The organism is Microbacterium sp. NRRL B-14842, from assembly GCF_050470785.1.
Genome location: NZ_JBFLUM010000001.1, coordinates 613418 through 724047, shown reverse-complemented (window position 1 = coordinate 724047; position 110630 = coordinate 613418). Strand labels below are relative to the sequence as shown.

118 protein-coding genes and 2 tRNA genes (2 of these 120 running past the window's edge) are annotated in these 110630 nt (G+C 70.7%); 53 read left to right on the top strand and 67 right to left on the bottom strand.

Translation table 11 applies throughout. The annotated features are described in order from the left end of the window. Both hrpA and AB1285_RS03695 read left to right on the top strand, forming a co-directional pair. Nucleotides 1-1238, top strand: the end of a protein-coding gene (hrpA, locus tag AB1285_RS03700) for an ATP-dependent RNA helicase HrpA (protein ID WP_370428439.1). Its footprint begins 2809 nt before the window's first position; 1238 of the gene's 4047 nt are visible here — the last part of the coding sequence; its start codon lies beyond the left edge, outside the window; its stop codon occupies nt 1236-1238. Between the two features lie 23 nt (nt 1239-1261). Continuing rightward, complete coding sequence (locus tag AB1285_RS03695; RefSeq protein WP_370428438.1) at nt 1262-2206, top strand: quinone oxidoreductase family protein; 945 nt, start codon at nt 1262-1264, stop codon at nt 2204-2206. Between the two features lie 79 nt (nt 2207-2285). On the opposite strand, the gene AB1285_RS03690 is transcribed toward AB1285_RS03695, so the two are convergent. Beyond that, entirely contained in the window at nt 2286-2789 is a 504-nt protein-coding gene (locus AB1285_RS03690) for a hypothetical protein (protein WP_363447090.1), read from the bottom strand. 12 nt (nt 2790-2801) lie between these two features. On the opposite strand from AB1285_RS03690, the gene AB1285_RS03685 reads away from it, so the two are divergent. Beyond that, the gene (locus AB1285_RS03685) at nt 2802-2906 is read left to right on the top strand and encodes a zinc-binding dehydrogenase (RefSeq protein WP_280565730.1); all 105 of its coding nucleotides are present in this window, start codon (nt 2802-2804) and stop codon (nt 2904-2906) included. 57 nt (nt 2907-2963) lie between these two features. On the opposite strand, the gene AB1285_RS03680 is transcribed toward AB1285_RS03685, so the two are convergent. The 9 genes from AB1285_RS03680 to AB1285_RS03640 all read right to left on the bottom strand — a co-directional run bounded on the left by AB1285_RS03680 (nt 2964) and on the right by AB1285_RS03640 (nt 12559). Next, nucleotides 2964-3530, bottom strand: a complete 567-nt coding sequence (locus tag AB1285_RS03680; RefSeq protein WP_370428437.1) for a hypothetical protein — start codon at nt 3528-3530, stop codon at nt 2964-2966. 40 nt (nt 3531-3570) lie between these two features. After that, nucleotides 3571-4179 carry an alkylhydroperoxidase domain protein gene (locus tag AB1285_RS03675; RefSeq protein ID WP_370428436.1) on the bottom strand — a complete coding sequence of 203 codons (609 nt, stop codon included), beginning with the start codon at nt 4177-4179 and terminating at the stop codon, nt 3571-3573. After that, nucleotides 4176-4823, bottom strand: a complete 648-nt coding sequence (locus AB1285_RS03670) for a CMD domain protein (protein WP_370428435.1) — start codon at nt 4821-4823, stop codon at nt 4176-4178. The genes AB1285_RS03675 and AB1285_RS03670 overlap by 4 nt, the downstream gene beginning before the upstream one ends. Beyond that, nucleotides 4820-5890 carry a putative FMN-dependent luciferase-like monooxygenase gene (locus tag AB1285_RS03665; RefSeq protein ID WP_370428434.1) on the bottom strand — a complete coding sequence of 357 codons (1071 nt, stop codon included), beginning with the start codon at nt 5888-5890 and terminating at the stop codon, nt 4820-4822. Before AB1285_RS03665 ends, AB1285_RS03670 begins: the two co-directional genes overlap by 4 nt. Beyond that, nucleotides 5887-7515 carry a dipeptide ABC transporter ATP-binding protein gene (locus tag AB1285_RS03660; protein ID WP_370428433.1) on the bottom strand — a complete coding sequence of 543 codons (1629 nt, stop codon included), beginning with the start codon at nt 7513-7515 and terminating at the stop codon, nt 5887-5889. The genes AB1285_RS03665 and AB1285_RS03660 overlap by 4 nt, the downstream gene beginning before the upstream one ends. Further along, a complete protein-coding gene (locus AB1285_RS03655; RefSeq protein WP_370428432.1) occupies nt 7512-8405 on the bottom strand; it encodes an ABC transporter permease in 894 nt (297 codons plus the stop codon). The genes AB1285_RS03660 and AB1285_RS03655 overlap by 4 nt, the downstream gene beginning before the upstream one ends. Continuing rightward, on the bottom strand, nt 8402-9382 hold the full coding sequence (locus AB1285_RS03650) for an ABC transporter permease (RefSeq protein ID WP_370428431.1): 981 nt from the start codon (nt 9380-9382) through the stop codon (nt 8402-8404). Before AB1285_RS03650 ends, AB1285_RS03655 begins: the two co-directional genes overlap by 4 nt. A gap of 16 nt (nt 9383-9398) precedes the next feature. Then, a complete protein-coding gene (locus AB1285_RS03645) occupies nt 9399-11033 on the bottom strand; it encodes a TIGR04028 family ABC transporter substrate-binding protein (RefSeq protein WP_370428430.1) in 1635 nt (544 codons plus the stop codon). 131 nt (nt 11034-11164) lie between these two features. After that, on the bottom strand, nt 11165-12559 hold the full coding sequence (locus AB1285_RS03640; protein ID WP_370428429.1) for an NtaA/DmoA family FMN-dependent monooxygenase: 1395 nt from the start codon (nt 12557-12559) through the stop codon (nt 11165-11167). A gap of 103 nt (nt 12560-12662) precedes the next feature. On the opposite strand from AB1285_RS03640, the gene AB1285_RS03635 reads away from it, so the two are divergent. Both AB1285_RS03635 and AB1285_RS03630 read left to right on the top strand, forming a co-directional pair. Further along, entirely contained in the window at nt 12663-13658 is a 996-nt protein-coding gene (locus tag AB1285_RS03635) for a Gfo/Idh/MocA family protein (RefSeq protein ID WP_370428428.1), read from the top strand. Continuing rightward, on the top strand, nt 13651-14631 hold the full coding sequence (locus tag AB1285_RS03630; protein WP_292793529.1) for an NYN domain-containing protein: 981 nt from the start codon (nt 13651-13653) through the stop codon (nt 14629-14631). The genes AB1285_RS03635 and AB1285_RS03630 overlap by 8 nt, the downstream gene beginning before the upstream one ends. Nucleotides 14632-14656: 25 nt before the next feature. Here AB1285_RS03630 and AB1285_RS03625 read toward each other — a convergent pair whose 3' ends face one another. The 7 genes from AB1285_RS03625 to AB1285_RS03595 form a co-directional block, all read right to left on the bottom strand. Then, on the bottom strand, nt 14657-15664 hold the full coding sequence (locus AB1285_RS03625) for a sugar phosphate isomerase/epimerase family protein (protein ID WP_370428427.1): 1008 nt from the start codon (nt 15662-15664) through the stop codon (nt 14657-14659). A gap of 40 nt (nt 15665-15704) precedes the next feature. Beyond that, entirely contained in the window at nt 15705-16556 is an 852-nt protein-coding gene (locus AB1285_RS03620) for a sugar phosphate isomerase/epimerase family protein (protein WP_259951467.1), read from the bottom strand. 78 nt (nt 16557-16634) lie between these two features. Next, the gene (locus AB1285_RS03615; protein WP_370428426.1) at nt 16635-17831 is read right to left on the bottom strand and encodes a substrate-binding domain-containing protein; all 1197 of its coding nucleotides are present in this window, start codon (nt 17829-17831) and stop codon (nt 16635-16637) included. 14 nt (nt 17832-17845) lie between these two features. After that, entirely contained in the window at nt 17846-18895 is a 1050-nt protein-coding gene (locus AB1285_RS03610; protein WP_232089058.1) for an ABC transporter permease, read from the bottom strand. Continuing rightward, nucleotides 18892-20028 (bottom strand): ABC transporter permease, encoded by a 1137-nt coding sequence (locus AB1285_RS03605; RefSeq protein ID WP_370428425.1) that lies wholly within the window; start codon nt 20026-20028, stop codon nt 18892-18894. The genes AB1285_RS03610 and AB1285_RS03605 overlap by 4 nt, the downstream gene beginning before the upstream one ends. Further along, nucleotides 20025-21545 (bottom strand): sugar ABC transporter ATP-binding protein, encoded by a 1521-nt coding sequence (locus tag AB1285_RS03600; RefSeq protein ID WP_370428424.1) that lies wholly within the window; start codon nt 21543-21545, stop codon nt 20025-20027. The genes AB1285_RS03605 and AB1285_RS03600 overlap by 4 nt, the downstream gene beginning before the upstream one ends. Beyond that, nucleotides 21542-22651, bottom strand: coding sequence for a Gfo/Idh/MocA family protein (locus tag AB1285_RS03595; protein ID WP_187662026.1), 1110 nt, complete (start codon nt 22649-22651; stop codon nt 21542-21544). The genes AB1285_RS03600 and AB1285_RS03595 overlap by 4 nt, the downstream gene beginning before the upstream one ends. A 115-nt stretch (nt 22652-22766) precedes the next feature. On the opposite strand from AB1285_RS03595, the gene AB1285_RS03590 reads away from it, so the two are divergent. Continuing rightward, nucleotides 22767-23984, top strand: coding sequence for an ROK family transcriptional regulator (locus AB1285_RS03590; RefSeq protein WP_366237610.1), 1218 nt, complete (start codon nt 22767-22769; stop codon nt 23982-23984). On the opposite strand, the gene AB1285_RS03585 is transcribed toward AB1285_RS03590, so the two are convergent. Then, nucleotides 23936-25072, bottom strand: coding sequence for a Gfo/Idh/MocA family protein (locus AB1285_RS03585; RefSeq protein ID WP_187662027.1), 1137 nt, complete (start codon nt 25070-25072; stop codon nt 23936-23938). The two genes, AB1285_RS03590 and AB1285_RS03585, sit on opposite strands and share 49 nt — an antisense overlap. Beyond that, nucleotides 25072-25878, bottom strand: a complete 807-nt coding sequence (locus tag AB1285_RS03580) for a sugar phosphate isomerase/epimerase family protein (RefSeq protein ID WP_370428423.1) — start codon at nt 25876-25878, stop codon at nt 25072-25074. The genes AB1285_RS03585 and AB1285_RS03580 overlap by 1 nt, the downstream gene beginning before the upstream one ends. A 104-nt stretch (nt 25879-25982) precedes the next feature. On the opposite strand from AB1285_RS03580, the gene AB1285_RS03575 reads away from it, so the two are divergent. From AB1285_RS03575 to AB1285_RS03565, 3 genes are read left to right on the top strand one after another with little or no spacing between them, the layout of a single operon-like run. Further along, nucleotides 25983-26624: a TetR/AcrR family transcriptional regulator gene (locus AB1285_RS03575; protein WP_370428422.1), complete on the top strand. Its 642-nt coding sequence runs from the start codon at nt 25983-25985 to the stop codon at nt 26622-26624. Between the two features lie 9 nt (nt 26625-26633). After that, nucleotides 26634-27266: a DUF4166 domain-containing protein gene (locus AB1285_RS03570; protein WP_259951455.1), complete on the top strand. Its 633-nt coding sequence runs from the start codon at nt 26634-26636 to the stop codon at nt 27264-27266. After that, nucleotides 27263-28249: an epimerase gene (locus AB1285_RS03565; RefSeq protein ID WP_370428421.1), complete on the top strand. Its 987-nt coding sequence runs from the start codon at nt 27263-27265 to the stop codon at nt 28247-28249. Before AB1285_RS03570 ends, AB1285_RS03565 begins: the two co-directional genes overlap by 4 nt. Before the next feature lie 20 nt (nt 28250-28269). On the opposite strand, the gene AB1285_RS03560 is transcribed toward AB1285_RS03565, so the two are convergent. From AB1285_RS03560 to AB1285_RS03535, 6 genes are read right to left on the bottom strand one after another with little or no spacing between them, the layout of a single operon-like run. Beyond that, on the bottom strand, nt 28270-29073 hold the full coding sequence (locus tag AB1285_RS03560; RefSeq protein ID WP_259951453.1) for a MerR family transcriptional regulator: 804 nt from the start codon (nt 29071-29073) through the stop codon (nt 28270-28272). After that, nucleotides 29063-29605 carry a VOC family protein gene (locus tag AB1285_RS03555; RefSeq protein WP_259951452.1) on the bottom strand — a complete coding sequence of 181 codons (543 nt, stop codon included), beginning with the start codon at nt 29603-29605 and terminating at the stop codon, nt 29063-29065. Before AB1285_RS03555 ends, AB1285_RS03560 begins: the two co-directional genes overlap by 11 nt. 33 nt (nt 29606-29638) lie before the next feature. Further along, nucleotides 29639-30583 carry a DUF1214 domain-containing protein gene (locus AB1285_RS03550; protein WP_259951451.1) on the bottom strand — a complete coding sequence of 315 codons (945 nt, stop codon included), beginning with the start codon at nt 30581-30583 and terminating at the stop codon, nt 29639-29641. A 33-nt stretch (nt 30584-30616) separates the two neighbouring features. Continuing rightward, nucleotides 30617-31003 (bottom strand): PLDc N-terminal domain-containing protein, encoded by a 387-nt coding sequence (locus AB1285_RS03545; RefSeq protein WP_259951450.1) that lies wholly within the window; start codon nt 31001-31003, stop codon nt 30617-30619. A gap of 39 nt (nt 31004-31042) precedes the next feature. After that, complete coding sequence (locus tag AB1285_RS03540; RefSeq protein ID WP_187662036.1) at nt 31043-31972, bottom strand: aldo/keto reductase; 930 nt, start codon at nt 31970-31972, stop codon at nt 31043-31045. 53 nt (nt 31973-32025) lie between these two features. Next, nucleotides 32026-32244: a helix-turn-helix domain-containing protein gene (locus tag AB1285_RS03535; protein ID WP_232089060.1), complete on the bottom strand. Its 219-nt coding sequence runs from the start codon at nt 32242-32244 to the stop codon at nt 32026-32028. A 94-nt stretch (nt 32245-32338) separates the two neighbouring features. Here AB1285_RS03535 and AB1285_RS03530 point away from each other — a divergent pair, with 94 nt between their 5' ends. Genes AB1285_RS03530 through AB1285_RS03520 form a run of 3 tightly spaced genes read left to right on the top strand, consistent with a single transcriptional unit; the run spans nt 32339 to nt 33768 of the window. Next, a complete protein-coding gene (locus AB1285_RS03530; RefSeq protein ID WP_232089061.1) occupies nt 32339-32710 on the top strand; it encodes a helix-turn-helix domain-containing protein in 372 nt (123 codons plus the stop codon). A 24-nt stretch (nt 32711-32734) separates the two neighbouring features. Further along, nucleotides 32735-33127 (top strand): ImmA/IrrE family metallo-endopeptidase, encoded by a 393-nt coding sequence (locus tag AB1285_RS03525; RefSeq protein WP_187662038.1) that lies wholly within the window; start codon nt 32735-32737, stop codon nt 33125-33127. Between the two features lie 38 nt (nt 33128-33165). After that, nucleotides 33166-33768 carry a GNAT family N-acetyltransferase gene (locus AB1285_RS03520; RefSeq protein ID WP_187662039.1) on the top strand — a complete coding sequence of 201 codons (603 nt, stop codon included), beginning with the start codon at nt 33166-33168 and terminating at the stop codon, nt 33766-33768. A 24-nt stretch (nt 33769-33792) separates the two neighbouring features. Here AB1285_RS03520 and AB1285_RS03515 read toward each other — a convergent pair whose 3' ends face one another. After that, entirely contained in the window at nt 33793-33999 is a 207-nt protein-coding gene (locus AB1285_RS03515) for a hypothetical protein (RefSeq protein WP_025105563.1), read from the bottom strand. An 88-nt stretch (nt 34000-34087) separates the two neighbouring features. Here AB1285_RS03515 and AB1285_RS03510 point away from each other — a divergent pair, with 88 nt between their 5' ends. Further along, entirely contained in the window at nt 34088-34699 is a 612-nt protein-coding gene (locus AB1285_RS03510) for a flavodoxin family protein (RefSeq protein WP_259951445.1), read from the top strand. A 9-nt stretch (nt 34700-34708) separates the two neighbouring features. Here the strand turns inward: AB1285_RS03510 and AB1285_RS03505 are convergent, their stop codons facing one another. The 4 genes from AB1285_RS03505 to galU form a co-directional block, all read right to left on the bottom strand. Then, a complete protein-coding gene (locus tag AB1285_RS03505; protein WP_187662041.1) occupies nt 34709-35020 on the bottom strand; it encodes a hypothetical protein in 312 nt (103 codons plus the stop codon). A 94-nt stretch (nt 35021-35114) separates the two neighbouring features. Next, complete coding sequence (locus AB1285_RS03500) at nt 35115-35969, bottom strand: hypothetical protein (protein WP_370428420.1); 855 nt, start codon at nt 35967-35969, stop codon at nt 35115-35117. An 81-nt stretch (nt 35970-36050) separates the two neighbouring features. Next, a complete protein-coding gene (locus AB1285_RS03495) occupies nt 36051-36662 on the bottom strand; it encodes a GNAT family N-acetyltransferase (RefSeq protein WP_187664199.1) in 612 nt (203 codons plus the stop codon). Between the two features lie 45 nt (nt 36663-36707). Continuing rightward, on the bottom strand, nt 36708-37595 hold the full coding sequence (gene galU, locus AB1285_RS03490; protein ID WP_187662043.1) for a UTP--glucose-1-phosphate uridylyltransferase GalU: 888 nt from the start codon (nt 37593-37595) through the stop codon (nt 36708-36710). 40 nt (nt 37596-37635) lie between these two features. Between galU and AB1285_RS03485 the strand changes: the two genes are divergently transcribed. Genes AB1285_RS03485 through mscL form a run of 3 tightly spaced genes read left to right on the top strand, consistent with a single transcriptional unit; the run spans nt 37636 to nt 38976 of the window. Then, complete coding sequence (locus tag AB1285_RS03485; protein WP_187662044.1) at nt 37636-38232, top strand: 5-formyltetrahydrofolate cyclo-ligase; 597 nt, start codon at nt 37636-37638, stop codon at nt 38230-38232. Between the two features lie 15 nt (nt 38233-38247). Next, nucleotides 38248-38520: an FmdB family zinc ribbon protein gene (locus tag AB1285_RS03480; RefSeq protein ID WP_025105556.1), complete on the top strand. Its 273-nt coding sequence runs from the start codon at nt 38248-38250 to the stop codon at nt 38518-38520. A 24-nt stretch (nt 38521-38544) separates the two neighbouring features. Continuing rightward, a complete protein-coding gene (mscL, locus tag AB1285_RS03475) occupies nt 38545-38976 on the top strand; it encodes a large conductance mechanosensitive channel protein MscL (RefSeq protein ID WP_370428419.1) in 432 nt (143 codons plus the stop codon). 70 nt (nt 38977-39046) lie between these two features. Here the strand turns inward: mscL and AB1285_RS03470 are convergent, their stop codons facing one another. Both AB1285_RS03470 and AB1285_RS03465 read right to left on the bottom strand, forming a co-directional pair. Further along, nucleotides 39047-39244: a hypothetical protein gene (locus AB1285_RS03470; RefSeq protein WP_187662047.1), complete on the bottom strand. Its 198-nt coding sequence runs from the start codon at nt 39242-39244 to the stop codon at nt 39047-39049. Then, nucleotides 39237-42917: an AAA family ATPase gene (locus AB1285_RS03465; RefSeq protein WP_370428418.1), complete on the bottom strand. Its 3681-nt coding sequence runs from the start codon at nt 42915-42917 to the stop codon at nt 39237-39239. Before AB1285_RS03465 ends, AB1285_RS03470 begins: the two co-directional genes overlap by 8 nt. Before the next feature lie 227 nt (nt 42918-43144). Between AB1285_RS03465 and AB1285_RS03460 the strand changes: the two genes are divergently transcribed. Then, nucleotides 43145-43657 (top strand): methylated-DNA--[protein]-cysteine S-methyltransferase, encoded by a 513-nt coding sequence (locus AB1285_RS03460; protein ID WP_187662048.1) that lies wholly within the window; start codon nt 43145-43147, stop codon nt 43655-43657. Between the two features lie 67 nt (nt 43658-43724). On the opposite strand, the gene AB1285_RS03455 is transcribed toward AB1285_RS03460, so the two are convergent. Together AB1285_RS03455 and AB1285_RS03450 are read right to left on the bottom strand one after the other, a co-directional pair. Further along, on the bottom strand, nt 43725-45362 hold the full coding sequence (locus AB1285_RS03455; protein WP_187662049.1) for a solute symporter family protein: 1638 nt from the start codon (nt 45360-45362) through the stop codon (nt 43725-43727). After that, complete coding sequence (locus AB1285_RS03450; RefSeq protein ID WP_060921784.1) at nt 45359-45706, bottom strand: DUF485 domain-containing protein; 348 nt, start codon at nt 45704-45706, stop codon at nt 45359-45361. The genes AB1285_RS03455 and AB1285_RS03450 overlap by 4 nt, the downstream gene beginning before the upstream one ends. Nucleotides 45707-45815: 109 nt before the next feature. On the opposite strand from AB1285_RS03450, the gene AB1285_RS03445 reads away from it, so the two are divergent. Together AB1285_RS03445 and AB1285_RS03440 are read left to right on the top strand one after the other, a co-directional pair. Next, nucleotides 45816-46676 carry a LuxR C-terminal-related transcriptional regulator gene (locus AB1285_RS03445; protein WP_187662050.1) on the top strand — a complete coding sequence of 287 codons (861 nt, stop codon included), beginning with the start codon at nt 45816-45818 and terminating at the stop codon, nt 46674-46676. Nucleotides 46677-46765: 89 nt separating this feature from the next. After that, the gene (locus AB1285_RS03440; protein WP_187662051.1) at nt 46766-47128 is read left to right on the top strand and encodes a histone-like nucleoid-structuring protein Lsr2; all 363 of its coding nucleotides are present in this window, start codon (nt 46766-46768) and stop codon (nt 47126-47128) included. A gap of 17 nt (nt 47129-47145) precedes the next feature. Here the strand turns inward: AB1285_RS03440 and AB1285_RS03435 are convergent, their stop codons facing one another. Beyond that, nucleotides 47146-47778: a MarR family winged helix-turn-helix transcriptional regulator gene (locus tag AB1285_RS03435; protein ID WP_370428417.1), complete on the bottom strand. Its 633-nt coding sequence runs from the start codon at nt 47776-47778 to the stop codon at nt 47146-47148. A 75-nt stretch (nt 47779-47853) separates the two neighbouring features. On the opposite strand from AB1285_RS03435, the gene idi reads away from it, so the two are divergent. The 8 genes from idi to AB1285_RS03395 are packed head-to-tail and all read left to right on the top strand — an operon-like array spanning nt 47854 to nt 55745. After that, on the top strand, nt 47854-48375 hold the full coding sequence (idi, locus tag AB1285_RS03430; protein WP_187662053.1) for an isopentenyl-diphosphate Delta-isomerase: 522 nt from the start codon (nt 47854-47856) through the stop codon (nt 48373-48375). Between the two features lie 12 nt (nt 48376-48387). Beyond that, nucleotides 48388-49461: a polyprenyl synthetase family protein gene (locus AB1285_RS03425; RefSeq protein ID WP_370428416.1), complete on the top strand. Its 1074-nt coding sequence runs from the start codon at nt 48388-48390 to the stop codon at nt 49459-49461. Beyond that, entirely contained in the window at nt 49458-50366 is a 909-nt protein-coding gene (locus AB1285_RS03420) for a phytoene/squalene synthase family protein (protein WP_370428415.1), read from the top strand. The genes AB1285_RS03425 and AB1285_RS03420 overlap by 4 nt, the downstream gene beginning before the upstream one ends. Further along, on the top strand, nt 50363-51955 hold the full coding sequence (gene crtI / locus AB1285_RS03415; protein ID WP_370428414.1) for a phytoene desaturase family protein: 1593 nt from the start codon (nt 50363-50365) through the stop codon (nt 51953-51955). Before AB1285_RS03420 ends, crtI begins: the two co-directional genes overlap by 4 nt. Continuing rightward, on the top strand, nt 51955-52299 hold the full coding sequence (locus AB1285_RS03410) for a lycopene cyclase domain-containing protein (protein WP_259951522.1): 345 nt from the start codon (nt 51955-51957) through the stop codon (nt 52297-52299). The genes crtI and AB1285_RS03410 overlap by 1 nt, the downstream gene beginning before the upstream one ends. Beyond that, complete coding sequence (locus AB1285_RS03405; RefSeq protein ID WP_187662057.1) at nt 52296-52634, top strand: lycopene cyclase domain-containing protein; 339 nt, start codon at nt 52296-52298, stop codon at nt 52632-52634. Before AB1285_RS03410 ends, AB1285_RS03405 begins: the two co-directional genes overlap by 4 nt. Next, a complete protein-coding gene (locus AB1285_RS03400; protein WP_268776763.1) occupies nt 52631-53521 on the top strand; it encodes a prenyltransferase in 891 nt (296 codons plus the stop codon). The genes AB1285_RS03405 and AB1285_RS03400 overlap by 4 nt, the downstream gene beginning before the upstream one ends. Before the next feature lie 37 nt (nt 53522-53558). Beyond that, nucleotides 53559-55745 carry an MMPL family transporter gene (locus tag AB1285_RS03395; protein WP_280565675.1) on the top strand — a complete coding sequence of 729 codons (2187 nt, stop codon included), beginning with the start codon at nt 53559-53561 and terminating at the stop codon, nt 55743-55745. Nucleotides 55746-55763: 18 nt separating this feature from the next. On the opposite strand, the gene AB1285_RS03390 is transcribed toward AB1285_RS03395, so the two are convergent. The 4 genes from AB1285_RS03390 to AB1285_RS03375 all read right to left on the bottom strand — a co-directional run bounded on the left by AB1285_RS03390 (nt 55764) and on the right by AB1285_RS03375 (nt 58467). After that, nucleotides 55764-55837, bottom strand: a tRNA-Arg gene (locus AB1285_RS03390). Nucleotides 55838-55884: 47 nt separating this feature from the next. Then, nucleotides 55885-56382: an HNH endonuclease gene (locus AB1285_RS03385; protein WP_060921795.1), complete on the bottom strand. Its 498-nt coding sequence runs from the start codon at nt 56380-56382 to the stop codon at nt 55885-55887. Nucleotides 56383-56689: 307 nt separating this feature from the next. Next, on the bottom strand, nt 56690-57421 hold the full coding sequence (locus AB1285_RS03380) for a M23 family metallopeptidase (RefSeq protein ID WP_370428413.1): 732 nt from the start codon (nt 57419-57421) through the stop codon (nt 56690-56692). Nucleotides 57422-57765: 344 nt separating this feature from the next. Beyond that, nucleotides 57766-58467, bottom strand: a complete 702-nt coding sequence (locus tag AB1285_RS03375; RefSeq protein WP_025105536.1) for a metal-dependent transcriptional regulator — start codon at nt 58465-58467, stop codon at nt 57766-57768. Between the two features lie 100 nt (nt 58468-58567). On the opposite strand from AB1285_RS03375, the gene serC reads away from it, so the two are divergent. Next, nucleotides 58568-59680 (top strand): phosphoserine transaminase, encoded by a 1113-nt coding sequence (gene serC, locus AB1285_RS03370; RefSeq protein WP_370428412.1) that lies wholly within the window; start codon nt 58568-58570, stop codon nt 59678-59680. Between the two features lie 9 nt (nt 59681-59689). Here serC and AB1285_RS03365 read toward each other — a convergent pair whose 3' ends face one another. Together AB1285_RS03365 and AB1285_RS03360 are read right to left on the bottom strand one after the other, a co-directional pair. Continuing rightward, nucleotides 59690-60301 carry a DUF3027 domain-containing protein gene (locus tag AB1285_RS03365; protein ID WP_280565672.1) on the bottom strand — a complete coding sequence of 204 codons (612 nt, stop codon included), beginning with the start codon at nt 60299-60301 and terminating at the stop codon, nt 59690-59692. Then, the gene (locus tag AB1285_RS03360) at nt 60285-60665 is read right to left on the bottom strand and encodes a cold-shock protein (protein ID WP_025105533.1); all 381 of its coding nucleotides are present in this window, start codon (nt 60663-60665) and stop codon (nt 60285-60287) included. Before AB1285_RS03360 ends, AB1285_RS03365 begins: the two co-directional genes overlap by 17 nt. Nucleotides 60666-60779: 114 nt before the next feature. Here AB1285_RS03360 and AB1285_RS03355 point away from each other — a divergent pair, with 114 nt between their 5' ends. From AB1285_RS03355 to AB1285_RS03345, 3 genes are read left to right on the top strand one after another with little or no spacing between them, the layout of a single operon-like run. Beyond that, on the top strand, nt 60780-61055 hold the full coding sequence (locus AB1285_RS03355) for a multidrug ABC transporter ATPase (protein WP_187662063.1): 276 nt from the start codon (nt 60780-60782) through the stop codon (nt 61053-61055). 10 nt (nt 61056-61065) lie between these two features. Continuing rightward, nucleotides 61066-62769 (top strand): helicase-associated domain-containing protein, encoded by a 1704-nt coding sequence (locus tag AB1285_RS03350; protein WP_370428411.1) that lies wholly within the window; start codon nt 61066-61068, stop codon nt 62767-62769. Between the two features lie 36 nt (nt 62770-62805). Further along, on the top strand, nt 62806-64446 hold the full coding sequence (locus AB1285_RS03345) for a DNA repair helicase XPB (RefSeq protein ID WP_259951427.1): 1641 nt from the start codon (nt 62806-62808) through the stop codon (nt 64444-64446). 15 nt (nt 64447-64461) lie between these two features. Here AB1285_RS03345 and AB1285_RS03340 read toward each other — a convergent pair whose 3' ends face one another. Continuing rightward, entirely contained in the window at nt 64462-65469 is a 1008-nt protein-coding gene (locus AB1285_RS03340; RefSeq protein WP_370428410.1) for a CPBP family intramembrane glutamic endopeptidase, read from the bottom strand. Nucleotides 65470-65587: 118 nt separating this feature from the next. On the opposite strand from AB1285_RS03340, the gene AB1285_RS03335 reads away from it, so the two are divergent. The 3 genes from AB1285_RS03335 (at nt 65588) to AB1285_RS03325 (ending at nt 68441) form a co-directional block, all read left to right on the top strand. After that, on the top strand, nt 65588-66280 hold the full coding sequence (locus AB1285_RS03335; RefSeq protein WP_025105529.1) for a response regulator transcription factor: 693 nt from the start codon (nt 65588-65590) through the stop codon (nt 66278-66280). Nucleotides 66281-66341: 61 nt separating this feature from the next. Beyond that, nucleotides 66342-68030, top strand: coding sequence for a sensor histidine kinase (locus AB1285_RS03330; RefSeq protein WP_187662067.1), 1689 nt, complete (start codon nt 66342-66344; stop codon nt 68028-68030). Nucleotides 68031-68153: 123 nt separating this feature from the next. Then, nucleotides 68154-68441 (top strand): WXG100 family type VII secretion target, encoded by a 288-nt coding sequence (locus AB1285_RS03325; protein WP_187662068.1) that lies wholly within the window; start codon nt 68154-68156, stop codon nt 68439-68441. 77 nt (nt 68442-68518) lie between these two features. On the opposite strand, the gene groL is transcribed toward AB1285_RS03325, so the two are convergent. The 4 genes from groL to AB1285_RS03305 all read right to left on the bottom strand — a co-directional run bounded on the left by groL (nt 68519) and on the right by AB1285_RS03305 (nt 72162). Next, nucleotides 68519-70138, bottom strand: a complete 1620-nt coding sequence (gene groL, locus AB1285_RS03320) for a chaperonin GroEL (protein ID WP_025105526.1) — start codon at nt 70136-70138, stop codon at nt 68519-68521. A gap of 124 nt (nt 70139-70262) precedes the next feature. Continuing rightward, complete coding sequence (locus AB1285_RS03315) at nt 70263-70829, bottom strand: LytR C-terminal domain-containing protein (protein WP_311198669.1); 567 nt, start codon at nt 70827-70829, stop codon at nt 70263-70265. Nucleotides 70830-70899: 70 nt separating this feature from the next. Next, nucleotides 70900-71160: a DUF3263 domain-containing protein gene (locus AB1285_RS03310; protein WP_187662069.1), complete on the bottom strand. Its 261-nt coding sequence runs from the start codon at nt 71158-71160 to the stop codon at nt 70900-70902. A 9-nt stretch (nt 71161-71169) separates the two neighbouring features. Continuing rightward, nucleotides 71170-72162 (bottom strand): DUF2332 family protein, encoded by a 993-nt coding sequence (locus AB1285_RS03305; protein ID WP_370428409.1) that lies wholly within the window; start codon nt 72160-72162, stop codon nt 71170-71172. 71 nt (nt 72163-72233) lie between these two features. Between AB1285_RS03305 and msrB the strand changes: the two genes are divergently transcribed. Together msrB and AB1285_RS03295 are read left to right on the top strand one after the other, a co-directional pair. After that, complete coding sequence (gene msrB / locus AB1285_RS03300; protein WP_101848572.1) at nt 72234-72638, top strand: peptide-methionine (R)-S-oxide reductase MsrB; 405 nt, start codon at nt 72234-72236, stop codon at nt 72636-72638. Continuing rightward, nucleotides 72635-73318: a nitroreductase family protein gene (locus tag AB1285_RS03295; protein WP_370428408.1), complete on the top strand. Its 684-nt coding sequence runs from the start codon at nt 72635-72637 to the stop codon at nt 73316-73318. The genes msrB and AB1285_RS03295 overlap by 4 nt, the downstream gene beginning before the upstream one ends. On the opposite strand, the gene AB1285_RS03290 is transcribed toward AB1285_RS03295, so the two are convergent. Beyond that, a complete protein-coding gene (locus AB1285_RS03290; RefSeq protein ID WP_370428510.1) occupies nt 73315-74229 on the bottom strand; it encodes a DMT family transporter in 915 nt (304 codons plus the stop codon). The two genes, AB1285_RS03295 and AB1285_RS03290, sit on opposite strands and share 4 nt — an antisense overlap. Before the next feature lie 164 nt (nt 74230-74393). Here AB1285_RS03290 and AB1285_RS03285 point away from each other — a divergent pair, with 164 nt between their 5' ends. From AB1285_RS03285 to AB1285_RS03270, 4 genes are read left to right on the top strand one after another with little or no spacing between them, the layout of a single operon-like run. Beyond that, on the top strand, nt 74394-75305 hold the full coding sequence (locus tag AB1285_RS03285) for an ABC transporter ATP-binding protein (RefSeq protein ID WP_187662071.1): 912 nt from the start codon (nt 74394-74396) through the stop codon (nt 75303-75305). Continuing rightward, nucleotides 75302-76126 (top strand): ABC transporter permease, encoded by an 825-nt coding sequence (locus tag AB1285_RS03280; protein ID WP_370428407.1) that lies wholly within the window; start codon nt 75302-75304, stop codon nt 76124-76126. Before AB1285_RS03285 ends, AB1285_RS03280 begins: the two co-directional genes overlap by 4 nt. A gap of 8 nt (nt 76127-76134) precedes the next feature. Then, nucleotides 76135-77403 carry a sensor histidine kinase gene (locus AB1285_RS03275; protein WP_370428406.1) on the top strand — a complete coding sequence of 423 codons (1269 nt, stop codon included), beginning with the start codon at nt 76135-76137 and terminating at the stop codon, nt 77401-77403. Beyond that, on the top strand, nt 77400-78074 hold the full coding sequence (locus AB1285_RS03270) for a response regulator (protein WP_370428405.1): 675 nt from the start codon (nt 77400-77402) through the stop codon (nt 78072-78074). Before AB1285_RS03275 ends, AB1285_RS03270 begins: the two co-directional genes overlap by 4 nt. A gap of 7 nt (nt 78075-78081) precedes the next feature. Here the strand turns inward: AB1285_RS03270 and AB1285_RS03265 are convergent, their stop codons facing one another. The 5 genes from AB1285_RS03265 to AB1285_RS03245 all read right to left on the bottom strand — a co-directional run bounded on the left by AB1285_RS03265 (nt 78082) and on the right by AB1285_RS03245 (nt 83286). Then, on the bottom strand, nt 78082-79035 hold the full coding sequence (locus AB1285_RS03265; protein WP_370428404.1) for an aldo/keto reductase: 954 nt from the start codon (nt 79033-79035) through the stop codon (nt 78082-78084). 1106 nt (nt 79036-80141) lie between these two features. Further along, nucleotides 80142-80381 carry a hypothetical protein gene (locus AB1285_RS03260; protein WP_370428403.1) on the bottom strand — a complete coding sequence of 80 codons (240 nt, stop codon included), beginning with the start codon at nt 80379-80381 and terminating at the stop codon, nt 80142-80144. A gap of 626 nt (nt 80382-81007) precedes the next feature. Next, on the bottom strand, nt 81008-81604 hold the full coding sequence (locus AB1285_RS03255) for a hypothetical protein (protein ID WP_370428402.1): 597 nt from the start codon (nt 81602-81604) through the stop codon (nt 81008-81010). 616 nt (nt 81605-82220) lie between these two features. Beyond that, a tRNA-Thr gene (locus AB1285_RS03250) sits at nt 82221-82293 on the bottom strand. A gap of 42 nt (nt 82294-82335) precedes the next feature. Further along, nucleotides 82336-83286: a thioredoxin domain-containing protein gene (locus tag AB1285_RS03245; RefSeq protein ID WP_370428401.1), complete on the bottom strand. Its 951-nt coding sequence runs from the start codon at nt 83284-83286 to the stop codon at nt 82336-82338. 228 nt (nt 83287-83514) lie between these two features. Here AB1285_RS03245 and AB1285_RS03240 point away from each other — a divergent pair, with 228 nt between their 5' ends. Both AB1285_RS03240 and AB1285_RS03235 read left to right on the top strand, forming a co-directional pair. Further along, the gene (locus tag AB1285_RS03240) at nt 83515-84618 is read left to right on the top strand and encodes an ABC transporter ATP-binding protein (protein ID WP_187662078.1); all 1104 of its coding nucleotides are present in this window, start codon (nt 83515-83517) and stop codon (nt 84616-84618) included. 79 nt (nt 84619-84697) lie between these two features. Continuing rightward, nucleotides 84698-85999, top strand: coding sequence for a DUF4032 domain-containing protein (locus tag AB1285_RS03235; protein ID WP_259951412.1), 1302 nt, complete (start codon nt 84698-84700; stop codon nt 85997-85999). 26 nt (nt 86000-86025) lie between these two features. Here AB1285_RS03235 and AB1285_RS03230 read toward each other — a convergent pair whose 3' ends face one another. From AB1285_RS03230 to AB1285_RS03210, 5 genes are all read right to left on the bottom strand, one after another. Further along, nucleotides 86026-86667 carry an NAD(P)-dependent oxidoreductase gene (locus tag AB1285_RS03230; protein WP_259951411.1) on the bottom strand — a complete coding sequence of 214 codons (642 nt, stop codon included), beginning with the start codon at nt 86665-86667 and terminating at the stop codon, nt 86026-86028. A gap of 15 nt (nt 86668-86682) precedes the next feature. Next, nucleotides 86683-87687: a 23S rRNA (guanosine(2251)-2'-O)-methyltransferase RlmB gene (gene rlmB / locus AB1285_RS03225; protein ID WP_187662081.1), complete on the bottom strand. Its 1005-nt coding sequence runs from the start codon at nt 87685-87687 to the stop codon at nt 86683-86685. Continuing rightward, the gene (gene cysS, locus AB1285_RS03220; RefSeq protein WP_259951410.1) at nt 87680-89086 is read right to left on the bottom strand and encodes a cysteine--tRNA ligase; all 1407 of its coding nucleotides are present in this window, start codon (nt 89084-89086) and stop codon (nt 87680-87682) included. Before cysS ends, rlmB begins: the two co-directional genes overlap by 8 nt. Before the next feature lie 9 nt (nt 89087-89095). Beyond that, nucleotides 89096-90343 carry a 2-C-methyl-D-erythritol 4-phosphate cytidylyltransferase gene (gene ispD / locus AB1285_RS03215; protein WP_259951409.1) on the bottom strand — a complete coding sequence of 416 codons (1248 nt, stop codon included), beginning with the start codon at nt 90341-90343 and terminating at the stop codon, nt 89096-89098. A 68-nt stretch (nt 90344-90411) separates the two neighbouring features. After that, entirely contained in the window at nt 90412-90894 is a 483-nt protein-coding gene (locus AB1285_RS03210; protein WP_045255828.1) for a CarD family transcriptional regulator, read from the bottom strand. 134 nt (nt 90895-91028) lie between these two features. Here AB1285_RS03210 and AB1285_RS03205 point away from each other — a divergent pair, with 134 nt between their 5' ends. Next, nucleotides 91029-91499, top strand: a complete 471-nt coding sequence (locus AB1285_RS03205) for a DNA modification methylase (protein WP_187662084.1) — start codon at nt 91029-91031, stop codon at nt 91497-91499. A 58-nt stretch (nt 91500-91557) separates the two neighbouring features. Here the strand turns inward: AB1285_RS03205 and AB1285_RS03200 are convergent, their stop codons facing one another. After that, nucleotides 91558-92241, bottom strand: a complete 684-nt coding sequence (locus AB1285_RS03200; RefSeq protein WP_071328841.1) for a response regulator transcription factor — start codon at nt 92239-92241, stop codon at nt 91558-91560. Further along, nucleotides 92238-93461, bottom strand: a complete 1224-nt coding sequence (locus AB1285_RS03195) for a sensor histidine kinase (protein WP_268776745.1) — start codon at nt 93459-93461, stop codon at nt 92238-92240. The genes AB1285_RS03200 and AB1285_RS03195 overlap by 4 nt, the downstream gene beginning before the upstream one ends. 215 nt (nt 93462-93676) lie before the next feature. Here AB1285_RS03195 and phoU point away from each other — a divergent pair, with 215 nt between their 5' ends. Then, nucleotides 93677-94375 (top strand): phosphate signaling complex protein PhoU, encoded by a 699-nt coding sequence (gene phoU / locus AB1285_RS03190; protein ID WP_187662086.1) that lies wholly within the window; start codon nt 93677-93679, stop codon nt 94373-94375. 81 nt (nt 94376-94456) lie between these two features. On the opposite strand, the gene AB1285_RS03185 is transcribed toward phoU, so the two are convergent. After that, the gene (locus AB1285_RS03185) at nt 94457-95206 is read right to left on the bottom strand and encodes a phosphoglyceromutase (protein ID WP_101848551.1); all 750 of its coding nucleotides are present in this window, start codon (nt 95204-95206) and stop codon (nt 94457-94459) included. 60 nt (nt 95207-95266) lie between these two features. Between AB1285_RS03185 and AB1285_RS03180 the strand changes: the two genes are divergently transcribed. Continuing rightward, a complete protein-coding gene (locus tag AB1285_RS03180) occupies nt 95267-96088 on the top strand; it encodes a class I SAM-dependent methyltransferase (RefSeq protein WP_187662087.1) in 822 nt (273 codons plus the stop codon). Nucleotides 96089-96103: 15 nt separating this feature from the next. Here the strand turns inward: AB1285_RS03180 and AB1285_RS03175 are convergent, their stop codons facing one another. The 3 genes from AB1285_RS03175 to AB1285_RS03165 form a co-directional block, all read right to left on the bottom strand. Next, entirely contained in the window at nt 96104-97219 is a 1116-nt protein-coding gene (locus AB1285_RS03175) for a YgfZ/GcvT domain-containing protein (RefSeq protein ID WP_370428400.1), read from the bottom strand. Nucleotides 97220-97231: 12 nt separating this feature from the next. Next, a complete protein-coding gene (locus AB1285_RS03170) occupies nt 97232-97834 on the bottom strand; it encodes an FABP family protein (RefSeq protein ID WP_187662089.1) in 603 nt (200 codons plus the stop codon). A 150-nt stretch (nt 97835-97984) separates the two neighbouring features. Next, a complete protein-coding gene (locus tag AB1285_RS03165) occupies nt 97985-98275 on the bottom strand; it encodes a hypothetical protein (protein WP_187662090.1) in 291 nt (96 codons plus the stop codon). Nucleotides 98276-98349: 74 nt separating this feature from the next. Here AB1285_RS03165 and AB1285_RS03160 point away from each other — a divergent pair, with 74 nt between their 5' ends. The 8 genes from AB1285_RS03160 to AB1285_RS03125 all read left to right on the top strand — a co-directional run bounded on the left by AB1285_RS03160 (nt 98350) and on the right by AB1285_RS03125 (nt 107681). After that, nucleotides 98350-99033 (top strand): winged helix-turn-helix transcriptional regulator, encoded by a 684-nt coding sequence (locus AB1285_RS03160; protein WP_060923071.1) that lies wholly within the window; start codon nt 98350-98352, stop codon nt 99031-99033. 45 nt (nt 99034-99078) lie between these two features. Continuing rightward, nucleotides 99079-101247, top strand: coding sequence for an RNA degradosome polyphosphate kinase (locus AB1285_RS03155; RefSeq protein WP_187662091.1), 2169 nt, complete (start codon nt 99079-99081; stop codon nt 101245-101247). After that, nucleotides 101244-102230, top strand: coding sequence for an NUDIX hydrolase (locus AB1285_RS03150; protein WP_366237590.1), 987 nt, complete (start codon nt 101244-101246; stop codon nt 102228-102230). The genes AB1285_RS03155 and AB1285_RS03150 overlap by 4 nt, the downstream gene beginning before the upstream one ends. Nucleotides 102231-102467: 237 nt before the next feature. Next, a complete protein-coding gene (locus AB1285_RS03145; RefSeq protein ID WP_187662093.1) occupies nt 102468-103571 on the top strand; it encodes a phosphate ABC transporter substrate-binding protein PstS in 1104 nt (367 codons plus the stop codon). A 106-nt stretch (nt 103572-103677) separates the two neighbouring features. Next, entirely contained in the window at nt 103678-104661 is a 984-nt protein-coding gene (gene pstC / locus AB1285_RS03140; protein WP_187662094.1) for a phosphate ABC transporter permease subunit PstC, read from the top strand. A 1-nt stretch (nt 104662) separates the two neighbouring features. Continuing rightward, nucleotides 104663-105760, top strand: coding sequence for a phosphate ABC transporter permease PstA (pstA, locus tag AB1285_RS03135; RefSeq protein WP_292794903.1), 1098 nt, complete (start codon nt 104663-104665; stop codon nt 105758-105760). Between the two features lie 29 nt (nt 105761-105789). Then, nucleotides 105790-106569 carry a phosphate ABC transporter ATP-binding protein PstB gene (gene pstB / locus AB1285_RS03130; RefSeq protein WP_025104291.1) on the top strand — a complete coding sequence of 260 codons (780 nt, stop codon included), beginning with the start codon at nt 105790-105792 and terminating at the stop codon, nt 106567-106569. A gap of 299 nt (nt 106570-106868) precedes the next feature. After that, entirely contained in the window at nt 106869-107681 is an 813-nt protein-coding gene (locus AB1285_RS03125; protein ID WP_268776740.1) for a hypothetical protein, read from the top strand. A gap of 132 nt (nt 107682-107813) precedes the next feature. Here the strand turns inward: AB1285_RS03125 and AB1285_RS03120 are convergent, their stop codons facing one another. The 4 genes from AB1285_RS03120 to sigK all read right to left on the bottom strand — a co-directional run. Further along, nucleotides 107814-108698: an aminodeoxychorismate lyase gene (locus AB1285_RS03120; protein ID WP_292794905.1), complete on the bottom strand. Its 885-nt coding sequence runs from the start codon at nt 108696-108698 to the stop codon at nt 107814-107816. A 171-nt stretch (nt 108699-108869) separates the two neighbouring features. Next, a complete protein-coding gene (locus AB1285_RS03115; RefSeq protein WP_060923078.1) occupies nt 108870-109499 on the bottom strand; it encodes a hypothetical protein in 630 nt (209 codons plus the stop codon). Between the two features lie 29 nt (nt 109500-109528). After that, nucleotides 109529-110302, bottom strand: coding sequence for an anti-sigma factor (locus AB1285_RS03110; RefSeq protein WP_187662097.1), 774 nt, complete (start codon nt 110300-110302; stop codon nt 109529-109531). Next, nucleotides 110299-110630, bottom strand: partial view of an ECF RNA polymerase sigma factor SigK gene (gene sigK, locus AB1285_RS03105; protein WP_187662098.1) — the 3' portion only. 271 nt of this gene lie beyond the right edge of the window; 332 of the gene's 603 nt are visible here — the last part of the coding sequence; the start codon falls outside the window, past its right edge; it ends in the stop codon at nt 110299-110301. The genes AB1285_RS03110 and sigK overlap by 4 nt, the downstream gene beginning before the upstream one ends.

The window sequence follows — 110630 nt, the reverse complement described above, 5'->3', positions numbered from 1 at the left end:
CCGCCGACTGGGCGGAGAAGTTCGGGGCGGCGCTGGCCGACGAGGGTCCGGAGGTGCACGGCGGCCTCCCCCCGCGCACCCTCAAGGAAGCGCTCGCGCGGCTCGTGCAGCCGCTCGCGAACCAGGTGGTGACGGCCGCGGACTTCGATGACGAGCGGGTGCCGGCGCACCTGCGCATGAACTTCCGCGCCGTGGACGAGCGGGGACGGGTGGTCGGGTCAGGGCGTGATCTCCGGGCGCTGCAGGCCGAGCTCTCCGACCGCGCGCGCAGCAGCGTCGCCCGCTCCATCGCCCGCCCCGGGCGTGCGGAGGCACCGGGGCCGCGCGGGGCGGAGCGCGTGGCCGCGGCTCCGGTCGAGCAGACCGGGCTGACGGCGTGGACGTTCGGCGACCTCCCGGCGGTCATCGACACCAAGGTCGCGGGCGGCGTCGTCCGCGGGTATCCGGCGATCGTCGATGCCGGCAAGAGCGTGTCGGTGCGGGTCGAGGCGACTCCGGACGCCGCGGCCGCCGCCACGCGCGACGGCGTGCTCCGTCTCGTCCTGCTCGCGGTGCCCTCGCCGTCCTCGTACGTGCAGCAGCACCTCACCAGCCAGGAGAAGCTCGCCCTCGCCGCCTCGCCCTATCCGTCGGCGGCCGCGCTCATCGAGGACTGCCGAGCCGCCGTCGCCCGTCGCGTGATCGACGCGTCGACCGGCGCCGACGGCCAGGACCGTGGCGTCGTGCGCACCGAGGCCGAGTTCGCCCGGGTCCGCGACGCCGTGTCCGCCGTGCTCGTCGACGAGCTCTTCGCCTGCGTCTCCCTCGTCGCCCGCATCCTCACGAAGGCGCGGGAGGTGGAGCGCGGCATCAAGTCCCAGAACTCGCTGGCGCTGCTCGGCCCGCTGAACGACATCCGCACCCAGCTCTCCGGACTGCTGCACCCCGGCTTCGTCGCGGCCGCGGGTGTCGACCGGCTCGCCCACTTCCCCCGGTACCTCGACGGCATGATCGACCGGTTGAAGACCTTGGCGAACGAGCCGGGCAAGGACCGCGCACGGATGACGGAGTTCGAGCGGATGGCGGTGCTGTTCGCGGACGCCGGCGGCACGATCCCCCTCGCGCCCGACGCTCCCCCCGCGATCGTCGAGGTGCGCTGGCTGCTGGAGGAGTACCGGGTCAGCGTCTTCGCTCAGCGTCTCGGCACCGCGCAGCCGGTGTCGCCGCAGCGGATCACCAAGGCGCTCGCGGGGAAGTGACCCCCGCCGGGTAGCCTGAGGGCATGGCCCGCGCGATCGTCTACACCGAGTTCGGATCCCCCGCTGTCCTCCACCTGATGGAGGTGCCTGACCCCGTGCCCGTCCGCGGCGAGGCGCTGGTGCGCATCGAGGCGGCCGGTGCCAACCCCATCGACGCGAAGCTCCGTGGCGGCAAGCGCCCGTCTGCGCCGATCACCGAACCGCGTCCGGTCGGATTCGACGGTGCCGGGGTGATCGAGGTGCTGGGCGAGGGCGTCGACGGGTTCGAGGTCGGCGACCGCGTCGCGATCCGCGACACGCTCGGGACCTACGCCTCCGCCATCGCGGTCGAGGTCGACAAGCTCGTGAAGCTCCCGGACGCCGTCACCGCGGCCGAGGGTGCGGCGATCGGCATCCCGGCCGGCACCGCCTACCAGTCCCTCCGCTCGCTCGCCGTGACGGCCGACGACGTGCTCCTCGTGCACGCAGGATCCGGCTCGGTCGGCCAGGCCGCCGTGCAGTTCGCGGTCGCCTGGGGCGCGACGGTGATCGCCACCGCGAGCCCCGCCCGGCACGACCAGCTCCGCGAGCTCGGCGCGATCCCCGTGGCCTACGGCGACGGCCTGCTCGACCGCGTCCGCGCGGCGGCCCCCTCCCCCTTGACCGTCGTCCTGGACTGTGCGGGCACCGACGAGGCCATCGAGACCTCCCTCGCCCTGGTCGCGGACCGCGACCGCATCGCGACCATCGTCCGCGGTCCCGACGCCGCCGACTTCGGCATCCGGGCGTTCTCCGGCGGGTCCCCCGAGCCGCTCACGCCGCAGGAGCTGGAGTGGCGCGCCGAGGCGCTGCAGAAGACCGTGGACCTCCTGGCCGCGGGCGACTTCACCATCGAGCTCGGCCCGGAGCTGCCCCTCGCCGAGGCGGCACGGGCCCATGAACTCATGGAGACCGGCGCCGCCTCGGGGAAGATCATCCTCGTCCCCTGACCCCAACCCTGACAGCGTCGGGCGTCACCCCGCACGCGGCGTTCGGCGGGTTCTGCCGCGGCCAGGAGACACTGATCGGTCAGGCGGCTTTCGGCTTCCGGCGCGGTGGGAGGCGAAGATGCATGGTCGCGAACGCCAGCACAGCAAGGGATGGCGCGAAGAGTCGCGCGTCCGGTGCATAGCCGTCACTCACAGGCCATCCACTCTGGGCATAGCGAACCGGTCCTGCATCGCCGACGACGTAGGACAGAAGCATGCCGCCCGCAGCGATTCCGAACAAGGCGAAGAACCACCCCGCGTATCGAACCCACCACCGACGTGCCCTCGGCACGATACGCAGAGGCAGCCCGATCAGGAACGCCAGGATCGTAAGCGGAGTGGAGAGGACCGCGAATCCGACGATCTGCAAGCCCTCTGTGTACCCGGCCGCGGTGGTCGACCAGATCGCTATCGCGACATACGTGGTCAAGCCGGTGAGGAAGACTTGCGCCGCCAACAGGAGCCAATGCCGTTCGGTCTCGGCCGCGGCCACCTGGCGTGGTGAACCAGGCACCCCGGCGTCGAGCTGGTTCTGAGACGTCACATTCGGATCGTAGTGCTTCTGCTCGGAGCACCGGAGCTGCCCCTCGCCGAGGCGGCGCGGGCCCATGAGCTCATGGAGACCGGCGCCGCCTCGGGGAAGATCATCCTCGTTCCCTGAGGGATCAGGGTGGCACCGGAGCGGGGTTGCGGCCACGACGGGCTCCGACCCGATCGCCTAGCCTCCGGGGCAGTCGCACTCACTGCCGCTGTAGCACTGGCACACCGAGTCAGGGTAGTCGGCCTTGGTGGCGGTGATTCTGACATCGAGTTCTTCGAGCGGGACGACGTCCTCGATGCCGTCCAGTTCCGGGATGTCCGGGCAGTCCGCGGGGCCTGTCTCCACGATCTCTTCGCCTCGCGGAAAGGTCAGGGTGAAGCACACCGCCCCCTGGCGCTGCTCGTACCACCAGCCACCGCCCGTTTGCGCGTCACCGAGTGCGAGGAGTGTCAGGGTGGTGCTGTCGTCCCTCTTGTCGAGGTCGAGGAGCTTGAGCGGGTTGCCGTCGAGCTCGTCGGTTCCGTCTCGGAGGTCGGAGGCGAGGGAGAGTTCGGCGATGGTCACTTCCGGGTCCGTGACGATCTTGCCGCGGTGCTCCCACATGCTGTCCTGCGCGTCTTCGATGGAATCCGCGAGGCTCACCCGCACGAGGTTCTCGATGCTCGGCGCGCACCCGACGAACATGGCGGCCGCAGCGACGAAGCCAACGACAGGGAGGCTTCGGCGCCGCAGACGGCTTGTCATGATGCGACGGTAGCGCATCCGGCGACGACCTCCCTGTCGGTCAGGCGGGCGCGACGGGGCGGCCGAGCGAGAGCATCAGCCGGTTCGCCCAATTGAAGAAGGCCGCGCCGTGCACGACGTCCGCGATCTCCAGGTCGTCCAGTCCGGCCGCACGGAGGCGCGCGATGTGCGCGGGACCGAACGCGCGAGGCGTGTCGGTCAGCGCGACCGCTGCCGCGACGATCGCGTTCCAGCGCTCCCCGAGATCCGCGTCCACGCCCTCGGCGAGCAGCGCGTCGACGTCCTCCGGCCGCTTGCTGTGGTGCGCCGCGAACCGGGAGTGCACGGAGGCGCAGAACACGCAGCCGTTGCGGCGCGAGGCGGCGGTGGCCGCCAGCTCCCGTTCCGCCCGTGGGAGGCCCTCCGCGGCGTTGTAGAAGATGTCCTTGTCGACGAGGGTGCGCGCGCGCAGCACCTCGGGGTCGCGGGCGAGCAGCCGGAAGTACTCGTTCTTCGCCCGGGCGGCGTCGACGAGGCCGTCGAGGTGCCGCGGGGTCAGATCCTCCTCCGCCAGGGGCGCGAGGTGGGGTGTCCAGCCGACCTCGGCGCGCGTGAAGGCGTGCGGATAGGGGGCGGCGTCGTGGCGGAGCACGGTGTCGGCGGCGGTCATGCGGCCTCCTCCTCGGTGTCGGTGTCGGTGGCGGTCGCGGTCGCTGTGTCGGCGGCGGTGAGTCCGGCCTCCTGAAGCACGCGGAGGCCGGTGACGACCCACTGCTGGAAGGCGAGGAAGGACACGAGCTGCGACAGCGTCACGATGCCGTCCGTCGACCAGCCGGCGTCGTGCAGGCGGCCGAGGTCGGCACCGGATGCCTCGCGGGGACGGAACACCAGCAGGTGCGTGTGCGCGAGAGCGGTCGCGAGACGCTCCCCCACGGCAGCCGATGCCGCTTCATCCGGGAGGTAGCGAGTGCCGTCGGTACTCTCGGCCTCCAGCCCGCGCTCGGTGTAGGCGCCGAATGGTCCCGTGGTCGCGGCGGCTCCGGCCTCCCGGGCGACGATCGCGGCGCGCTCCGGGTCGATCTCGCGGGCCCTCCGGGCGTAGAACGCCGCCGTGGGGTCGTCGGCACCGGCGAGCGCGGTCGCGAACGCCGCGATGAGCGCGCGCTCTGCGAGAGACACATGCTCCGCGGATACCGGGTGGAAGAGCGCGTCGAAGCTCGCCTGGAGCTGCTCCCTGGTCACGGGACGGCGACGACGCAGCGCATCCAGCTCCCGCGTCACCCCCGTCAGCTGGTCGACGATGTCGGCGGTCATGCGTTCTCCTTCACGGTGGGGGTGTTCTCGGGCGTGTGGGTGGTCTCGGGATCCGGCGGCGTGAGCGCGTAGCCGAGGGCCGGGGCGACCTCCGTCGCGAACAGCTCGATCGAGCGCAGAACGTGGGCGTGCGGCGCGTCGACCGAGTGCACCTGGAACGCCACCTCGGTCGCGCGGTGCAGCGTGGTGTCGGCGGCGAGCGAGGCGGCGACCTCCTCCGGGGTGCCGAGGTGCGTGTCGAGAGCGGCGATGAGGTCGTCGATGCCGTCGCCGGGGATCGTCTGGCCCTGCCGCCGGAAGCCCTCGGCCGCCCGCCGTAGACCGACCTCGGCGAACCGGAGCGCCTCGGCGCGGTCGTCCGCCACGAACACGGTGCGGGAGGCGGTGATCCGCGGCGTCGCGCCGGCGGGGAGCGCGTCGAGGTAGGCGTCGATGATCGGGTCCTGCAGGGCGGACAGCGGGGCGTGCAGACGTTCGCCGGGGCGGGGCTGCGTGCGGGACAGCAGCAGTCCATGACCGTGGACGCCTGCTCGATGACCGCCGGGTGCCGAGAACGTCGCCTGCCAGATCCGCGCGGCCAGCGACCCCGCGTCCGGATACAGCGTGTTCCCCGCACCGACGTCGCGGCCCTGGAGAGCGTCGAGCAGCACGCCCAGCTTGCGGTCGTAGGTGGGCCCCTTGTCGCGCACGTCCTCCCCGAAGGGCGTGAAGGACGACGGGGTGCCGCCGCTGCCGAGCCCGAGGTCGATCCGCCCGTCCGCGAGCAGGTCGGCCACCACGGCGTCCTCGGCCACCCGGACCGGGTCTTCGAGGGGAAGGGTGATGATCCCGGTGCCGAGCCGGATCCCCGAGGTGCGTGCCGCCGCGTGCGCGAGGAAGACGAGCGGCGAGGGCAGCCCGCCTTCCGCCGCCCGGAAATGATGCTGTGCCACCCAGGCCCTCCCCACGCCGTGCCGTTCGGCGTGCTGGATCTGCGCCAGGGCGAGGCGGTAGCGGTCGTTCGGAGACGCATCGTCCAGGAGCCGGGTGAAGAATGCGACGGTGGGGCGAGGGGTGGGGGCGCTCATGCGAGGATCTCCGTTCGGCCGGGGACCGCGGCCAGCAGCTCCCGGGTGTTCTCGTGCTGCGGGTCGTGGAACAGCTCCTCGGTCGGCCCCTCCTCCACGACGCGCCCGCGGTGCATCACGGAGACGGTGTGGCTGATGCGGCGCACCACCGCGAGGTCGTGCGAGATGAAGAGGTAGGTGAGTCCGAGCTCGGCCTGGAGCGCGGAGAGCAGTTCGAGGATGCGCGCCTGCACCGTCACGTCGAGCGCCGACACCGCCTCGTCGAGCACGAGGATCTCGGGGTCGACGGCGAGCGCCCGAGCGATCGCGACCCGCTGCCGCTGCCCGCCGGAGAGCTCGCTCGGCGTGCGACGGGCCGCATCCGCCGGCAGCGCCACGCGCTCGAGCAGGGCGACCGCACGATCCCGACGCTCCGACCGGCCGCCGATGCGGAAGTTGTGCAGCGGCTCGGCCACGATGTCGGCGATCTGCTGCCGTGGATCCAGGGAGGCGAAGGGGTTCTGGTACACGAGCTGGATCCGTCGGCGCAGCGCACGCAGTCGCGCCCCCTCGACGGCCGTCGCGTCCTCCCCCGCGAGCTCCACGGTCCCGGCGTCCGGACGGAGGAAGCGCGTGACCAGGCGCGCTGTCGTGGACTTGCCCGATCCGGACTCGCCGACCAGCGCATGGGTCGTCCCGCGCCGCACCCGGAAGGAGACGTCGTCGACCGCCCGGAAGCGCTCACGACCCGCGACCCGGAACTCCTTGACGAGGCCAGCAGCCACGATCTCGTAGGGCTTCTCGGCGGCCACTGCCGCGGCGTCCCGGAGGAACGGCGGCGCGTCCGGACGCCGGAAGCCGGTCGTGAAGGCGGGCGCGTCGGCGAGCAGCTGCCTCGTGTACGGGTCTTCCGGCTCCGCGAGCACCTGCGCACTCGGCCCCTGCTCCACGATCCGGCCGTCCTTCAGCACCGCGATCCGCGCCGCCCGGTCCGCGGCGACGCCGACGTCGTGCGTCACGAGGAGGATGCTCGTGCCGTCCTCGCGCTGCAGCTCGTCCAGCAGATCCAGCACCCGGCGCTGCACCGTGGCGTCGAGGGCGCTGGTGGGCTCGTCCGCGATGAGCAGCCGAGGGCGGAGGGCGATCGCGGCCGCGATGAGCACCCGCTGCCGCATCCCGCCGGAGAGCTCGTGCGGATACTGTCGCGCGCGCAGATCGGGGTCGTCCAGCCCGACGCGGTCGAGCAGCTCGAGCACGCGGGCGTTCCGGGAACGACGGTCGCGATGCCCGTGCAGACGCAGCACCTCGGCGACCTGCACGCCGACGGGGCGCACCGGGTCGAGCGAGGTCGTCGGATCCTGCGGGACCAGCCCGATCTCCGAGCCGCGGATGCCGCGGAACGCCCGATCCGACCATCCGGAGATGTCGAGGTCCCCGAGCCGGACGCGCCCGCCCTCGACCCGTCCGCCCTCCGGCAGCAGGCCGAGGAGGGCGTGCGCCGTGGTGGATTTGCCGGAGCCCGACTCGCCGACGAGGGCGAGGGTCTCCCCCTCCGCGATGGCGAAGGAGAGGCCGTGCACGACCTCGCGGGCGGCGTACGAGACCCGCAGGTCCGTCGCGGTGAGGACGGGGGTGGGCGCGGTCATCGGGCGCTCCTTCCGAGCCGGTGGCTGATGCGATTGGCGCTGAGCACGACGGCGACCACCACGAGGCCGGGGAGCGCCGTGAGCCACCAGGCGGTCGCGATGTAGTTGCGCCCCTCGGCGATCAGCAGGCCCCACTCGGGGGTGGGCGGCGGCGCGCCGTAGCCGAGGAAGCCGAGGGTGGAGATGGCGAGGATGGCCGTGCCGAACTGCAGCGCGGCGAGCGCGATGATCGGGGTGAGGGCGTTCGGGAGCACATGCCGGCGCAGCACGGCGACGAAGGTGCCGCCGCTGCCGTACGCCGCCTCGACGTACTCGGTGCGGCGCACCCGCGCCACCTCGGCGCGCATGAGCCGGGCGAAGGCGGCGACGCTGCCGAGTCCCACGGCGATCGCCGCGTTCACCGTTCCGAAGCCGAGCAGGATGATGACGGAGAGCGACAGCAGCAGCCCGGGGATGGCCAGGAGCACGTCGACGATCCGCATCAGCACGTCGTCCACGACACCGCCGGTCGCGCCGGCGACGGCTCCGAGGAGCGTGCCGAGCGCGAGGCCTACCGTCACGGCGATGAGCGCACCCGACAGGGAGTGCACCGCGCCATGCACGACCCGGCCGAAGAGGTCGCGGCCGAGGGCGTCGGTCCCGAACCAGTGCGCGGCGCTCGGCGGCAGGAGCTTGTCGGCGGGCACGCCGGTCAGCGGATCGCCCGGCGCGAAGACCCCCGGGATCACCGCCCACAGCACCGCCACGGCGACGACCGCGAACGCGAGGTACAGCCCCCAGGCGCGCGAACGCCGTCGCGGACGGGATGCGGAGACGGGCGCCGGGGCGGACGGCGCGGGCGGGGCACCCGACGTCTCGACCGACGTCTCCGCGATCATGGGAGCGGTCATACGGGCACCTTCTGGGCAGTGGGACGGACGGGGCGCGACCGGGCGGCGCGGGCCGCCCGCCGCTGCCGCGGGTCGATCAGGGGCGTGGCGAGGTCGACGGCGAAGCTGATCACCACGAACCCCAGGGCCGACAGGAGCACCACTCCCTGCAGCACCGGGATGTCCTGGTTCGCGACGGCCTGCTCCGTGAGGCGTCCGATGCCGGTGCGGCCGAAGACGGTCTCGGTGACCACCGCTCCTCCGACGAGCTCTCCGAACAGCACCCCCGCGATGGTGAGGGTCGGGACGGCGGCGTTGCGCGCGACCGACCGCGCGAGCACCCACGCCGGCGGCGCGCCCTTCGCCCGCACCACGGTCACGAACGGCTGCGCCTGCACGCGGTCGATGGATCGGACCAGGACCTGGGCGAGGGGCGCCGAGATCGGCACGGCGAGCGTGAGGACGGGGAGGATCAGGCCGCTGATCGGATCGGCCCCCACGATCGGCACCCATCCGAGCCCGAACGAGAACACCTGGATGAGCAGGATCCCGAGCCAGAACACAGGGACCGCCACGAACAGTCCCGGCACCTGCCGCAGACCGTCCCGCAGCCAGGCGAAGGGCGCGAGCGAGGAGAGCACCGCGATCAGCACCGCGAGCAGGACGGCGACCAGGAGCCCGAGCGCCGCGAGCAGCAGCGTGGCGGGCAGTGCTTCAGCGAGCATCGTCCGGACCGGGGTGCCGTACTGGGTCGAGTAGCCGAAGTCGCCGGCGAGGAAGCCGAGCCCCGCGTGCAGATACTGCTCCCCCCACGGCACGTCGGCGCCGTAGGTCGCGCGGATGTCGTCGAGCTGCTCCGGCGAGAGCCCCAGGCTCGGGTCGGAGAACTTGATGAGGATGGCGTCTCCCGGCAGCAGCTGCAGCAGGAAGAACGTGGCCGTGAAGGCCGCGATCAGCACGATCGCGGCCTGCCCGGCCCGTCGGAGGACGAAGGTCATGGGGTCACCGTGGTCCTCAGTGCTCCGCGAGCCACACGCCGGAGAACGTGGGGCGGCCAACCGACTCGAACGCGACGCCGTGCACGTACGTCGCCGCGCCGTAGACCTGCGGCTCCTCGAAGAGCGGGATCACGTACGCCTGCTCCGCGATGTAGTCCTGCACGGCCTGGGAGGCGGCCACCCGCTTCTCGGCATCCGGCTCGGAGGCGACGGCGAGGAGCAGCTCGTCGAGCGTCGCATCCTGCGAGATCAGCACGTCGCGGTTCTTCGTGAAGTACTGGCTCTTGATCACGTCGAGATCCGCACGGCCGACCATCGAGTGGTAGAACCCCGTCTTCAGGGGATCACGCGTGTCCTCCGCGTAGCTGCCCGCGTCGCCGGGCTTGACGGTGAGCTCGACGCCGACCGCCGCGAGTTGCTGCGCCACGAGCTCCAGGGTCTGCTTCGACAGCGGCTGCGGCTTGGCCTCGTAGACCGTGATGGACAACCGCTCGCCGTCCTTCTCGCGAATGCCGTCGGCGCCGGGCTTCCAGCCCGCCTCGTCGAGCAGCGCCTCCGCCTTCTCCGGGTCGTGGGCGTAGTGCGCGGACTCGTCCTTGTATCCCGCTGCCTGGGAGGACAGCACCGACGTGGCCACCGGGTAGTTCTCGGTGAACAGGGTGTCGACGACCTCCTGCGCGTCGACCGCGGCGATGATCGCCTGACGCACGCGGATGTCGGACAGCAGCGGGTTCTCCGGGCGGAGGGCGATCGAGTTGTTCACGCCGCGGGTCTGCGGCGCGTACAGCGTGAAGCCGGCCCCCTCCACGCGGTCCTCGTCGAACGCCTGGACGTAGCGGACGTAGTCGGCTTGGCCCGCGAGCAGCGACCCGATGCGGACGGAGTCCTCGGGGGTCACCAGCACGTGCACGGCGTCGAGGTAGGGACGACCGTCGTTCTCGGCGCTGCCCGGGCCCCAGGCGTAGTCGTCGCGGGCGGTGAGGGTGTACTCGGTGCCGAGCTTCTCGTCGGTGACGGTGAAGGGACCGGAGCCGATGATCTCCTCCGCGTTGCCGGCGCCGAAATCCTCGATCGTGCCGTCCAGCGTCTCCGGGGACAGCAGCCCCGAGTTGATGGTCGACGTCGCCTGCAGGAAGCCGGGCGACGGCGCGCTGAAGCGGAACGTCACGGTGTCCTCGTCCACCACCTCGCTGCCGGCGTAGTTGTTGATGGCCTCGGAGACGGTGAGCCCGCGTTCGGCGTCGCCCAGCCCGTAGGTGTCGAAGTTCTTCGCGACGGCGGCGGCGTCCACGGGCGTGCCGTCCGAGAACGTCACGTCCGGGTTGAGATCGAAGGTGTACTCCGTGGCGTCGTCGTTCACAGTCCACTCCGCGGCGATCCACGGCTCGATCTCGAGCGTCTCCGGATTCTGCCAGGTGAGCCGGGCGGCGATGTTGTTGACGATGCCGCCGTTCGGGTAGAAGCCGGCCTGCGGCGGGTACAGGTTCGTGTAGGCCTGGTGCTCGAGGTAGGTCAGGGTGCCGCCGGAGAGCGGGTCCCCCGCGTCGGCCGGAGTGTTCCCCGGGGCGGGCGAGGTGGCGCAGGCGGCGAGGCTGCCGGCCAGGACGAGCGGGACCGCGACGGCGGCGGTGCGGATGAGGCGGCGGTTCATGCGGGGGACTCCTCGGATTCGGAAGACGGGGTCTCGGGTGCGGAGGGGGTGCAGGTGGTGTTCACGGTAGGAAGCGGCAGGGCACGGGGGCGAGGCGGCGGACTCCGGGTGTCGCGAGACGACACCCGTGGTCACGCGCCGACACGCGACGTCACACGGAGGCGGTCGCGCAGCGTCTCACGCCGGTCGTCCTGGCCGGCCTCCTCCGCCGCGCGGAGCAGGCCACGGCGGCGGAGCTCGGGGGCCGCGAGGCGGGTGAAGGCCTCGAACTGCGCGGGTTGGAATGCCGAGAGGACGTTGAAGCCGTCGGCGGCGCCCACGTCGCGCCAGCTCTCGAAGTGGTCGGCGATCGTGCCGGCATCGCCGACCACGAAGGCCGCGGGGACGGCGTGCGCGGCGACGAGATGCCGCCAGGTCACTGCCGCCTCCGCCCCGACCGCGAGCCGGGCGATCCGCGCGAGTCGCTCGACGAGCGCGGCACCCCGCTCCCCCAGCCGGAGCGCCTCGGCGGCCGTCACCGGGGCGTCGAAGGCGGCGGCACGCAGCGGGTCGTCGGCGGCCACCTCCAGTGCGTCGGCGAGGGAATCCACCGTGCGGTTCGGCGGGAACGCGACGCGATCGGGCTGCACCCCCTCAGCGAGCGGCACGAGCTCCAGCAGCCGCCGGACGATCCGGTGCGCCCCGGCGTCCGAGTCCGCGACGACGGGCAGCACCGGGGCGATGACCTTCAGCTCCTCCGCCGGGCGCCCCGCGTCCGCGGCGATGTCCTTCAGCAGCCGCCGCGTGGTCACGGCATCGGCGAGTGTGGGCGCGGCGATGAGCGCGAGATCGGCGGCGGTCGCGGCGAGCGCCCGCGACCGCGGCAAGGTCCCCGCGTGCACGATCGGGATGCGCCCCTGCGGCGGACGCGCGACGTTGAGCGGACCGGCGACCCGCACATGTGCGCCCGTGACCTCGGCCGCGCGCAGCCCCTCGGGGTCGATGAGCACGCCGCGCTCGGCGTCCGCGATCCAGGCGTCCTCGTCCCACGAGTCCCAGAGCCGGCGCAGAGCGACGACGAACTCCTCGGCCCGGTCGTAGCGGGTCTCGGTGTCGGCGTGGGCGTCACGGCCGTGGTTGCCCGCGGCACGCGGCTCGGCGCCGGTGACGAGGTTGATCCCGGCCCGGCCGTGGGTGAGGACGTCGAGGGAGGCCAGCGCCCGCGCCGTGGCGTACGGATCGGCATAGGTGGTGTTGACCGTCGCGATGAGACCGATCCGCGAGGTCACCCCGGCGAGGAACAGCACCGCGCTCAGCGGGTCGATGCGGGCGAGCAGGTAGGGGTCGCGGAACTCCAGGTCGGGTCCGGTCGCCAGCCAGTCGCCGAAGAAGAGGTAGTCCAGACCTGCGTCCTCCCCCTCCCGCGCGATGCGGCGCAGGATGTCCGCGTCCTCCGCGGGGTCGCGGTGGGCTCCGGGATACCGCCAGCCGGAGGGGTAGGCGCCGAGGGTGCGCACCATGGCGCCGATCACGAGGGGTTCCGTCATGCCGACACGGTAGGACCGCCGCCTCCACCCCGGCCACCGGGAGGAAGCCGGAGGTCACCGGATGTCACAGACGGTCACACGCGCCACCCTCTACGCTGAGAGGATGACTGGACTTCGTTGGGGAATCCTCGCGACCGGCGGCATCGCCGGCGCCTTCGCATCCGATCTGCGCACGGCCGGCCTCGACCTCGTCGCCGTGGGCTCACGCTCGCAGGAGTCGGCCGATGCCTTCGCCGCGCGCTTCGACATCGCGCACGCGCATCCGTCATACGAGGCGCTGGTCTCCGATCCCGACGTCGACATCATCTACGTCTCCACCCCGCACCCGATGCACCACGAGAACGCCCGGCTCGCCCTGGAGCACGGGAAGCACGTCCTCGTCGAGAAGGCGTTCACGCTCGAGCACGCCCAGGCCGCGGACCTCCAGCGGCTCGCCGCCGAGCGCGGGCTGCTCGTCATGGAGGCGATGTGGACCCGGTACCTGCCGCACATGGTCCGCATCCGCGAGCTCCTCGCCGACGGCGCCCTGGGTGAGATCCGCACCGTGAGCGCCGACCACACGCAGCAGCTGCCCACCGACCCCGCCCACCGCCTCAACGCCCTCGAACTGGGCGGCGGGGCGCTGCTCGACCTGGGGATCTACCCGATCTCCTTCGTCTGGGATGTCCTCGGCGCACCGACCACCGTCCGCGCGGTGGGGCGTCTGGTCGAGACCGGAGCCGATTCCGAGGTCGCCACCGTCATGGTCCACGAGAGCGGGGCGATCTCCACGACGCTCTCCTCCTCGCGCGGCGCCGGCCCCAACGCCGCGAGCATCGTCGGCACCGAGGCCCGCATCGACATCGACCGGGTCTGGTACGCCCCCACCTCGTTCCGTCTCGTGCTGCCGGACGGGACGGTGCAGGAGGAGTACGTCTCGTCCGTCGAGGGTCGCGGCATGCAGTACCAGGCGTTCGCGGCCGAGCGCCTCGTCCGCGACGGTCTCCTCGAGGGCGACGTCCTCCCCATCGCGGAGAGCGTCGCCATCATGGGCGCCCTGGACGAGATCCGCGCGCAGATCGGCGTGCGCTACCCCGGCGAGGAGGACGACCGTGGCTGAGACGACCGACGCCCGCGTGGCGGTGTACCTGGACTTCGACAACATCGTCATCTCCTGGTACGACCGGGTCCACGGCCGGAACTCCTACGGCAAGGACCGCCAGCGCATCACGGAGCACCCGAACGACCCCGAGGTCGCCGAGCGGCTGAGCCGGGCGATGATCGAGGTCGGCGCCATCATCGACTACGCGGCGTCCTTCGGCACCCTCGTGCTGACCAGGGCGTACGCGGACTGGTCGTCGCCGGTCAACGCCGAGTACCGGTCGCAGCTCGTGGCCCGCGCGGTGGATCTCGTCCAGCTCTTCCCCGCCGCGGCGTACGCCAAGAACGGCGCGGACATCCGGTTGGCGGTCGATGCGGTCGAGGACATGTTCCGTCTTCCGGACCTGACCCATGTGGTCATCGTGGCCGGCGACAGCGACTACGTGCCGCTCGCCCAGCGCTGCAAGCGCCTCGGCCGGTACGTGATCGGGGTGGGCGTGGCCGGGTCGACGGCGAAGTCGCTCGCCGCGGCCTGCGACGAGTTCGAGTCGTACGACTCGCTTCCGGGCGTGGCGCGTCCGGCGAAGGCAGCACAGCCCGCGGTCGCTCCGGTGGTCGAGGCCCCGGCGGAGCCGTCCGCCCCGGCCGCCGCGGACGCGGGTACCCCGAAGCCCAAGACCGCGTCGAAGTCCCGCACGAAGGCCAAGGCCAAGGCCGCTGCCGAGGAGCCCAAGGTCGAGGAGAAGATCGACGACCAGGGCGAGGCCACGCGGCTCCTGGAGCGCGCCCTGCGCCTCGGCCACGACAAGGCGGATGCCGACGAGTGGTTGCACAGTTCCGCGGTCAAGACGCACATGCGCCGCATGGACCCGTCGTTCAGCGAGAAGGCCCTCGGCTACCGGTCCTTCTCCGACTTCCTCAAGTCGCGCGACGACATCGCCGAGCTCGAGGAGACCGGGCACGAGCGCCTGGTCCGCCTGCGGGAGCCCTGAGCACGGCCGGTCGCCTGCCGTCCCGTCACTGGTGGCGGAACGCGGCGTCGAAGGCGGCCGCGGGCTGCGGCCACAGCAGGGAGCGCACGAAACCGAGCGCCTCGGGGGCGCCGTGCAGGCGGTCCATGCCGGCGTCCTCCCACTCGATCGAGATCGGGCCGTCGTACCCGATCGCATCGAGCGCGCGGAACGCGTCCTCCCAGGGCACGTCGCCGTGGCCGGTGGAGACGAAGTCCCAGCCGCGCCGAGGGTCGCCCCACGGCAGATGCGAGCCGAGCACCCCGGCACGGCCGTTCCTCGGTCGCAGGCGGGTGTCCTTGCAGTCGACATGGTAGATCCGGTCGGCGAAGTCGACGATGAAGCCGACGGGATCGATGTTCTGCCACATCATGTGCGAGGGGTCCCAGTTGAAGCCGAACGCGTCGCGGTGGTCGATCGCGTCGAGGGCGCGGACGCTCGACCAGTAGTCGTACGCGATCTCCCCGGGATGCACCTCGTGGGCGAAGCGCACGCCCTCGCCGTCGAACACGTCGAGGATCGGATTCCATCGCTCGGCGAAGTCCTGGAACCCCTGGGCGATCACCGTCTCCGGCACCGGCGGGAACATCGCGACATAAGGCCAGATCGACGACCCGGTGAAGCCGACGACGGTGTCGACGCCGAGCTTCCTGGCCACCCTGGCCGCACGCGTCATGTCCTCCGCCGCCCGCTGCCGCACACCCTCGGCCGCGCCGTCGCCCCAGACGTACGGGCGCAGGATGCCCTGGTGCCGGAAGTCGATCGGGTCGTCGCACACCGCCTGCCCGGCGAGGTGGTTGGAGATCGCGAACACCCGCAGTCCGTGCCGGTCGAGGATCTCGCGGCGGGAGGCGACGTAGGCATCGTCCTCATCGGCCCGGCGGAGGTCGAGGTGGTCGCCGGACGCGGCGATCTCCAGCCCGTCGTAGCCCCACTGCGCGGCGAGGCGGGCCACCTCCTCGAACGGCAGGTCGGCCCACTGGCCGGTGAACAGGGTGACCGGGTGACTGCTCATGGATACTCCTTCGTATCGCGGGTGCTCGTATCGCGGGGGTTCAGGCGCCGAGGGCGCGCAGGTGGGCGATGCTGCGGGCGGCGAGATCGTCCTGGCTGGCCGCGAGCGGTCGCCACACCGAGGCCGCGACCGCGATCGTCGCGTTCTCGCCCGTGAAGCTCTCCAGCCCCAGCACGCCGCGGTAGCCGGCGTCGTCGAGCGCGCGGAGCATCTCCGGCCAGTCGGTGTGGTCGTCGCCCACGGCACCGCGGTCGCTGCCGCACACCTGCACGTGCGCGATGGCGGCGCCCGCCGCCCGGACCGCGTCGGCGGGACGCTTCTCCTCGATGTTGAGGTGGTAGGTGTCGAGGGCCAGCCCCACCCCGGCACCGAGCAGCGGCGCCAGCGCATCAAGGCTCTGCGCCACGGTGTTCAGCACGCTGGTCTCGTAGCGGTTGAGCGGCTCGACGGCCAGCGTCACGCCGATCGCGGCGGCCTCGCGAGCGAGGGGGGCGAGGTTGTCCCGGAGCTCGCCGACGACCTCCGCCCGCTCCGTCTCGTCCATGCGCCAGGTGACGCCGGTCGGGGCGTAGAACGGCCCGGCGACGACCGCGGCCCCGAGGACGGCCGCGGCGTCCAGGCAGGCGCGGAGGTAGTCCTGCGTGGCGGCGACGTCTCCGGCGCGCGCGAGCAGCGAGCGCCCGGGTCCCATCGCCCCGACCACGACCGCGCCCATGCCGAGGCCGTCCAGCACGGCCCGGGCCCGGAGCGGGTCCCAGTCACCGAAGCTCTCCAGCGGCAGCTCCAGGGCGTCGTAGCCCATCCGGGCGGCCGTGCGGGCGAGCGGCTCCAGGGTGTCGTCCGTCAGCGGAGACGTCCAGACCCAGGTGTTGACGGCGATCGTGCGGGGCATCGTTGTCCTTCTGATCGTGCGGGTGCTCCCACCCTCCCACTCGCCTCAGGCGGAGCGGAAGGGCGGGAGCACACGGGGTCACGGGATCTGGCGCTCCTGCCAGACCGTCGGGTAGCCGGGAAGGTCCTCTCCGCCGAACTTGGCGTAGTGGCCGTCGGGCATGCCGTCGTTCGCCGTGAGGTAGTCGTCCAGCTCGGCCTCGGTGATCGGCTTCTGCGGGAGCACCCACTCCTTCGGCACCTCTTCGCCCGCGAAGATCATCTGCGCCGCGAGCAGAGGGGTGCGCCACTGGAAGTTCGAGTACACCGGGGCGAGGCCGGTGAGGCCCGTGTCCTTCCACTTGCGCAGGAAGCTCATCTCGTCCTCGCCGGTCATCACCGGGTAGTCGGCCCCGGCATCCTCGAAGGCCTCGATGGCGGCGACGGCGCCGTCACCGGCGTCCATCCAGATGCCCTGCACGTCGCCCTTGGCGAGCTCGTCGCTGATGATGCTCTTGATCTCGGCGGGGTCCGCTCCGGTGAAGTGGTCCACGGCCTCGATCCCGGCCTCCTCGAACAGCTTCTCGGCTCCGGCCCAGCGGTGCTCCAGCACGTCGACACCGGGGAGGATCCGGAGAGCCACGACCTTGTCGCCCTCCTCGAGGTTGTCGATGAGGAACTCCGCGGTGTCGATGCCCCAGGCGAATCCGCCGATCGGGTGGATGAACGTGACAGGGCAGTCGGTGTTCACGCCGCGGTCGAACACGACCACCGGCTTGCCCGTCTCGCACGCCCGCTCGACCGCGGGGGTCATCGCCGCCGTGCTGTTCGGGGAGATGAGGAAGACGTCGCACTCGCCTTCGGAGATGAAGTAGTCGATGTCGGCGATCTGGGTGTCGTCGGAGTCCTGCGCGTCGCGGGTCTCCATCTCGCTGATCGCGCCCGACTCCTGCAGCACCTTTAGCTGCTCGTTCATCGTGATCCAGCCCGTCTGCCGCCACGGGTTCGAGATCGAGGCGTTCGCGAAGCAGGCCTTCTTGGCGCCGGTGCTGGCGAACTCCGACGTGTCGACCATCTCGGCGTTGATGTGCTGCAGGTAGGGCTGGTCGGCGGGGCCCTGGGGGTCGACGCCGCGCTCCTCGTCCTGCTTGTCGAAGAGCTCCTGGTCGAACCACTCGGTGGTCTCGGCCGACTCCTCGGGGTTCTCCGACTCCGCCGGCGCCACGGACGGGTCGGTCGTGCACCCGGCGAGCGCGATGAGGCCGAAGAGGGCCACCCCTGCGGTGGCGATCTTCATCGATCGTCGCATTGCTAATCTCCTCTGGTTGTAGGGCTTGATGCGGTGCTGCGGTTCTCGGCGTTCTCAGTCCCCGCGGTATGGACGTCCGTCGGCTGGGGACCGCGCCGGCGGCGGGCTCGGAAGGCGACACCCGCATAGGCGACGGCCGCGATGATGATGACGCCCTGCACGGCGTCACGGAGGGTGGAGGGGACGCCCGCGATGTTCAGGAGCAGGAACAGCGCCTCCAGCGCGAACGCTCCGGCCACGGCGCCGACGATCCAGCCTCGACCTCCGCCCAGCACGACCCCGCCGAGCACCACCGCAGTGATCGCGGTGAACTCGTAGCCCCGGCCGACGGACGGGTGCACCCCCGCGTACCCGACCAGCAGGACGGCGGAGAGGGTGGCCGAGAGGGAGGACAACACGAACGCGCGTGTCGTGACCCAGGCCCGGCGGGCACCGGCGTAGTCCACGGCGCGGGCGTTGTCGCCGATCGCGATGAGGGTCTTGCCCAGCGGGCGCTTGGTGATGACGATGCCGAGGGCGAGCCACGCGGCGAGCAGCAGCACGGCCCAGGGCAGGAACTCCAGCACGGGGAGGTCGCGGATCCCTCCGCGGCCGATCTCGCGGAAGCTGTCGGCCGGGTTGCCCGTGGCCGCGCCGCCCGTCCACCACATCACGCCGCCGAGCAGGGCGAGCATCATGCCCAGCGTCACGATGAACGACGGCACCTTGAGCAGCGTCGTGAGGACGCCGTTGACGAGCCCGACGACGATACCGAACACCACCATGAGCAGCAGCACCGGGAGGGTGCGCGCGTCGTCCTGGCCGACGAGGTTGCCGGCGATGATGACCTGCGCCGTGATGAGCGACCCCTGGGAGAGATCGAACTCCCCGGCGATGATCACGAAGTACTGCCCGATCGCGACGATCGCGATGGGCGCGACGCGCTGCAGGTATCGCATGAACTGGCCGGGCTCGGCGAAGCTCGGGTTGAGCACGGCGACCGCGACGAGCAGGATCACGAGCAGCAGGAAGACCGCCCCGCGGGGGCTGACGAGCGTGCGCAGCGCGTTCATGAGCGTCCTCCTTCCCGCACGGAGGCGGTATCCCCTGCGCTGTCGACGGCGGCGACCTCGATGGTCGGATCGGCGAGTTCGGCGGCCGCCACCGCCATGTCCCCTTCGGCCGCCTTCGCGGCGTCGTCTCCCCCGGTGCGCGTGCCGCCGGCCCCGAAGCGCGGCCGGCGGCGCACGACGGCCCGCCGACTGTAGACGGCGACGGCGGCGACGATGACGATGCCGCGCACCACATCCTTGAGGAAGGGGTTCACCTGCAGCACGCTCATCACGTTGTCGACGACGGCGAGGATGGCGACGCCGCCGATGGTGCCCCAGATCGAGCCGCGCCCGCCGAGGAGCAGCGTGCCGCCCAGCACGACCGCGGCGATGGAGAGCAGTGCGTAGCCGCCCTGCTGACCGACCGTCGGGCTGCCCACGCCGAGACGGCTGGCGAGCAGGAGTCCGGCGAGCCCCGCGAACACGGAGCACAGCACGTGCGCCCAGATCAGCGGCAGGCGGGTGCGCACGCCGCTGAGCCGCGCGGTCTCGGGGTCCCCGCCGACGGCGTAGAGATGGGCGCCGGTGCGGGTGCGGTTCAGCAGCACCCAGACCAGCACGGCGAGCGCGATCATGATGAGCGTGGACACCGGGATCGGTCCGACGCCGGTCGCGCCGATGAGCTGGAACGCCCACGGGACCTCGCCCGCCGAGCCTTCGAAGTTCGTGTTGAGGATGCCCTGGAGGATCAGCCCGACGCCGAGCGTCGCGATGAAGCCGTTGACCTTGAGCACCGTCACGATGAGCCCGTTCACGAGCCCGATCCCCGCGCACACGAGGAGCGTCACGATCACCGCGAGCGGGATGTTGCCGGCGTTCCCGGCCATCATCGTCGCCGCGAGCAGGCTCGACAGGCTGATGACGTAGGTGACCGACAGGTCGAGCGAGGCGCCGAGCACCACGAGCGTCTGCCCGATGGCCACGAGGCCGAGCACGCTCATCCCGGTCAGGATGTCGCGGATGTTCCCCGGGCTGAGGAAGTTGCGACCGACCGTGGCGACGAGGATCGCGCCGACGACGAGGGCCAGCAGCAGGATGCCCAGCACGATGACGGTCGAATCGATGCGGAGACGGGCTCCGGTGCGGCGGCTCATCGCGCGCCCCCGTTCGTCGAAGGACCGCGGTCGGCGCCGGTGGCCGCCGCGAGGATCTCGTGCTCGGCCGCACCGGCCGGCAGCTCGGCGACGAGCTCGCCGTCGTGCATGACGAGGATGCGGTCGCTCATGCCGATGACCTCCGGCAGCTCGCTCGAGACCATGAGCACGGCCTTCCCCTGCGCCGCCAGCTCGCGCATGAGCTGGTAGACGGCGTACTTGGCCCCCACGTCGATGCCCCGTGTCGGCTCGTCGAAGAGCACGATCTGCGGCTGGGTGAGCAGCCACTTGGCCAGCACCACCTTCTGCTGGTTGCCGCCGGACAGGAAGCGCACCTCCTGGTCGAGACCGCGCGAGGACACCTCCAGCGTGCGGAGCACTCCCGGCACCTCCCGGCGCGACGCCGCGGTGCGTCCGGCGAACACGTTCCGCACCACGAGCAGGGCGTTGTCGAGGATCGACTGCCCCAGCGCGAGCCCCTGGGCCTTGCGGTCCTCCGAGACCAGGGCGAGTCCGGCGCGCACGGCCGCACGCGGCCCGGTGATCCGCACCGGCTCGCCGTCGATCCGCACGGCGCCGCGGGTGAAGGCCTGGATGCCGAACACCCCCTCCACGAGCTCCGTGCGTCCGGAGCCCTGGAGCCCGGCCACCCCGACGATCTCCCCGGCACGGAGCGTCAGCGACACCGAGTCCACATAGGCGTTCCCGCAGCCGTCCAGTTCGAGCCGGGGCGCGCCGACCACGGTGCCGGCGACCGGGTCGGGGAAGTAGGACTGGATCGACCGGCCCACCATCCGGCGCACGAGCTCGTCGGTGGTCAGGGCCGCGGTCTCGTCCGTGGAGACGAGGGCGCCGTCCTTGAGGATCGTGATCCTGTCGCAGAGGTCGAAGATCTCCTTCAACCGGTGGGAGACGTAGATGACGGCGACACCACGGGAGGTGAGCCGGCGGATGATCGCGTACAGCAGCTCCACCTCGCGGTCGCTGAGCGCCGCGGTCGGTTCGTCCATCGAGATCACCTGCGCATCGAACGACAGCGCCTTCACGATCTCGACGATCTGCTGCTCGGCCACCGTCAGCGAGCCCACCCGGGCCTGCGGGTCGATGAAGGAGACTCCGAGGTCGCTGAGCAGCTCCGCGGTGCGCTCGTTCATCGCCCGCACGTCGATGAGTCCCGCGCGCCGTGGCTCCCGGCCGAGGTAGACGTTCTGCGCGACCGTGCGCTCCGGGAGCAGGGTGAACTCCTGGAACACCGTGACGATGCCGGCGTCCATCGCCTGCCGGGGGTGCGCGTGGCGCACCTCCGCGCCGCGGTAGGCGATCGTCCCCTCGTCGGCCGGCTGCACGCCGGCAATGATCTTCATGAGGGTGGACTTGCCTGCACCGTTCTCGCCGACGAGGCCGTGCACCTCCCCCGGTCGCACGTCGAAGTCGATGCCCTTCAGCACCTCCACGCCGAAGAACGCCTTGCGGATCCCGGCCACCTGCAGCACCGGCTGCGTCGTCGTCGCGGTCATGCCGGCACCTCCGTCCAGCGGCCCTCGTGGGCGGCGGAATCGAGCACGGCCTCGGTCAGCACCGCCGCACGGTGGCCGTCGGCGAACGTCGGCAGACCGTCGGGCACGTCGCCCGCGATCGCGGCATAGACGTCCGCGACGAAGCCGTTGAAGGCGTCCTGGTATCCCATGGCGTGCCCGGCGGGGACGCGCTGCAGCCGGGCGGACTCCGGGTCGGCCGTGGCGGGGTCGCGCAGCAGCAGCCGCGACTCCTCCCGCATGCCGACCCAGAGCTCCTCCGGCCGTTCCTGCTCGAACCGCAGACTCTGCCGCGTCCCGTGCAGCTCCAGGGTGAGGGCGTTCTTGCGGCCCGCCGCCATCTGCGAGATGAGCAGCGTGCCGAGTGCCCCCGCCGAGGTCTCGACGAGCACGGCGACGATGTCCTCCGTGTCGACGGCTTGCCCCGCCCGCTCGGCGAACACCCGGCGGGTGCGGGCGCTGAGGGTCCGGATCCGATCGCCCGTGACGAACTCGAGGAGGTCGCACAGATGCGAGCCGATGTCGGCGAAGGCGCGGGAGGCGCCGCCGGACGAGGAGCGCACCCGCCAGTCGTCGTCGGTGGGCCGCAGCATCCAGTCCTGCAGGTACGAGCAGTCCAGCGTGAGCAGCTCGCCGGCCTCCCCGCGGGCGATGCGCGCCCTGGCCTCGCGCACCATGGGGTGGTAGCGGTACACGAAGGGGACGGCGGCGACGAGTCCGGTCTCGGCGGCGACCTCGGCGAGGGTGGCGGCGTCGGCGGCGCTCGTGGCGAGCGGCTTCTCGCACACGACGTGCTTGCCCGCTCGCAGCGCGCGCAGGGCGAGGTCGGCGTGCGTGGCGTTGGGGGTGCAGATGTGGACGACGTCGATGTCGTCGGCGTCGAGCAGGGCCTCCGCGTCCTGCTCGGCGCGGGCGGCGCCGAGCAGGTGCGCGGCATCCCTGGCGCCTTGGGCGGACCGGGTGGCGACGGCGCGCAGTGCCCCGCCTGCGTCTCGGGCGGCCGTGCGGTGCACGCGGGCCATGAAGCCTCCGCCGAGGATCCCGGTCCGGATCGTCCCGAGACCGGTGTCAGTGACATCCGTTGTCATGCCGGTGAGTCTGACACAGCGATGAGGACTTTTGCTAGTCCTTCGTCAAAAGTTGTGTGTAACGAATTCGAAGTCGCACCACGGAGCGGAGGAAGTGCTGTGCTTTACTGACGCCATGGTTGACGTGCTGAGACCGCTTGCGACGCCCTCCCCCGGGACCGGCGAGATCTTCCAGATCCTCCGCGACGGGCACGCCCGCACCAAGGCGGAGCTCGCCGCCCTCACCGGACTGGCCCGCTCCACCGTCGCCTCCCGGGTCGATGCTCTGCTGGCCGCCGACCTCCTGCGCCCCGCCGGTGAAGCGGTGTCGACCGGAGGTCGTCCTCCCGCCCGCGTGGCGTTCAACCCGCGCGCCGGGCTCGTCCTGGCCGTCGACCTCGGAGCCACCCACGCGACCGTCGCCGTGGCCGACCTCGCCGGCGTGATCCTGGACGCACGCACGCGCGCGATCGACATCGGCGATGGGCCGGAGGCCCTGCTGGACGCGATCCTCGCGGAGGGCAGCGCCCTGCTCGAGGCGACCGCCGGCGGCCTCCCCCTCGTGGGCGTGGGCATCGGCGTCCCCGGCCCCGTCGAGCACTCCACGGGGCGTCCGACCAATCCGCCGATCATGCCGGGCTGGGACCGGTTCGACGTCCCGGGCTACGTGCAGCGCACGTTCGACGTGCCGGTCCTCGTCGACAACGACGTGAACATCCTCGCCCTCGGCGAGCAGGCCACGAGCTGGCCCCGGGTGGACGACCTCGTGTTCGTGAAGGTGTCGACGGGAATCGGCGCAGGGATCATCGCCGGCGGGCAGCTCCAGCGCGGTGCCCAGGGGTCGGCGGGCGACATGGGCCACGTCCAGGTGCCGATGAGCGCGGGCTCGGCGCGGCAGCCGGGCGATGAACGGGATCTCGAAGCCCTCGCGAGCGGGTCGGCCCTCGCCGTCGCGCTGCGCGCCGAGGGGCATGACGTGCACACTGCCTCCGACGTCGTCGGCCTCGTCCGCGCCGGCAATGCGGCAGCCATCGAGGCCACCCGTCAGGCCGGCCGCGACGTCGGCGAGGTGCTCGCGACGGTCGTGAACCTGCTGAACCCGTCGATCATCGTGCTCGGCGGCAGCATCGCCCGCGCCGGCGAGCATCTGCTCGCCGGGGTCCGCGAGGTCGTCTACCGCCGCTCGATCCCGCTCGCCACCCAGCACCTCGCGATCGTGCAGTCGCAGGCAGGTGACCGCGCGGCGGTGCTGGGGGCGGCGATCATGGTCGCCCGCGAGGTGCTCTCCCCCGCGAACGTCGACCGCTACGTCGCCGCGAAGGGATCGAAGTCGGCGGGCAGCGCGCCCACCTGATCCAGCGTGCTCGCGACCTCCACGAAGGTGCGCCGCGCCGCAGCCTCCTCGATCGAGAGCAGGGTGTCGAGCACGTGGTACCCGAACTCGCCGGTGGCGACGTGCGGTCGGCCCTCGGCGATCGCGCGCGCCATGTCGAGCAGCCCGAGCCCGCGCCCCGCGAGCACGCCTTCCGGCACGACGTCGATGACCTCCTGCACCACCGGCTCCGGCGGCACGAAGTGTCGGGACAGCGGCCGGGTGATCGTGATCGGCCCGCCGAACGTGTTCGGGTCGGGGATGACCAGGGTGCCCTCGGTCCCCGTGATCTCCACGATCCCCTGCCGCACCAGCGGCGAGTCCGTGCTGTAGAGGCTCTGCGCCTGTCCGCCACCCTCGAAGTCCATCAGGACGCTGAGCGTGGACGGGATCTCGACCGGGAACTCCTCCCCGGCGCGATCGCCGACCTGTACCCGGCGGGTCGGCGATCCCTGCAGCCCGAGGGCGGCGACCGCGGCGACCGGCCCGAAGACGTGCACGAGGGTCGAGACGTAGTACGGCCCCATGTCGAGGAGCGGCCCCGCCCCCTTCGCGTAGAGGAACGCGGGGTTCGGGTGGAAGATCTCCGGCCCCTGCCACTGGAAGGTCGTCTGGCCGAACAGCGGGCGGCCGATGTCGCCGCGGGCGATGGCACGCTTCGCGGTCTGCACGCCGGGACCGAGGACGGTGTCCGGCGCGACGCCGACGCGGAGTCCGGCCGCCGCGGCCGCCTCCAGCAGGCCTCGCGCCTCCTCGCGGTCCACGCCGAGCGGCTTCTCCGTCCACACGTGCTTCCCCGCGGCGACGATCGCCTCCGAGACGGCGACGTGCGCGGCGGGGATCGTGAGGTTCACGACGATGTCGATGTCGGGATCATCGAGCACCACCTCGACGCCCCCGGCTCGCGGCACCCCGTACGCCGCGGCCTGCGCGCGTGCACGCTCCTCGACGAGGTCGCCGATCGCCCGCACCTCCACGTCCGGGAAGCGCGTGAGGTTCTGCAGATACTGGTCGCTGATGTTGCCCGCGCCGATGAGGCCGACGCCGACGACGTCGCCGCCGCGCACCATCAGCGCGCCGCCTCGGCGTCGAGGAAGACCCGGCTGCGCTCGATGGCGTCGAACAGATCGCCGTCGTAGTGGTCGAACTCGACGATGGCGAGTTCGAGCGCCGGCGCGGCGGCGATGGCCTCCCGGAGCGGCACCGCCCCGGCGCCCGCGGGCACCTGATCCGCGGGCGGGTAGGCGTCCAGCAGCGCGGGGTCGAGGGTGCCGTCCTTCGCGTGCACGGCGATCACGCGCTCGCCGAGACGCTCCACGAGGGTCACCGGGTCGACACCGCCGCGGGCCACCCAGTACAGGTCGACCTCCAGCACGACGCGCTCATCGAGGTGCTCCGCGAGGACCTCCAGCCCGGTCACCCCGTCGAACTCCGCCTCCAGCTCATGCGCGTGGTTGTGGTAGCCGACCCGGACGCCGGCCTCGGCGCCGATCTCCGCCGCCTCGTTGAGCAGCCGGGCGGTCTCGACGATCTGATCGACCTGTTCCCAGCGCGCAGGTTCGGTGTACGGATCGATCACCGTGTCCATGCCGAGCGTCTTCGCGGCCGCGAAGACCTCCGCGGGTGAAGGCACGGGGGCCGTCGTGCCGGAACCGTCCGGGCGCACGAAGGTCGGCGTGGCGAGGAAGGCATGCCCGGAGGGGGCCGTCAGTCCAGCGGCCGACACCGCGGCCGCCATCGCCTCCGCCCGGCGGACGAAGTCGTAGGGCTCGACCGCGCTGAATCCGCGCGCCGCGACGGCGGCGAGCGTGCCCTCGAGGTCGGCCTCCAACTGCTCGCGGATCGTGAACAGCTGGAGAGAGGTCTGGATCGTCATCGGTCGTGCTCCTCGGTCGTCGGTGACAGGCGGGCATCGCGCCCCGGAGGCACGCTAGCACCGAATACCTCCACATGGAAGTTTTCTGTCGCTAGACTCGGGCCATGCCCCCCGCACCCTCCGAGGACTCCGAACGCCCGCGCCCGCGCGGCGCCTACGCCAAGGGCGTCGCGCGGCGCCAGGAGATCCTGGACCGCGCGATCGAGGTGTTCGCGGCCCGGGGCGCCGACCGCACGAGCCTGCGGGCGATCGCGAAGGCGGTGGGGGTGACGCATGCCGCCCTCACCCACTACTTCGGGTCGCTGGAGGAGCTGCTCGTCGCGGTCTACGTCGAGAGCAACGCGCCGGAACGGAAGACCGACCCGGAACCCACGAACCCCGTCGAGGGCATGATCCGGTCGGCCAGGGCCAACCGCGAGGTGCCCGGTCTGGTGCAGCTCTACTCCACGCTCGTCGCCAGCGCTCTCGAGGAGGGCCACCCCGCCGCCCGCAGGTTCGCGACCGAGCGCTTCGCCCGCCTGCGGGCCGACATCGCCGAGACGGTCCGGGAGCAGCAGAAGGACGGAAGCATCCGTACGGACGTCGATCCGCTCGCGGTCGCCGCCCTCGTCGTCGCCGCCTCGGACGGCCTGCAGACGCAGTGGCTCCTGGACGACACCGCTCCGCAGCATGAGGCCCTCGCCCTCCTCGACCGCTTGCTCCGCCCGACCGACGACGCGGGCCGCGAGGGGTCCTCCGCGGGCTAGGCTCGAAGCGTGACGCCCGTGCCGCAGTCCCCGTACGCGAGGGCTCTCGGCGCGCGTCTCACCGAGCTGCACCCCCGGCTGCGGGCCTACTTCCAGGCGGTCCCCGACGGGATGGTCGGCGTCGGCGAAGGGACGTTCCAGCGCGTCGGCACGCCCCGCCGGGCCCTCTGGCCCCTGCTCCGCCGCCTCGAACGGCGCGGGGTGATCGCCGCCCGGTGGGAGCGCGACGTGCCGTTCCGCATCGAGAACCGCACCATCGCCTCCCGGGCGATCGCCGAGCGCACCTTCCGATTCGCGGGCGGGCCGTGGGTGATGCGCGATGCCGTGGCCCCGACCAGGCACGGCCGCATCGTCGACGAGCTCGGCGAGCCCGGCCTGGTCGTGGCCTGCTTCGACGTGGAGCCCCGTGCCGGCGCCCTGCACCTGACGAGTCGCGCGGTGGGCATCCGCGTCGGGCGCTTCCGGCTCCGCATCCCGCGGGTCGTGGCCCCTGTCGTCCGGCTCGTCGAGCGCTGGGACGAGGAGGCCGAGCGGCAGCGCGTGCGGCTGACCGTGGATGCGCCGCTCCTCGGGCGCCTCTACGAATACCGCGGCGACTTCAGCTACATCCTGGAACCGGATCGGAAGGACGACGACGCATGAGCACGGACCGGGTGGTCATCGGCGGAGCGACGGGCTTCATGGGACGGTATCTCGCTGCACGCCTGCGGGATGCCGGGCGCGAGGTCGTCACGATCTCCCGCTCCGGCAGCGACCTGTCCTGGGGCGACCAGGACGGCATCGATGCCGCCGTCGATGGGTCGTCCCTCGTGATCGGCCTCGCGGGCAAGAGCGTGAACTGCCGGTACACGCCGCGCAACCGGGCCGAGATCTTCCGCTCCCGACTGGACACGACCGCAGCCCTGAGCCGCGCGATCTCCCGCGCCGCCACTCCGCCGCCGCTGTGGGTCAACTCCTCCACGGCCACCATCTACCGACATGCCGAGGACCGGCCGATGACGGAGTCATCCGGCGAGATCGGCACCGGCTTCTCGGTCGAGGTCGCCAAGGCGTGGGAGCGCGCGCTCTTCGCTGACGCGCTGCCCGGCACCCGTCGCGTGGCTCTCCGCAGCGCCATCGTCCTCGGCGACGGCGGCGTGCTGGAACCCCTCCGCACGCTCGCCCGACTGGGCCTCGGCGGCCCGCAGTACGACGGGTTCTGGCCGGTCGGCCCCGCACGCCGGGCCGCCGGGACCGCACACCTCCCCGGCGCCCGTCGCGGTCGGCAGCGCTTCAGCTGGATCCACATCGAGGATGTGGCGCGCATCATCGAGTTCCTCGAGGAGACCCCGGCGCTGGAGGGCCCGGTCAACGCCGCTTCGCCGCACCCCGTCGACAACGCCGCCTTCATGGCCACCGTGCGCCGGGTGCTGGGGGCGAAGGTCGGCCCGCCGATGCCGCGCTGGATGCTCGAGCTCGGCGCGATCGGCATCCGCACCGAGACCGAGCTCGTGTTGAAGAGCCGCTGGGTCCTGCCCGAGAAGCTCACCGCCGCCGGCTTCACCTTCCGCTACCCCGACCTGGAAGAGGCCGTCCGCGCCTCGTTCGCCGTCGCCGACCTGAGCGCCGGACCGCGCGCGGCCTGATCCCGACGGGCGGAGCGGGGTCACCGCCAGGTCGCGGACTCCGGGTCGACGCCGTGACGCCGGGCCTCGGCCTCGATGCTGCGCCGGAACCACTCCGCCAGCCCCGGGCGGATGCCGTCGTAGTGCGCCGCGTAGCCGGGGTCCGTGGTGAACAGCCGGCCGAGGATGACCTGCATCTCCCTGGTCAGCGGGAAGTAGGCCGAGAAGACCGCGCGGTGCCGCTCGACGAGCGCGTCGGCGTCCGCCGTCCCCGGAGCCGCACCGGCATCCATCGCCGTCGCGAGGGCCGACTCCACCTCCCGCATCGCGTCCGCGACGGCCTGCCATTCCCCCGCATCACGCGCGGCGGATCGCTCCGCGTACTGCTGCCACTGCACCGTGTCGCCCCAGCGACGGCGCGCATCGAGAGGCCAGGCCGGGTTCCAGTCCGGCCCGAAGACTGCGCGTTGTTCGCCCTCGCTCAGCATCAGACCGCGCTCGTGGGCGGACACCATCCGCTCCAGATCGGCCTGCAGAGCGGTCAGACGTGCGATCCGGGCCGCGAGTTCCCCCTGCTGCGTGCGCAGCGCGGTGAGGATGTCCGTGGCCGGATCGTCCAGCAGCCGACGGATCGCGTCGAGACCGAGACCGAGCTCTCGATAGACGACGATCCGCCGCAGGCGCTCCTGATCGACGTCCGTGTACACCCTGTATCCCGCCGACGAACGCGCGGACGGGCGAGCCAGGCCGATGTCGTCCCAGTGATGCAGCGTCCGCACCGTCACTCCGGCGAGCGCCGCGGCCCGACCGACGGTCAGGTCCGCGGTGCCGCTGTCATCCGGCATCCGCTCCTCCTCCGCTGTCCGCCGGGTCCGCGGGCGGACGGATACCCATCTGCGCGAGGGTGGCCGCCTCGACGCTCCCCGGCTCGTAGGGCTTCGCCGCCGTGAAGACGACACGCACCTTCTCAGGGGTCACGATCTCCACATCCCGCGTGTTCCAGGGCGTGTCGATCGGCTCCCCGACGGCGCCGGGATCCCACGCCCGGCAGGCCTCGACGAGCGGGTCGATCTGGCCGAGCACGCACGCGAAACTGACCCGCAAGTCCGGCACGGCCTCCTGTTCAGTCTCCGCCGGCACGAGCAGCACGTCCTGGAAGGCCCACCGCCGGAGGTGGACGATCCGCCCCGGCACCCCGAAGAGCTCGAAGAACCCCAGGCCCCGCGTCCAGAACTCGACCGAGGCGGCGAGATCCGTCGTGGGGACGGTGATGAAAGCGGGCATCCCGTAGATGCCCCGGAACAGCTCCGGTGCGACCGTGTCGGGCCCGGGCGTCGGCACCGGGCTCATCTCGAAGGCGTTGTAGTGATCAGTCATGACTCCACGGTCGCGCCTCACGCCGCGTCAGGGTCAAGCCGATTCCTGGAGCGTCGGGAACGTCCAGCTGCCGTCGAGCACCTCGGGACGGGGGCGATAGAGCCGGACCAGGTAGTTCCAGCCCTCCGTGATCGGCAGGACGTTCGGCAGGCCTTCCGGGTGGTCGCCGAAGCGGACGGTGAGCGTGCCGTCGTCGTTGCGGACGCCGGTGATGTCGTTGATCGTGTAGGCGTCGCGATCGTTCGGCTCGAAGAAGCCGTCCGCGTTGTACACCGAGATCGACCAGAAGCCGTCGACGGGGACCTCGCCGACCGTGAGCTCGTACCGCCCCACCGGCAGACGCGGGTCGACGCCGATGTAGCTCGCCTCGGACGAGGGAAGCCCTCCCCAGCCCGCCGCCGTGCCGATGAGGTGCCGCACCGGGTCGACCTCGTCCGCGCTGCCGAACATGCGGTCGAAGCCCCGGAGGTTCCGGGCCAACGCGAGCAGCGCCCGGCGGGTCTCGTCGAGGCTGACGGTGTCGTAGTCCGGCATGGCGAACGGCGTGGCCGCCCCGCTGCGCAGGGCGATGCGGTCCTGGAGGGCGGTCACCGCCGCCACATCGGTCGGGTCGGTGGGGTCGACAAGGATGCGCACCGCGAGCACGACGTACGGCGTCCCGAACTGCGCCGTCGTGAGGGTGTGCTCGCCCGCCTCGTGGAAGATCGCATCCACGTAGTGATGCTCGTTGACGACCATCGCCGAGAGGTAGCGGTCGCCGTGCTCCGGGATCGTGAAGGCGGCTCCCTCGCTGATGTCCAGGACGGCGAAGCTGTAGAGCGTGTCCCGGTTCAGCCGGATCACGGTCTGCCGGTCGATCGCGGCCGGAGCCCTGTTGTGCAGGAACCGATCCACACCCCCGGCCTCCTTCTGGAGGTCGCGCATCATGCGGTGTGTCTCGGCGAGGGCGAAGTTGTCGACGTTCACGAGGATGCTCATGACGGCATCCTGACAGCCCGGAGCGGTCGATCGCTAGGACTGCGGGAGGGCGTCGTCTCCGCGTTCGCGACGGCGCTTCTCGATCTCCTCGCGCAGCCGCCACTCCTCGATCTCGCGGTCGAGGTCCGCGATCTGCTGCTCGGTCGAACGGGTGTCCACCGACGGCGCTGGCCGTGCGACGGTGGCCGTCGGGGCGGACGGACGCTCGGCTCGCCGCATCCGCGGGAGGGGGACGCCGGCCTCCCCGTACTCCCGGCCGATCGCGAACCACAGCGCGCTGCCGATCAACGGCAGGAGGATCACGATGATGATCCAGACCATCTTCGGCAGGTACTTCACCTGCGAGTCGTCGCGCGTGATGATGTCGATCAGTGCACCGATCATCAGCGCGATGACCAGGAGCGAGAACAGGAACGGCATGGGATCAGGGTAGACGACGCGCGGGCCGGAGCGGAGGGATCACGGCAGCAGGTGCCCCGCGGCGCGGAAGAGCTCGTACCACTCGGCCCGGGTGAGCACGACATCCGCCCCGGCCGCGGCCTCCTGGACGCGGTGCGGTGTCGTCGTCCCGAGGACCACCTGCATCCCGGCGGGGTGACGAGTGATCCAAGCGGTGGCGATCGCCGTCGGCGTCACTCCGTGGACCCCCGCCAGGCGCTCGATCACGGCGTTGAGCTCGGGGTAGTCCGGGTGCCCGAGGAAGACCCCGCCACCGAAGCCGCTCTGGTACGGCGACCACGCCTGCACGGTGATGCCGTGGATCCGGCAGTAGTCGACGATGCCGCCGCCGTCCCGTCCGATGCTCTGGTCGTGGCCCGCCATGTTCGCGGCCACGGGCTGCGCGATGATCGGCGCGTGTGTGAGGGACAGCTGCAGTTGGTTCGCGACCAGGGGCTGCCCCACCGCGGTCTTCAGCAGCTCGATCTGCGAGGGCGTGTGGTTGGACACCCCGAACGCCCGCACCTTGCCCGAGGACTCGAGATGATCGAAGGCGCGCGCCACCTCGTCCGGCTCGACCAGGGCGTCCGGCCGGTGCAGCAGGAGCACGTCGATGCGGTCCGTGCGGAGGGCCGCGAGCGAGCCTTCGACCTGCGCGATGATGTGGTCGTAGGAGAAGTCGAACATGCCCTGCGCCGGCACGATGCCGCACTTGGTCTGCAGCACGACCTCGTCCCGCTCCGTGGCGCTGAGCTGGAGGGCATCGGCGAATCGCGCTTCGCAGCGGTGCATCTGCCCGCCGTAGATGTCCGCGTGGTCGAAGAAGTCGATGCCCGCGTCGCGGGCGGTCGCGTACAGGTCGCGGATCTGCTCGTCGTCGAGGCTGTCGATGCGCATCATCCCGGCGATCAGGGCCGGAGCGGTCGTCGATCCGAAGGAAACGGTCTTCATGCGCCCACGCTACTTCATCGCATCGCCCGGTCCGAGGCGCGAGCGGACATCGTCTACGGCGCGCAGGGAAGCAGCCGCGTGACGGGGACGCCGAGGACCGTCGCGATCCCCGCCAGATCCTCCATCGTGAAGTCCGCGCGCTCTTCGAGAAGGTCGGTCAGCGCGGCCGGCGCGATTCCGGCCCGCTCCGAGAGCTCGATGAACGACACTCCGGCGTGCAGGCGCGCAGCCTCCACCGCCGATGCCACCAGATGACGCAGTTCTGTCCCCATGCGCCTACGGTACCGCCACGCACGGACACTCGTCCGGTCACGAGAGACCAATATGACGGCATCCTGCTCTCGGCCCGCTGCTAAGGTGAGCCGGATGAAGACACCAGCCGAGGAGTTCAACGAGGCGGTCGGCCGTCAGATGCGGGCGGAGATCGCGGCGGCACGAAGCAGCATCGCCGCCATGGCACGCGACGTGGGCATCGCCCGGAGCGCGCTGGACAACTACGTGACCGGCAAGCGCGCGATCCCGGTGCCCGTCGTCTACGCGGTGTGCGCCACGCTGGGAGTCGAGCCGCACATCCTCGTCGCCCGGGCCGAGGAGCGTCTGGCCGCCGACGGCACGTCGGCGATCGTCACTCCCCTCCGGCGCCGCACCGATGTCGCCACCCCACGCGATAATGCCCGCGAGGTCGCCTTCGAATCCGGATCCACCGGCGAGACGGACACCGACGACCTCTACGAGTAGACGACACCGATCGGACGGAGGCCCATGCAGCAGCTCCTCCGTCTGGCCGACGACCTCGGGCTTCGCGTGGTCGAGCGCCCCGGGCCCACACCCGGCGGCTTCCAACCCGCCACCCGGACGATCCGGCTCGCTCCGGGGATGAGCAGGCGCACCGCCCGCAGCGTGCTCGCCCACGAACTCGGTCACGCCCACCTCGGCCACCTGCCCACACGGCACCCCGCCTTTCGCGCTCGGCAGGAGCGGCAGGCCGATGAGTGGGCCGCGCGACGGCTGATCACGCCGTCGGCCTACGCGGCGGCGGAGCAGCTGCGCGGCACACATCTGGCCAGCCTCGCCTTCGAGCTGGACGTGACGATCGAGATCGTCCTCGCGTTCCAGCGCGTGCTGAGCCGGGAGCACCTGGCCGTCCCCGCCTGAGGGCCGGGCGCAGCGCCCGACGCTGGTTGAATGACCTCATGGCCTTCCACGTCGCCCCCGCCCCCGTCACTCTCACCGGTGAGCTCGTCGAGCTCCGCCCTCTCGACCGGTCGCACGTCGACGGGCTCGTCGAAGCGGTCACCGAGGGCGACCTGTGGAAGACGGCCTGGTACACCTCTGTTCCGGCACCCGATGGAGTCGCCGCCGAGGTCGACCGGCGCCTGGGCCTCGTCGCCACCGGCGAGATGGTGCCGTTCACGGCCTTCGACGCCGCCGGTCGCGTGCTGGGGCTCACCTCGTACTACGACATCGTCGCCGACGTCCCCCGGCTGCACATCGGATACACCTGGAACCGCCCGTCCGCCCACGGCACGGGTACCAACGCGGAATCGAAGCTGCTGCTCCTCCGCCACGCCTTCGAGACGCTCGGGGTCTTCCGGGTCGGGCTGACGACCCAGTGGGTGAACTTCCAGTCGCGCGCCGCGATCGAGCGACTGGGCGCGAAGCAGGACGGCGTGATGCGGGCCATGAGCCGCTACCGCAACGGCGCGCTCCGGGACAGCGTGGAGTACTCCATCATCGAGCCGGAGTGGCCGGCGGTGCGGGCGAACCTCGAAGCGAGGCTCGCCCGGCGACGGTGAGCGCGGGGCGCAGCCCCGCGGCGATCACTCGGTCGGGCTGCCGGTCCAGTTCTTGGAGCGACGCGTGGCGGAACCGCGCTGACGCATCGCGAACCCGAGGGCCAGCGAGACGAGCAGGATGCCGCCGACGAAGGTGAGCGCGGCGAGCGTGTCCGGCATCTCGTGCGCGATCCCCAGCAGCCAGAAGCCTCCGAGGAACATGATCATGAAGAAGAGGAAGCTGAGGATCACGGGATCTCCTGTCGTCGGTGCTCTACCAGGATAGCCCGGACCCGGAAAGGCCCTGTGCCGCCGCCGGGATCTCTGGTGGGGTCGGAGCATGAACACTCCACTCACCGCCGTCGCGATCTCCTGCACGCTCAAGCCCTCCCCCGCGTCGTCGAGCTCGGATCTGCTCGCGCGTCAGCTCCTCGATGCCCTCGCCGAGCACGGCGTGACGGGCGACCTCGTCCGAGCGGTCGATGTCGACATCCGACCCGGCGTCGAGAAGGACATGGGTGACGGCGACCAGTGGCCGACCCTGCGACAGCGCGTCCTCGACGCCGACATCCTCGTGTTCGTCACGCCCACGTGGATGGGACAGCACTCGAGCGTCGCCCAGCGCGTGCTGGAGCGCCTCGACGCCGAGCTCAGCGAGACGGACGAGCAGGGCCGCCCGATCCTGTTCGACAAGGTCGCCATCGCCGGCGTGCTCGGGAACGAGGACGGCGCTCACCACATCTCCGCGATCCTCTTCCAGGCGCTGAACGACATCGGGTACACGATCCCCGCGCAGACCTCGGTCTACTGGAACGGCGAGGCCATGCAGACCGTGGACTACAAGGACCTCGACGAGACTCCGGAGGCCGTGAGCTCCGCGATCACGACGGCAGCCCGGAACGCGGCGCACCTCGCGCAGCAGCTCGCCACACAGGCGTACCCCGCCGAGTAGCGGAGGCGCTCAGTCGGCCGGGCCGTCGATGACCTCGTCCACGAGGCTGATGCCCCCCGACGAGCTCGCCTCGACCATGAGGGCCTGGACCCACTTCACGTTCAGCTCCGGCGTCTCCGGCTCGCCGAAGGTGAAGCGCAGCGGGATCGACGGATGCAGCCAGATCGTCGAGCGCCCCGGCACATCCCCGTCGGGGTGCTTCCAGGACAGCGTGAAGCTCTCGTTCCGACGGAGTTTGGTCGCGATCGCGACCTTCAGATGGGCCAGGGCGCGGTCCTCGATCTGGATCTCGCTGCCGGAGCCGTACTGCATGGTTCCCATCCCACGACTTTACGGCCCCGAGCGGCGCTGACGCGAGGAGCGACACTCTCCCGCATCCGGTATCAGCGGTGGAGACCCGCGCTCACCGCAGCCGTCAACCGGCGGCCCGGCGCTGCAGAAGCCGGCGCACGTGCTCCTCGATCTCGGCGTCGTCGACGAATCCCATACGTGCGTACGGCGATTCCGTCGATGCCGCCGGGAGGGTGACCGGCGCCGGCGGCGCCATCTCCTCGGCACGGGCACGGAGCGCGGCCACTCGGGCGGCCTTGCGGCGCTCCTCCTGCGCATCGATCTCGGCGCGAGCCGCCTGTGCGCGGGATCCTGTGACCGACACCATCGGCTCCGGAAGCGGACGCGGAGTCCAGGTGGCGGGGCCCTGGTCGTGCAGGACCGGGGCCTCTCTCCTCTCGACGGTCTCGACCGCCGCGGCCTGCGGACGACGGGCGGCGCGCACCGCGACCGACGCCATCCGCTGCAGGACCATGGTCGCCACGAGCGCCGTGGCTCCACCGCTCCAGAGGAGCACGGCGCCCCCGGTGGCGAGGAGCTGCCAGATGCCGAGACCGACGGCGACGAGTCCGAGCACGAGAGCGCCGGTCGCCGCCAGACGCACGCGGCGGCGGGCGCGGGCCTGACGGATCACGGGATCGGCGCGGGTCGCAGCGAGCTCCTGGCGGAGCGCTTCGAGCTCTGCGGCCTCCCGCTCGGCCTGCAACCGCTTCGCGAGCTTCTGCTGCGCGACGACGGTGCGGGCGTTGAGTTCCATGTGCACCACGCCGGGAGTCTCACTCGTCTCGGCGAGGATCCGCAGCGCCTGATTCAGCCGCACGGCGTTGCGCTCAGCGGCGTTGTACTGGAAGCGGCCACGCCAGGAGGGCAGGAGATACAGCATCCACAGGAGCACGGCGACGAGCACGATCACTCCCCCACTCAGCACCGGCCCGTCCATAGGTCAACGGTAACGGCGGCGGACCGGCCGCGCCGTGCAGTCGGGGCGCGTGTCGCGGCGAGTCCTCCCGCGACGGGGGCGTCAGAGGGTGAGACGGTCCGCCGGCGGGATCGTCGCCGCCTGCGGCGGCACCTGTCCGTGGATCCACCGGGCGAGGACACCCTGCGGAACCTCCTCCTGCGTGAGGGCGAAGGCGTAGTGATCACGCCAGTCCCCGTCGATGTGGATGTACCGGCGGCGCAGCCCCTCGTATCGGAAGCCGAGCTTCTGCACGACCCGCAGACTCGCGGCGTTCTCGGGGCGGATGCAGATCTCCATCCGATGCAGCCCGTACTCCGTGAAACAGGCGTCCGTGGCGAGCGCGACCGCGGTCGGGGTGATCCCCCGACCCGCGAACCGCTCACTCACCCAGTAGCCGATCGTCGCCGAGCACAGCGAGCCCCGGGCGACGCCCCAGACGTTCAGCTGTCCGGCGACCTCGCCGTCGTACTCCATCACGAACGGGTAGCCGCCGCCGTCCCGATACTGCTGGAGCAGGCGACGGATGCTGACCCGCATGTCGAAGGAGACCGCTCCGTGCGGGATGGTCGCCTCCCACGGCTGCAGCCACGCGCGATTGGCGAGCAGCTCCTGCTGCAGAGGCCGCGCGTCCTTCGTCCGGATGAGACGCAGCTCGACCGGTCCGTGCCGCATCCCCGTCGACAGCTCCACGCCGCACCTCCGACGACCGCGAGGCGCCTAGAGGCGCTCCGCGAAGTCCTTGAGCCAGGGGCGGAGCTCGGAGCCCAGGTCGTCACGGTCGGCCGCGAGCTGCACGATCGCCTTGATGTAGTCCACGCGGTCACCGGTGTCGTAGCGGCGGCCTCCGAAGACGACGCCGACCACGCCGGGTCCGCCGTCCGCCGTAGCCAGCTCCTGGAGCGCGTCGGTGAGCTGGATCTCGCCGCCCTTTCCGGGTTCGGTGCGCTCGAGGATCTCGAAGACCGACGCCGGGAGCACGTAGCGACCGATGATCGCGAGGTTGGAGGGGGCGTCCTCCTTGGCGGGCTTCTCGACGAGGCCCGTGACACGAACGGCGTCCGAGCCCTCGATCGCCTCGACGGCGGCCGCACCGTACATGTGGATGTTGTCCGGGTCGACCTCCATGAGGGCGATGACGGCGGCACCCGTGCGCTCGTGCTCCGCGATCATCTCCGTGAGCAGCGGGTCGCGCTCGTCGATGAGGTCGTCACCGAGCAGCACCGCGAACGAGCTGTCGCCGACGTGCGTCCGAGCGCGGAGCACGGCGTGGCCGAGACCCTTGGGCTCGCCCTGGCGGACGAAGTGGATGTCGGCGAGGTCGCTCGACTTCATCACGCGCTCCAGGCGACCGGTGTCGCCCTTCTCCATGAGCTTCACCTCGAGCTCCGGCACGGAGTCGAAGTGGTTGGAGATGGCGTTCTTGTTGCGCCCGATGATCACGAGGATGTCCTCGATCCCGGCGTTCGCCGCCTCCTCGACGACGTACTGGATCGCCGGCTTGTCGACGACGGGGAGCATCTCCTTCGGCATCGCCTTCGTCGCGGGCAGGAATCGTGTCCCCAGCCCGGCAGCGGGAATGACAGCCTTGATCTTCTCGTGAGCCATTCCCACAGCCTACCGGTGGGGGCCGCCCTAGACTCGGACCATGGCTAACGACGTCGAGCACGCCAAGCGAGCCCTCCGCGCGGAGCTGCGCGAGCGGCGTCAGCTGCTGTCCGATCCGCAGCGCGAGGCCGCCGCCGAGGCGATCGGCGAACGCCTCGACGCCCTCGTCGACGAGCTCGGGGCCCGCTCCGTCTCCTGCTTCCTCTCCACCACCACGGAGCCGGGCACCAGGGAGTTCGTGACTCGCGCGGTCCGCCGCGGGATCCGGGTCCTCCTCCCGGTCACCCGCTCCGACGGACTGTTGGACTGGGCCGTCGCCGACGACACCGAGGAGATCGCGGAGGGCCTGTACGGGCTGCCGGAGCCCACCGGCGAGGTGCTCGGTCCGATCGCGGTGAACGACGTCGACCTGATGATCGTCCCCGCCGCCGCCGTCGACCGCTCGGGGATGCGGATGGGCTGGGGCCGCGGCTACTTCGATAAAACCATCGGCTCCATGGAGAAATGCCCTCCGGTGTACGCGGTGATCTATGATTCCGAGGTACTCGACGAACTGCCGCGCGAGGTGCACGACCAGCCGGTCGACGGCATCGTGACCCCGTCGCAGACGCTGCATCTGTCGCCCCGGCGACGCTGACCCGCAAGGACCGCCATGCCCACCTACGCCTATGCCTGCACCGCGTGCGGGCACCAGTTCGACGCCGTCCAGAGCTTCTCCGACGACGCGCTCACGGTCTGCCCCGAATGCGGCGGCGCCCTGCGCAAGCAGTACGGCTCGATAGGCGTGACCTTCAACGGCTCCGGCTTCTATCGCACGGACTCGCGCGCCAAATCCGGGGGTTCGAAGGATGCTTCGGCATCATCGAAGTCGGATTCGACGACGAGCGCCAAACCGGCTGCTGCGTCGACTCCCGCCTCGAACTGAGGCCCAGTCGACTTGGGGGTTTCCATGCTCAAAGGATTCAAGGACTTCCTGCTCCGCGGGAACGTCATCGACCTGGCCGTCGCGGTCGTCATCGGCACCGCCTTCACGGCCGTCGTGACGGCCGTGGTGAACAGCGTCATCAACCCGCTCATCGCGCTCTTCCTCAAGGCCGATGCCGCCGGCAAGTTCGGCATCCCTGTCACCAACATCTACGGCGAAGAGGTCGTCTTCCCGATCGGCGACCTCATCTCGGCGCTCATCAGCTTCCTCGCCGTCGCCGCGGTGGTCTACTTCGTCTTCGTCCTGCCGATGAACACGTTCAAGGCCCACGTCGAGGCGCGCAAGGGCACGCCGGCCGAGGAGCCGGAGGAGGAGCCGGCCGCCGCGACCGAGGCGGAGCTGCTCGTCGAGATCCGCGATCTGCTCAAGACCCAGCAGGGCCCGCGCGGCGTCTGACCGCACCGCCCTCACGACCCACGGCTCTCCTCGGAGGGCCGTGGGTCTCTCTCATTCCGGCCCGGACGCGTCAGTAGTGCGGGGGCACGTCGCGGAGGAGCTGGTCGTCGTTGGGACCCTTCCGGTCGCCGGGCGCCGACCGCTGCGGCGCGCCGCCCTCCGGGACCTCCGGTGCCGGATCGCTGCCATCGACCGGCGTCAGCCGCGCCCGTCGGGAGCCCGGCACCCGGACGACCCGCTGCCGCGGCTCGTCCCGGCCCTCAGTCATTCCGGTGATCGCCGAGATCGAGAGGCTGCGTGTCGTTCTCCGCGCGCGGGGCCGTCTCGGAGATGCCGAGGACGGTCGCGATCCGGGACGCCACGGTGCGCGGGTCGCTGTAGAGGTCGAACGCGTGCACGCGGACATAGTGCCAGCCGAGGCGACGGAGCACATGAGGGCGCAGCCGCAGCGTCTCGCGCAGGGATTCTCCCCGGGACTCCGGATCGGACTCGATCACGACCGCCTTGCCGTTGTGCTGCGCCACGAGCGGCAGGAGTCCCCGATAGTCGACGTCGACGGAAGCCCCGAGACGCCGGAGCTCCCTGGCCAGTGCGAGGGTGAGCGGGTCGGCCAGGTCCTCCAGTCGCGCGTCGCGGGCACGGGCCGCGAGACCGCCGAGGATCGACATGAGCGTGGCCGCGCCGTGCTCGAGGCGCCCGTCGTCGAAGGCCGAGGGGCGGATGGACGAGACGATGACCATCGAGCGCCGTGCGCGGGTCATCCCGACGGTCAGCAGTCGCTCGCCGTCGGGCGTCGACAGGTCGCCGAAGTCGCTGAGGACACGGCCGTGCTTCGTGAGCCCGAAGCCGAGGGAGAAGATGACGCGGTCGCGGCTCTCCGCGACGGACTCCTCGAGCGTCAGCACCGCGAACGGCTCCGCGGTGTCGCGGGCGACGAAGTCGGCGACGTCGGAGCGTCCCGCGAAGGCGGCGGTCACGGCGGCGCGCACGCGCTCGGCATGGCGGGTGCTGGCGGTGACGACCATGAGCGATTCGGTCGGGCGATGCACCGCATGCTCGACGACGAGGGTGACGACGCGGGCGACCTCGGCGTCCGGGCTCTCGACGGCGCCCGAGACGGGGTCGGGCGCGCCGGTACCGCCTTCGACGTAGTCGACGGTGAGGCTGCCGCGCCCCAGGTACGAACCGGCCCACGGGAGGGAGACGATCTCGCCGCCGTAGAACGCGTCGTTGATGAGCTCCGCGAGATCCTCGCCGCCGGCCCGGTAGCTGCGGGTCAGGGTCATCACCGGGAACAGCTCGGACAGGCGCTCGAAGACCGAGACGTCATCGAACGGAACCTCCTCCTCCCACTCCTCGGCGGGGTCGACCGCGATGCGGAAGGGAGAGGGACGCTGCGTGACCGGATCGCCGAACGCCACGACCTGACGGGCGCGGCGGATGGCCGGCGCCGCCTCGGCGAGGTTGATGGCCGCGGCGTCGACGAGGAGCACGGTGTCGAACTCCACCGCATCCGGGATCTCCGGCACCAGGTAGGGCGACGAGATCCAGACCGGAGCCAGCACGTCGACGAGGGTCGGCGCGGCGCTGACGACCTCCGCGGCCGTCGTCGCGGACTGGGTCAGGGCGCGGCGGAGGTTCTGCGACTGCTCGGGCTCGTCGACGATGGCGATGCGCCACTGGTTCGCGAGCTGCCACGCGAGCAGCGGCCCGGCCATGGCCGCATGGGCCTCGTCCACCAGCCGGAAATCGCGCTCGAGGCGGTCGACCACGGCGGTGTTCGCGCCCAGCAGCGCCCGGTTGTCCTGCAGTGCGCGCTCCAGGAGGGACTGCCACCAGGCGTACTCGAGCTCCTCCCCCACCCGCGCCTCGGAGACGTGCCGCACCGAGAGCTCGGTCAGCAGCGGCTCCAGGCCGAGGAGGGCGAGCTCGTCGCGCAGCTGGGCCCGCTCGACGAGGTTCTCGAAGACGTCCGACTTCGCGGCGAGGCCGGCGAGCATGCGCACGAGCCGTGCGACCGGCAGGGACGAGAGGGGCTCGCGGCGGCCGAGGGCGGCATCGAGCTCCGCCAACTCCGCTTCGACCCGCTGCCATGCGGCGGACACATCGGCCAGACCGAGCGGGATCTCCGGAGCGACGCCCGCCTCCACGTACCGCTGCCACTGGGTGCGCTGGGTCTGGATGCGCAGCAGCGCCTCGTGCATCTCCGTCACGTGCACGCCCGGGCGGACGTATTCCTTGGCCAGGCGACGAAGCCGACGACGATTGGCCCCCGACATCCCTGGCGCGTCCCGTCGCGAACCGTGGGCCTGGATGAGCTCCCCGAGCGGCCGCTCGAACACGGTGGGACTGAAGCGGTCGAGCGTGTCGCGGATGCCCTCCAGCAGCCCGAGGTACTCGCCGAGTTCGTCGATCGTCGAGAAGGGCCGCATGTGCGTCTGCGCGATGAGCTCGTACCCGCGCTCGAGCAGGGCGGGCACGCTGTCGGCGTGCAGGCGTCCGGCGAGCTCGTGCGCGGCGCGGGCCGCCTCGGTGCTGCCGAAGGTGACGCCGTACCAGGGCGAGTCGTTCGGCCCGACGCGGAACTCTCCGAGGCGCGCGGCCTGCGCCAGCGCCGCGGCCGCGTCCGTGCGGTCCCTTGCCAGCCTGCGCAGCGCATCCACGCTCAACCGCGCTGTCGTCGACGGGGGGACGGGAAGCGAGGCGAGCCGGGTGAGGTGTCGGGTTGCATCCAGCACGGAGGCGTCGAGACCGGGGACGGGGACGGTCAGCGCGTCGCGGTAGTCGCGCAGCACCGTGCGCAGCCGCACCAGCGCGTCGTCGACCTCGCTGACCTTCGGAGCCGTCGCCTTCTCGTTGCGTCCGATCGCGCGGACGAGATCGCGGCGCAGGCTCCCCGGCGACACCGCGAGGCTGTCCAGCCCGATACCGGCGAGGCGATGACGAACACCGTCGAGCGTGGACCGCCGGGCCGAGACGACGAGGACCTTCTTCCCGGCGCGGACCAGCTCCCCGAGCGCGTTGATGACGGTCTGCGTCCCTCCGGTGCCCGGAAGGGTCGCCACGGTGAGGGAGTGCCCGGCGGCGATGCGGGCCAGCACGGCCTCCTGCTCCGCATCCGCATCGAGCAGCAGGTTGTCCGAGGCGGGCGCACGGTCGTCGGGCCCGACGTGGTGCGGGACGGCGCGGGGTGCCGTGACCTGCTCACGATCGCCGACGTGGCCGCCGAGCGCGTTGAGGACGGGATGATCGAGGCTGCCGCCGTCCTGGGCCATGGCGCCGGCGACGTCGGCGAAGGTGGAGACGACGAGTCGCGGTTCGACGGAGAACGTCTCGATGGATCGGGTCAGCGCGCGCAGGCTGTCGATCACGGGCTGGGGCTTGAAGATGCCGCCGTCGTACGCGAGTGCGGCGAGCGCTGACGCATCGAGGGTCAGCCCGAAGTGCTCGCGGGCGACCCGCACGAGCTCCGGGTTCACCTCGAACGCCCCCTGCAGCTTGAGCTCGAAATCGGTGTGATGGCGGCGGATCGCGAGCGGCCGCAGCAGGACGGGGGCGGCGAAGGTCGCCCCGCCGATGCGCCACCGTGCGACGCCGACGGCGAGGTGGACCGCTTCGATGCCGCGGACGGTGCGCAGCTCGGTGTTCTTGGCCGTGATGCGCTCGGCGGCGAGCCGCGCGGTGCGCAGACCCACCTCATCGCGGAAGAGGTTGGACAGGAGCGTCGACTTGCCGGTGATGAACTGCGGGAGGCTGCCGGGGTGCGCCTTGGAGATGTCGATGCCCGACTCCGGGCCGTCGCGGAAGCTGCTCAACGGCGAAGGTCCACCCAGATCAGCCGCCTCCGCCCGCAGCCGCGTGCGCTCCGCCTCCGCGGCGTGCGCGATGCCGACGCCGGTGGACGAGTCGCGCAGGTCGCCGAGGGACACAGCGTTGTCCACCGCCGTGTTGTTCGCAGACCTGCTTTCCCGTCGCCACACACTGACACCCTAGGCGCGACACCGCCGGAGATCGGTATCCCCGGCGGGTTTCCGGTGAAAAACCGCCGGTGCGGCACTCGCTCGGACTACTCCTGCCCGCATGGTCGTGCGCTCTCGTTGTCCACGGAACGCGCGACGGACCCGGCGACCGGTTCTCCGCTGTCGACCCGGACGGTCAGGATGGGGACATGACCTTCCGCTACGACTTCGCTCCGACGCCCTTCGGCGACGCCCTCGCGGTCTTCTCCGACGACGGCATCGTGCGCTTCGATCTGTCCGAGTCCGCGGATCCGCAGGTGCCCTGGCTGCTGGAGGGCGTGTCTCGGCAGCTCGGCGCCGTCCCGGAGCCCGTGCCCGGAGCTGCCGACGAGCTCGTCCCGCTCCTGGAGGCGTACTTCGACGGAGAGCCCGTGCGCTTCGACGAGCATGTCGCTCTCGACTGGCGCCTCGTGGACGGCTTCCACCGGGCGGCGCTGCGCACCGTCTGCGAGATCCCGTGGGGACAGACACTGAGCTACGGGGAGGTCGCGGTCCTCGCCGGCCACCCCGGAGCGGCCAGGGCCGTCGGCACCGCCTGTCGGCTCACACCGTTCTCCCTCATCGTGCCCGTGCACCGGGTGGTGCGGTCCGACGGCTCCGCAGGGCACTACGGCGGTCACCCGGAACGGAAGAGGTTCCTGCTGGACCTCGAGTCCCGGTGAGCCCCCCGCTCCTCGGGTGCGGGCCCGGCGAGTAGGCCGCCGGGCCCGCACCCGAGGGGGTGACGCGTCAGTGATCGACGGCCTTCTCCGCCCCGAAGCCGGTGAGAGAGCGCACCTCCATCTCGGCCGCCAGCTCGGGCGACTCCCGCCGGGTGCTGGTGATCGTCCCGAGCCAGCCGAGCGCGAACCCGAGCGGGATCGAGACGATGCCCGGGTTGTTCAGCGGCCAGATGGCGATGTCGATGCCGGGGATCATCGAGGTGGGCGTGCCGGAGAACACGGGCGACAGGATGATGAGGATGATCGCCGAGCCGAGCCCGCCGTACATGCTCCACACCGCACCGCGCGTCGTGAACCGGCGCCAGAACAGCGAGTAGAGGATCGTCGGCAGGTTGGCGGACGCCGCCACGGCGAACGCGAGGGCCACGAGGAAGGCGATGTTCTGCCCCTGCGCCCCGATGCCACCGACGATCGCGAGGATGCCGATGACGATCACCGTCCGACGGGCGACCCGCACCTCGCCGTTGGGATCGGGCTCGACGGGCTTCCCCTCCGCGTCCTTGCGTCCCTTCTGGATGACGTTCGCGTAGATGTCGTGGGCGAACGACGCCGCCGCGGTGATCGTGAGTCCCGCGACGACGGCGAGGATCGTGGCGAACGCCACCGCGGAGATGAACCCGAGGAGCACCGGACCGCCGAGCTTGAGCGCCAGCAGCGGAGCCGCGGAGTTCACGCCCCCGGGTGCCGCCGCGATCACGTCGGCGCCGACGAGCGCGCCGGCGCCGTAGCCGAGCACGAGCGTCAGCAGGTAGAAGCCGCCGATCAGCCAGATCGCCCACACCACCGAACGCCGCGCCTCCTTGGCCGTCGGCACGGTGTAGAAGCGCATCAGCACGTGCGGCAGGCCCGCGGTGCCGAGCACCAGGGCCATCCCCAGCGAGAGGAAGTCCCACGGGTTCGCGCCGTACTGCAGGCCGGGCGCCAGCACCGCCTCTCCCTTGTCGGAGTTCGCCACGGCGGCCTCCAGCAGGGTGTTCAGGCTGAAGCCGTTGATCGCGAGGACCCAGATGGTCATCGCGAGGGCGCCGCCGATCAGCAGCACCGCCTTGACGATCTGCACCCAGGTGGTGCCCTTCATACCGCCGATCAGCACGTAGACGATCATGAGGATGCCGACGACGGCGATGACGACCGACTGCCCGACCCTCCCGTCGATCCCCAGGAGCAGCGACACGAGACCGCCTGCCCCGGCCATCTGCGCGAGGAGGTAGAAGAAGCACACCGCGAGCGTGGTGATCGCCGCCGCCATCCGCACCGGCCGCTGCTGCAACCGGAACGAGAGCACATCCGCCATCGTGAACTTGCCCGTGTTGCGCATGAGTTCGGCCACCAGCAGCAGAGCGACCAGCCAGGCGACGAGGAAGCCGATGGAGTACAGGAATCCGTCGTAGCCGTTGATCGCGATGGCACCGCAGATGCCCAGGAAGGATGCGGCGGACAGATAGTCGCCCGCGATCGCGAATCCGTTCTGAGGTCCGGTGAAGGACCTCCCCGCCGCGTAATAATCGGCGGCGGTCTTGTTGTTCCTGCTGGCGCGGATGACGATGAACAATGTCACCGCGACGAAGGCCAGGAAGATCGAGATGTTGAACACCGGGTTGATGTCGAGCGCGACATCCTCGGTGGCCGTGCGGATGATGCTCATGCGTCGGCCTGCGCCTTCTCGAGTTCTTCACGGATCTCCGACGCCAACGGATCGAGCTTCCTGTTGGCGAACGCGACATATGCCATCGTGATGGCGAACGTCGTCACGAACTGCCCGAGCCCGAAAAGCAGCCCGACGGTGATATCCCCCCATACGCGCTGCGCCATGAAATCGCGGGCGAATGCGGCCAGCAGCACGTAGACGAAATACCACACCAGGAAGAACGCGGCGAGGGGGAAGATGAATGACCGCTGCGTCCGTTTCAACCGCAGGAATCGAGGGGATTGCTCGACGGCGACGTAATCGATCGCACCGTTCTGAGGGGTCGGAACCTGTTCGCTCATGGGGCCTCCTTGCCACATGTCCGCTGCACGCGCGGCCGTCGCCGCCCGAGTGGTAGGGTCGACGCTACGAAACGGGGAACACCGCCGTCACCCCCGAAAGTAGGTATTCGTGAGCTCTCCGATCACCGTCGAACCCGAGGCGGAGCTCGTCGCCAACGCGGTGCGCGAGCTGGCGCGGCGCACGCGCTTCCCGGTGGCGTTCGGTGGGCTGATCGAAGAGGGCGTCGTGAGCGTCACGAGCATCGTCGGAGCCCGCACACGCGCTCTCGACGGTCTCCGCGTACGCCCCGAGCGCGGTCTCGGCGGGCGGGCCATGATGGAGCTGCGTCCGCGGATGACGAGCGACTACGGCTCCTCCCGCCAGATCACCCACGACTACGACGTCTTCGTCCTCGGCGAAGGCCTGCGGACCCTGCTCGCCCTGCCGATCGTCGTCCAGGGCCGCCCTCGCGGCGTGCTCTATGCCGGCGCGTGGGCGGAGGAGAGGATCGGCGGCGTGACCACGGCCCCGGCCATGCAGGTCGCCCAGTCCGTCGCTGACGAGCTGCGCATCCGCGACGAGGTGCAGCGGCGCCTCCGCGCCGCATCGCCGACACCCGCAGCGGTCGCGCCGGCACAGCGCGAGGAGCTGCGGGAGAGCTTCGCCGAGCTCCGCAGCATCGCCGCGACCGTCGACGACGCCGGCATCCGCGCGCGGCTGGCGCAGGTCGAGCGCCGACTGCTGACCCTCGCCGGAGACGACCTGCCGACGACCACGACCGGCCCGCTCCCCGTCGTCCACCTCTCCCCGCGCGAGACGGATGTCCTGGCCTGCGCCGCCCTGGGATCGACGAATGCGGAGATCGCCGCGCACCTCGGTCTGCGGGAAGGGACGGTCAAGGCCTATCTCGGCACCGCGATGTCGAAATTGGATGCGTCGACGCGGCATGCCGCCGTGACCAAAGCGCGTCGCGCCGGCCTTCTCCCCTGAATCGACATTCTCGGCGGCTGCGTCATTGTTCGCCATGACGAAACGGCCTTTGTTGTGCGCATTCCCGCACCCGCGATAAAGTCGGCCCCATGGCGAGACGAATTGTGCACCAGCTGGTCGACGACATCGACGGCACCGTCCTGGAGGTCGGGGAAGGCGAGACCGTGCATTTCTCGCTGAACGGCACCTCCTACGAGATCGATCTGAATTCCGCGCACGCCGAGGAATTGCGACAGGCACTCGAGCCCTACATCACGGCCGGGCGTCGGGCCGGATCGGGAGCGGCGTCAAGCGGAGGACGGTCCTCGTCCTCGTCCTCGTCGCGGAAGCGGCCCTCACGCAACCCGGAGGTCGCCGCGATCCGCGCCTGGGCGAAGGAGAACGGCTACACGCTCTCGGAGCGGGGTCGCGTACCGGCTCCCATCCTCGAGGCCTACCGCGCCGCGCATTGACCCGGTCCCGCCCCACCTCACGGTCGGGCGGGATCTTCTTTCGCACCATCGAGCGCCCACGCCTCATCGCGGAGGGTGATCTCCTCCGTCATGTCCAGGAGGAAGCGGATCACGACCTCTCGCTCCGCAGCCGACAGACGCGCCGCCGCGTAGAAGCGCTTGGCCTGCTGCCGCCCGACCGTCTCCATCGCGGCGTGCCTGGTCTCGGGGGTGATGGTGATCGCGAGGGCTCGTCGGTCGGTGGGATGCGGCGAGCGCCGGATGTGCCCACCCTTCTCCAGCCGGTCGAGCAACTTCGTCGTCGCGGCGGTGGAGACCCCGAGATGGTGGGCGATGCCGCTGGGCGTCGCCACGACCGTTCGGTTGTCGCACACGATCAGGTAGTGCAGCGCGCGCATGTCGGTCTCGTTCAGCTGCATGTAGCGCCGGGACGCCTGCGAGAGACGCTGCTCGGCCTCGCGCAGCCCGCCGAGCGCCTCCATGAGGCGTCCGATCTGACGCAGATCCTCCGGGGCGACGCCCGAGCGATCGACGAGCGTACTGCGCGGGTCGCTGGCGTCGACGTCATAGATGGACCCCTGAGCGAGTTCGTCCCGCTCCGCCGCCGCCGTCGCGTGGGCGACCGGGGTGGTGCAGGGCTCGGAGGGCATGCGATCATGTTACACACGAACAGCTTCATGCTAAGTTGATATTTCGCCAGGTTAGCTAAACGACGAGAGGACGCCATGGACAACGTCACACTCCTCGCCGAAGACGGGACTGCCGTCGGCATCCTGCCCAAGAGCGAAGTCCACACGACCGACACTCCTCTCCACCTCGCCTTCTCCTGCTATGTGCAGGATCGAGAGGGACGCCTCCTCGTCACGCGTCGCGCGCTCGGCAAGCGCACGTGGCCCGGGGTCTGGACCAACAGCTTCTGCGGGCACCCGCAGCCCGGCGAGGACATGGCCGACGCGGTGCGACGGCGCGGCTCCGACGAACTGGGTATCCAGGTGACCGAGATCCGCCTCGCTCTCCCCGACTACCGTTACCGCGCCGTGGACGCGAGTGGCATCGTGGAGAACGAGATCTGTCCGGTGCACGTCGCGGTGGTCGACGAGCAGCCCTCGGCGAACCCGGACGAGGTGGCGGAGTGGGAGTGGGTCGATGTCGATGACCTGCTCGCCGCGGTCATCCGCACCCCGTTCGCCTTCAGCCCCTGGCTCGCCGAGCAGCTCCCTCTCCTCCGTCGACACGGGGAGGTCTGAGCCATGGCGGTCATGGTGACAGAAGAAGACCTCGGCACCAGGATCGAGGCGGTGCTGCGACGACGGTTCGCCGAGCGCACTGCCGCCGCCGAGCACTACGGGGCAGAGTTCGCCGCCCTGTGGCACACGGCCGCCGAGCACGCCCTCGGCGGGAAGCTCCTGCGCCCGCGCATGCTCATGGACCTGCTGTCCGCACTCGCCACGACCCCCCTCACGGAGAAGGACACGGCGCGGGCGATCGACGTGGCCGCTCATGTCGAGCTGCTGCATTTCGCGTTCCTCCTGCACGACGACGTCATCGACGGCGACCTCACCCGCCGCCGCCGTCCCAATCTCATCGGCTCCCTGGTCTCCCGTCGCCCCGACGAGGCCGGCGATACGGCGCTGCACTGGGGCCGCTCGAGCGCCATCCTCCTCGGAGACCTCCTGCTCTCCACCGCCGTGCTCGGCTTCGCCCGTGCCGACGTCCCCGCGCCGCGACGGGAGCGGCTCCTCGCTCTCCTCGAGACGACCGTGTTCGAGACCGTCGCCGGGGAGCACTCCGACGTCGCCCTCAGCGACGGCATCATCGCGGCCGACCTCCGCACCATCCTCGCCACCAGCGCGTCGAAGACCGCCGCCTACTCGTTCGTCCTCCCGTTCCGCGCGGCGGCTATCCTGTCCGGCGCTCCGACCGCCGCCGAGGAGCAGCTGACCGAGATCGGCGGCCACCTCGGTCTCGCCTACCAGCTGCAGGACGATCTGCTGTCGGTGTTCGGGGACCCGGACGCTCACGGCAAGGACCCGTATTCCGATCTCCGCGAGGGCAAGGAGACCGCGATCATCGCGTACGCCCGGATGACCAGCCACTGGCCCGGCATCGAATTGCGGTTCGGCGAGAACGACCTCAGCATCGACGACGCGGCGGAGATGCGCGACCGCCTCCGCGAGTGCGGCGCGGAGGGATTCGTCCGAGGACTCGTGGAGGAGCAGCTCGCGGCCGTGTCGACGGTCCTGGCGGAAGCCGAGGAGGCGGGCACGCTCTCGGCCGACGCCGGACGCATCATCCTCGCTCTGGCCGACCGGATCGAGGGCCGCAGCCGATGACCGCGACCCCTTCCGAGCCCCGCGACGACGCGGCGCTGCGACGCTTCAGCCGGACTGCCGAGATCGCGACATCCGACGTCATCCGCACCTACTCGACGTCGTTCGGACTGGCGACGCGTCTTCTCGGGCGACGCCATCGCCAGCACGTGCGCAACATCTACGCCATGGTGCGCATCGCGGACGAGATCGTCGACGGCGTCGCCGCCGAGGCCGGACTCGATGCGGGTGCACAGGCCGCGGCCCTGGACTCCTACATCACGGAGACCCATCGCTCCATGCGGACCGGCTACAGCAGCGATCTCATCCTGCATGCGTTCGCGCGAACGGCGCGCGAGTGTGGGATCGGCGAAGACCTCACCCAGCCGTTCTTCGACTCGATGAGGGCCGACATCGCCGGCCCGTCCGGCTTCACGGCCTATGACGCCGACGCACACGCCGCGTACGTCTACGGCTCGGCGGAGGTCGTCGGCCTGATGTGCCTGCGGGTCTTCCTGCGCGACGCCACGCGGACGCCGGCGGAGCTCGACATCCTCGACCGCGGAGCGCGTCGGCTGGGCGCCGCGTTCCAGAACGTGAACTTCCTCCGTGACCTCGCCGACGACACCGACCGCCTGCAGCGCGGCTACCTCGGCGGCACGGAACCTCTCGCCGACGCCGACCGCGACGCCTGGGTCGACACCGTCCACCGTCAGCTCGCCGACGCGAGAGCCGCGATCCCGCTGCTCCCGAAGGACGCCCGTGCCGCTGTCCGGAGCGCCCTCGCCCTCTTCGCCGCTCTGACGCACCGCGTCGCACGCACGCCGGCTGCGGAGCTGTACCGCCGCCGGGTGCGCGTGCCGGACCCGATCAAGGCGCTGCTCGCTGCGCGCGCCGTCCTCGTCACGGCCCTGGAGCGGGACCGATGAGCCGCGTCGTCGTCATCGGCGCGGGCGTGGCCGGTCTGGCCACGGCCGGGCTGCTCGCGCGCGACGGACATGACGTCGTGGTGCTGGAGAAGAACGACCGCGTCGGCGGACGGGCGGGCACCATCGAGCGCGATGGTTTCCGATTCGACTCCGGCCCGTCGTGGTACCTCATGCCCGAGGTCTTCGACCACTACTTCGCGATGATGGGGACCACCACCGAGGAGCAGCTCGACCTGACGCTGCTGGATCCGGGGTACCGCGTCTTCCGCTCGCCCGAGTCCGGCGACGACCCCGTGACGGTGCCCGCCGGGCGGGAAGCCGTGTCCGCGCTGTTCGAGTCGATGGAACCGGGCTCCGCCGCGGCACTCGAGACCTATCTCGCCTCCGCCCACGATGCCGGCTCCATGGCGAGGCGGTACTTCCTCTACAACCCGTTCACCCGCACCAGGACGCTCGCCGCTCCCGAGGTGGTGCGCGCGCTGCCGCGACTGTTCTCGCTGCTCGGCACCCGCCTCCAGGCTTTCGCCGCCCGGCGCTTCCGGCACCCGGTGCTGCGGCAGATCCTCGGCTACCCCGCCGTCTTCCTGGGCACCGACCCGCGGACGGCGCCGGCGATGTACCACCTGATGAGCGCGCTCGACCTCGACCAGGGCGTGCTGTATCCGCAGGGCGGCTTCTGGCGTGTCGTCGAGCGGTTGGCGACGCTGGCCCAGGATGCCGGCGCGCGGATCGTCACGGGTGCCGAGGTCACCGGGATCCGCACGCAGGACGCGGATAGTGCGACCCACGTGACCGGTGTCGGCTGGACGGATCGAGACGGCCATCAGCACGTCGAGGACGCGGACATCGTCGTCTCCGGCGCCGATCTGCACCACACCGAGACGGCGCTCCTGCCGCCCACCCTGCAGTCCTACCCCGAGTCTTGGTGGGCGCGGCGCACGAGCGGGCCCGGCGGCGTGCTCGTGATGCTCGGCGTCCGCGGGACCCTGCCCGAGCTCCCCCATCACTCGCTGTTCTTCACCGACGACTGGGATGCGAACTTCGACGCGATCTTCGGTCGCACCCCCGGCGTCCCCACGCCGGCGTCCACCTACGTCTGTCGGCCCAGCGCGACGGACGCGGGGGTCGCGCCGGACGGGCACGAGAACCTCTTCGTCCTGATCCCGGTCCCGGCCGACGTCGAGCTCGGCCACGGCGGGAGCGACGGCGCCGGATCGCCGAAGGTCGAGAAGGCCGCGGACGCCGCGATCGACATGATCGCAGCGTGGTCGGGGATCCCCGACCTGCGCGAGCGGATCGTGGTCAGGGAGACGGTGGGTCCGGCCGACTTCCGCGACGACTACCACTCGTGGCGGGGCGGGATGCTCGGCCCCGCGCACATCCTCTCGCAGAGCGCCATGTTCCGCGCGCAGAACGCCTCCCGGCGCGTGCGGGGGCTGTACTACGCCGGAGCGACCACCGCGCCCGGCGTCGGCGTGCCGATGTGCCTCATCAGCGCCGAGATCGTGCTCAAGCGCATCCGAGGCGACCACTCGCCCGGCCCGTTGCCGGAGCCGGCCACCCGAACCCCCACACCCGAGAAGGCATGATGGGCGCGATCTACCTGACCGCCCTGCTCGTCTCCCTCGGCTGCATGCTGCTGCTCGACTGGCGGTTCCGTCTCTTCTTCTGGCGGGATGCCGTGTCGGCGGCCATCGTCACGATCGTCGGACTCGCCTTCTTCCTCGTCTGGGACGTGGCCGGCATCGCGGCGGGGATCTTCTTCCGCGGCGAGGCGGCGATCGCCACGGGTATCGTCCTGGCTCCGGAGCTGCCCCTGGAGGAGCCGATCTTCCTGATCTTCCTCGTCGTCTGCACGATGGTGCTCTACGGCGGCGCCGTCCGGCTTCTGGATCGCCGTCGGGTCAGCGCCGGGGAGGGAGCGGCGCGATGACCTACCTGCAGCTGTCCGCCGTGTTCCTCGCCGTCGCCGCTCTGGCCGCGGTCGCCCTCTGCGTCGGAGCGCGGCGCACCCCGCACCTCGGCGCCCTCACGCTCACCGCGCTCGCTCTCCTCGTGCTGACCGCCGTGTTCGACACCGTCATGATCGCCACCGGGCTGTTCCACTACGCGCCGACGCAGCTCGCCGGCGTGCACATCGGTCTCGCGCCGCTCGAGGACTTCGCGTATCCGCTGGCCGGGGTGCTGCTGCTCCCCGCGCTGTGGACCGCCCTGCGCGCGCGCCGATCCCGGACGCGCACCGCCGCAGACCGGGAGGAGCACGCATGACGGAGAAGACCTCCCGCGGCGGCATCGGCCACGACATCGCCCAGATCCTCCTCTCGTCCCGGCCGATCAGCTGGATCAACACGGCCTTCCCCTTCGCCGCCGCCTACCTGCTGAGCACCAGGGAGATCGACGCGACGTTCGTGATCGGCACCCTGTACTTCCTGGTGCCGTACAACCTCGCGATGTACGGCATCAACGACGTCTTCGACTACGCCTCCGACCTGGCGAACCCCCGCAAGGGCGGGATCGAGGGCGCGCTGCTGTCCCCGCGCATCCACCGCGCGACGCTGTGGGCGGCGGCCGCCACGAACGTACCGTTCCTGGTCTACCTCTTCGCCGTCGGCACCCCGGCGTCGTGGCTGTGGCTCGCCGTGAGTGTCTTCGCCGTCCTCGCCTACTCGGCTCCGGTGCTGCGCTTCAAGGAGCGCCCGTTCCTGGACTCCGTGACCTCCAGCATGCACTTCGTCAGCCCCGCCCTCGTCGGCCTCTCCCTCGCCGGAGCGCCCGTCACCACGACCAGCGTCCTCGTGCTCGTCGCGTTCTTCCTCTGGGGCATGGCCGCTCACGCGTTCGGTGCCGTGCAGGACATCGGGCCCGATCGCGAGGGTGGCATCTCCTCCATCGCGACCGTGATCGGCGCGAGGGCGACCGTCCGGCTCTCCCTCGTGCTGTGGGCCGTCGCCGGCGGTGCGATGCTGCTGACCCCGTGGCCGGGACCGCTCGCCGCCGTGCTGGCGCTGCCCTACATCGTCAACGCCGCGCCGTGGTGGAACGTCACCGACGAGACGTCGGCCGGGACCAACCGCGCCTGGCGCCGGTTCATCGCACTCAACTACATCGCCGGCTTCCTCGCCACGATGATCCTCATCCTCGCCTGGGTCTCCTGACCCTTCGCGCCCCGCCCCCTCTCCCGAAAGGACCCCGATGTCCCGCCCCGCCCCCGCACCGACGCCGCCGACCCGCGAGCGCACCCGACGCCACTCCTGGCTGCGCGTGTTCCTCCCGGTCGCCCTCATCCTGGTGTGGCTGGCGGGTGCCTCCTTCGGCGGTCCGCTGTTCGGCAAGGTCGACGAGGTGTCGTCCAACGATCAGACGACGTACCTGCCGGAGTCCGCGGACGCCACGACGGTGCAGCAGCTCCTCGGTGAGTTCACCGACAGCGACGCGATCCCGGCGATCGCGGTCTTCACCTCCGAGGAGGAGCTGACGCCGTCCGAACTCGAGGCGATCTCCGCCGCCGTGGCGGACGCCCCGGACGTGGAGGGGGTCACTGACGACGTCTCCCCCGCGCTCCCCTCCGAGGACGGCCGGGCCGTGCAGGCCTTCATCCCGATCGACGGCGACGCCGAGCTCAGCGATGCCACCGCCGCTCTCGGCGACGAGCTGCGCGCGGCGGTACCGGACGACGTCACGGTCTACATCACGGGGCCGGCAGGCTTCACAGCCGACCTCGCCGCCGGGTTCGCCGGCATCGACGGACTCCTGCTCGGTGTCGCGCTGCTCGCCGTGCTCGTGATCCTCGTCCTCGTCTACCGTTCGTTCCTGCTGCCGCTCGTCGTGCTCTCCACGAGCCTGTTCGCGCTGTGCGTCGCGCTCCTCGTCGTGTGGTGGCTGGCGAAATGGGAGATCCTGCTGCTCAGCGGGCAGACCCAGGGGATCCTCTTCATCCTCGTGATCGGCGCCGCCACCGACTACGCGCTCCTGTTCGTCGCGCGGTTCCGGGAGGAGCTGCGGGTCGCGCAGGACAAGGGCGTCGCCCTCCTCGCCGCGTGGAAGGGATCGGTCGAACCGATCGTCGCCTCCGGGGGCACCGTGATCGCGGGACTCCTGTGCCTGCTGCTCAGCGACCTGAAGTCGAACAGCACGCTCGGCCCGGTCGCGGCGATCGGCATCGTGTTCGCGATGCTCTCGGCCCTCACGCTCCTGCCCGCGCTGCTGCTGTTGTTCGGACGCGCGGTCTTCTGGCCCCGGCGTCCCCGGTTCGAGCCCGAGGTCGTGGCCGAGGAGCACGGCATGCGCACCACCGGCCTCTGGGCGCGACTGTCGGGCCTCATCAAGAAGCGCCCCCGCGTCATCTGGATCGCGACCACCCTCGTCCTCCTCGCCGGCGCGGCCGGCGTCACACAGCTCGACGCACAGGGCGTCCCGCAGTCCGACCTCGTGCTCGGAGCGTCGGAGGCGCGCGACGGTCAGGTCGCACTCGGTGAGCATTTCCCCGGCGGCTCAGGGAGCCCCGTCTCCGTGATCGTGGACGAGGACCGCCTGCAGGATGCCGCCGACGTGCTCCTCGCGAACGACGGGATCGACGGGGTGACCGTCACCGCGGCCGATTCCCCGAGCGGGTCCGCCCCGGTGACGACGGACGGGATCACGGCCGTCGGCCCTCCCGGGACCCCCGCTCCGGAGCCCACGACGGTCGACGGCCAGGTGCTCCTGCAGGGGACGCTGACGGATGCGGCCGATTCCGCCGCGGCCGCCTCCACCGTGCGCGAGCTGCGCGGAGAGCTCGACGACATCGGAGCCGTGGTGGGCGGGGTGACGGCCACCTCGATCGACACGAACGACGCGTCCATCCACGACCGCAACCTCATCATCCCGGTGATCCTCGTCGTCATCATGATCATCCTGATGCTGCTCCTGCGCTCGATCCTGGCGCCGGTGCTGCTGATCCTCACGACGGTGCTGTCCTTCGGTACGGCGATGGGCGTCTCGGCGCTGGTGTTCAACGGCATCTTCGACTTCCCCGGTGCCGACCCCGCGGTCCCGCTCTACGGCTTCGTGTTCCTCGTCGCCCTGGGCATCGACTACAACATCTTCCTCATGACGAGGGTGCGGGAGGAATCGAAGCAGCACGGGACGAGGGAGGGCATCCTCCGCGGGCTCTCCATCACCGGCGGCGTCATCACCTCCGCCGGGCTGGTGCTGGCGGCGACGTTCGCGGCACTGTCGGTGATCCCGATCCTCTTCCTCGTGCAGCTCGCGTTCATCGTCGCGTTCGGCGTGCTGCTGGACACGTTCGTGGTGCGTTCGCTCCTCGTGCCGGCACTCGCCTACGACATCGGCAAGAGCATCTGGTGGCCGTCGAAGCTGTGGCGGCGCGGGCAGCCCTGACGCATGCGGAAGCGGGAGTGCCCTCGACAGGATTCGAACCTGCGACCTGCCCTTTAGGAGAGGGCTGCTCTATCCTGCTGAGCTACGAGGGCGCACAGCCAGTCTACGGGACCACGGTTGTGCGCCCTCGCGCTGGCTCTCACGCGGCGAGGGCGAGGTAGGGCTCCCAGCGGGGATCGCTGCGCTCCACCCCGCGCACCGTCCACGCCGTCCCGTGCGGCGGGCGCGGCGTGAACCGCAACTGCCACCGCATCTCCTGCGGCGTGCGGTTGCTCTTGAGGTTGTTGCAGCGCAGGCAGCAGGCGACGAGGTTCTCCCAGGAGTCCGCGCCGCCGCGCGAGCGGGGCAGGACGTGGTCGATCGTCGCCGCGGCCTTGCCGCAGTATCCGCAGCGATGCCCGTCGCGCCGCAACACGCCGCGACGGGTGACCGGCACGCGACGGCTGAGGGGGACGCGCACGTAGCGGGAGAGGATGATCACCGCCGGGCGATCGTAGACGCCGTGGGTTCCCCAGACGGGGTCGTCCTCGACTCTCTCGATGACCGTCGCCTTGTCGTTCATGACCAGGACGAGGGCTCTCTTGAAGGACACGATCGCCAAGGGCTCGTATCCGGCGTTCAGGACCAGTGTGCGCATTCGTCATCCTCTCGATCCGCCGGGACGGCTTCCCGGCACTCTCGACTCACACGACGTCGTGCAGGAGGAGGAGTGTTCGCAGGGACGAGAAAAGGCGCCGTCTACAGACGGCGCCTTTCGCGCGCGGCAGCACCGCGGCATCCCTGCGGGCAATGCCGAAGGACGTGACGACCGAGAGCGTCCATGGTTCGGATGCTCGGTGTTCGCTCCATCAGCCTCTCCCGCCTGTATGACGACGGGTTCAGGCTAACCCATCCCGCGAGGACCGGGGCGGAACGGGAGATGAATGCTCGAGAACGTGTCCCGGTCAGCCGGCGTTGACGGAAAGCCAGGACATCGGCTCGACGAGGCCGCCGTTGATCCAGACCTCGAAATGGAGGTGGTTCGCGGTCGACCGTCCCGTGCTGCCCACATAGCCGATCAGCTGTCCGGCGGCGACGGTCTGCCCGGCCTGCACCTGGCGCGACCCGTAGAGCATGTGTCCGTACGTGGTCTGGACCTGCTGACCGCCCACGACGCTGTCCAACATGACGGCGACGCCGTAGCCGCCGATGCTCTCGGCGGAGGCGCGCACGACGCCGGCCGCGGCGGCGTAGATCGGCGTGCCGGCGGGTGCGAGCATGTCGGCGCCGTTGTGGCCGCCGCCGACGGTGCGGCTGACGTTCCAGGAGCCGAGCGGCAGCGGGTAGCGGACCTGGCCGGAGCCGGGAGCGACGAGTGCGTAGCCGGCCGTGTTGAAGGTGCCGGACGAGGGTGCGGACGCGGACGCGGACGCGGAGGCAGCGGCAGCGGCGGCCCGCGCCGCGGCGGCGGCGGCCTCTTCGGCCTTCTTCTTCTCGATCTCCTCCGGCGTGGTCGCGCTGAAGGCACCGCGCACGAGCGGAGCGGCCGTGGCCTCCGACGCGACGACGAGCGACTGCGCGTCGACCGCGGCGAGCTGCTGCACGGTCTGCGCCGTGGCGTCCGTCGGCTTGGACGCCGCGTAGGCGGGCAGCGCGACAGCGGCGACGAGAGCGCCGACAGCACCGAAGATCGCCACCGACCGGAGAGGGGCTGCGATCTTCCGAGCACTGACCCGTGCACCGGTGCGCCGGGCGGGTACTCGATCTTCAGATGTCTTCGCGGTCGGTTCGATGTCTGCGGCCAAAACGTGGTCCTCCTGAGCCCTCGCACCTCGGGTGGTGCTGGCCCGTCGACGTTCTGCCCCAGGGCAGAGATGCACTACTCGGGTTCGAGTGCGTCCCTGTCGGGAAGACGACGAGCCGGAAGGCGGATCTTCGCGGTTCGCCCCCAGCGGGCTTCTTCGCTGAGGACCTGACCGAGGTTACCGGAAGATAACGATCATGTCACCCTGGGAAACTGACAATCCTCGGTGAGGCCTTCTCAGGCCGGTTCGCCGACGAGGAAGATGTGCGAGGCCAGCTCCACGGGGAGCTCGAGACCCTCCTCCTTGCCGTCCATCTGGATGAGCACATAGCCCTCGTTGAAGCGGAAGTCGCCGCGGGCCCCGGGCACGACGCCCGCGTCACGCAGCTGCTCCAGGAGCTCCGGGTCGACCTGGGCCGGCTCGGCGAGACGGCGGACCGTCCCCTCGACCGGCTCGCCTGCGGCGTTCAGCCGCTGCACGAGACCGATCACACCCTCGTCGAAGGTGCGGGCGGGAAGGTCGCCGAGCTGGTCGAGACCGGGGATCGGGTTGCCGTACGGCGACTCGGTGGGGTGCCCGAGCAGCTCGACGAGACGACGCTCCACCTGCTCGCTCATGACGTGCTCCCAGCGACAGGCCTCCTCGTGCACGAAGGCCCAGTCCAGCCCGATCACGTCGGACAGCAGGCGCTCGGCGAGGCGGTGCTTGCGCATCACGTCGACGGCCTTGCGACGGCCGGCGTCGGTGAGCTCGAGCGTGCGGTCCTCGGACACCACGACGAGGCCGTCGCGCTCCATGCGACCGACGGTCTGCGAGACCGTCGGTCCGGAGTGCCCGAGGCGCTCCGAGATGCGCGCCCGCAGCGGCACGATGTTCTCCTCCTCGAGTTCGAGGATGGTGCGGAGATACATCTCCGTGGTGTCGATCAGATCCGTCATGTGGGCCCTCCGGAAGTTCTTAGGCAAGCCTACATTCCTCCGGCGACATCGGACGGGGTCGCGGACGGGAGGAACGGCGGGATCCCCCTAGAATCTAGCCATGGCGATCGAGATTCCCCGTGACCTCCTGCCCACAGACGGCCGCTTCGGCTGCGGCCCCTCGAAGGTGCGCGGCGCGCAGCTCGAGGCGCTCGTCACGACGGGGGCCTCCGTCCTCGGGACCTCGCACCGCCAGGCACCGGTGAAGAACCTCGTCGGCAGCGTCCGCGAGCAGCTCGCCGCTCTCTTCCGTCTCCCCGAGGGATACGAGATCATCCTGGGCAACGGCGGCTCGACGGCGTTCTGGGACGCCGCGGCCTTCGGCCTGATCGAGCGACGCAGCCAGAACCTCGTGTTCGGCGAGTTCGGCGGCAAGTTCGCCAAGGCGGCAGGAGCCCCCTGGCTCGAGGCGCCGGATGTCCGCTCCGCCGAGCCCGGATCGCGGAGCGCGGCCGAACCGGTCGACGGCGTCGACGTCTACGCGTGGCCGCACAATGAGACCTCGACCGGCGTGGCCGCGCCGATCGAGCGCGTCCGCGCAGACGGTGCCCTGACGGTGATCGACGCGACGAGCGCCGCGGGGGGCATCGACGTCGACATGACGCAGGCCGACGTCTACTACTTCGCCCCGCAGAAGAACCTCGGCTCGGACGGCGGACTCTGGTTCGCCGCCGTGTCTCCGGCCGCGATCGACCGCATCGAGCGGATCGCCGCCTCGGGACGCTACATCCCGGAGTTCCTGAGCCTGAAGCACGCGGTGGACAACTCGCGGCTCAACCAGACGCTGAACACCCCTGCGCTCACGACGCTGCTCCTCCTGGACGACCAGCTGCGGTGGATCCTCGGCAACGGCGGTCTCGCCTGGGCCGCTGCTCGCACGGCGGAGTCGTCGTCGGCGCTCTACGACTGGGCGGAGGCGTCCGCCGTCGCGACCCCCTTCGTCACCGACCCGGCGCACCGCTCACCCGTGGTCGCGACGATCGACTTCGACGACAGCGTCGACGCCGCGGCGATCGCCAAGGCGCTCCGCGCCAACGGCATCGTCGACACCGAGCCGTACCGCAAGCTCGGCCGCAACCAGCTGCGGGTGGCGACGTTCGTCTCGATCGAGCCGGAGGACGTGCGTCAGCTCATCCGGGCCATCGACTTCGTGCAGGAGAACCTGGGCGGCTGAGCGTCCGCCTCACTCCTCTTCGTCGCCGGCGTCCGCATCGCGGGCGTCGGCGTCGTCGTCTTCGGAGTCCTCTGCTTCGTCGTCCTCGTCGTCCTCGTCGGACGCGTCGAGCTCGTCGTCCTGATCGGACGGGTCGAGCTCGTCGATGTCCACGCCGTCGAGGTCTCCGGCATGGAGGATGTCGGAGCCGTCCTCGTCGAGTTCGTCATCGTCGATGCCGTCGTCGTCGAGGTCGCCGTCGGCGTCCTCTTCTTCCCCGTCGGCGTGCTCACCACCGGCCGCGGCGGCCTCGGCCAGCTCCGCCTGGTGTGCGCGGTACTCGGCGAGGCGTTCCGCCCACGGCACCCACTCCGGGGCCAGCAGAGCACCGTCGCCGGGGAGCAGCTCGACCTCGAGGACGGTGGGCTCCTCGTCCTCGACACGGGCGACCGTCACCGTCCAGTACCAGCCGGGGTAGCCGGGGAGCCGGTTCTCGAATCGCAGGGAGACGGATCCGTCCTCCTCCGGCGTGAAGCCGGCAGCCGGTCCGACCGTGGCGGCAGGGGTGATCTCGTGCAAGGCGGCGAGCGCGAGGTCGTGCGCCTCGACGAGCCGCGCGTCGGCGTCAGGCTTCGAGGTCATCGGCGACCTTGCGCAGGACGGCCGCGATCTTGCGGCCGTGGCTCGAGGAGGGGTAGCGGCCGCGGCGCAGGTCGCCGCCGATGCCGTCGAGGAGCTTCACGAGATCCTCGATGATGATCGCCATGTCGTCGGCGGGCTTGCGCTTCGCCTTCGCGAGACTGGGCGGCGCTTCGAGCACCCGGACCGACAGCGCCTGGAGACCGCGCTTGCCGTCGGCCACGCCGAACTCCACGCGCGCACCCGCCTTCACCGCGGTGCCGGCCGGCATCGCGGAGGCGTGCAGGAAGACGTCCTGGCCGTCATCGCTGGCGATGAAGCCGAAACCCTTGTCTTCGTCGTAGAACCTGACCTTGCCGGTGGGCATGGGAGAACCTCGCTGGATCGAATGCGGACGGAGCGCGCTCGTGCGCGTGTCCCCCAGCCTACCGGTCACGGGCGGAACGGAACCGCTCCCGCGCGTGCGAGTAGGCTGGGGCGGATGAGTACGCAGAGTCCCGGACCGGAGGTCCCCATCCGTCGGATCGACCGCATCCTGGCGTTCACCGCGCTCGGTATCGCGGCCGCGTCGGTGATCTGCTTCTTCGTCATCATCATCGGCACCGCGCTCGGCATGGACAGGGCCGCGTTCGGTGAGGGCCTGTGGCCGGTGATCGCCGCGATCCCCTACTGGGGGCTGCCGCTCGCCTTCGTCATGATCATCGCGCTGCTGGTGATGAGCTTCGTGCGGAAGGGTCGCGCCGAGTCGCGTCGCTGAGGCCGCATCGATGAGCACGCACGCACGCCCGTTGGCCGACGACCTGGCCGCGGCGAGCGATGACGAGCTGACGGCGCTGCTGACCGCGCGCGGTGTGCGTCCCGATGTCGCCTGGCAGGATCTCTTCGACGCGGCCGAGGCCCTGCTGGACGCCGCGTCGATCGGCCGTGCGCTGCCCGCTCTGACCGCCGCGGAGGCCGCCGCGCTCGTCGACGCCGTGGCGGGAGACGGAGCCGGCGCCGGCCGCGAGCGTCTGACCGCGCTCGCCCTGCTCCGCGCCGACGGCACACCGCACCCGCCCGTCGCCGAGGCGGTGGCCGGGAGGTCTCGGCCTGCTCCCCTCGACGAGACCCCCGCACCGGCAGCGGAGGAGTCCGTCTCCGCGCACGCCGCGGAGCGCGCCTTCACCACCGTCGGCGTGCTCGCCGACATCCTGCTCCTCGCCAGGGAGCAGCCGTTCACCCTCCTCATGGGCGGTGCGGTGAGCGCGGGCCAGAAGCGTCAGCTCACCGAGACGGGCCTCGATGTCGAGAGCGTCGATCCGCTCGTGGCGCTCGCCGTGCGCGCCGGTCTCGCCGCTCCCGTCGAGCGCCTGCTGCGCACCACCCCGGCCGCTGAGGACTGGCTCCGTTCCCCCGCGCCCGCACGCTGGAACCTCCTGGCCACCGCCTTCCGTGACACGCTCCCCCGCGGGATCCGCACGGCGACGGGAGGGTGGCTGCCGCCGAGTCAATGGCCCCTCGCCCATCCCTGGGATCCGGCCTGGCCGGAGGAGGCGGCTCGGCAGTTCGAGGCCGCTCGTCTTCTCGGCCTCATCGCGGAGGACGGCTCCGAGCCCCCGTGGTCCGCGGCGCTGCGGCGCGGCGAGGCGGCCGATCCCTCCGCCCTTTCGGCGCTCCTACCCGCGGAGGTGGACCGGATCTTCCTCCAGAACGACCTCACCGCGATCGCGCCGGGCCCCCTGCAGCCTGCACTGGACGTGCGGCTGCGGACCATGGCCCGTCGGGAGTCCGCCTCCCAGGCCTCGTCGTACCGCTTCACCGCGGAGTCGGTCGCACATGCGTTCGCCGCAGGGGAGGACGAGGCCTCGATCCTGGGGTTCCTCGGCGAGATCTCACTCACGGGCATTCCGCAGCCCCTCGGCTACCTCGTCGCGCAGACCGGCCAGCGCCACGGACTCGTGCGGGTCTCCGTGGACGAGGAGACGGGGCGCACGCGGGTGGAGAGCACGGACGCGCACCTCCTCGAAGCCATGGCGGTCGACCAGTCGCTCCGGCCGCTCGGGCTCACCGCGCACGTCGGCTCGCTGACGACCAAGGTCGGGCAGGACACGGTCTACTGGGCGCTGACCGACGCCAGGTACCCCGCGACCCTCGTCGATCGCGACGGGACCGTCGCTGTACGCACGCGACACCCGGCTGCCGTACCCGACCCCGCCCCCGCCCCCGACTACGCACCGCTGATCGCGCGGCTGCGCGAACGCCAGGGACCCGACGCGGACGCCGCGTGGCTGGACAGGGAGCTGGAGGCGGCGGTGCGCGCGAAGGCCGTGCTGCGGGTGACGGTCGGCATGCCGGACGGATCCACCAGGGACCTTCTCCTCGAAGCCACCGGGATCGGCGGCGGACGGCTGCGGGGAAGGGACAGGGCGGCCGATGTCGAGCGCACCCTGCCCGTGTCGAGCATACGCGCCGCGACCGTCGTCCCGACCTAGGCCCCGTGCAGCCACGGGCCGGTAGACTGGTCAGCTATGTCTGATGGCCCGCTGATCGTCCAGAGCGACCGCACCGTGCTCCTCGAGGTCGCCCACGCCGACGCCGAGAGCGCCCGCCACGAGCTCGCGATCTTCGCCGAGCTGGAGCGTGCGCCCGAGCACATCCACACGTACCGGATCACCCGGCTCGGGCTGTGGAACGCCCGCGCCGCCGGCCACACCGCCGAGGACATGCTGGAGACGCTCGACCGGTGGTCGCGCTTCCCCGTCCCGCCCTCCGTCGCCGTCGACCTGCGCGAGACGGTCAACCGGTACGGCCGCCTGGTCATCGAGCGCGACGACGAGGGCGTGCTCATCCTGCGCTCGACCGACCCCGCCGTGCTGGCCCAGGTCGCGAACAACAAGCGCATCCAGCCGCTGCTCATCGGGCACCCGACCCCGGAGACGTTCGTCGTGGACGCCTGGGCCCGCGGGCAGATCAAGCAGGAGCTGCTGAAGATCGGCTGGCCGGCGGAGGACCTTGCCGGCTACACGCCAGGAACCCCTCACGAGATCGAGCTCGCCGAGGACGGGTGGGCCATCCGTCCGTATCAGCAGGACGCCGTCGACGCCTTCTCGAAGGACGGCTCCGGCGTGGTCGTGCTCCCCTGCGGTGCGGGCAAGACGATCGTCGGCGCCGGGGCCATGGCGGCCACCAAGACGACGACCCTCATCCTCGTGACGAACACGGTGTCCGCGCGGCAGTGGCGGGACGAGCTGCTCAAGCGCACCAGCCTCACCCCCGAGGAGATCGGCGAGTACTCCGGGCAGGCCAAGGAGGTCAAACCCGTCACGATCGCGACGTACCAGATCCTCACCGCGAAGCGGAAGGGCGAGTACGCGCACCTCGCCCTCCTCGACGCGCTGGACTGGGGCCTCATCGTGTACGACGAGGTGCACCTGCTGCCGGCGCCCGTGTTCAAGCTCACCGCCGACCTCCAGGCCCGCCGCCGGATCGGCCTCACCGCGACCCTGGTCCGCGAGGACGGCCGCGAGGGCGACGTCTTCAGCCTGATCGGCCCGAAGCGCTTCGACGCCCCCTGGAAGCAGATCGAGGCGCAGGGCTTCATCTCCCCCGCCGCCTGCTTCGAGGTGCGAGTCGACCTTCCCCCGGCGGACCGCCTGGAGTACGCGGCGGCCACCGACGACGAGCGCTACCGGCTCGCGGCGTCCGCCCCGGCCAAGATCGACGCGGTGCGCGAGCTGATCGCGGCTCACCAGGGCGAGCAGATCCTCGTCATCGGCCAGTACCTCGACCAGCTCGACGCGCTCTCGCAGGCGCTCGATGCCCCGCAGATCACCGGGTCCACTCCGGTCGAGGAGCGGGAGGAGCTGTACCGGGCATTCCGGGAGGGCGACATCTCGCTGCTCGTGGTGTCCAAGGTCGCGAACTTCTCCATCGACCTCCCCGAGGCATCGGTCGCCATCCAGGTGTCCGGCTCGTTCGGCTCCCGGCAGGAGGAGGCCCAGCGTCTCGGGCGCCTTCTCCGTCCGAAGCAGTCCGGCCACACCGCGAGCTTCTACACGCTCGTTGCACGCGACACGATCGACCAGGACTACGCGCAGAACCGGCAGCGGTTCCTCGCGGAGCAGGGCTACAGCTACACGATCATGGACGCCGAGGCGATCGCCGCCTGACGGCGGTGACGGCGCTCAGCCGCGCAGCATCCGCGGGAGCTGATGCGTGCCCGCGGCGCCGTCGGTGATCGCTGCGGTCCGCTCGATGCCCCGGCGGCGGGCCCAGCGGTCGGCGACGGCGGCGAAGACGAGCATCGCCAGCGCGGAGCCGAGGAGATCGACGGGCGTGCCCGAGGTCGCGTTCGCATCGACCACGGCGACGGAGCCGAGCAGGAAGATCAGCAGATTGTTGACGATGTGGAGCGAGATCGCCGCCTCCAGACCGCCCGTGCGCCACGTCAGCCAGGCGGCGACGACGGCGAAGAGGCCGACGCTCGCCGCACCCCAGACGTCGTAGCCGTGCCCCAGCACGAACAGCGGCACCGGCAGCAGGATCGCGAAGGCGGGGTGCCTCAGGCAGCTCCCGACGAGTTGCATGAGGTACCCCCGGAAGACGTACTCCTCCGCTGCGGCCTGGAACGGGATCAGCACGAGCAGGAGCACCACCATGAGCAGCAGCCCCGGGTGGGAGAAGTCGGGCGTCACCGCGTCGCCGGCGGCGGCCGACCAGCCGAGCACCACGGCGAAGTAGACCAGGAACACGGCGAGCGCCAGCACGAGGGTCCGGCCGAGCCACCCCATCCGCAGCCGCCCGGTGACCGAGGAGAGCAGGCCGACGCCCCGCCCCTGCACCACCCGCGAGGCGAGCAGCAGCGCCGGGATCATGAGGATGAGCGGGAGCACGAGCGCCACGAGGAGCCACGGACGGTCGAGCTGGAAGTAGGCGGTGGTCCGGAACATCATCTGCAGTTCCGCCGCCCAGCCCGGGACGAGGGCGGACACGACGACCAGCGGAACGATCACGAGCACGAGGATCGCGAGGTAGAACGCGATGCCGAGGAGCCCGGTGAGCAGCGGCTTCCACCACCGGGGGCGCGGGCGGAGGAGCGCCAGACGGTGGTACTCGAGCCCTCCGTCGGACCCCTCAGGAGACGCGGCGGACGGGGTGACGGGGGCGGCGGTGGCGTCCTCGATCGAACTCATGCCTCGATCCTCCCCCGACCGCCTGTGCAGCACATCCACCTGCCGACGGATCGACCGCATCCACGCCGTTCCGCAGGATAATCAGCCCGCGCATGGCCGAAGTCACCATAATGGGGTCATGACTGCTGCGCGCATCCTGGTCGTCGACGACGAGCCCAACATCCGCGACCTGCTCTCCACGGGTCTCAGCTTCGCCGGGTTCCAGGTGAAGACGGTGGCCAACGGCGCCGCCACGATCTCCGCCGTCCTCGAAGAGGAGCCGGACCTCATCATCCTCGACGTCATGCTCCCCGACATGAACGGGTTCAGCGTGACCAAGCGCCTCCGCGGCGCCGGCTTCACCGCACCCATCCTCTTCCTCACGGCCAAGGACGGCACCGAGGACAAGATCGAGGGACTCAACGCCGGCGGCGACGACTACGTCACCAAGCCGTTCAGCCTGGACGAGATCGTCGCCAGGGCCCAGGCCATCCTCCGCCGCACGATGCAGGCCGACGAGGAGTCGATCATCCGCGCCGGCGAGCTGTCGATGGACCAGGACACGCACGACGTGCACGTCGGCAAGGAGCCGATCGACCTGAGCCCGACCGAGTTCAAGCTCCTGCGCTACCTCATGCTGAACCCGAACCGGGTGCTGTCGAAGGCGCAGATCCTCGACCATGTCTGGGAGTACGACTTCAACGGCGATGCCGGCATCGTGGAGAGCTACATCTCGTACCTCCGCCGCAAGATCGACCCGCACACCGAGGAGTCGCTGATCCAGACGAAGCGCGGCTTCGGGTACATGCTCAAGGTGGGCAAGACGGTCTGAGACCGTCAAGTCCGCACCCGCCGTCCCCGGACGGCACCGCCGTCGCAGCAGGGAGGACCGCATGGCGCACAAGCCGGATGCGGTCACCGCGTGGTGGCGGCGCATCAGCCTCCGCGCCAAGGTCACCGGCGTCACCGTGGCCGTCCTCGCGCTCGGCCTCCTCGTCGCGGGCATCGGGACCGTACCGCTACTGCGGAACGCCCTGGTGGAGAACATCAACGCGCAGCTCCCTGCGCTGGTGACCAGCGACCTCGTCAACCGGTACTTCGACACGACGACGATCGACGGCGTCACCACATACACGCCGAGAGACGAGAAGCCGCGTGACTTCTCGTTCGCGGTCTACGACGCGGAGGGCGCCCTCCGCGCGACCGCGCCGAGCGCGTCGGGCCGAGCTCCGGTCTTCCCCGCCGAGTACTCGCTCTCCGACGCCCAGGCGAATGAGGAGCAGGTCCTCGCGCTCGAGGACGCGGACGGCGGCGTCTACCACGCGGCTGCCGCGGTCGTGCAGCAGGAGGGCGACCCGCTCAGCATCCAGATGGTGGCGCTCCCCCTCGCCGAAGCCGACCGCATCATCAGTCAGTACTTCGGCATCTACATCACCATCGCCCTCATCACGATCTTCGTCGCAGCGCTGCTCACCCGCGGCCTCGTGACGCTGACCTTCCGACGGCTCGGGCAGGTGGAGCAGACCGCCATGTCGATCGCCGCCGGCGACTTCCGGCAGCGGCTCACCGACCTGGAGCCGACCACCGAGGTCGGCCGCCTCAATGCGGCCATCAACACGATGCTGGACCGCGTCGACCGGTCCCTCGCCCAACGCGACCGCACGGTGCAGCACATGCGCCGGTTCATCGGAGACGCCAGTCACGAGCTGCGGACCCCGCTCGTCAGCGTGCGCGGGTACGCCGAGCTGTACCGCATGGGCGCGATCAAGGGCGAGGAGGACACCGCTCGGGCGATGGAGCGCATCGAGAAGGAGGCGATCCGCATGGGCGTGCTCGTGGAGGATCTCCTCGCGCTCGCACGGCTGGACGAGGAGCGCGAGCCGGAGATCGTCCCTCTCGACCTCCGCCCCATCGCCCGCGACGCCGCCCTCGACGTGCGCGCCGCAGCGCCCGGACGCGTGATCTCCGTGATCGACCGGACGGTCGAGAACGTCCCGACCGCCCCCATCCGCACGCCCGTGGTGCCCATCGCCCAGGACCCCGCACCCAAGACCCGGCCCCGGGCCACCCTGTCGCGGCTGCGCCGCCGTCCGCGCACGGCGGAGCAGCCCCCCGCCATCGACTTCACCGAGGTCGCGGACATCCCGGTCCGGACGCCGCCGATCGTGCTCGGCGAGGAGAACAAGGTCCGCCAGGTGGTCACGAATCTCCTGGGGAACGCGCGCCGCTTCTCCCCGGAGGACAGTCCGATCGAGATCGTGGTGGACTCGGACCGCGTCGCCGGGACCGCGAGCATCTCGATCGTCGATCACGGCGAGGGTGTCCCCCCGCAGATCCGGGAGCAGATCTTCGAGCGGTTCTGGCGCGCCGACACGTCCCGGGCACGGGAGACCGGTGGATCCGGTCTCGGGCTCGCCATCGTCGCCTCCATCCTCAAGGCTCTGAACGGCGACATCGCGGTCTCCGAGAGCCCTGGAGGCGGAGCCACCTTCACCGTGACGCTGCCACTGGCGCCGGCGCGCTCGACCCCGGAGCATCTCCTCGAGGACACGCAGCCGCTCGACCGCCTCGACCTGCCGTAACCGCCTCTTCTGCACAGTCGGCTCGCACCACGGCGTTCTCCCGTCCGCGGTGCCGCGCTCCCTCTCCGGGCGCCCCGGGACTGCCGCCTGCGTATCGTCGGGGTTTCCTCGAAGGGAGTTCCCATGACCGTCTTCACCGTCGACACCGACGCCGTCCACGCGGCCGAAGCCGCGACGCGCGCCACCATCGAGCGTCTGCGCGCCGAATCCGCCACCCTCATGTCGCAGCTCAGGCACCTGCAGACCGCCTGGGTCGGCACCGCCGCCACGGCGTTCCAGGGGTGCGCGGAGGAGTGGCAGGGCGCCCAGCAGCACGTCGAGCTCGTCCTGGACGGTATCGGCACCTCGCTCGGCGCCGTGGCCACCCAGTACGCCGACGCAGATCAGTACTCGGCGAGCCTGTTCCGCTGAGGGACACGCAGAAAGCCCCCGGCCGGAGCCGGGGGCTTTCTGTCGGTGAGACCGGGGTCTCCGATCCTGTCAGAGGATCAGAAGTCCATGCCGCCCGTGGGGTCACCCGCGGGAGCAGCAGCCTTCTCCGGCTTGTCGGCGACGACGGCCTCCGTCGTCAGGAACAGACCGGCGATCGACGCGGCGTTCTGCAGCGCGGAACGCGTGACCTTCGCCGGGTCGATGATGCCCTGTGCGAACATGTCGCCGTACTCGCCGCTGGCAGCGTTCAGGCCCTGGCCCGCGGGGAGCTCGGACACCTTGTTGGCGACGACGCCCGGCTCGAGACCGGCGTTCAGCGCGATCTGCTTCAGCGGAGCCTCGATCGCGACGCGCACGATGTTCGCACCGGTCGCCTCGTCGCCCTCGAGCGAGAGAGCGTCGAGCGCCTTCGTGCCGGACTGGATGAGCGCGACGCCACCACCGGGGACGATGCCCTCCTCGACGGCCGCCTTCGCGTTGCGGACGGCGTCCTCGATGCGGTGCTTGCGCTCCTTGAGCTCGACCTCGGTCGCAGCGCCGGCCTTGATGACGGCCACACCACCGGCGAGCTTCGCCAGGCGCTCCTGCAGCTTCTCGCGGTCGTAGTCGCTGTCGGTGTTCTCGATCTCGCGACGGATCTGCGTGACGCGACCCTCGATCTGGTCGGCCTCGCCGGCACCCTCGACGATCGTGGTCTCGTCCTTGGTGACGATGACCTTGCGCGCACGGCCGAGCAGGTCGAGCGTGGCGTTCTCGAGCTTGAGGCCCACCTCTTCGGTGATGACCTGGCCGCCCGTGAGGATCGCGATGTCCTGCAGCTGCGCCTTACGGCGGTCGCCGAAGCCGGGGGCCTTGACGGCGACCGACTTGAAGATGCCCTTGAGCTTGTTCAGCACGAGGGTCGCGAGGGCCTCACCCTCGACGTCCTCGGCGATGATGACGAGCTCCTTGCCGTCCTGGATCACCTTGTCGACGATGGGCAGGAGGTCCTTGATGTTGGAGACCTTCTGGTTCGCGATGAGGATGTACGGGTCCTCGAAGACGGCTTCCTGGCGCTCCGGGTCCGTGACGAAGTACGGGTTCAGGTAGCCCTTGTCGAAGCGCATGCCCTCGGTGAGCTCGAGCTCGGTGCCGAAGGTCTGCGACTCCTCGACGGTGACCACACCCTCCTTGCCGACCTTGTCGATGGCCTCGGCGATGAGCTCGCCGATCGCCGGGTCGGCGGCCGAGATGGAGGCGGTCGCGGCGATCTGCTCCTTGGAGTCGATCTCCTTCGCCGTGCTCAGCAGCTCCTCGGTGATCGCGGCGACGGCCTTCTCGATGCCGCGCTTGAGCGAGATGGGGTCGGCGCCGGCCGCGACGTTGCGCAGCCCCTCGCGGACCAGGGCCTGGGCGAGCACCGTGGCGGTCGTCGTGCCGTCACCGGCGACGTCGTCGGTCTTCTTGGCGACCTCCTTGACGAGCTCCGCGCCGATCTTCTCGTACGGGTCGTCCAGCTCGATCTCCTTGGCGATGGAGACACCGTCGTTCGTGATCGTGGGGGCGCCCCACTTCTTCTCGAGCACGACGTTGCGACCACGCGGGCCGAGGGTCACCTTGACCGCGTCGGCGAGGATGTTGAGGCCACGCTCGAGGCCGCGGCGGGCCTCCTCATCGAAGGCGATGATCTTTGCCATGAGTTTTGTCGTCCCTCCTGGACGTAGACGGTGGGTTTAGCACTCAGAGTGAGAGAGTGCTAACGCCATTCTGGCACTCGACACCATCGAGTGCAAGCCGCACGATCCGGGAGGGAGACGGGCGTCAGGGGGCGGGAGTCTCCGGCACCGACGCGGCCCGGTCGACGCCGATCACGATGGTGAGCTGCTTCTGCCCGTCCTCCGTCTGGCCGGCGTAGTAGTCGCTCTGCTGCACCTCGGCACCGCCGATGACGCCGGCGAGGCCCTTCGCCGCCTCCTCGTCCTCGGCGCTGACGTAATAGACGGTCGTGGTCTCGAAGTCGTCGCTGGCGCTGTCGCTGGCGAGCACGGTCGCCGCCGCCCACCCGGCGTTGATGAGGGTGTCGCGCATCTGATCGTCCAGCCCGCTGTCCGGGGTCGCGTTGAGGATGAGCACCGAATAGCTCGGGTCGATCACCCCGGTCTGCTCAGGCGTGGGGGCCGCGGACGGCGCCGCCTCCGGGAAGAGGTCGATCCGTCCCATGACGGCCAGGGCGCCGAAGATGCCGGCGATGATGAGCACGAGAGCGGCGACGAAGGACCACAGCAGCACGACCCAGCCGTTCATGCCCGGGGCTTCCGCGCGGTGTGCTCCCACGCGTCCGGTGGAACGGGGGACCTCGTCGAAACGGTCACGGGGGGGCTTGGACACCCCTCGATGCTAGCGGCACGTCCCTGGCAAACCGTTCCGCGACGAGCCCGATCGCGTGCCGCGGGTCGGGTCAGCCCGTGAAGCCGGGGACCCGCGCCGACCGCCGGGCGCTCCTGGCATCCCGCAGCCGACGCAGGCGGCCGACGAGGATCGGATCGAAGGCGAGGGCCGCCTCCGAGTCGATGAGCCGACCGAGGAGCTGGTAGTAGCGCGCCGCGCTCATCCCCAGCCGCGTACGGATGACCTCCTCCTTCATGCCGCCGTGGCGCGGCCAGGAGGCCTCCAGGGCGAGGATCGCGCGATCGCGCTCCGTGAGGTGGTCTGCGGGCATGTCCTCAGGTTAGGTCGTGGTCGGCGTTTCGCCCGCGCGCCACTCCCACCGGGCGCCGAGCGGATCGGCTGCGGCGCGCACCCGACCGTCGAGCGCGACGACGAACCCGGGCCACGTCTCCGCGGCGACCGGCGGATCCCAGACGTCGAGCAGGGCGGGCGGGTCGATCGTGACCCAGCGCGCGGGGAGCGCCGCGATCCTCGCGACCAGCGCCTCCCGCTCCGCTCGCGGGATGTGCACGAGAACGCCCGGCGTCGTGATCACCAGCGTGGCGTCCGCCGGGGCGGCCCGCGCCAGGTCCTCCAGGTGGACAGCCGCGTCTCCGGCGATGAGAAGAGGCGGGTCGGCGGCCGCGATGTCGAGAGCGGCCGTGATGCGCTGCTCCCTCCCCTCCTCCCCCGGCCACACGAGAGCGCGCAGCCAGCGCCGATCCTCGTCGTCGGCGGCGTCGAGCGGAGCGAGGTCGATCCCCGCACGCCACACGACCTCGGGCATCCGCAGCGACGGGAGGTCGCCGGAGACGACGCTCTCCAGCACCACCGACGAGGGGCCGTCGAGGGGATCGAGCGCCTGACGGACGAGTCCGTCTCCGTCGATGACGCGATACGAATAGCGATCGGGGTACAGGCAGAGGCCGGCGGAGGCGCCGACCTCCAGCAGAGCGAGGGGTCCGTCGATCTCGGAGAGCACCGGGAGCAGCGCGGCGGTACGCAGCGGCTCGTTGGTCTGGAGCGCGCGCCGTGTGCATTCCTCGACGAGCCGGTCGGCGTGCGCAAGGACGAAGCGACGCCACTCCGAGTACGGCCCATGACCGGCACCGAGCAGGCGGGACACGGCGAAGACGAGGGGAGGCTGACGTCGGGTCGCAGGGATCCGCTGGAGGAGGTGCGTGATCTCCTGGTCTTCGGCGACCCCCGCCGCCCACTCCGCATACAGCGCGCTGCGCCCCGGCGCCTCCATCGCGGCGAATCGGGCATAGCGCTCGTGCACGGCGTGGGTCATTCGTCCATTCTGACGCGGAGCGCCACGAAGGCTCCGCACAAGGGAGAATGGAAGGGACTCAGGAGGACACGATGCCCTACAGCGTGAACAAGACCGAAGACGAGTGGCGCGAAGAGCTCGGCGAGGAGCAGTACGCCGTGCTGCGCCAGGCGGCGACCGAGCGCGCCTGGACCGGTGAGCTGCTCGACGAGGAGCGCGCCGGCCTCTACACCTGCGGCGCCTGCGGTGCGGAGCTCTTCAAGAGCGGCACCAAGTTCGACTCGGGCTGCGGCTGGCCGAGCTTCTACGAGTCGGTCCGCCCGGACGCGGTGGAGCTGCTCGAGGACGACAGCCTCGGCATGGTCCGTACCGAGGTCCGGTGCGCGTCGTGCGGCTCGCACCTCGGCCACGTCTTCCCGGACGGCTTCGGCACGCCCACCGGTGACCGCTACTGCATGAACTCGATCGCGCTGAACTTCACGCCCGACGAGTCGTGAGCGCCCTCGACGCCGTCCGCGCACGGCAGTCCTGGTCGAAGGTCGGCGACACCGCTCCCGGACGTGAGGAGCTGGTGACGCTCGTCGGCGCCGCCGGCCGCGTCGCCGACCACTCGTCGCTGCGCCCCTGGCGTCTGATCGAACTCCGCGGCGCGGACCGTGAGGCGCTCGGCGCCGCGATCGCCGAGGCGCAGGGGGACGCGGAGCCGTCCACGAAGCCGCTGCGTGCTCCGCTCCTCATCGCGGTGGTCGCGAGCTACCGCCCGAGCGAGAAGGTACCGCGCTGGGAGCAGGAGGCGGTGGCGTCCGGCGTCGCCCATGTGCTGAGCCTGCTGCTCGATGAGGCGGGGTGGGGCGTCATCTGGCGCACCGGGCACTACACGCGCTCGGAGCCGGTCGCGCGGATGCATGGACTGGGTCCGGACGAGGAACTCCTCGGGTGGCTCTACGTCGGCGCGAAGCCGGAGGGCAAGAGCCCGGGCCGACGCAAGACCGTCGACGCCCGCGCCCTCCTGACCCGCCCGCCGAAGCTCTCCGCCGAAGCCCGGGCGGCTGCGGAGGAAGCCGCCCGGGAGGCCGCGGACAAGAAGGCCGCCACGGCGGAGAAGAAGGCCCGCAAGAAGGCCCGCAAGAAGGCGAAGAAGAAGGCGAAGAAGGCCGCCAGGAAGAGCGGTTCCTAGAGCCGGCGGCGACGCCAGGGCACCGCGACGAGGACCGAGCCGACCGCAACGATCACCATCGCGATCACCTGCCACAGTGCCTGTCCCGCCTGCGCCGGCCAGAGCAGGTCGATCACGACGGACGTGACGAGCTGCCCGAGCACCGAGCCCAGGCCCATCAGCAGCACGCCCGTGTGCGCGACGATGAACGCGCCGAGCAGGATGTACCCCGCTCCCAGGAACCCGCCGAGGTAGAGCCAGGGCTCGGCCGGCAGCGCGGCCGGCCACCCCCGCACCGCGACGCTGGTGCCGGCGGCGACCGCCAGCACCAGGGTGCCAGCGATGAAGCTCATCAGGGTGGCGGCGATCGGCGACTGCACGCGCTGGGCCAGCCGCCCGTTGGTCGCCGCCTGCCAGGCGATGCCCACGCCGGCGGCGAACGGAAGCAGCAGCATCCACAGCGGGGCGGTCGCGAGCACATCGCCGGAGAGGGAGATGCCGACCGCGGCGAGGGCCAGCACGCCGCCCATCACGCGACCGGGGGTCACGGCCACGACGCCGGCCGGGCCGAAGCCGATGCGGTCGAGGACGAGGCCGTGCAGGGTCTGTCCCGCGACGACGCCGACGGTGAAGAGCGAGACGCCGAGGATCCCCGCCGTCAACCCCTGGGTGGACACGGTGAGCGCACCGCAGGCACCGCCGAGGAGCATCCAGAACGGGATACTGCACTCCCGGATCCCCCGTCCGAGGCGCATCGCGCCGCGCCGGGCGAAGGGCAGGAACGAGATGACCACGGCGAGCGCCACGAGCCCGACGGCGAAGGACAGGAAACCGGCGACGATGCCGTTGTCGACGCGCACGCCCAGCACGCCGTTGATGCGCGCCTGGACCGCGGTCATGACCCCGATCGCGACGGCTCCCCCGAGGGCCAGAGGAGCGGGGAGTCGGCGGGCGGGGGTCACCTGTCGACACTATCGGAGCGACGCAGCCCACCCGTCCTCCCCCACACGGTCCTCCCGGAGGACGATCCCACCGCTTCCGGGAATCGTCCTCCGGGAGGACGCGCCGCGACCCGCCGATCCGTAGCGTGGAACCCATGATCACCGCAGAAGGCCTCACCAAGAGATTCGGGGACAAGACCGCCGTGGACGGCGTGTCCTTCACCGTGCAGCCCGGCAGCGTCACCGGCTTCCTCGGACCGAACGGCGCAGGGAAGTCGACGACCATGCGCATGATCGTCGGGCTCGACCGTCCGACGGCCGGGACGGCGACCGTCGCCGGGCGGGAGTACCGCAAGCTCCGCGCACCGCTCACCGAGGTGGGCGTGCTGCTGGACGCGAAGGCGGTGCACACCGGACGGACGGCGCGCGACCACCTCCGCGCGATGGCCGCCACGCACGGCATCCCCACCTCCCGCGTCGACGAGGTGATCGAGCTCGCCGGCATCGGCTCGGTCGCCCGGAAGCGCGCCGGGAAGTTCTCCCTCGGCATGGGGCAGCGCCTGGGGATCGCCTCCGCACTGCTGGGCGATCCGCACACCCTCATCCTCGACGAGCCCGTCAACGGCCTCGACCCGGAGGGCGTCCGCTGGGTGCGGCAGTTCGTGCGACACGCCGCCTCCGAGGGCCGGACGGTGCTGCTGTCCAGTCACCTCATGAGCGAGATGGCGCAGACCGCCGACCATGTCATCGTGATGGGACGGGGCAAGGTCCTCGCCGATGCCCCGCTCGCCGAGCTGGTCCGTTCGTGGACGACCAACCGCGTGCGCGTGCGGACGCCGCGCCCGACCGACCTCGTGGCCGCCGTGGGCGGTCCCGACGTGGAGATCGTCAGCGCGGCTCCCGATCTGCTCGACATCGCGGGGCTCCCGGCGGCGCGCATCGGCGACCTCGCCGCGGAGCGGGGGATCCCGCTGCACGAACTCACCCCGACCACCGGATCCCTCGAAGAGGCCTACCTCGCCCTCACCGGCGACGCCGTCGAGTACCGCACGAAGGAGCTCTCATGACCGCCGCCCCCGCCGTGACGACCCCGGCCGTCGCACCCCACGCCGCCGACTCCGGCCGGCGCCTCACGTTCGCGCGCGCCGTGCGCGGCGAGGCCATCAAGCTCACCACCCTCCGGTCGACGTGGTGGTCCATCGCGATCGCCGCCGTGCTCACGATCGGCATCGCCGTCCTCATCGCCCAGGCGATCGACGCCCCCGGGTTCGACCCGATCCAGGCCGTCGTCATGCCTATCCAGTTCACGATGCTGCTCGCCGGCATCATCGGCGCGATCTCGGTGACCGGGGAGTACTCCACGGGCATGATCCGCTCGACGCTGACAGCCGACCCGATCCGCGGGTCCGTGCTGCTGGCGAAGTCGCTCGTGCTCGCGGGCTTCCTGTTCGTGTCGTCGCTGGTCATCTTCGGTGCCGCGGCGGCGGCCGTCTCCGCCGTGGTCGCGGAACGCGAGCGGGGCATCGACTGGTCGGACCCCTCGAGCTCCGTCCTGCCGATCGTGGTCGCCTCGCTCGCCATGGCCGTCTTCGCGCTGATCGGTGTGGCCTTCGGCTTCATCCTGCGCTCGGGCGCCGGGGCGATCGCGGCGACGGTCGGTCTGCTGTTCGTGCTCCCGATCGTCGCGAGCTTCTTCTCGATGGCCGGCGAGGCCTGGGCCTGGGTGATCGACGCCTCGGCCTACCTGCCGGTCGCCGCTGCGCAGAACGCGATCCTGCCCGGTGACACGGCGACGCTCGACGCTCCGGTCGCCTACCTCACGCTGGGCTGCTGGGTGGTCGGCGGCCTGCTGGCCGCCTGGGCCGTCCTCCGCACGCGCGACGCGTAGGAGACCGGGTGCCGGCGACGCGACGCGGAACGGACACCGTCCGGGAGGACGAGGGGCTGCGGCTCCCTCGTCCTCCCGGGGTGTTCCGTCGTTTCTGGGCGCGCCATCCCGTCCTCGCCGACGTCCTGCTCACCCTGCTCTGCATCATCCTCACGATCACCCCCGCCGCGCGCATCGATGACGCCGACCGCGGGCCCGTCGGGCTCGTGCTCGCCGCCCTGCTGCCGCTGTGCGTGATCGCGGCGTGCGCCACCCTGCTCTGGCGTCGACGGAAGCCCTGGCTTCCCGCGGTCGCGGCGATCCTGCTCGAAGCCTTCCTCCTGTTCACCGCCCTGCCCGGGAGCAGCCCGCTCCTGCTGATCGCCGGTTACTCCCTCGCCGTCTACCGCTCCGCCCGCGCGGCGTGGACGGCCTTCGGCATCGGGGTCGCAACGACCGCCTCCGGGGCCGGACTCCTCCTCTGGGCCGGCGTCTTCACCCTTCAAGAGGCGGTCAACGCGCTCCTCGGCACGGTCGTACTCGGGCTCATCGGCACCCTGATCGGCGCGAACGTGGGCAACCGCAAACGCTATCTGGACGCCGTCATCGATCGCTCGCGGCAGCTTCTCGTGGAGCGGGATCAGCAGGCGCAGCTCGCCGCAGCCGCCGAGCGCGCGCGGATCGCGCGGGAGATGCACGACATCGTGTCGCACTCCCTGACCGTGGTCGTGGCGCTGTCCGAGGGAGCGGCCGCCACCCCGGACCGAGAGCAGGCCCGCGCAGCCGCCACCTCCGCGGCGGACACCGCCCGCAGCGCGCTCACCCAGATGCGGGCGATGCTCGGCGTGCTGCGAGACGACGACGCGCCGCTGCTCCTCGCGCCGGTGTCTCCCGCGTCACCGCAGGAGACCGTCGCGGCGGCGCAGCGGACCGGGTATCCGGTCACCCTCGCCACAGCCGGTCAGGCGGAGGTGTCGTCCGACGTGGCCCATGCCCTCGGCCGGATCGTGCAGGAGGGGCTGACGAACGCGATGCGGCACGCGCCGACGGCGACCACGGCGTCCGTGCGCCTCGAGTACACGCCCGCTACCGTGAGGGTGGAGATCGTCAACGACGGCGTAGCCGGGGCTCCCACTGAGGGCGGCTTCGGACTACGAGGGCTCACGGAGCGCGCCGCGCACGTCCGCGGCGCCCTGGAGTCCCGGCCGGACGGAGAGGGGCGATGGACCCTGCGGGCTGTCCTGCCGACGTCGGCCGAGGCCCCGGCCGTGTCGCCGGGCGGAGAGGAGAACACATGACAGCGCCGATCCGCGTGCTCCTGGTCGACGACCAGGAGCTGATCCGTCTGGGTTTCCGCATGGTCCTGGAGGCGGAGCCCGACATCGTCGTCATCGGAGAAGCCGCCGACGGGAACGCCGCGATCGCCCAGAGCGCTGCCCTCGCCCCTGACCTCGTACTCATGGACATCCGCATGCCGGGGCTCGACGGGATCGCCGCGACGAGAGCCATCGTCGGCGCGCATCCCGAGACGAGGGTGCTCGTCCTCACGACGTTCGATCTCGATGAGTACGCCTTCGGTGCGATCCGCGCGGGCGCCAGCGGCTTCCTCCTGAAGGACGCCCAGCGCCACGAGATGCTCTCCGCGGTCCGTGCCGTGCACCGCGGCGACGCCGCCCTGGCGCCGCGGGTGACCCGCATGCTGTTGGAGCATGTCGGTCCGCAGCTGGGAAGCGCCGCGCCGGCGGCCGAGACGGTCGACGACGCCGGATACCGTTCCCTGACCGACCGCGAGCAGGAGGTCTTCCTCGCGATGGGAAGGGGTCTCTCCAACGCCGAGATCGCGGCGACCCTCTACGTCGGCGAGTCCACGGTCAAGACGCACGTCGGCCGCATCCTGGCCAAGCTCGGGGCACGGGACCGGATCCACGCCGTGATCCTCGCGCACCGGCTCGGGCTCGTCGGGCGGTGAGGCCGGGTCAGCTCTGAGGCGGCGTCCAGGCCGACACGCGGTTCAGGCGCTGGACCTCCGCGGACGACAGCTCCAGCCGCGCTCCGGCGAGCAGATCCGGAACCTGATCCACCGTCCGAGCGCTGGCGATGGGCGCCACCACGGTCGGTTGCGCCCGCAGCCAGGCCAGAGCCGTCGCGGCGACGGATGCGTCGTGCGCGGCGTCGATCTCATCCAGCGCGTCGATGATCCGCAGCCCAGCCGCGGTGGCGTACTTCGCGGCTCCGGCGGCGCGCGGCGATCCTTCTCCCCCGGCATCCGTCGAGCGGTACTTGCCGGTCAGGAAGCCGCTCGCCAGCGCGTAATACGGCACGAGGCCCAGCCCGAACTCCTCGGCGACGGGGATGATGGTGTCCTCGACGTCGTTGCGGTGCACGAGGTTGTAATGCGGCTGGATGGCGACGGGACGCGCGACGCCGAGCCGGTCGGCGATGTCGATCCACTGACGGATGCGGTCGGCCGTGTAGTTCGACACCGCCACGTGCCGCACGAGTCCGTCCGTGACGAGGGCGCCGAACGCCTCGACGGTCTCCTCCAGCGGCACCGACTCATCGTCGAAGTGCGCATAGTAGAGGTCGATCTCGTCCACGCCGAGGCGAGCGAGGGACGCCTCCGCCGCGCGGCGGACGTTCCCGGCCGAGAGGCCGCGGAAGTCGGGATGCTGGCTGACCTTGGTCGCGACGACGACGCCCTGGGGCCGCCGCGACGCGAGCCACGCCCCGATGATCGTCTCGCTCTCGCCGCCCTCGTTGCCCGGCACCCAGGCACTGTAGGAGTCCGCCGTGTCGATGAAGTCGCCGCCCCCGTCGAGGAAGGCGTCGAGGACGGCGAACGAAGCGTCACGGTCGGCGGTCCAGCCGAACACGTTGCCGCCGAGGGCGAGGGGGAAGACGTCGAGGTCACTGGAGCCGATACGGGTCATGTCCGAGACAACCGCAGCGAGCGGCACGAACATTCCCACCGGGGATCGGAAAAGGTGCGCAGGTGGCCGGGGCGGGGTGCCGACCACCTGCACCCCAGTAACATAACACCCTCCGACGTGCTACGCGATATGCGGGGGCGCCCCGACATCACGGCCACGCACAGATACACCAGATCGGGGAGCATCTCGTAACGCGGATGCCGTCGCACATGGACACATCGAGCCGAATGCGGGATCGCAGCCCGCGCTGCTGTCAAAACAGGAGTCGAAGATCGAGGTCACGAACGATCGCGACGAGCGCCTAATGACTTTCTGGCGAGCACGCCGAGACCGTCCCAAGGAGTTGCTCCACGTCGCCGAGTCCATGCCTCACTCCTGAGAAGTGCTCGAACAGTCGTCGGCGCTCGGCGCAGAAGAGGATTCTGAGCTCGCGCGTCAGGTGTGGGTGATGCTCACTCAAGGACGTCCGCGGATTGTGAAGCGTACGGATGGCGCTTATACACCGACCCGTGCAGAACAAAGGGGGGCTCAGCGACGCAAATGCGCGCGTACCAACGTCGGCTCCTCCCCGCCGCGGAGCGACTGCAGAACGTCCCATTTAGAGAGGCGAACCGCAGTTGCGGTGGTCTAGAAGTACGGAGCGCCCGCCGACGATCTGCTCTACATCGACCCGCCCTACGTGCATTCGACCCAGCGAGGCGCCCGATACACGCAGGAGATGGAGGAAGACGGCGGACAAAGTTGACCGACGCGACGCTTCTAGTGGCCGACGGGCCGCTGGCCGACGCCGCAAACGCTACGGCGCTCGAACTGCGGAACGCGGTGCTCTCACCAATCAAGGACAACCTCGGCAGCGCTTCGCCGAGTCCACATGTGCGCATGAATCAGGCAACCGCCCACGGCAAAGGCTGCCAAGCGCTGGTTCGCACTCCTACGGGAGCCGCCCGGATCGCGACCCCCGCATCGGCGATGTCGCCAGCAGCATGTGGCCAGCGGGCCCTAACTCGCGAAGCGCGCACGTATTTGGCGTAGATGGTGGACCAGTCCGCCCAGTCGAAGCACCGATCCCTCCGAGAGGGACCGGGGCTTCGACTCACCGCTTCTCGTCAGGAAGCACGCTGGATCGAGTAAACGTCCTTCTCTCGAAGAGTCAGCACGTCCTCGCCCTGAACGTTCCGGAACCAGAAGTACCCTCCGCCCTGCGAGTAGTCCTCGGCCTCCACCGACCGCTCATAGTCGGTGTCCTTATTGATAATGAATTTCGCCATTACAACCCTCCATCCTGTGGCGAACCCTGCGTCCCCACTGCCCCCATTCTCGTCGCTCTTACCGACATAACGGGGCACGGCAAGCGTTGAAGTTTCTGATGCACCCCGCATAGGGCAAGAGGCCCGAGTCGAATAAACAATCATGGCGGCGGCAAATCACTCGCCACTGAACGCGTCCGAGAGCTTTGCTCCGCTGGCCTGTCGTGCATCGCGATCGCCCGCGAGCTTGGCGGCGCGGCTCGGCTCCACGAAGACACCGATCGCGTACGTGACCCTCCCGCGTGGCGACGATGGCACCTACCGGAGGTGCTAGCCCATGGCGCCCACGAACCTGGCGAAGAGTGCCCACGCCTGGCGATCGCCGGGCGTGGTGCTCGGATCCGCCCGCACACCGAGGACCCGACACCATCACGCGAGCGATGCGACCGGCGGCTCGCCGGGAAACTCGAGATGCGGACGACCTGGAGCGATGGCACGTTGCATGGCGTCGGCACCGGGTCGGAGATCGCGCTCGACGTGCCTGCCAGGACGAACACGCACATCGGCGCGCGGTCATCGGCTGGCGTATTCGTCGGAGTTCGGCGCTATCGTCTTCTGTGGGCGCTGTGCCCGGTCAGACGACGGTGCGGGTGACGAGGACGATCACCGTCCCGTCGCGGCGAGAGGGCAGCCATAACCCCACCTGGCTCAAATGATCGAGTCGTCTACGGGGCACCGCTCAGGAAGCTCTGGACCTCGTCGGCGGTGATCATCCACGGCACCCCGAGGAGCGCCCTAGCGGGAAACACGGACCCATCCGGGAGCCTCAAGTCTTCGCGGAAACCGACCGCGGCCAACAGCGCAGGTAAACCGCCCGGCCCCGTCTCGAGTGTGAGGGTGACCGTGGCTAACCGCAGCGCATAAGTCGTTCCGTCTAGGACGTGCCCGATTAGCGTAGCCAGAACGTAGCGATTTCGAGGATCATCGAGCAGTTCCGTCTCAAGTTCCAGCCGAGTGAGTACCTCGTTGACCTCGCGAATCACCTCGGCGATCGGCGAGAGCACTCGGACGTGCAAGTTTCCGCCGTGGATCAGCACACGGCGCATGTTCAGCGTGTACTTCTCGAAGTACTTGAACGTCACCCCACGGTCGCGCCTCCCGTGGGCAACGCTGTGTCCGAAGTCCCTCAGTACCGAGTTGGGCGGCGCCTCGTCACGGAGAAGAATGAGCAGCGCGACTCCATCAGATCGCGAAAGAGTGTGGTTAGCATCACCGAGCCGACGAGTGATGTCCGCTAGGTGCGCCTCATCGTTGTCCCGCATGCGCAACAGCTTAGGTCTCTACCGGCAACGTGCGTCGCGGCGGCTCGGCCCGAAAATTATCCACTGGTCGCGTCTGGGGAACTCACGGCGTGCCGCGCAACGGACGCGCCTGTGCCTGTCATGGAGGTAGCCGCCCAGATTCCAACGGACCGTCAGCAACTGAGCATGATCCCTGACGCTCGGCCCCTCCGGGCAAGCCTGAACGCCGTCAAGCACGATCGGATTGCCCCCAATCCTCGATTGTCGTCGTAACCACAGGTCAGGCGGTGGCACAAACTCCTCGATGTCGTGGTGCCTAAGCTGGCACAGCCGGACTCTTGGAGGCGCTGAGGCCGCGAGCCCACATGATCCCATCGTCATTCGCCACGATGTCAACCGCCTCGCCTTCAACCCCGTCGACGTCGACGTCGACACCGTGGCGTGAGTCCCGAGGGCGATTCAATTGACGTCGCGCATTCCACGAGGAACGCGGCGAGATGATCATCGCGCTGAGGAGAGCACGGCGCGTCTTCACGATACCGAGCAGGCGGCGTGAGATCGCCACTCGTCTCCGCAGGATTGTGGAGGGTGATTCCGGCTGCTATCCGGCGTCGCTTACTCCCGAAAGGGATTTAAGAGCCGACTACGGGACTCGAACCCGTAACCCCCGTATTACAAGTACGGTGCGCTACCAATTGCGCCAAGTCGGCGGATGCCATCACAGCTTAGCGACGGCGGGGACGCGCGGCGGTCTACTCCGCCGGCGCCGAGGTAGCGGTCGGGGTCGGCGTCGGGGACGTCGACTCGTAGTACGCCTCGCTGGCGACGGACATGACGAACGTCGACAGCTCCTGCGGGTCGTCCAGCGCGCCGACATAGGCCTCGCCGTTGACGACGATCATCGGGGCGGCGGTGAGCACGAGGTCGTCGGAGCCGGGAAGCGGCCCCTTGAGCGCACGCGTCGTCGCCTCCTTCGCCCAGTTGACGTAGTCGCCGTCCTCGATGCACGAGCGCACGGTCCTCGCATCGTCCACGCCGACGGCGCCCGCGAGGTTGGCGAGCTCCTCGTCGGACATCCCGTCGCTGCCCACGTCGGGCTGGTCGTCGAGGAGGTCGTGGTTGAACGCGTAGAACTGGTCCGGCGAGTGCGTGGCGACGCAGGCGGCGGCAGCAGCGGAGCGCAGCGAGTACTTGGTGCCGTTGGAGCTGGCGGTCAGCAGGGCGACCGGGTGGTAGCTCACGGTCGCGGCGCCGTCCTCGATCCACTGCGCGAGCAGGCGGGCGTTGGCGCGCTCGAACTTGCCGGCGTCGGGTGAGAGGTAGTCGACGTACACGTGCACGTCCACCGCACCGGCCGCGGTGGGCTCCGGTGCCGGGGTCTCGGTCGCACCGGCCTCCGTGGGCTCGGGCTCCGGCGTGGCGGAGGCGGTGCCGGCGATGGCGGCGGAGGCGATGTCCGTCACCACGACGCCGTCGGCCTCCATGCCGCTCGGGCTGAGCTGCGGCTTGGACGTCTGCGAGGTCACGGCGAGCGTCACCGCGGTCCCGATCGCGCCGACCGCGATGATCGCGACCGCGCCGATGATGATCCGTCGCATCAGACGCGCCCGCGACTGCTGGGCGTGCACCTTCTGTGCCTTCTCCCGCACGGCCTCGCGCGAATTGCGAGGGGCGGGGACGTTCGGCGTTTCGTCGCTCGACATCGTTCCTCTTGAGTCTCAGGGGGTCCGGGTTGGCCCCGACCACCGTCGGGCGGTGATCGCCGCTGCGCACGGCCGGGTTCGATGCTAACCAGTGAGGCTGAGAAATACCCAGGTGCGGCCGTTCGTGCCATACTGATCCCGACCCGATGGAGGGTCACGGCGGGTCGCTCCGCCGCTTCATTCACTACGGATCGTCCGGCACGTACCTGCCGGTGAAGGAGAAACACGATGGCATCTGTGACTTTCGACGAGGCCACCCGCCTGTACCCCGGCGGCACCCGTCCGGCTGTCGACAAGCTCAACCTCGAGGTGGGAGACGGCGAGTTCCTCGTCCTGGTCGGTCCCTCCGGTTGCGGTAAGTCCACCTCCCTCCGCATGCTCGCCGGCCTCGAAGAGGTCAACTCCGGCCGCATCCTCATCGGCGACCGCGACGTCACCGATGTGCCGCCGAAGGACCGCGACATCGCGATGGTGTTCCAGAACTACGCGCTGTACCCGCACATGACCGTCGCCGAGAACATGGGCTTCGCGCTCAAGATCGCCGGCGTCGGCAAGGAGGAGCGTGCCGCACGCGTCCTCGAGGCCGCGAAGCTCCTCGACCTGGAGCAGTACCTCACCCGCAAGCCGAAGGCTCTCTCCGGTGGTCAGCGTCAGCGTGTCGCCATGGGTCGCGCGATCGTCCGTCAGCCCCAGGTCTTCCTCATGGACGAGCCGCTGTCGAACCTCGACGCCAAGCTCCGCGTCCAGACCCGTACGCAGATCGCGTCGCTGCAGCGCCGCCTCGGCGTCACCACGGTCTACGTCACGCACGACCAGACCGAGGCGCTCACCATGGGTGACCGCATCGCCGTGCTGAAGGACGGTCTGCTCCAGCAGGTCGGTTCGCCGCGCGACCTGTATGAGAAGCCGGAGAACGTCTTCGTCGCCGGCTTCATCGGCTCGCCGGCGATGAACCTGTTCTCGGCCGACCTGGCCGACGGCGGCGTGCGCTTCGGTACCGAGGTCGTCCCGCTCGACCGCGACACCGTCGGCCGTGCCAACGGCTCCCAGGTCACCGTGGGCGTCCGCCCCGAGGACATCACCGTCGGGCCGGCCGACGGTCAGGGCCTCTCGGTCGTCGTCGATCTCGTCGAGGAGCTCGGCGCCGACGGCTACCTCTACGGCCACACCGAGATCAACGGCAAGCGCACCGACCTCGTCGCCCGCGTCGACGGCCGCAACCACCCGAACGCCGGGGAGACCGTCACCCTCGCCGCGAACCCGGGTCACGTGCACGCGTTCGACCTCGAGTCCGGCGACCGCCTGAACGACAAGCCGGTCGTCTCGGCCTGATCGGACATCTCCACCGCGGCGCGGGCTGACTTCGGTCGCCCGCGCCGCGTCTTTTCCCCGGCACCCCTCAGGAGTCCCCATGCAGGAATCCCTCCGGATCACCGCCAAGACGGTCGACCCCGGGCTGCTCGCCCTGCCGTGGTCGACGCCCCTGGAGAAGTGGCCGTCCGAGCACATCGTCTCCCTCCCCAAGGGCCTCTCGCGCCACCTCGTCCGCTTCGCGGATCTCTCGGGTCGCGTGGTGGCCGTCAAGGAGACGACGACCGAGATGGCGCGGCGGGAGTACGAGATGCTCGGCAACCTCGCGCGCCTCGACGTGCCGTGCGTGGAGCGGGTCGCGGTGATCGCCGGCCGCACGGACTCGTCGGGTGATCCGTTGCCCGCGGCGCTGGTCACCTCGCACCTGCGCTTCTCGATGCCGTACCGGGCGCTCTTCACCCGGGTGCTCCGCCCGGACACGGCCACCCGTCTCGTCGACGCGCTGGCCCTGCTGCTCGTGCGTCTGCACAACGTCGGCTTCTACTGGGGCGACGTCTCGCTCTCCAACACCCTGTTCCGCCGGGACGCCGGAGCGTTCGCGGCGTACCTCGTGGACGCGGAGACCGGGGAGCTGCACGAGGAGGGCCTGACGGACGGACAGCGCGCCTACGATCTGGATCTCGCCCGCACGAACATCGCCGGTGAGATCATGGACCTCGCCGCGGGCGGTCGCCTGGAGCACGGCGTCGACGCGGTCGCCATCGCGGACGGCATCGTGTCCTCCTACCGCTCGCTGTGGGCCGAGCTCACCGCGCAGGAGTCCTTCTCCGCCGCCGAGACCTGGCGCATCACCGAGCGGGTCGAGCGGCTCAACGCCCTCGGCTTCGACATCGACGAGATGTCGATGTCGACGACCGCGGACGGCACCGTGGTGGAGATCCAGCCCAAGGTCGTCGACGCGGGACACCACCAGCGCCGACTCATCCGCCTCACCGGTCTCGACGTCGAGGAGAACCAGGCGCGTCGGCTCCTCAACGACCTCGACGAGTTCCGTGCCCGCTCCACCAAGCAGTGGGCGGACGAGGAGATGTACGCGCACGAGTGGCTCACGCGCGTCTTCGAGCCCGTCGTGCGCGCCATCCCGTACGACCTGCGCGCCAAGCTGGAGCCGGCCGAGGTGTTCCACCAGGTGCTGGAGCACCGCTGGTATCTGTCGCAGGCGCAGGGACGCTCGGTGTCCCTCGCGGAGGTGCTGACGAGCTACATCAACGACGTGCTCCGCCATCGCCGCGACGAGGCCACCATCATGGGACCCCCGACGGAGACGATGGGCCTGCCCGTCGTCACCGGCACGCTGGCGCTCGGCGACGATGACGAGGTGGACTGGCGCGACCTCGTCTGAGGCCGCCCCTCCGGTTCCGGACGGCGTCAGTAGCCGACGGTGAACCGCTCGCGGTGGTGGTTGCCCTGCTCGATCTCGTCGACGATCGCGACGGCGAAGTCCGCCCCGGAGATGTAGGACTTGCCGTCCTCATCGCGGACGAGCACGTCACCGCCGTCCCGATAGCGACCGGTGCGCTCCCCCTCGGCCCACGGTCCGAAGACCTCGGCCGGGTGCACGAAGAACCAGTCCAGGCTCTCGGCCGTGCGCTCCAGGAGCGCCAGCGAGTCGATGCCGACCTGCGCCTCGTGCTTGTACTCCTCCGGGAAGCCCTGATCGAACAGACGGGGACCGCCCGGCGCGACGAGGCTGCCGCCCGCGCCGCCCACGACGCCGAGCCGCGTCTCGGTGCCGTCGAGCAGCGCGACCACGTTCGTCAGCGCCTCGAGGACGCGGTCCTCCATGTCACCGCGCGGCGAGAGCGCGGAGACCACGGCGTCCGCTCCCGCGAATGCCTCGGTCAGCGTCGCGGGGTCGAGTGCGGACCCCTGCACGTAGGCCGCACCCGCGACCGGATCCGCGGGTGTCGAGCGCGAGATGGCGACGACCGCGTGGTCACGGCTCACCGCCTCCGCGACGATGTGGCGTCCGGCGTAGCCGGTTCCTCCCAGGACGATGATGCGGGCCATGCGTGTTCCTCTCGGTCAGTCCGCGGCGCGGACGGTCGCGACCTGGTACAGCGCGACCGAGGCCGCGATGCCCGCGTTCAGCGACTCGGTCGCCGCGGAGATGGGGATGGAGACGATCTGGTCGCAGGTCTCGGTCACGAGGCGGGACAGGCCCTTGCCCTCCGAGCCCACGACGATGACGACGGGACGGTCCGCCAGCTCCAGCGCCGGCAGCGACACGTCGCCGTCGCCGTCGAGCCCGAGCACGAAGACGCCCTGCTTCTTGAACTCCTTGAGCTGCGTCGTGAGGTTCGATGCCAGGGCGACCGGGATGCGTGCCGCCGCGCCCGCACTCGTCTTCCACGCCGCGGAGTTCACACCGGCGGAACGACGCTGCGGCAGGATGATGCCGTGGCCGCCGAACGCCGCCGTCGAGCGGATGATCGCGCCGAGGTTGCGGGGGTCCGTGATGCCGTCGAGGGCGACGAACAGCGGCGTCTCGCCGCGGTCGATGACCTCCTCCAGCAGGTCCTGCGGGTGGGCGTACTCGTACGGCGGCACCTTGAGCGCCACGCCCTGGTGCACGCCGTCGAAGCCGGCCATGCGGTCGAGCTCCTGGCGGGTGACCTCGAGCACCGGGATGTCGCGGTGGGTCGCGATCGACAGCATCTCCTTGACCCGGTCGTCCATCTCGACACGCTGCGCGATGTACATCGCGGTCGCCGGGATCTTCGCCCGCAGCGCCTCGAGCACCGAGTTGCGGCCGGTGACCGTCTCGGTGTCGGTGGTGTTGTCCTTCGACCTGGCGGTGCGGTTCGGGTTGCCCCCGGAGGCCGGACGCCCGCCGGGCTTGCCCTTGCCCCCGGCCGCGGCGAAGCGCTCGGCCGCGGCCTTGCGCTTACCGGCGGGGTGCCACGCGCGGTCCTCCGCCTTCGGCGTCGGGCCACGCCCCTCGAGCGCCTTGCGCCCGAGACCTCCCGTGCCCTTGGTGGGGCCCTTCTTGTTTCCCTTGCTCGCGCCGGGGCGCCCTGGCTTAGCCATCGATACTCCAATGAGTTCCGGCCGGAGTGTCCTCCAGCGTGATTCCTGCGGCGGCGATCGCGTCTCGGATGCGATCCGCCGCCGCCCAGTCCTTCTCCGCGCGCGCGGTGGCGCGCTGCGCGATCATCTCCTGCACCAGCGCGTCGAGCGCCGCTGCCTGCGCATCCCCGGCCTTACGGGAGCCCGCGTCCTCGACGAGGCCGAGCACACCGGTCATGCCGAGCACCGCCCGCGCCGCGTCCAGGGCCGCTGCGGTGTCGCCCGCGTCCAGAGCCGAGTTCCCGGCCCGCACGCTCTCGTGCACGACGGCCAGCGCCTGCGGCACACCCAGGTCGTCGTCCATCGCATCGATGAACGCCGAGGGCAGGCTCTGCGCGTCATCGGCGCCGATCCCGTCGCCGGCCGCGCGGAGCGCCCGCTCCAGGAAGGAGCGGATGCGGCCGAGCGCCGCCTCCGCTTCCGCCCAGGAGGATTCCGAGAGGTCGAGGCTCGATCGGTAGTGCGCCGCCGCGAGGGCGTAGCGCACGACGAGCGGGTCCCGCTCAGCGAGCACGTCCCGCGCGAGCGTGAAGTTGCCGAGCGACTTCGACATCTTCTGTCCGTCGACGGTCACGAGGCCGTTGTGCACCCAGTACCGGGCGAAGCCGTCGCCCGCTGCACTCGACTGCGCGAGCTCGTTCTCGTGATGCGGGAACCGCAGGTCCAGTCCCCCGCCGTGGATGTCGAACTCCGCACCGAGGTACCGCTTCGCCATGGCCGAGCACTCGATGTGCCAGCCGGGGCGCCCGGCACCCCATGGCGACGCCCACGTCGCGTCGGCGGGCTCGTCGGCCTTGGCGCCCTTCCAGAGGGCGAAGTCCTGCGGGTTGCGCTTGCCGCGCGGGTCGGCGTCCTGCGCGGCTTCCATCGCGTCCACGGACTGGTGGGTGAGGTCGCCGTAGGACGGCCAGGAGCGCACGTCGAAGTACACGTCTCCCGAGCCATCGGGAGCGGGGTACGCGTGGCCTCGGTCGATGAGCAGCGCGATGAGCTCCTGCATCTGCGGCACGGAGGCCGTCGCACGCGGTTCGTAAGTGGGCGGGAGGATGCCGATGCCGGCGTAGGCGGCGGCGAACTCCTGCTCCATCCGGTAGGCGAGCGCCCACCACGGCTCGGACTCCGAGGCGTTCGCGAGGACCTTGTCGTCGATGTCCGTGACGTTGCGCACGAAGGTCACGCGCCCGTGGCGGTATGTCAGCCAGCGGCGAAGGAGATCGAAGCTCAGAGCAGCTCTGACGTGACCGATGTGCGGTCCGGACTGCACCGTGGGTCCGCAGACGTACATCGTGATGTTCTCGGGATCGAGAGGCACGAAGTCGCGCAGCAGCTGTGCGCGGGTGTCGTAGAGGCGGAGAGTCACCGCTCAAGCCTACTCGGCGGGCGCTGGGAGACCCCGCTCCGGTCGGGGGATGACGACGGCGACGGCCGTGACCGCGATCCCCTCGCCCCGCCCGGGGAACCCGAGACCGTCCGTCGTCGTGGCCGTGACCGTCACCGGGGCGCCCCCGAGCGCCGCCGACAGCGCCGCCTCGGCCTCCCCGCGGCGTCCGCTGAATCGCGGACGGTTGCCCTGGAACTGGACGGACACGTTGCCGATCGCGAACCCCGCCTCCGCCAGGAGCTCCCCGGTGCGGGAGAGGAAGACGTCCGCGTGAGCCCCCGCGTACTCCGGATGGGCCGTGCCGAAGTGCTGCCCGATGTCGCCGAGCCCTGCAGCCCCGAGCAGCGCGTCGACGATGGCGTGGGCGACGGCGTCGCCGTCGGAGTGCCCGGAGAGCGCGGGCTCCCCCGGCCATTCCAGCCCCGCCAGCCACAGCGCCCCGTCGCCGCCGAAGGCATGCACGTCCGTGCCGATCCCCACGCGGGGAGCGTCGACCACGACCGCCGACGGCCGCGCCGCCGCGGAGGGCGCCCCCGGAGTCGTCGCCACGAGGAGGCGCGCGCGCTCGAGGTCGGCGGGGGTGGTGATCTTGAACGAACGCTCCGAGCCGGGCACCAGCCGCACCGCATTCCCGGCTGCGGCGAAGAGCGCGGCGTCATCCGTGTACTCGGCGCCCTGGGCTGTCGCCTCCGCGTACGCCGCTTCCAGCAATCGGCGCGGGAATCCCTGCGGCGTCTGCGCGGCCGCGAGCTCCGCGCGATCCACGGCGCCGACGACGAGGCCGTCGGCCACCCGCTTGAGCGTGTCGACCACGGGCAGACTCGGCACCGCTCCGGCGTCGCCGACCACGGCCGCCGCCACGGCATCGATGACGGTAGGCGGCGTGAGGGCGCGGGCGGCATCGTGCACGAGCACCGTCGTGATGTCTCCCCACAGGGCCGCGAGTCCGGCGGCGACGGACTCCTGCCGCGTCGCTCCTCCCGTGACCACGCGGCCCAGGTCGGCGCGATCGCCGGCAGCCGCCAGCAGCTCCGTCTGCGCGTCACCTTCGTAGCCCGACGGGGCGACCACCACGACCTGCATCGGGGCCGCCGCGAAGACACCGTCGAGGGCATGCCGCAGGATCGTGCGCCCGTCGATGCCGACGAAGGCCTTGGGTGCCCCCGCCTCGAGACGGGTGCCGGAGCCGGCGGCGACGACGATGATCGCGGTGTGCGGGACGGGGAGGATGCTCACAGCTTCACGTTACCCGCGGGAACGACGAAAGGCGGGTGCCGCAGCACCCGCCTTTCGTGGAGGACGTCTCAGGACGCGAGGACCTCGTCGAGCAGTGCGCCCGCCTTGTCCTCATCGATCTTCTCGGCCAGCGCCAGCTCGGAGATGAGGATCTGCCGGGCCTTGGCCAGCATCCGCTTCTCACCCGCGGACAGGCCGCGGTCCTGGTCACGGCGCCAGAGGTCGCGCACGACCTCGCTCACCTTGATGACATCGCCGGACGCGAGCTTCTCCAGGTTCGCCTTGTATCGGCGCGACCAGTTGGTGGGCTCCTCCGTGAACGGCGCGCGCAGCACCTCGAACACGTGGTCGAGGCCCTCCTTGCCGATCACGTCGCGAACGCCGACGAGGTCGACGTTCTCAGCCGGGACCTCGATGATGAGATCACCCTGCGTGACGTTGAGCTTCAGGTACTTCTTCGCCTCGCCCTTGATGATGCGCTCCTTGACCTCGATGATGGTCGCAGCGCCATGGTGCGGATAGACGACGGTCTCGCCAACCTCAAAAAGCATAAAAACATGTCCTTTCGGCAACCTCAAGGATACCACAGGGGATATGCGCTAAGGTTCGCGCTCCCTGTTCCCTGCGCGCTCCGGACTTACCCATAGAATGGGGAGGGATATCCCGTCGGACCTCAGGAGGACCCGTGAAATCGCGCCTTGTCGCGTCTGCCGCCATCAGCGCCCTCGTTCTGCTCGGCGCGACCGGGTGCACGTTCATCACCCCTCAGGCGACGAAGACCGAATACGCCGCCTCCGACGGCGTGAACGTCTCCGATCAGGACGGCCCCATCGCCGTGCGCAACGCCCTGATCATCGCGAACGAGGACGGCTCGGTCGGCAACTTCGTCGGCGCCGTGGTCAACCCGTCGCAGGACCGCGCCACCCTCACGGTCTCGCTGGAGGGCGGCGACCCCTTCCAGATCACCGTCCCTGCCGGCGGAAGGATCAGCTTCGGCGCCGACGAGGAGCCCGTGGAGATCACCGGCCTCGACACGATGCCCGGCGCGACCGTCGCGATGCACTTCCAGTCCGGCGACTCCGCCGGTGTGACGACCGAGATCCCGGTCCTCGACGGCACGCTGCCGTACTACTCGGACCTCGCTCCGCAGGACTGAGTCCGCAGACAGATAGAAGAGGCCGGCACCCGCGGGTGCCGGCCTCTTCTATCTGTCGTCAGCCCTCGAAGCGATATCCCAGGCCGCGGACGGTCACGAGCATCACCGGCTCGCTGGGGTTCTCCTCGATCCGCGAGCGGATGCGCTTGATGTGGACGTCGAGCGTCTTGGTGTCGCCGAAGTAGTCGCTCCCCCAGACGCGGTCGATGAGCTGGCCGCGCGTGAGCACCCGACCGGAGTTGCGCATCAGCACCTCCAGAAGCTCGAACTCCTTCAGCGGCATGTTGATCTGCTCGCCGGCGACCGACACCGTGTGCCGATCGATGTCGAGCGAGACGCGCCCGCCCTCCAGCACCCGTTCGTCCAACTCTCCCTCGGCCTGCACGACGCGTCGCAGCACCGCCCGCATCCGGGCGAGGAGCTCCCGCGACGAGTAGGGCTTGGTGATGTAGTCGTCGGCGCCGAGCTCGAGCCCGACCACGATGTCGACCTCGGAGTCCTTGGCGGTCAGCATGATGATCGGCACGGCGGACGTCGAACGGATCTGACGGCACACCTCGGTCCCCGGCATCCCCGGCAGCATGAGATCGAGCAGCACGATGTCGGCGCCGCGCTCCCGGAACGCCGTCAGCGCACCGGGACCGTCCTCGGCGATCTCGACCTCGTAGCCCTCCCGGCGCAGCAGGTAGGCGAGGGGGTCGGCGAGGTCGGGCTCGTCTTCGACGAGAAGGATGCGGGTCATGCGGTCTCTCCGTTTCGGACGCGCGTCGCCCCGGTCGCGGGGGCGCCCTTGCGTGCGCGCTTCTTCTTGCTCTTCTTGCCCTGCCCGCTGTTCGCGGGGGCGTCGATGCGAGGCAGGCGGATGGTGAACGTCGATCCTCGGCCGGGGCGCGACCACAGCCGCACCTCTCCCCCGTGCCGCTGAGTGGCGTGCTTGACGATGGACAGCCCGAGGCCGGTGCCGCCGGTGCGCCGCGAGCGGGCTTCGTCGGCACGGTAGAACCGCTCGAAGATGCGCTCGCGATCGGCCTCGACGATCCCGATGCCCTGGTCGGACACGGCGATCTCCACGACGTCGTCGTCCGCCTTCACCCCGACGCCCACCCGGGAGCCGCGGGGCGAGTAGACGATCGCGTTGGCGATGAGGTTGCCGACGGCCTCGATGAGGATCTGCGCGTCGCCGCGGACCCACACGCCGCGGTCGCCGCCGCGGGCGAGTTCGACGCCGGCCGAGTCCGCCTGCACGACATGGGCCTCGATCGAGGAGGCGATGACCTCGTCGATCGAGACGGGCGCGACCTCGGTCAGCCCGTCCTCCGCCTGCAGCCGCGACAGGCTCATGATGCGCCCGGTGAGCTGGCCGAGCCGGCCGGCCTCCGCCGAGATCCGGGAGGCGAACGCGCGGACCTGAGCGGGATCGTCGGCGGCGGACTCGATGGCCTCGGCGAGCAGGCTCACCGCGCCGACGGGCGTCTTCAGCTCGTGGCTCGTGTTGGCCACGAAGTCGCGGCGCATCTGATCGAGGCGCTCCTGCTCAGTCACGTCCCGGATGATGAGGAGCACGAGGCGCGTGCCGATCGCGCTCGCCCTGGCCGACACGAGTCGGGGGTCGAGACTCAGACCGCCGCGGGTGATCCGCATCGAGGCGGTCGCCGTCTCCCCCGTCGAGCGCACACCGCGCACGAGCTGCCGGAGCTCCGGATTGTCGAGCGTCGACCCGACCTCGATCCCGAAACGCGCCGCGGCCTTGGAGGTGGCCAGCACGAGCCCCGAGACGTCCACGACGCACGCGGCATCGTCCATGCTGCGCAGCACGTCGGTGATCCCGGTCGGGATGACCATCGAGGTCTCCTCCTCCGCCCGCGCTCGGGCGCGGTACGCCCAGACCACGAGGAGCGAGAGGCCCACGCCGATCGCCAACCCGATGGCGAGGGAGGACAGCGCGAGCTGCGGCAGGGTCATGACTCCAGCGTAGAGCGCGTTCACCGTCGATCCGGCGGGTTTCCGCGCCATCACGGGGAGCGGAGACGTACTATTCACTCGCTGGGCACCGTTCGTTAACCTTCGGAGCAGACAATCGCTTCAGGCCTGCGCGCGCGCAGTCCTCCCCCATGCGGACGCCCCGCCGCCCCGCGCTGGACCGTCAGCCGGGATCCGAACGAAAGGTTGCGCCCACCATGCGCGAAGTCTTCCACCAGTCCCTCGAGGACCTGCAGTCCCGCCTCGTCGAGATCGCCGAGCTCGTGACGGTCTCCATCGACAAGGCCACCCGCGCCTTCGCCACGAGCGACGTCGCGCTGGCCGAGGAGGTCATCGCCGACGACGCCAAGATCGACGAGCTCGCGGTCGCGCTGGACGAGCAGGCCATCGAGATCCTCGCCCGGCAGCAGCCGGTTGCGCGCGACCTCCGCATCGTCGTCACGGCGCTCCGCGTCAGCGCGTCCCTGGAGCGGATGGGCGACATGTCCGAGCACATCGCCCAGCTCGCGCGGCTGCGGTTCCCGGAGCGCGCGATCCCGAAGGGCCTCAAGGGCACCTTCGTGAAGATGGGCGAGCTGGACGTGGAGATCTCCCGCACGCTCGCCGAGCTCCTGCGCACGCAGGACCTCAAGTTCGCGGACGCCATCCGCAACGCCGATGACGACGTCGACGAGCTGCACGCCAGCGTCTTCGAGAAGGTGCTCAGCGACAACTGGAAGGGCGAGGCCGTCGCCACGGTCGACGCGACGCTCGCCAGCCGGTACCACGAGCGGTTCGCGGACCACGCGGTCGCCGTCGCCAAGAAGGTCGTCTACCTCGCGACGGGTGACTGGCACGTCGAGGAGGAGGACATCGCCCTCGCGGTGGAGCAGCAGGAGCAGCTCGGTCACGCCTGACCCGAAACCCCGCCTTACCGCCGAGACCCCCTGCTGCAGGCGACTGCAGCAGGGGGTCTCGACGTGAAACCGGGGTCTCGGTTACTTCTTGCCCTGGGCGGCCACGGCCGCGGCACCGGCGGCGGCGGCCTCCGGGTCGAGGTAGCGGCCGGGACCGGTCGGCGCGTTGTTCTCGTCGAGCTCGTACACGAGCGGGATGCCGGTCGGAATGTTCAGGCCGGCGATGTCGTCGTCGCTGATCCCCTCGAGGTGCTTGACGAGGCCGCGCAGCGAGTTGCCGTGTGCCGTCACGAGCACGGTCTTGCCGGCTTCGAGGTCGGGGACGATCTCCGCGTCCCAGTACGGCAGGAGGCGGTCGATGACGAGCTTGAGCGATTCCGTGCGCGGCACCTCGCCGTCGATGCCCTCGTAGCGGGCGTCGCCCACCTGGCTGAACTCGCTCGCGTCGTCCAGCGGGGGCGGCGGGACGTCGAACGAGCGGCGCCACAGCTGGAACTGCTCCGGGCCGAACTCCTCGAGGGTCTGTGCCTTGTCCTTGCCCTGCAGAGCGCCGTAGTGACGCTCGTTGAGGCGCCACGACCGCTTCACCGGGATCCACAGCCGGTCGGCCGCATCCAGCGCGATGTCGGCGGTCTGGATGGCCCGGCTCAGCAGCGACGTGTGCAGCACGTCGGGCAGGATGCCTGACTCGGCGAGCAGCTCACCGCCGCGACGGGCCTCGCCCTTGCCCTGCTCGGTCAGGCGGACGTCCACCCAGCCGGTGAAGAGGTTCAGTTCGTTCCACTCGCTCTGGCCGTGGCGGAGCAGGATCAGGGTGCGCTTCGCAGTCATGTCGCCAGTTTATCCGGGGGCGCGGAGCGGGCGCAGCGGCGGAGGAGGGAGGATGGACGCATGGCGTCATCTCCCCTCGGTCGGCCGACCCGCGGCACGACCGGGACGAACCGGCTGCGTCGGAACGACCGGTGGATCGCCGCCTCCCCCGCCTTCCGTCGCGCCGCGGACCCGCTCGTCGTCGACCTCGGGTTCGGGGCGAGCGGGGTGACCGCGTTCGAGCTGGCCGCACGACTGCGACGAGTGCGGCCGGACGCGGAGGTGCGCGGTCTGGAACTCGATCCGGAGCGGGTGTCCACCGCAGAGCAGCAGCTCGGCGAGGTCCGAGCCGGCCGGACTCCATTCCCCGCCGACCTCCGCGTCTCCTTCGCCCGCGGCGGATTCGAGGTGCCGCTCCCTGACGGCCGGCGCCCCGCCGTCATCCGGGCGATGAACGTCCTGCGGCAGTACGACGAAGCCGAGGTCGCGGGCGCCTGGCGGACGATGGCGCACCGCCTCTCGCCGGAAGGACTGCTGGTGGAGGGGACCTGCGACGAGATCGGGCGCGTCGCGAGCTGGGTGGATGTCGATCCCGTCGGCGCTCCCCTCCGTTTCTCCATCTCCCTTCGCCTCCGCGGACTCGAGGTCCCGAGCATCGTCGCGGAGCGGCTGCCCAAGGCCCTCATCCATCGCAACGTCCCCGGCGAGCGCATCCACGCACTGCTCGTCGACCTGGACCGGGAGTGGGAGCGCGCCGCTCCCCTGTCGACCTTCGGAGCCACGCAGCGCTTCCTCGCCGCGGTGGCCGCACTGCGCGCGCAGGGCTGGCCCGTGCAGGGCGGACGGAGCCGCTGGCGACTGGGAGAGCTCACCCTGCCGTGGGAGGCGGTGGCACCGGCCTGACCGGCGCCCGTCAGCTCAGACTCCGGCGTCGCGGGGATCCGGCGCTGTGGGACGGCGGGACAGCCGCGTCAGTCGCGGCACATCCGCGGTGGCGCCCGCGTCCGCTGGCACGATGATCTGCTGGGACGCGGCGATGTCGATCCCTTCGGCGCGGACGACGAGGTCGCCGACGGGGGCGCGGCGGGACAGGAGAGCGAGGGCGATCGGCCCGTCCTCGTGATGCCGCGCGGAGGAGGTGATGTGCCCGACCTCGTCATCACCCGCGAACACCGGAGCACCGGGTTCCGGAAGCACGGCGTCGCTGCCGTCGAGCTGGAGCAGTGCGAGACGCCGCGGCGGATGCCCGAGGTTGTGCACCTTCGCGACCGTCTCCTGGCCGCGGTAGCAGCCCTTGTTCAAGTGCACGGCACTGCGGAGCCAGTCCGACTCGTGCGGTAACGACCGCTCGTCGACCTCGGCTGCCCAGCGCGGACGCCAGGCGGCGATCCGCAGGGCCTCGGCGGCGAGCAGCCCGGCGACGTCCTCGCGGTCGAGGTCCGCGGCGAGTGCGCGCGCCGCCGTCTCGGGCACGATGCCGATCCGCCAGGCGAGGTCCGCCCCGGGGTGGGAGGGCACCGCGGCGTACTGGTGGCCGCCCACGCTGATGCGCTGCCAGGGGTCGACCCACACCCGCACACCGTCGAGGCCGCGCACGCGGTCGGCAGCGGAGCCGCCGTCGACGAATCCGAGCAGCGCGAGGTCGGGGCGCAGCTCGACGGTGGCCTGGGTGCGGAACTTCATCCGTGTCAGCCACCTCGCGAGTCCCTCGGCGTCGCCGGCGTCCGCGAGGAGCCAGGTCGAGATGCCGTCGTCGAGGACGCCGGCCGCGTGCTCCACCCGCCCCTGCGGGTCGAGCACGAGGAGCTCGGTGCTCTCCCCTGCGCGCAAGCCGCTCACCGCCTGGGACGTGATGGAGTCGAGCCACGGGAGGCGTTCGGGGCCGGACACCTCGATGACCGTCCGGTCGTCGAGGGGCGCGATGGCCGTTCCGGTTGCGAGACGCCGCTGCTCGCGGAAGGGGTCGCCGAAGTGGGCGATCCCGCGCTCACCCGTGATCGCTCCGGGGACGCCGTCGAAGACGCTGCTGCTCACGGTGTGCTCCGTTCAGACGCGGGCGAGACGCGCCGAGGCGTGCGCCCGCAGAGGTGTGCCGAGGGCCGCGATGTCCCACGCCCACAGCAGGTGCCCGTCGACGAGCCCGTACATCCGCGAGGCGGAGGCGTAGTCCTTGGCACCGGCGCCGCGCACGATGGCGTCGGACGAGAGGTCGACACGAGGACCGTTGATCTCACCGACGTAGTACTCGAGCATGCCGTCCGAGCGGGCCAGCGACACCTCGAGCGGGAAGGCGCCGTTGGGCGATCGCAGCGTCTCGACGTCGTCGACGGTGCGGGTCACGGGCGTCGCCGTCGGCGGGAGCAGGGCGGGACCTGCATCGGTCGCCGCAGCCGGTCGCGCCAGTCGCCAGAATCCGGACTCGGCGGTCAGCGGGACGGCGGGTGCGGCTTCATCGCCGACGAACGTGGCGGTCGCCGCGTAGTTGAGGAACGGTCCGCCGTCATGGCTGAAGCTCACGCGATGGGTGAACTCCCCCTGCAGCCGCTCCTCCCCGACGGGGTAGTCGATCACCCCGGAGCCCTCCCACACGCCGATCAACCACGCCAGCGGGGCGAGGTCGGCGGGGAGGTCTGTGGGGAGCTCGATCACGATGTCGTCAGCGCTGGCCGCGGAAGAGGTTGCGCAGCACCACGGCCGAGACGAACACGATCGCGAGGCTCGCCAGGCCCAGCAGGCCGATGAAGAAGATTTCGAGCGCCATGATGTCCATGACCTCCACCTTACCCCCGGCGATCCGGCTCAGGCAGGGATGAGGGCGGCCAGGCCGAAGCCGACGGAGATGATCCCCATCAGCAGCAGGGAGCCCGTCACGCTGCTCGCGACGCGGAAGATGAAGCCCTGCGTGCGGCCGTACCAGAGCTGCACCGCGAAGGAGAGGAGCACGACCGCACCGAAGCCCACGAGCATCCAGGGGATCCGCCACTCCTCCGGAGCGAAGATCCCGATGACGATGCTGCCGACGAACGCGGTCGCCCAGACCGCGATCACGCCGGTGAAGGCGTTGCGGGGCGCGAGAGCCGGTTCTGACATGTCACCATTCTTGCGCATCGGCGGCCGCTATCATGGCGGCACGGCGTCGATCCCCCCGCCGGTGAGGAGTGCGCGTGGCCCTGGTGCTGGTTCTGACCAATGCTCCGCTCTCGGAGCAGGTGCTGCCCGCCCTCGAGCTGCTGAGTCATCGCACGCGGCAGATCCCCGCCGAGCCGGCCCAGCTCATCAACGCCCCGGAGTACGACATCGTGATCGTCGACGGCCGTCACGACCTCGTCGGGGCGAAGTCGCTGTGCCGTCTGCTGCGGGCGACCGGGCAGGATGCGCCGCTCCTGCTCGTCGTGACCGAGGGCGGCATGAGCGCACTGTCGGGCGAATGGGGCATCGACGATGTGCTGCTGTCCACCGCCGGCCCCGCCGAGATCGACGCCCGCGTGCGCCTCGCGCTCGCCCGACGGGACGAGGTCGCGGAGCCGGCGCGCGTGCAGGCCTCCGGGGTCACGATCGACGAGCAGTCGTACTCGGCGAAGCTGCACGGGCGACCGCTCGACCTCACCTACAAGGAGTTCCAGCTCCTGCACTTCCTCGCGACCCATCCCTCGCGGGTGTTCACCCGTGAGCAGCTGCTGAGCGAGGTGTGGGGGTATGACTACTTCGGCGGTACCAGGACCGTCGACGTGCACGTGCGGCGGCTGCGCGCCAAGCTCGGCGATCAGGAGCAGATCATCGGCACGGTGCGCAACGTCGGTTACCGCTTCAACGTCTACGAGGACGACAGCCTGGTCGGCTCGCGCTGACCGCTGTTCACACGTCCGACACCTGCCGGTGCTTAGATGTACCCCATGATCGATCCCGCACTCGCCGACGCCGGCCTCGGTGACGCCGAAGACGACGACTTCGACGACGCCGTCGAGGCGCCGGACTCGCAGCTCCCCGACCACCGCTATCTGGACCGCGAGCTGAGCTGGCTCGCGTTCAACCAGCGCGTGCTGGAGCTCGCGGAGGATCCGTCGCTGCCGGAGCTGGAGCGGGCGAACTTCCTGGCGATCTTCGCCAGCAACCTCGACGAGTTCTTCATGGTGCGTGTCGCCGGACTCAAGCGGCGCATCATGACCGGTCTCGCCGTGCCGACCAACATCGGGCGCTCCCCCGTCGACGCCCTCGCCGACATCTCGCGGGAGGCCCACGCGCTCCAGCTCCGCCACGCGGACGCGTGGACGACGCTCGTCCGTCCCGCTCTCGCCGACTCCGGCATCGAGATCACCGAGTGGTCCGATCTCACCGACGACGAGCGCCGGGCGCTGTCGGACTACTTCGGGGCGCAGGTCTTCCCGGTGCTGATGCCGCTCGCGGTCGACCCGGCGCACCCGTTCCCGTACATCTCCGGCCTCTCCCTGAACCTCGCCATCCGCATCCGCAACGCGCGGACCGGCCGGCAGGAGTTCGCGCGACTCAAGGTGCCGCCCATGCTGCCGCGCTTCGTCGAGGTGCCGGGCGGCGGCGAGATCAAGCGCTTCCTGCGGCTGGAGGAACTCATCGCCAACCACCTCGGCGACCTCTTCCCCGGCATGGAGGTGCTCGACCACCACGCGTTCCGCCTCACCCGCAACGAGGACGTGGAGATCGAGGAGGACGAGAGCGAGAACCTCATCCAGGCACTCGAAGCCGAGCTGCTGCGTCGTCGGTTCGGCCCTCCGATCCGGCTCGAGATCACCGATGACATGGACGATGTCACCATGGACCTGCTGGTCCGGGAACTCGACATCACGGACCTGGAGGTCTATCGCCTCCCTGGTCCCCTCGACCTGCGCGGCCTGTTCGACCTGTCGCGGATCGACCGTCCGGACCTGCGGTACCCGCCGCACCTGCCCACCACCGCCGTCGCCTTCCAGCCCGCGGGGTCGAGCAACCGAGCCGACATCTTCAAGGCGATCCGCAAGTCCGACGTCCTCGTGCACCACCCGTACGAGTCCTTCACCACGAGCGTGCAGGCGTTCCTCGAGCAGGCCGCCCGCGACCCGCACGTGCTCGCCATCAAGCAGACGCTGTACCGGACCTCCGGAGACAGCCCCGTCGTGCAGGCCCTCATCGACGCGGCCGAGGCAGGCAAGCAGGTGCTCGCGCTCGTCGAGGTGAAGGCGCGATTCGACGAGGCGAACAACATCGTGTGGGCGCGCAAGCTGGAGAAGGCCGGCGTGCACGTGGTGTACGGCCTGGTCGGCCTCAAGACGCACTGCAAGCTCGCCCTCGTGATCCGCGAGGAGGACGGCAAGCTCCAGCACTACTCGCACGTCGGCACCGGCAACTACAACCCGAAGACCAGCCGCATCTACGAGGACTTCGGGCTGTTCACCGCCGACGCCCAGGTCGGCAAGGATCTCACGCGGCTGTTCAACGAGCTCAGCGGCTACGCGATCGAGAAGAAGTTCAAGCGTCTGCTCGTCGCCCCGCTCCACCTCCGCAAGGGCCTCGTCCGGCTGATCGACGCGGAACGCCGGATCGCCGAGTCGGGAAAGCCCGCGCACATCCGCATCAAGGTCAACTCGATGGTCGACGAGGAGATCATCGACGCGCTGTACCGCGCCAGTGCCGCCGGGGTGAAGGTCGACGTGTGGGTGCGCGGCATCTGCAGCCTGCGGACCGATCTCGACGGGATCAGCGACAACATCACGGTCCGCAGCATCCTCGGCCGCTACCTCGAGCACTCCCGCATCTTCACGTTCGAGAACGACGGCGACCCGCAGGTGTACATCGGCAGTGCCGACATGATGCACCGCAACCTCGACCGTCGCGTCGAGGCCCTGGTGCGGGTCACCGACCCCGCGCACCTCAAGGAGCTGACCGCCTTCTTCGACCTGGCGATGGACGACCAGACCTCGTCGTGGCATCTCGGCCGCGACGGAGTGTGGGAGCGCCACGCCGTGGATGCCGATGGCAAGCCGCTCGTCGACCTGCAGGATAAGACCATGGGGATGATCCAGCGACGTCGTCGGGCGCGGGCGGTTCGATGACGGCGCGGCAGGTCCAGCTCCCGGCGTCCGCGGCGGACACGAAGTGGGCGGACAAGGCCGTGTACGCGGCCGGGGCCGTCGTGTGGCGTCTGGTCGACGGCAAGCTGCGCATCCTGCTCATCCACCGCACCAAGTACCGCGACGTCACCCTCCCGAAGGGCAAGGTCGACCCGGGCGAGATGCTCGCGGAGACCGCCGTGCGCGAGGTGCACGAGGAGACCGGCATCCGGGTGGCACTCGGCGTCCCCGTCGGGATCAGCCGCTATCACCTCGCGTCCCGCAAGCAGAAGGTCGTCCACTACTGGGCGGCCGAGGCCACGGATGCCGCGATCCGCGCCTCGACGTTCGTGCCGAACCGCGAGATCGCCGCCCTCGAGTGGGTCAGCGTGAAGAAGGCGCGTGCCGCGCTGAGCTACCCGGTGGACCTCGAGATCCTCGATGCGTTCGCGGCGCTGGTGGACGACGGCGTGCTGCGGACCTTCCCGGTGATCGCCCTCCGGCACGCGAAGGCCCTGCCCCGGTCGGAGTGGGACAAGGCGGACGCGGCCCGGCCGCTCACCGACCGCGGGAAGCGGCAGGCCAAGGCCATCGTCGGACCGCTCCGCGCTTTCGGCGTGCGCAAGATCGTCACCAGCGACGCGGTGCGCTGCGTGCAGACCGTCACCCCGCTCGCCAAGGCCCTGGACCGCAAGCCGGTCCTCACCGAGAAGATCAGCCAGGACGCATGGGAGGACGGCGTCGCCGACCTCCGTTCCGTCGTCGGTCGCCGCATCCGTGCCGGCAAGCCCGCGGTGCTCTGCAGTCACGGCCCCGTGCTCCCCGCGCTCCTCTCGGAGATCGCCCTCGCGACCGGCACCGTGCACGGCTCCTACGTCAGCAGCGCCGCCGATCTGGAGACCGGCGCGTTCTCCGTGGTGCATGTCTCGGCGACGAACCCCGGCTCCGGCATCATCTCGATCGAGACCCACGCGCCGAAGGTCTGACCCCTCCCTCGTTCGAGTCGCTCACGTGGCTGCATCCGGGCCGGGGATGGCGCACAGTGGGCGATTCGAACGGAGGAGGCGCCCCTGGGACCCGCACAACGACGGGGATCGGCCCCAGAGAGTCGCTGGCCGTTCACCTGCCGTTCACCTGCGCGGGAGAGTCTCGTTAACCGTCGCCCCTAGCGTCACTGTGTGCCCTGCACCGGGCCCCACCCCTCCAAGATCGAAGGATCCACAGTGAAGATCTCCCGAATCGCACGAATCGGCGCCATCGGCGCCGTCGCCGCTCTCGCCCTCGCCGGCTGTGCCGCGAACGAAGGCGGAACCGGCGGCTCCAGCGAAGAGCCCTCGGAGTCCACGCTCTCCGGCACGATCGACGCGACCGGCGCGTCCTCGCAGACCGCAGCCCAGGAGGCCTGGGTCGCCGCATTCCAGACGGCCAACCCCGACGTGACGGTCAACTACGAGCCCACCGGCTCCGGCACCGGCCGCGAGAACTTCCTCGAGGGCGGCAGCAACTTCATCGGCTCCGACCGCGCGTTCAACGACGAGGAGATCGCCGCCGGCGGCTTCGGCGCCTGCACCACCGACGACATCGTCGAGGTCCCCCTCTACATCTCCCCCGTCGCGGTCGCCTTCAACCTCGAGGGCATCGACACGCTGAACCTCGACGCCGCCACGATCGCGGGCATCTTCGCCGGCACGATCACCAACTGGAACGACGAGGCCATCGCGGCCCTCAACGACGGCGTCGAGCTGCCCGACCTGGCCATCTCGCCGGTGCACCGCTCCGACCCTTCCGGCACGCAGGAGACCTTCGCCAAGTACCTCAGCGCGACGGCCCCCGACGTCTGGACCTACGAGGTCTCGGACGAGTGGCCGATCCAGGGCGGCGAGGCTGCTCAGGGCACCTCGGGTGTCAAGCAGGCTCTCACCGCCGGCAACGGCGCCATCGGCTTCCTCGACGCCTCGCAGGCGGACGGCCTCGGCCAGGTCGCCGTGGGCGTCGGCGAGGACTTCGTCGCCTACTCGGCCGAGGCCGCCGCGAAGCTCGTCGAGGGCTCGCCGCTCGCCGAGGGCCGTGGCGAGGGTGACCTCGTCTTCGACGTCGACCCGGCCGCTGCCGCGGACGGCGCCTACCCGATCGCCCTGGTCAGCTACCTCATCGGCTGCGAGCAGTACGAGGACAGCAACGTCGCGGAGCTCGTGAAGGAGTACTTCACGTACGTCGCGAGCGCCGAGGGCCAGGATGCCGCCGCGGAGAACGCCGGCAGCGCCCCGATCTCGGACGGCCTGCGCGAGCAGGTCCAGGCCGCGATCGACCTGATCCAGGTCGGCTGATCCTGCCGATCCACTGACGACGGTGCCCCCGCGTCCCCGAGCGGGCGCGGGGGCTCCGCCAGGTCAGCACCCGATCCATCTCCACCCGGCCCGAGACAGGGAGATCATGAGCACGACCGCGCAGGAGCCGACAACGGCACCGGCACCGACCCCGGCGCCGCCCACACCGATCAAGGCCAAGCAGCGCCTCGGCGACCGGGTCTTCTCCGGCACCGCGCTGGCGGCCGGCATCATCATCCTGGTCGTGCTGGCGCTCGTCGCCGCCTTCCTCGTCATCCAGAGCCTGCCGGCCTTCCAGCTCGACACCACCGACAACCACATCCTCCGGGGCGAGTCGTTCTGGGTGTACGTGTGGCCCCTCGTCTTCGGCACGCTCTGGGCGTCGTTCATCGCCCTCCTGATCGCCGCGCCCATCGCGATCGGCATCGCCCTCTTCATCTCGCACTACGCGCACCGCCGACTCGCCGCCTTCCTCGGCTACATCATCGACCTGCTCGCCGCGGTGCCCTCCGTGGTCTTCGGCCTCTGGGGCGGCCTCGTGCTCGCGCCCATGCTGCAGCCGATCTACGTCTGGCTCAACGAGAACGCGTCGTGGGTGCCGTTCTTCGGTGGTCAGGTCTCCGCGACCGGGAAGACCATCCTCACCGCCGCCCTCGTGCTCGCCGTGATGTGCATCCCGATCATGACCGCCATCTGCCGCGAGGTCTTCCTGCAGACCCCGAAGCTCCATGAGGAGGCGGCCCTCGCCCTCGGCTCCACCCGCTGGGAGATGGTCCGCATGGCCGTCCTCCCCTTCGCCCGCGGCGGCATGGTGTCGGCCGCGATGCTGGCCCTCGGCCGCGCACTCGGCGAGACCATGGCCGTGACGATGGTGCTCTCCCCCTCCGCGGTGGTCAGCTTCCTCGTGCTCACCGCCACCAACCCCACGCCGATCCCCGCCAACATCGCGCTCGCCTTCCCGGAGGCGCACGGCACCGGCGTGAACACGCTGATCGCGACCGGCCTCATCCTCTTCGTCGTGACCTTCGCGGTCAATGCGGTGGCGCGCTGGATCGTCGCCCGCCGCGCCGAGTTCTCGGGAGCGAACTGACATGACCGCCCTCACCAGCGCTCCGCCCTCCGCGAGCACCACCGCCCTCACCTCCGGCCGTCTTCCGAAGTGGGCGCCGTGGGCCCTTCTCGGCGTCTCCTTCGTCGTGTCCGCCGCGGTCTTCGGCGTCGCCGCCGCCGGGTCCGACACCCCGCTCGCCGACTTCAACGTCGCGGGCACCGTCATCGTCGGCATCCTGCTCTACATGGTGATCATCACCGTGATCTCCTCCATCGCGGAGAGCCGCCGGAAGGCCGTGGACCGCCTGATGACGGCCCTCGTCGCCACCGCCTTCCTCATCGCCCTGCTGCCGCTGATCTCGCTGCTGTGGACCGTGGTGGCGAACGGCATCGAGCGCTTCGACGCCGAGTTCTTCTCCTACTCGATGCGCAACGTCGTCGGCGACGGCGGCGGCATCGTGCACGCGATCTGGGGCACCGTCCTCATCACGCTCACGGCCACGATCATCTCGGTGCCGGTCGGCCTGATGACCTCGATCTACCTCGTCGAGTACGGCCGCGGCAAGATCGCCAAGGCCATCACGTTCTTCGTCGACGTGATGACCGGCATCCCCTCGATCGTCGCCGGTCTGTTCATCTACGCGGTGTTCGCGCTCCTGATCCGCCCTGGCATCTCGATGGGCTTCATGGGCGCGCTCGCGCTCGCGGTGCTGATGACCCCGGTGGTGGTGCGAGGCAGCGAGGAGCTGCTGCGGATCGTTCCGAACGAGCTGCGCGAGGCCTCCTACGCCCTGGGCGTGCCGAAGTGGCTCACGATCCTCAAGGTCGTGCTGCCCACCTCGATCGCCGGCATCATGACCTCGGTGATGCTCGCCATCTCCCGCGTGATCGGCGAGACCGCCCCGCTGCTGCTCACCGCCGGCTTCACGCAGAGCCTGAACACGAACATCTTCGACGGCCAGATGATGACCCTCCCGGTGTTCGCCTACAACCAGTACATGAACCAGGGCACGAGCCCGGACGCCGCCGTCGCGCGCGCCTGGGCCGCCGCCCTCACCCTCATCCTCATCGTCATGGTGCTGAACCTGCTCGCGCGCCTGATCGCGAAGCTGTTCGCCCCGAAGGTCAACGGCCGCTGAGCGCCCGACCACTCAGAATAGGAATCCACGTGTCCAAGAGCATCGAAGTCAACGACCTCAACGTCTACTACGGCAACTTCCTCGCGGTCGAAGGCGTCTCCCTCGACATCCAGCCGCGCAGCGTCACGGCCTTCATCGGCCCGTCCGGCTGCGGCAAGTCCACCTTCCTCCGCACCCTCAACCGCATGCACGAGGTCATCCCCGGCGCCCGTGTGGAGGGCGAAGTGCTCCTGGACGGCAAGGACCTCTACGGTGCCGGTGTCGACCCCGTGCTCGTGCGTCGCCAGGTCGGCATGGTTTTCCAGCGCCCGAACCCGTTCCCGACGATGTCGATCAAGGAGAACGTGCTCGCGGGTGTGAAGCTCAACAACAAGCGCATGTCGAAGAGCGAGCAGGACGACCTCGTCGAGAAGTCCCTCACCGGCGCGAACCTGTGGAACGAGGTCAAGGACCGCCTCGACCGTCCCGGCTCCGGACTCTCGGGCGGCCAGCAGCAGCGCCTGTGCATCGCCCGCGCGATCGCCGTCTCCCCCGAGGTGCTGCTGATGGATGAGCCGTGCTCGGCGCTCGACCCCATCTCGACCTACGCGATCGAGGAGCTGATCGGCGAGCTGAAGAACGAGTTCACGATCGTGATCGTCACGCACAACATGCAGCAGGCGTCCCGAGTCTCCGACAAGACGGCGTTCTTCAACATCGCCGGCACCGGGAAGCCCGGCAAGCTCATCGAGTACGACGACACCACGAGCATCTTCACCACCCCGTCCGTCCAGGCCACCGAGGACTACGTCTCCGGCCGCTTCGGCTGACCCGCACTCTTTCGACCTTCGGGCCCGGACGCCTCGCGTCCGGGCCCGAACCTGCCCCCCGCCCGACCCCGGGCCTGTCCCCGGCCCCGTCCCCGGGCCCCTCCCCAGGCACAACTTCGGAGATGCCGCGCGACACGCCGTCGCCCGGGCTCCGGCCACGGCGTGTCTCCTTCGATCTCCGAAGCTGTGCACGGGTCGTGACTCCTGCACAGATCGCGAGTCGGGAGGATCGTCCACAGACGGTGGGCTACGAGTCGAGTCGCGGCCGGGGAGGCCGAGACGGCGCGAATGATGGCGGGATGTGCACGGGGCGAGGGACGCAGGTCTGGACGTATGCCGTGCTCCGCGCCCGGCACGGACGACGGCAGATCGAGCGTCAGGTGCGCGGCGGCACCCTCCTCCGGGTGCGGCGCGGGGTCTACGCAACGGACCGCGCCTGCGTGGAGGTCGTGACCGCCGCCGCCCACGGCGGGGTCCTCGGCTGCGAGTCCGCAGCGCGGCATCTCGGGCTCTGGGTGCTCGACGAGCCGGCCCTGCACGTCTGGATGCACCACGACCGCCACCAGTATCCGCACGAGGACTGCCGGTGCGTGACGCACTGGGATGCTGCGACGTCGAGCAGTGCCTTCGAGCAGCCGGGGGTGCCCCTCGTGCTCCGGCAGATCTACGGCTGCCGAGGGCCGGAGGCGTTCTTCGTCGCTGTGGAGTCCGCCCGCCGGCTCGGACTCATCGACGAGGTCGGGCTGCGCCGGCTCGGCGACCGGCTCGGAGCCGAGGGACGCGACCTCATCGCGTTCTCGCGTGCCGACGCCGACAGCGGGCTGGAGTCTCTGGTGCGGCTGCGGATCCGGCGGTATGGGTGGCGCGTGCGGACGCAGGTCGGCGTGATGGGAACGGGCCGGGTGGACCTCCTCATCGACGGCTGGCTCATCATCGAGACCGACGGACGCGCCAACCACGAGGAGAGCTCGCTCCGGCACCGCGATCTGGTCCGCGATGCGACCGCTGCAGGCTGGGGTCACCCCACGCTCCGCTTCGACTACGCGATGGTCCTCCATGACTGGGCCCTCGTCGAGCGCGCCATCGTCGAGACCATGCGTCGCCGCCCCTGACCTCGGCCCAGCATCTTGCCGCCCTGTGCCGTGCACAGCTTCGGAGATCATCGAGGACACGCCGGTCTCGGGCGGTGAGTGTCGGGGTGTCGTCCGGCATCTCCGAAGTTGTGTCCGGGGAGCGGGAGGACCTCAGTCGCGCGGGGAGAGGAGGTAGGTGTTGAGGTCGTCGGTGAGGGCGGTGTCCACGGGAACCGGCGCGCCGTCGATCGCGGTGATGGCGGTGGCGAGACGCACACTCGACACGAGCCACGCGGCATCGGCCTGCGTCAGATCGGCGGCGGGGATGCGGTCGTACCCGACTTCGAAGCCCCGCGCGAGGAGGTGGTCGTAGACGCTGAGCTGCGTGGTCCCGTGCAGGATGCCGCCGTTCGGGGCCGGGGTCGTGAACCGGTCGCCGAAGCGCAGGATGAGGGAGGCCGTCGGAGCCTCCAGCACGAAGCCGTCGCTCGACAGGAAGATCGCGTCGTCGGCTCCGCGGCGCTTGGCCTCGCGCAGGGCCGCCATGTTCACGGCGTAGGACAGCGTCTTGGCCCCGAGCAGCAGCCAGGGGGCGCGTTCCGCGGCGCCGAGGTCGTATCCGCGGTCCAGGGTGACGACCTTGACGCCGTTCCGCCGCACCGCCGCGAAGTCCGCCGCCGGAGCCGCCGTGACCCACGCGGTCGGCGTCGGCCCGTGCTCGACGCCGCGGCTGAGGATCAGCTTGATGACCGACTCCCCCGCCCCGAGCTGTGCTGCGGCCTGCTGGATCGCCTGACGCCACTGCTCCTGGTTCGGCACCGGGAGGTCGCAGAGTCGCGCCGAGTGCGCAAGGCGTTCCAGATGCGGGACGACCTCCTGCGCATGTCCGTCGATCACGCCGATGGACTCGAACACGCCATCGCCCCGTTGCGTGCTCAGCTCGCCGACGCTGAGGGCGGGGGCCGCGGCGTCCACCTGCGTGAACGTGTCGGCGTAGTCGTCACGCTGCTCGTCGGCGGCGACGGGATCGATCATGAGGGCGAAGCGACGGGTCATGTGACGAGCCTAGGCCGCCGGGAATACCCACCGCGTCCTCGCGTTACACTGGAGTGGCCGGGCCGCATAACCCCGGGCTCCAATTTTCGCCGCTGCGAGCGGCCTTCCGCCGAGAGGCGTTCTTGCGGCCCGGTCTTTCTCTGTCCGGATGCCGTCCCGACAGAGCCGAAGTCAGGCCAGCGCTCCGGTGCGCCACAGAGCCGCCGACGCCGCGAGGTCCTGGGCATAGCTGCTCAGCCGCAGCGCCCGCGTGGTGAGCTCGCTGGCACGGGCGGGCTCCGTCGGCTCGTAGTCGTCGGCGGTGTGCGTCGCGCCGGAGGCCTGGACGCGGCAGAACGCCGCCGCGCGCTCCAGCGCCACGGCGAAGTCGCCGCGGAAGGCGCCGCGCAGGATCGTGTCGATGAGCGCCACGAGCTCGTCCGGGCTCGCCGGCACCGGTGCACCGGCGACCACGGCATCGGCCGACGGCAGTTCGACCCGCCCGCGGTCGTAGAGGAGGGCCGCCGTGCGCGGATCGCCGTGGATGGCGAGCTGGAGGACGTACAGCCGCCACAGCGACCCCGGGAGGGTGCGCGACGGCGCCTTCGACCACAGTTCCGCGATCTCGTCGATGCCGTGCTCGCTCGTGAAGGCGATCAGCCGTTCGACGCTCGCCCCGCTCTCGTCCTCGCGGACGCGGGTCAGCAGCGCGGAGGCGGTGGCGTGCGCGACGCGCGTCTCCTCGGCGGGGTCATGGGCGCCGACGATGTTGTCGAAGGCGCTCGTCGGTCGACGCACGGGACGGTGGTGCTGCTCGGGCATCCCTCCAGGGTACGCCGGACCGGGGCCTCTCAGGCCGTCGGGATGACGATCACCGGGTCGGTCGTGGGCAGTCCGGACGGCGATCCGCCCTCCTGCTCGACCGTCACCGCGATGGCATCGCCGGCCTGCATCTCGCCCTCGAGGAGCGCGGTGGCCTCCCCACCGTCGACATCGAACACGCCGGCGGCGATCGGGTCCTCTCCGCGCACGAACCACAGCTCGTACGTCTTCCCGTCCGCGACCTCGGGCAGCCCATCCGTGACCAGCACGGCCTTGCCGACCGAGCCCGACCAGTGCGCGGTGGCCGTCGCACCGTCGTCGAGCTCCACCGTGGCCTTCTGCGCATCGCCCGCGGATTCGATCTCCTGCAGCGCGACGACGCTCTCCGGCCGGTTCAGCTGATCGTTGAGGGCGACGGCACCGATACCGACACCCACCAGGAGCGCGAGACATGCGGCGAGCGCGAACGCGAGCCGGGTCCAGCGTCGGGGCGTGCGGGGCGCCGTCTCATCGGCGGGAATCGAACTCGCCGCCGCCGGGACCTCCGGGTCGGCCTCGGGGTCCGTGGCATCATCCTGCGGAGTCTGGGCGATCTGGGCGAGCAGGGCCGCGCGGATGCCGGCGGGCGGAGCGACCGGAGCCATGCCGTCAGCGAGGAGAGCAGCAGCCTCGGCGTCGGCGTCGTGCTGCGCCGCCCACTCCGGATGCTCGGCGAGGGCGCGTCGGTACCGACGCTCGTCGTCCGCCGACAGCGCGTGGAGCGCGGCACCTGCCGCGAGTTCTGCGAAGTCCTTCTCGTTCATGCCGTCACCCCCATCGCCGTGCGGAGCCGGGTCAGCCCGTCTCTCATCCGTGTCTTGATCGTGCCGAGCGGTGCTCCCACGAGCGCCGCGATCTCGTTCTGACTGTAACCGCCGTAGTAGGCGAGGACGAGCGCCTCCCGCTGCGCCTCGGGAAGCCCCGTCAGCGCTGCGACGACCCGCTCTCCCTCGATCCCCAGTTCGACCCGTTCCGCCACGCTGTCGTGCGCGACGCCGAGGTCTCGATAGCCCGCACGCACGTCCCGGTCCGCACTCGACTGCGAAGCCCGCACCCGATCCACGGCCCGGCGATGCGCGATCGTCATCACCC

Coding starts and splice junctions, on each gene's coding strand:
- AB1285_RS03230 (WP_259951411.1), bottom strand. CDS start 86,667: ATGGCCCGCATCATCGTCCTGGGAGGAACCGGCTACGCCGGACGCCAC.
- AB1285_RS03440 (WP_187662051.1), top strand. CDS start 46,766: ATGGCGAGACGAATTGTGCACCAGCTGGTCGACGACATCGACGGCACC.
- AB1285_RS03285 (WP_187662071.1), top strand. CDS start 74,394: ATGATCACCGCAGAAGGCCTCACCAAGAGATTCGGGGACAAGACCGCC.
- AB1285_RS03400 (WP_268776763.1), top strand. CDS start 52,631: ATGACGGAGAAGACCTCCCGCGGCGGCATCGGCCACGACATCGCCCAG.
- AB1285_RS03595 (WP_187662026.1), bottom strand. CDS start 22,651: ATGACAACGGATGTCACTGACACCGGTCTCGGGACGATCCGGACCGGG.
- AB1285_RS03640 (WP_370428429.1), bottom strand. CDS start 12,559: ATGACGGAACCCCTCGTGATCGGCGCCATGGTGCGCACCCTCGGCGCC.
- pstC (WP_187662094.1), top strand. CDS start 103,678: ATGAGCACGACCGCGCAGGAGCCGACAACGGCACCGGCACCGACCCCG.
- AB1285_RS03500 (WP_370428420.1), bottom strand. CDS start 35,969: ATGGACGGGCCGGTGCTGAGTGGGGGAGTGATCGTGCTCGTCGCCGTG.
- AB1285_RS03155 (WP_187662091.1), top strand. CDS start 99,079: ATGATCGATCCCGCACTCGCCGACGCCGGCCTCGGTGACGCCGAAGAC.
- AB1285_RS03535 (WP_232089060.1), bottom strand. CDS start 32,244: ATGGGGACAGAACTGCGTCATCTGGTGGCATCGGCGGTGGAGGCTGCG.
- AB1285_RS03460 (WP_187662048.1), top strand. CDS start 43,145: ATGACCTTCCGCTACGACTTCGCTCCGACGCCCTTCGGCGACGCCCTC.
- AB1285_RS03645 (WP_370428430.1), bottom strand. CDS start 11,033: ATGAACCGCCGCCTCATCCGCACCGCCGCCGTCGCGGTCCCGCTCGTC.
- AB1285_RS03620 (WP_259951467.1), bottom strand. CDS start 16,556: ATGCCCCGCACGATCGCCGTCAACACCTGGGTCTGGACGTCTCCGCTG.
- AB1285_RS03575 (WP_370428422.1), top strand. CDS start 25,983: ATGCCCCCCGCACCCTCCGAGGACTCCGAACGCCCGCGCCCGCGCGGC.
- AB1285_RS03605 (WP_370428425.1), bottom strand. CDS start 20,028: ATGAGCCGCCGCACCGGAGCCCGTCTCCGCATCGATTCGACCGTCATC.
- AB1285_RS03180 (WP_187662087.1), top strand. CDS start 95,267: ATGGCGTCATCTCCCCTCGGTCGGCCGACCCGCGGCACGACCGGGACG.
- AB1285_RS03395 (WP_280565675.1), top strand. CDS start 53,559: ATGTCCCGCCCCGCCCCCGCACCGACGCCGCCGACCCGCGAGCGCACC.
- AB1285_RS03585 (WP_187662027.1), bottom strand. CDS start 25,072: ATGGTGCGCGGCGGCGACGTCGTCGGCGTCGGCCTCATCGGCGCGGGC.
- AB1285_RS03200 (WP_071328841.1), bottom strand. CDS start 92,241: ATGACCCGCATCCTTCTCGTCGAAGACGAGCCCGACCTCGCCGACCCC.
- AB1285_RS03665 (WP_370428434.1), bottom strand. CDS start 5,890: ATGAGCGCCCCCACCCCTCGCCCCACCGTCGCATTCTTCACCCGGCTC.
- AB1285_RS03680 (WP_370428437.1), bottom strand. CDS start 3,530: ATGACAAGCCGTCTGCGGCGCCGAAGCCTCCCTGTCGTTGGCTTCGTC.
- AB1285_RS03520 (WP_187662039.1), top strand. CDS start 33,166: ATGGCCTTCCACGTCGCCCCCGCCCCCGTCACTCTCACCGGTGAGCTC.
- AB1285_RS03185 (WP_101848551.1), bottom strand. CDS start 95,206: ATGACTGCGAAGCGCACCCTGATCCTGCTCCGCCACGGCCAGAGCGAG.
- AB1285_RS03655 (WP_370428432.1), bottom strand. CDS start 8,405: ATGACCGCTCCCATGATCGCGGAGACGTCGGTCGAGACGTCGGGTGCC.
- rlmB (WP_187662081.1), bottom strand. CDS start 87,687: ATGGCTAAGCCAGGGCGCCCCGGCGCGAGCAAGGGAAACAAGAAGGGC.
- AB1285_RS03410 (WP_259951522.1), top strand. CDS start 51,955: ATGGGCGCGATCTACCTGACCGCCCTGCTCGTCTCCCTCGGCTGCATG.
- AB1285_RS03650 (WP_370428431.1), bottom strand. CDS start 9,382: ATGACCTTCGTCCTCCGACGGGCCGGGCAGGCCGCGATCGTGCTGATC.
- msrB (WP_101848572.1), top strand. CDS start 72,234: ATGCCCTACAGCGTGAACAAGACCGAAGACGAGTGGCGCGAAGAGCTC.
- AB1285_RS03355 (WP_187662063.1), top strand. CDS start 60,780: ATGAGTACGCAGAGTCCCGGACCGGAGGTCCCCATCCGTCGGATCGAC.
- AB1285_RS03600 (WP_370428424.1), bottom strand. CDS start 21,545: ATGACCGCGACGACGACGCAGCCGGTGCTGCAGGTGGCCGGGATCCGC.
- AB1285_RS03305 (WP_370428409.1), bottom strand. CDS start 72,162: ATGACCCACGCCGTGCACGAGCGCTATGCCCGATTCGCCGCGATGGAG.
- groL (WP_025105526.1), bottom strand. CDS start 70,138: ATGGCAAAGATCATCGCCTTCGATGAGGAGGCCCGCCGCGGCCTCGAG.
- AB1285_RS03270 (WP_370428405.1), top strand. CDS start 77,400: ATGACAGCGCCGATCCGCGTGCTCCTGGTCGACGACCAGGAGCTGATC.
- AB1285_RS03485 (WP_187662044.1), top strand. CDS start 37,636: ATGGCTAACGACGTCGAGCACGCCAAGCGAGCCCTCCGCGCGGAGCTG.
- AB1285_RS03150 (WP_366237590.1), top strand. CDS start 101,244: ATGACGGCGCGGCAGGTCCAGCTCCCGGCGTCCGCGGCGGACACGAAG.
- AB1285_RS03450 (WP_060921784.1), bottom strand. CDS start 45,706: ATGAGCGAACAGGTTCCGACCCCTCAGAACGGTGCGATCGATTACGTC.
- AB1285_RS03505 (WP_187662041.1), bottom strand. CDS start 35,020: ATGGGAACCATGCAGTACGGCTCCGGCAGCGAGATCCAGATCGAGGAC.
- AB1285_RS03545 (WP_259951450.1), bottom strand. CDS start 31,003: ATGCCGTTCCTGTTCTCGCTCCTGGTCATCGCGCTGATGATCGGTGCA.
- AB1285_RS03125 (WP_268776740.1), top strand. CDS start 106,869: ATGTGCACGGGGCGAGGGACGCAGGTCTGGACGTATGCCGTGCTCCGC.
- AB1285_RS03385 (WP_060921795.1), bottom strand. CDS start 56,382: ATGCGCACACTGGTCCTGAACGCCGGATACGAGCCCTTGGCGATCGTG.
- AB1285_RS03625 (WP_370428427.1), bottom strand. CDS start 15,664: ATGAGCAGTCACCCGGTCACCCTGTTCACCGGCCAGTGGGCCGACCTG.
- AB1285_RS03405 (WP_187662057.1), top strand. CDS start 52,296: ATGACCTACCTGCAGCTGTCCGCCGTGTTCCTCGCCGTCGCCGCTCTG.
- AB1285_RS03245 (WP_370428401.1), bottom strand. CDS start 83,286: ATGTCGAGCGACGAAACGCCGAACGTCCCCGCCCCTCGCAATTCGCGC.
- AB1285_RS03115 (WP_060923078.1), bottom strand. CDS start 109,499: ATGCCCGAGCAGCACCACCGTCCCGTGCGTCGACCGACGAGCGCCTTC.
- AB1285_RS03365 (WP_280565672.1), bottom strand. CDS start 60,301: ATGACCTCGAAGCCTGACGCCGACGCGCGGCTCGTCGAGGCGCACGAC.
- AB1285_RS03470 (WP_187662047.1), bottom strand. CDS start 39,244: ATGACTGAGGGCCGGGACGAGCCGCGGCAGCGGGTCGTCCGGGTGCCG.
- AB1285_RS03675 (WP_370428436.1), bottom strand. CDS start 4,179: ATGACCGCCGCCGACACCGTGCTCCGCCACGACGCCGCCCCCTATCCG.
- galU (WP_187662043.1), bottom strand. CDS start 37,595: ATGGCTCACGAGAAGATCAAGGCTGTCATTCCCGCTGCCGGGCTGGGG.
- AB1285_RS03310 (WP_187662069.1), bottom strand. CDS start 71,160: ATGCCCGCAGACCACCTCACGGAGCGCGATCGCGCGATCCTCGCCCTG.
- AB1285_RS03335 (WP_025105529.1), top strand. CDS start 65,588: ATGACTGCTGCGCGCATCCTGGTCGTCGACGACGAGCCCAACATCCGC.
- AB1285_RS03635 (WP_370428428.1), top strand. CDS start 12,663: ATGACTGGACTTCGTTGGGGAATCCTCGCGACCGGCGGCATCGCCGGC.
- mscL (WP_370428419.1), top strand. CDS start 38,545: ATGCTCAAAGGATTCAAGGACTTCCTGCTCCGCGGGAACGTCATCGAC.
- AB1285_RS03195 (WP_268776745.1), bottom strand. CDS start 93,461: ATGACCCTGCCGCAGCTCGCGCTGTCCTCCCTCGCCATCGGGTTGGCG.
- AB1285_RS03235 (WP_259951412.1), top strand. CDS start 84,698: ATGCAGGAATCCCTCCGGATCACCGCCAAGACGGTCGACCCCGGGCTG.
- AB1285_RS03265 (WP_370428404.1), bottom strand. CDS start 79,035: ATGACCCGTATCGGCTCCAGTGACCTCGACGTCTTCCCCCTCGCCCTC.
- AB1285_RS03525 (WP_187662038.1), top strand. CDS start 32,735: ATGCAGCAGCTCCTCCGTCTGGCCGACGACCTCGGGCTTCGCGTGGTC.
- AB1285_RS03560 (WP_259951453.1), bottom strand. CDS start 29,073: ATGCCGGATGACAGCGGCACCGCGGACCTGACCGTCGGTCGGGCCGCG.
- AB1285_RS03360 (WP_025105533.1), bottom strand. CDS start 60,665: ATGCCCACCGGCAAGGTCAGGTTCTACGACGAAGACAAGGGTTTCGGC.
- AB1285_RS03660 (WP_370428433.1), bottom strand. CDS start 7,515: ATGACCGCGCCCACCCCCGTCCTCACCGCGACGGACCTGCGGGTCTCG.
- AB1285_RS03340 (WP_370428410.1), bottom strand. CDS start 65,469: ATGAGTTCGATCGAGGACGCCACCGCCGCCCCCGTCACCCCGTCCGCC.
- serC (WP_370428412.1), top strand. CDS start 58,568: ATGGCGATCGAGATTCCCCGTGACCTCCTGCCCACAGACGGCCGCTTC.
- AB1285_RS03350 (WP_370428411.1), top strand. CDS start 61,066: ATGAGCACGCACGCACGCCCGTTGGCCGACGACCTGGCCGCGGCGAGC.
- AB1285_RS03610 (WP_232089058.1), bottom strand. CDS start 18,895: ATGAACGCGCTGCGCACGCTCGTCAGCCCCCGCGGGGCGGTCTTCCTG.
- AB1285_RS03255 (WP_370428402.1), bottom strand. CDS start 81,604: ATGCGGGACAACGATGAGGCGCACCTAGCGGACATCACTCGTCGGCTC.
- AB1285_RS03695 (WP_370428438.1), top strand. CDS start 1,262: ATGGCCCGCGCGATCGTCTACACCGAGTTCGGATCCCCCGCTGTCCTC.
- AB1285_RS03165 (WP_187662090.1), bottom strand. CDS start 98,275: ATGTCAGAACCGGCTCTCGCGCCCCGCAACGCCTTCACCGGCGTGATC.
- AB1285_RS03455 (WP_187662049.1), bottom strand. CDS start 45,362: ATGAGCATCATCCGCACGGCCACCGAGGATGTCGCGCTCGACATCAAC.
- AB1285_RS03580 (WP_370428423.1), bottom strand. CDS start 25,878: ATGACGATCCAGACCTCTCTCCAGCTGTTCACGATCCGCGAGCAGTTG.
- AB1285_RS03240 (WP_187662078.1), top strand. CDS start 83,515: ATGGCATCTGTGACTTTCGACGAGGCCACCCGCCTGTACCCCGGCGGC.
- AB1285_RS03120 (WP_292794905.1), bottom strand. CDS start 108,698: ATGACCCGTCGCTTCGCCCTCATGATCGATCCCGTCGCCGCCGACGAG.
- AB1285_RS03510 (WP_259951445.1), top strand. CDS start 34,088: ATGAACACTCCACTCACCGCCGTCGCGATCTCCTGCACGCTCAAGCCC.
- crtI (WP_370428414.1), top strand. CDS start 50,363: ATGAGCCGCGTCGTCGTCATCGGCGCGGGCGTGGCCGGTCTGGCCACG.
- AB1285_RS03280 (WP_370428407.1), top strand. CDS start 75,302: ATGACCGCCGCCCCCGCCGTGACGACCCCGGCCGTCGCACCCCACGCC.
- AB1285_RS03670 (WP_370428435.1), bottom strand. CDS start 4,823: ATGACCGCCGACATCGTCGACCAGCTGACGGGGGTGACGCGGGAGCTG.
- AB1285_RS03345 (WP_259951427.1), top strand. CDS start 62,806: ATGTCTGATGGCCCGCTGATCGTCCAGAGCGACCGCACCGTGCTCCTC.
- AB1285_RS03435 (WP_370428417.1), bottom strand. CDS start 47,778: ATGCCCTCCGAGCCCTGCACCACCCCGGTCGCCCACGCGACGGCGGCG.
- idi (WP_187662053.1), top strand. CDS start 47,854: ATGGACAACGTCACACTCCTCGCCGAAGACGGGACTGCCGTCGGCATC.
- AB1285_RS03615 (WP_370428426.1), bottom strand. CDS start 17,831: ATGAAGATCGCCACCGCAGGGGTGGCCCTCTTCGGCCTCATCGCGCTC.
- AB1285_RS03565 (WP_370428421.1), top strand. CDS start 27,263: ATGAGCACGGACCGGGTGGTCATCGGCGGAGCGACGGGCTTCATGGGA.
- pstA (WP_292794903.1), top strand. CDS start 104,663: ATGACCGCCCTCACCAGCGCTCCGCCCTCCGCGAGCACCACCGCCCTC.
- AB1285_RS03375 (WP_025105536.1), bottom strand. CDS start 58,467: ATGACGGATCTGATCGACACCACGGAGATGTATCTCCGCACCATCCTC.
- AB1285_RS03480 (WP_025105556.1), top strand. CDS start 38,248: ATGCCCACCTACGCCTATGCCTGCACCGCGTGCGGGCACCAGTTCGAC.
- AB1285_RS03110 (WP_187662097.1), bottom strand. CDS start 110,302: ATGAACGAGAAGGACTTCGCAGAACTCGCGGCAGGTGCCGCGCTCCAC.
- AB1285_RS03540 (WP_187662036.1), bottom strand. CDS start 31,972: ATGAAGACCGTTTCCTTCGGATCGACGACCGCTCCGGCCCTGATCGCC.
- AB1285_RS03425 (WP_370428416.1), top strand. CDS start 48,388: ATGGTGACAGAAGAAGACCTCGGCACCAGGATCGAGGCGGTGCTGCGA.
- AB1285_RS03330 (WP_187662067.1), top strand. CDS start 66,342: ATGGCGCACAAGCCGGATGCGGTCACCGCGTGGTGGCGGCGCATCAGC.
- AB1285_RS03530 (WP_232089061.1), top strand. CDS start 32,339: ATGAAGACACCAGCCGAGGAGTTCAACGAGGCGGTCGGCCGTCAGATG.
- AB1285_RS03210 (WP_045255828.1), bottom strand. CDS start 90,894: ATGCTTTTTGAGGTTGGCGAGACCGTCGTCTATCCGCACCATGGCGCT.
- AB1285_RS03325 (WP_187662068.1), top strand. CDS start 68,154: ATGACCGTCTTCACCGTCGACACCGACGCCGTCCACGCGGCCGAAGCC.
- AB1285_RS03495 (WP_187664199.1), bottom strand. CDS start 36,662: ATGCGGCACGGACCGGTCGAGCTGCGTCTCATCCGGACGAAGGACGCG.
- AB1285_RS03550 (WP_259951451.1), bottom strand. CDS start 30,583: ATGAGCATCCTCGTGAACGTCGACAACTTCGCCCTCGCCGAGACACAC.
- phoU (WP_187662086.1), top strand. CDS start 93,677: ATGCGCGAAGTCTTCCACCAGTCCCTCGAGGACCTGCAGTCCCGCCTC.
- AB1285_RS03555 (WP_259951452.1), bottom strand. CDS start 29,605: ATGACTGATCACTACAACGCCTTCGAGATGAGCCCGGTGCCGACGCCC.
- AB1285_RS03590 (WP_366237610.1), top strand. CDS start 22,767: ATGGTTGACGTGCTGAGACCGCTTGCGACGCCCTCCCCCGGGACCGGC.
- AB1285_RS03420 (WP_370428415.1), top strand. CDS start 49,458: ATGACCGCGACCCCTTCCGAGCCCCGCGACGACGCGGCGCTGCGACGC.